Source organism: Serratia sp. TSO36 (assembly GCF_057808395.1).
The window spans coordinates 165,538-279,999 of record NZ_JBJZOU010000010.1 but is presented as its reverse complement, the minus strand read 5'-3'; the positions used below and the strand labels follow the sequence as shown (position 1 = coordinate 279,999).

105 protein-coding genes (2 of these 105 cut by a window edge) are annotated in these 114,462 nt (G+C 58.8%); 50 read left to right on the top strand and 55 right to left on the bottom strand.

All coding sequences use genetic code 11. The annotated features are described in order from the left end of the window. The 11 genes from ACK3CV_RS08385 to ACK3CV_RS08335 form a co-directional block, all read right to left on the bottom strand. On the bottom strand, positions 1-893 hold the 5' portion of the coding sequence (locus tag ACK3CV_RS08385; protein ID WP_164140735.1) for a glycosyltransferase family 4 protein. 169 nt of this gene lie to the left of the window's left edge; the window shows 893 of its 1,062 coding nt (coding positions 1-893); it begins with the start codon at positions 891-893; its stop codon lies beyond the left edge, outside the window. 31 nt (positions 894-924) lie between these two features. Continuing rightward, complete coding sequence (locus tag ACK3CV_RS08380; RefSeq protein WP_033646766.1) at positions 925-2,259, bottom strand: O-antigen ligase family protein; 1,335 nt, start codon at positions 2,257-2,259, stop codon at positions 925-927. Further along, positions 2,259-3,398: a glycosyltransferase family 4 protein gene (locus ACK3CV_RS08375; RefSeq protein WP_164140733.1), complete on the bottom strand. Its 1,140-nt coding sequence runs from the start codon at positions 3,396-3,398 to the stop codon at positions 2,259-2,261. Before ACK3CV_RS08375 ends, ACK3CV_RS08380 begins: the two co-directional genes overlap by 1 nt. A 28-nt stretch (positions 3,399-3,426) precedes the next feature. Beyond that, a complete protein-coding gene (locus tag ACK3CV_RS08370; RefSeq protein ID WP_060426579.1) occupies positions 3,427-4,443 on the bottom strand; it encodes a hypothetical protein in 1,017 nt (338 codons plus the stop codon). A 47-nt stretch (positions 4,444-4,490) separates the two neighbouring features. Next, the gene (locus tag ACK3CV_RS08365) at positions 4,491-4,997 is read right to left on the bottom strand and encodes an acyltransferase (RefSeq protein ID WP_071998120.1); all 507 of its coding nucleotides are present in this window, start codon (positions 4,995-4,997) and stop codon (positions 4,491-4,493) included. Then, positions 4,994-6,232: an oligosaccharide flippase family protein gene (locus tag ACK3CV_RS08360; RefSeq protein ID WP_039566814.1), complete on the bottom strand. Its 1,239-nt coding sequence runs from the start codon at positions 6,230-6,232 to the stop codon at positions 4,994-4,996. Before ACK3CV_RS08360 ends, ACK3CV_RS08365 begins: the two co-directional genes overlap by 4 nt. Beyond that, positions 6,233-8,473: an N-acetylneuraminate synthase family protein gene (locus ACK3CV_RS08355; protein ID WP_033637743.1), complete on the bottom strand. Its 2,241-nt coding sequence runs from the start codon at positions 8,471-8,473 to the stop codon at positions 6,233-6,235. A 3-nt stretch (positions 8,474-8,476) separates the two neighbouring features. Beyond that, on the bottom strand, positions 8,477-9,166 hold the full coding sequence (locus tag ACK3CV_RS08350) for an acylneuraminate cytidylyltransferase family protein (protein WP_060427949.1): 690 nt from the start codon (positions 9,164-9,166) through the stop codon (positions 8,477-8,479). Between the two features lie 88 nt (positions 9,167-9,254). Continuing rightward, positions 9,255-11,402, bottom strand: coding sequence for a tyrosine-protein kinase Wzc (wzc, locus tag ACK3CV_RS08345; protein ID WP_033637741.1), 2,148 nt, complete (start codon positions 11,400-11,402; stop codon positions 9,255-9,257). Between the two features lie 12 nt (positions 11,403-11,414). Further along, complete coding sequence (locus tag ACK3CV_RS08340) at positions 11,415-11,849, bottom strand: arsenate reductase/protein-tyrosine-phosphatase family protein (RefSeq protein WP_033637740.1); 435 nt, start codon at positions 11,847-11,849, stop codon at positions 11,415-11,417. A 14-nt stretch (positions 11,850-11,863) separates the two neighbouring features. Continuing rightward, positions 11,864-13,000, bottom strand: a complete 1,137-nt coding sequence (locus ACK3CV_RS08335) for a polysaccharide export protein (protein WP_033637739.1) — start codon at positions 12,998-13,000, stop codon at positions 11,864-11,866. Between ACK3CV_RS08335 and ACK3CV_RS08330 the strand changes: the two genes are divergently transcribed. Further along, positions 12,936-13,247 carry a hypothetical protein gene (locus ACK3CV_RS08330; RefSeq protein WP_164140663.1) on the top strand — a complete coding sequence of 104 codons (312 nt, stop codon included), beginning with the start codon at positions 12,936-12,938 and terminating at the stop codon, positions 13,245-13,247. The genes ACK3CV_RS08335 and ACK3CV_RS08330 overlap by 65 nt on opposite strands. 201 nt (positions 13,248-13,448) lie before the next feature. Here ACK3CV_RS08330 and ACK3CV_RS08325 read toward each other — a convergent pair whose 3' ends face one another. Further along, positions 13,449-14,342, bottom strand: coding sequence for a UTP--glucose-1-phosphate uridylyltransferase (locus tag ACK3CV_RS08325; RefSeq protein WP_033637738.1), 894 nt, complete (start codon positions 14,340-14,342; stop codon positions 13,449-13,451). Positions 14,343-14,395: 53 nt separating this feature from the next. Next, positions 14,396-15,292: a UTP--glucose-1-phosphate uridylyltransferase GalU gene (galU, locus tag ACK3CV_RS08320; protein ID WP_033638708.1), complete on the bottom strand. Its 897-nt coding sequence runs from the start codon at positions 15,290-15,292 to the stop codon at positions 14,396-14,398. A 609-nt stretch (positions 15,293-15,901) separates the two neighbouring features. Between galU and ACK3CV_RS08315 the strand changes: the two genes are divergently transcribed. Then, entirely contained in the window at positions 15,902-17,485 is a 1,584-nt protein-coding gene (locus tag ACK3CV_RS08315; RefSeq protein WP_164140731.1) for a TerC family protein, read from the top strand. Between the two features lie 31 nt (positions 17,486-17,516). On the opposite strand, the gene dcuC is transcribed toward ACK3CV_RS08315, so the two are convergent. The 4 genes from dcuC to udk form a co-directional block, all read right to left on the bottom strand. After that, complete coding sequence (dcuC, locus tag ACK3CV_RS08310; protein ID WP_033637736.1) at positions 17,517-18,869, bottom strand: anaerobic C4-dicarboxylate transporter DcuC; 1,353 nt, start codon at positions 18,867-18,869, stop codon at positions 17,517-17,519. Between the two features lie 175 nt (positions 18,870-19,044). Next, positions 19,045-20,877 carry an outer membrane assembly protein AsmA gene (asmA, locus tag ACK3CV_RS08305; protein ID WP_164140730.1) on the bottom strand — a complete coding sequence of 611 codons (1,833 nt, stop codon included), beginning with the start codon at positions 20,875-20,877 and terminating at the stop codon, positions 19,045-19,047. 44 nt (positions 20,878-20,921) lie between these two features. Next, positions 20,922-21,503 (bottom strand): dCTP deaminase, encoded by a 582-nt coding sequence (gene dcd / locus ACK3CV_RS08300; RefSeq protein WP_004938917.1) that lies wholly within the window; start codon positions 21,501-21,503, stop codon positions 20,922-20,924. A 126-nt stretch (positions 21,504-21,629) separates the two neighbouring features. Continuing rightward, positions 21,630-22,271 (bottom strand): uridine kinase, encoded by a 642-nt coding sequence (udk, locus tag ACK3CV_RS08295; RefSeq protein ID WP_004938922.1) that lies wholly within the window; start codon positions 22,269-22,271, stop codon positions 21,630-21,632. A 231-nt stretch (positions 22,272-22,502) separates the two neighbouring features. On the opposite strand from udk, the gene ACK3CV_RS08290 reads away from it, so the two are divergent. Continuing rightward, complete coding sequence (locus ACK3CV_RS08290) at positions 22,503-23,132, top strand: phosphatase PAP2 family protein (RefSeq protein ID WP_041034197.1); 630 nt, start codon at positions 22,503-22,505, stop codon at positions 23,130-23,132. 45 nt (positions 23,133-23,177) lie between these two features. Here the strand turns inward: ACK3CV_RS08290 and apbC are convergent, their stop codons facing one another. Beyond that, positions 23,178-24,290 carry an iron-sulfur cluster carrier protein ApbC gene (apbC, locus tag ACK3CV_RS08285; RefSeq protein ID WP_033646773.1) on the bottom strand — a complete coding sequence of 371 codons (1,113 nt, stop codon included), beginning with the start codon at positions 24,288-24,290 and terminating at the stop codon, positions 23,178-23,180. Positions 24,291-24,449: 159 nt separating this feature from the next. Here apbC and metG point away from each other — a divergent pair, with 159 nt between their 5' ends. The 8 genes from metG to sanA all read left to right on the top strand — a co-directional run bounded on the left by metG (position 24,450) and on the right by sanA (position 34,203). Beyond that, positions 24,450-26,477, top strand: coding sequence for a methionine--tRNA ligase (metG, locus tag ACK3CV_RS08280; RefSeq protein WP_033637732.1), 2,028 nt, complete (start codon positions 24,450-24,452; stop codon positions 26,475-26,477). Between the two features lie 221 nt (positions 26,478-26,698). Further along, on the top strand, positions 26,699-27,766 hold the full coding sequence (locus ACK3CV_RS08275; RefSeq protein WP_033637731.1) for a sugar ABC transporter substrate-binding protein: 1,068 nt from the start codon (positions 26,699-26,701) through the stop codon (positions 27,764-27,766). A 130-nt stretch (positions 27,767-27,896) separates the two neighbouring features. Further along, complete coding sequence (locus ACK3CV_RS08270) at positions 27,897-29,111, top strand: MFS transporter (RefSeq protein WP_033646776.1); 1,215 nt, start codon at positions 27,897-27,899, stop codon at positions 29,109-29,111. Between the two features lie 138 nt (positions 29,112-29,249). Beyond that, positions 29,250-29,657 carry a CidA/LrgA family protein gene (locus ACK3CV_RS08265; RefSeq protein ID WP_033654965.1) on the top strand — a complete coding sequence of 136 codons (408 nt, stop codon included), beginning with the start codon at positions 29,250-29,252 and terminating at the stop codon, positions 29,655-29,657. Continuing rightward, a complete protein-coding gene (locus ACK3CV_RS08260) occupies positions 29,654-30,349 on the top strand; it encodes a CidB/LrgB family autolysis modulator (RefSeq protein ID WP_033637728.1) in 696 nt (231 codons plus the stop codon). Before ACK3CV_RS08265 ends, ACK3CV_RS08260 begins: the two co-directional genes overlap by 4 nt. 137 nt (positions 30,350-30,486) lie before the next feature. Beyond that, positions 30,487-31,371, top strand: coding sequence for a cytidine deaminase (gene cdd / locus ACK3CV_RS08255; protein WP_041034193.1), 885 nt, complete (start codon positions 30,487-30,489; stop codon positions 31,369-31,371). A 221-nt stretch (positions 31,372-31,592) separates the two neighbouring features. Continuing rightward, positions 31,593-33,290, top strand: a complete 1,698-nt coding sequence (locus ACK3CV_RS08250) for an NAD-dependent malic enzyme (RefSeq protein ID WP_033637726.1) — start codon at positions 31,593-31,595, stop codon at positions 33,288-33,290. 169 nt (positions 33,291-33,459) lie between these two features. Next, positions 33,460-34,203, top strand: a complete 744-nt coding sequence (gene sanA, locus ACK3CV_RS08245; RefSeq protein ID WP_033637725.1) for an outer membrane permeability protein SanA — start codon at positions 33,460-33,462, stop codon at positions 34,201-34,203. A gap of 69 nt (positions 34,204-34,272) precedes the next feature. On the opposite strand, the gene mglC is transcribed toward sanA, so the two are convergent. From mglC to ACK3CV_RS08210, 7 genes are all read right to left on the bottom strand, one after another. Further along, on the bottom strand, positions 34,273-35,283 hold the full coding sequence (gene mglC / locus ACK3CV_RS08240; protein ID WP_004938953.1) for a galactose/methyl galactoside ABC transporter permease MglC: 1,011 nt from the start codon (positions 35,281-35,283) through the stop codon (positions 34,273-34,275). Positions 35,284-35,294: 11 nt separating this feature from the next. Next, complete coding sequence (gene mglA / locus ACK3CV_RS08235; protein ID WP_033637724.1) at positions 35,295-36,803, bottom strand: galactose/methyl galactoside ABC transporter ATP-binding protein MglA; 1,509 nt, start codon at positions 36,801-36,803, stop codon at positions 35,295-35,297. Between the two features lie 99 nt (positions 36,804-36,902). Next, positions 36,903-37,895, bottom strand: a complete 993-nt coding sequence (gene mglB / locus ACK3CV_RS08230) for a galactose/glucose ABC transporter substrate-binding protein MglB (RefSeq protein WP_033637723.1) — start codon at positions 37,893-37,895, stop codon at positions 36,903-36,905. A gap of 264 nt (positions 37,896-38,159) precedes the next feature. Continuing rightward, positions 38,160-39,197, bottom strand: coding sequence for an HTH-type transcriptional regulator GalS (galS, locus tag ACK3CV_RS08225; RefSeq protein ID WP_033637722.1), 1,038 nt, complete (start codon positions 39,195-39,197; stop codon positions 38,160-38,162). A gap of 127 nt (positions 39,198-39,324) precedes the next feature. After that, positions 39,325-40,497: a DUF418 domain-containing protein YeiB gene (gene yeiB, locus ACK3CV_RS08220; protein WP_060457396.1), complete on the bottom strand. Its 1,173-nt coding sequence runs from the start codon at positions 40,495-40,497 to the stop codon at positions 39,325-39,327. 79 nt (positions 40,498-40,576) lie between these two features. Next, entirely contained in the window at positions 40,577-41,242 is a 666-nt protein-coding gene (folE, locus tag ACK3CV_RS08215; protein ID WP_004938969.1) for a GTP cyclohydrolase I FolE, read from the bottom strand. Between the two features lie 244 nt (positions 41,243-41,486). Further along, the gene (locus ACK3CV_RS08210) at positions 41,487-42,644 is read right to left on the bottom strand and encodes a YbfB/YjiJ family MFS transporter (protein ID WP_033637720.1); all 1,158 of its coding nucleotides are present in this window, start codon (positions 42,642-42,644) and stop codon (positions 41,487-41,489) included. Between the two features lie 105 nt (positions 42,645-42,749). On the opposite strand from ACK3CV_RS08210, the gene ptrR reads away from it, so the two are divergent. Genes ptrR through fghA form a run of 3 tightly spaced genes read left to right on the top strand, consistent with a single transcriptional unit; the run spans position 42,750 to position 45,682 of the window. After that, on the top strand, positions 42,750-43,670 hold the full coding sequence (gene ptrR, locus ACK3CV_RS08205; RefSeq protein WP_123894379.1) for a putrescine utilization regulator PtrR: 921 nt from the start codon (positions 42,750-42,752) through the stop codon (positions 43,668-43,670). A 30-nt stretch (positions 43,671-43,700) separates the two neighbouring features. After that, entirely contained in the window at positions 43,701-44,825 is a 1,125-nt protein-coding gene (locus ACK3CV_RS08200; RefSeq protein WP_063988868.1) for an S-(hydroxymethyl)glutathione dehydrogenase/class III alcohol dehydrogenase, read from the top strand. A gap of 14 nt (positions 44,826-44,839) precedes the next feature. Further along, on the top strand, positions 44,840-45,682 hold the full coding sequence (gene fghA, locus ACK3CV_RS08195; RefSeq protein ID WP_015377214.1) for an S-formylglutathione hydrolase: 843 nt from the start codon (positions 44,840-44,842) through the stop codon (positions 45,680-45,682). A gap of 146 nt (positions 45,683-45,828) precedes the next feature. On the opposite strand, the gene gsiD is transcribed toward fghA, so the two are convergent. From gsiD to ACK3CV_RS08165, 6 genes are all read right to left on the bottom strand, one after another. Next, the gene (gene gsiD / locus ACK3CV_RS08190) at positions 45,829-46,737 is read right to left on the bottom strand and encodes a glutathione ABC transporter permease GsiD (RefSeq protein ID WP_019454428.1); all 909 of its coding nucleotides are present in this window, start codon (positions 46,735-46,737) and stop codon (positions 45,829-45,831) included. 9 nt (positions 46,738-46,746) lie between these two features. Beyond that, positions 46,747-47,667 (bottom strand): glutathione ABC transporter permease GsiC, encoded by a 921-nt coding sequence (gsiC, locus tag ACK3CV_RS08185; protein ID WP_033637716.1) that lies wholly within the window; start codon positions 47,665-47,667, stop codon positions 46,747-46,749. Between the two features lie 52 nt (positions 47,668-47,719). Continuing rightward, entirely contained in the window at positions 47,720-49,255 is a 1,536-nt protein-coding gene (gene gsiB / locus ACK3CV_RS08180; protein ID WP_164037270.1) for a glutathione ABC transporter substrate-binding protein GsiB, read from the bottom strand. A 23-nt stretch (positions 49,256-49,278) separates the two neighbouring features. Further along, positions 49,279-51,153, bottom strand: a complete 1,875-nt coding sequence (locus ACK3CV_RS08175) for a dipeptide ABC transporter ATP-binding protein (protein WP_164037271.1) — start codon at positions 51,151-51,153, stop codon at positions 49,279-49,281. Positions 51,154-51,172: 19 nt separating this feature from the next. Beyond that, on the bottom strand, positions 51,173-52,129 hold the full coding sequence (locus ACK3CV_RS08170) for an isoaspartyl peptidase/L-asparaginase family protein (RefSeq protein WP_164037274.1): 957 nt from the start codon (positions 52,127-52,129) through the stop codon (positions 51,173-51,175). Positions 52,130-52,486: 357 nt separating this feature from the next. Next, positions 52,487-53,023 carry a DUF924 family protein gene (locus tag ACK3CV_RS08165; RefSeq protein ID WP_164037487.1) on the bottom strand — a complete coding sequence of 179 codons (537 nt, stop codon included), beginning with the start codon at positions 53,021-53,023 and terminating at the stop codon, positions 52,487-52,489. 157 nt (positions 53,024-53,180) lie between these two features. Between ACK3CV_RS08165 and moeA the strand changes: the two genes are divergently transcribed. Together moeA and moeB are read left to right on the top strand one after the other, a co-directional pair. After that, complete coding sequence (gene moeA, locus ACK3CV_RS08160) at positions 53,181-54,419, top strand: molybdopterin molybdotransferase MoeA (RefSeq protein ID WP_164140728.1); 1,239 nt, start codon at positions 53,181-53,183, stop codon at positions 54,417-54,419. A 2-nt stretch (positions 54,420-54,421) separates the two neighbouring features. After that, positions 54,422-55,177 (top strand): molybdopterin-synthase adenylyltransferase MoeB, encoded by a 756-nt coding sequence (gene moeB / locus ACK3CV_RS08155; RefSeq protein ID WP_164140726.1) that lies wholly within the window; start codon positions 54,422-54,424, stop codon positions 55,175-55,177. Positions 55,178-55,228: 51 nt separating this feature from the next. Here the strand turns inward: moeB and ACK3CV_RS08150 are convergent, their stop codons facing one another. Continuing rightward, the gene (locus tag ACK3CV_RS08150) at positions 55,229-56,821 is read right to left on the bottom strand and encodes an ABC-F family ATPase (RefSeq protein ID WP_033637709.1); all 1,593 of its coding nucleotides are present in this window, start codon (positions 56,819-56,821) and stop codon (positions 55,229-55,231) included. A 677-nt stretch (positions 56,822-57,498) separates the two neighbouring features. On the opposite strand from ACK3CV_RS08150, the gene ACK3CV_RS08145 reads away from it, so the two are divergent. Further along, the gene (locus ACK3CV_RS08145) at positions 57,499-58,803 is read left to right on the top strand and encodes an MFS transporter (RefSeq protein ID WP_164037282.1); all 1,305 of its coding nucleotides are present in this window, start codon (positions 57,499-57,501) and stop codon (positions 58,801-58,803) included. Between the two features lie 22 nt (positions 58,804-58,825). Here ACK3CV_RS08145 and cynR read toward each other — a convergent pair whose 3' ends face one another. Beyond that, on the bottom strand, positions 58,826-59,725 hold the full coding sequence (cynR, locus tag ACK3CV_RS08140) for a transcriptional regulator CynR (RefSeq protein WP_164037285.1): 900 nt from the start codon (positions 59,723-59,725) through the stop codon (positions 58,826-58,828). 114 nt (positions 59,726-59,839) lie between these two features. Here cynR and ACK3CV_RS08135 point away from each other — a divergent pair, with 114 nt between their 5' ends. Both ACK3CV_RS08135 and cynS read left to right on the top strand, forming a co-directional pair. Continuing rightward, on the top strand, positions 59,840-60,493 hold the full coding sequence (locus ACK3CV_RS08135) for a carbonic anhydrase (protein WP_164037288.1): 654 nt from the start codon (positions 59,840-59,842) through the stop codon (positions 60,491-60,493). A 19-nt stretch (positions 60,494-60,512) separates the two neighbouring features. Continuing rightward, positions 60,513-60,983, top strand: coding sequence for a cyanase (cynS, locus tag ACK3CV_RS08130; RefSeq protein WP_033637703.1), 471 nt, complete (start codon positions 60,513-60,515; stop codon positions 60,981-60,983). A gap of 118 nt (positions 60,984-61,101) precedes the next feature. Here cynS and ACK3CV_RS08125 read toward each other — a convergent pair whose 3' ends face one another. After that, the gene (locus ACK3CV_RS08125; RefSeq protein ID WP_164037290.1) at positions 61,102-61,599 is read right to left on the bottom strand and encodes a P-loop nucleotide/nucleoside kinase family protein; all 498 of its coding nucleotides are present in this window, start codon (positions 61,597-61,599) and stop codon (positions 61,102-61,104) included. A gap of 168 nt (positions 61,600-61,767) precedes the next feature. After that, the gene (locus tag ACK3CV_RS08120) at positions 61,768-62,664 is read right to left on the bottom strand and encodes a LysR family transcriptional regulator (RefSeq protein WP_033637701.1); all 897 of its coding nucleotides are present in this window, start codon (positions 62,662-62,664) and stop codon (positions 61,768-61,770) included. A 132-nt stretch (positions 62,665-62,796) separates the two neighbouring features. Between ACK3CV_RS08120 and ACK3CV_RS08115 the strand changes: the two genes are divergently transcribed. Continuing rightward, positions 62,797-63,531 (top strand): isochorismatase family protein, encoded by a 735-nt coding sequence (locus ACK3CV_RS08115; protein WP_164037293.1) that lies wholly within the window; start codon positions 62,797-62,799, stop codon positions 63,529-63,531. A gap of 31 nt (positions 63,532-63,562) precedes the next feature. Here ACK3CV_RS08115 and ACK3CV_RS08110 read toward each other — a convergent pair whose 3' ends face one another. Further along, the gene (locus ACK3CV_RS08110) at positions 63,563-63,910 is read right to left on the bottom strand and encodes an antibiotic biosynthesis monooxygenase family protein (protein WP_033637697.1); all 348 of its coding nucleotides are present in this window, start codon (positions 63,908-63,910) and stop codon (positions 63,563-63,565) included. A 175-nt stretch (positions 63,911-64,085) separates the two neighbouring features. Between ACK3CV_RS08110 and ACK3CV_RS08105 the strand changes: the two genes are divergently transcribed. The 5 genes from ACK3CV_RS08105 (at position 64,086) to ACK3CV_RS08085 (ending at position 69,811) form a co-directional block, all read left to right on the top strand. Then, a complete protein-coding gene (locus ACK3CV_RS08105; protein WP_033637696.1) occupies positions 64,086-64,769 on the top strand; it encodes an ArsR/SmtB family transcription factor in 684 nt (227 codons plus the stop codon). Between the two features lie 74 nt (positions 64,770-64,843). Next, the gene (locus tag ACK3CV_RS08100; protein WP_039566863.1) at positions 64,844-65,551 is read left to right on the top strand and encodes a glutathione S-transferase N-terminal domain-containing protein; all 708 of its coding nucleotides are present in this window, start codon (positions 64,844-64,846) and stop codon (positions 65,549-65,551) included. Between the two features lie 131 nt (positions 65,552-65,682). Continuing rightward, a complete protein-coding gene (gene phoA / locus ACK3CV_RS08095) occupies positions 65,683-67,110 on the top strand; it encodes an alkaline phosphatase (RefSeq protein ID WP_033653376.1) in 1,428 nt (475 codons plus the stop codon). A gap of 461 nt (positions 67,111-67,571) precedes the next feature. Further along, positions 67,572-69,152 carry a malate:quinone oxidoreductase gene (locus tag ACK3CV_RS08090; RefSeq protein ID WP_033637693.1) on the top strand — a complete coding sequence of 527 codons (1,581 nt, stop codon included), beginning with the start codon at positions 67,572-67,574 and terminating at the stop codon, positions 69,150-69,152. A gap of 206 nt (positions 69,153-69,358) precedes the next feature. Next, complete coding sequence (locus ACK3CV_RS08085; protein WP_033637692.1) at positions 69,359-69,811, top strand: helix-turn-helix domain-containing protein; 453 nt, start codon at positions 69,359-69,361, stop codon at positions 69,809-69,811. A 74-nt stretch (positions 69,812-69,885) separates the two neighbouring features. Here ACK3CV_RS08085 and ACK3CV_RS08080 read toward each other — a convergent pair whose 3' ends face one another. From ACK3CV_RS08080 to ACK3CV_RS08065, 4 genes are read right to left on the bottom strand one after another with little or no spacing between them, the layout of a single operon-like run. After that, complete coding sequence (locus ACK3CV_RS08080; RefSeq protein WP_033647471.1) at positions 69,886-70,953, bottom strand: fimbrial protein; 1,068 nt, start codon at positions 70,951-70,953, stop codon at positions 69,886-69,888. A gap of 14 nt (positions 70,954-70,967) precedes the next feature. After that, positions 70,968-73,562 carry a fimbria/pilus outer membrane usher protein gene (locus ACK3CV_RS08075; protein ID WP_033646825.1) on the bottom strand — a complete coding sequence of 865 codons (2,595 nt, stop codon included), beginning with the start codon at positions 73,560-73,562 and terminating at the stop codon, positions 70,968-70,970. A 12-nt stretch (positions 73,563-73,574) separates the two neighbouring features. Then, positions 73,575-74,261: a fimbrial biogenesis chaperone gene (locus ACK3CV_RS08070; protein WP_033646826.1), complete on the bottom strand. Its 687-nt coding sequence runs from the start codon at positions 74,259-74,261 to the stop codon at positions 73,575-73,577. 48 nt (positions 74,262-74,309) lie between these two features. Continuing rightward, on the bottom strand, positions 74,310-74,852 hold the full coding sequence (locus tag ACK3CV_RS08065) for a fimbrial protein (RefSeq protein ID WP_033647475.1): 543 nt from the start codon (positions 74,850-74,852) through the stop codon (positions 74,310-74,312). A 512-nt stretch (positions 74,853-75,364) separates the two neighbouring features. Here ACK3CV_RS08065 and ACK3CV_RS08060 point away from each other — a divergent pair. The 3 genes from ACK3CV_RS08060 (at position 75,365) to ACK3CV_RS08050 (ending at position 78,505) form a co-directional block, all read left to right on the top strand. Then, positions 75,365-76,081, top strand: coding sequence for an EAL domain-containing protein (locus ACK3CV_RS08060; protein ID WP_033637688.1), 717 nt, complete (start codon positions 75,365-75,367; stop codon positions 76,079-76,081). A gap of 21 nt (positions 76,082-76,102) precedes the next feature. Further along, positions 76,103-76,693: a LuxR family transcriptional regulator gene (locus tag ACK3CV_RS08055; protein ID WP_004939094.1), complete on the top strand. Its 591-nt coding sequence runs from the start codon at positions 76,103-76,105 to the stop codon at positions 76,691-76,693. A gap of 186 nt (positions 76,694-76,879) precedes the next feature. After that, positions 76,880-78,505 (top strand): FMN-binding glutamate synthase family protein, encoded by a 1,626-nt coding sequence (locus ACK3CV_RS08050; RefSeq protein ID WP_048321382.1) that lies wholly within the window; start codon positions 76,880-76,882, stop codon positions 78,503-78,505. A 107-nt stretch (positions 78,506-78,612) separates the two neighbouring features. On the opposite strand, the gene betA is transcribed toward ACK3CV_RS08050, so the two are convergent. The 3 genes from betA to betI all read right to left on the bottom strand — a co-directional run bounded on the left by betA (position 78,613) and on the right by betI (position 82,508). Further along, complete coding sequence (betA, locus tag ACK3CV_RS08045) at positions 78,613-80,280, bottom strand: choline dehydrogenase (RefSeq protein WP_033646828.1); 1,668 nt, start codon at positions 80,278-80,280, stop codon at positions 78,613-78,615. Positions 80,281-80,418: 138 nt separating this feature from the next. After that, positions 80,419-81,891 (bottom strand): betaine-aldehyde dehydrogenase, encoded by a 1,473-nt coding sequence (betB, locus tag ACK3CV_RS08040; protein WP_164140724.1) that lies wholly within the window; start codon positions 81,889-81,891, stop codon positions 80,419-80,421. Between the two features lie 14 nt (positions 81,892-81,905). Then, positions 81,906-82,508, bottom strand: coding sequence for a transcriptional regulator BetI (betI, locus tag ACK3CV_RS08035; protein WP_004939107.1), 603 nt, complete (start codon positions 82,506-82,508; stop codon positions 81,906-81,908). Positions 82,509-82,907: 399 nt separating this feature from the next. Here betI and ACK3CV_RS08030 point away from each other — a divergent pair, with 399 nt between their 5' ends. Next, entirely contained in the window at positions 82,908-84,947 is a 2,040-nt protein-coding gene (locus ACK3CV_RS08030) for a choline transporter (RefSeq protein WP_033653535.1), read from the top strand. A 44-nt stretch (positions 84,948-84,991) separates the two neighbouring features. Here ACK3CV_RS08030 and ACK3CV_RS08025 read toward each other — a convergent pair whose 3' ends face one another. The 4 genes from ACK3CV_RS08025 to ACK3CV_RS08010 all read right to left on the bottom strand — a co-directional run bounded on the left by ACK3CV_RS08025 (position 84,992) and on the right by ACK3CV_RS08010 (position 87,276). Beyond that, entirely contained in the window at positions 84,992-85,459 is a 468-nt protein-coding gene (locus ACK3CV_RS08025; protein WP_489009823.1) for a YkgB family protein, read from the bottom strand. Between the two features lie 68 nt (positions 85,460-85,527). Then, positions 85,528-85,818 (bottom strand): pentapeptide MXKDX repeat protein, encoded by a 291-nt coding sequence (locus ACK3CV_RS08020; protein ID WP_033637682.1) that lies wholly within the window; start codon positions 85,816-85,818, stop codon positions 85,528-85,530. A gap of 59 nt (positions 85,819-85,877) precedes the next feature. After that, positions 85,878-86,654: a molybdopterin-dependent oxidoreductase gene (locus ACK3CV_RS08015; protein ID WP_164140720.1), complete on the bottom strand. Its 777-nt coding sequence runs from the start codon at positions 86,652-86,654 to the stop codon at positions 85,878-85,880. A gap of 10 nt (positions 86,655-86,664) precedes the next feature. Then, positions 86,665-87,276, bottom strand: a complete 612-nt coding sequence (locus ACK3CV_RS08010; protein WP_164140718.1) for a cytochrome b/b6 domain-containing protein — start codon at positions 87,274-87,276, stop codon at positions 86,665-86,667. A gap of 150 nt (positions 87,277-87,426) precedes the next feature. Between ACK3CV_RS08010 and ACK3CV_RS08005 the strand changes: the two genes are divergently transcribed. After that, on the top strand, positions 87,427-88,140 hold the full coding sequence (locus ACK3CV_RS08005) for a response regulator transcription factor (RefSeq protein WP_033637678.1): 714 nt from the start codon (positions 87,427-87,429) through the stop codon (positions 88,138-88,140). A gap of 3 nt (positions 88,141-88,143) precedes the next feature. Continuing rightward, complete coding sequence (locus ACK3CV_RS08000; RefSeq protein WP_164140716.1) at positions 88,144-89,610, top strand: sensor histidine kinase; 1,467 nt, start codon at positions 88,144-88,146, stop codon at positions 89,608-89,610. Positions 89,611-89,623: 13 nt separating this feature from the next. On the opposite strand, the gene ACK3CV_RS07995 is transcribed toward ACK3CV_RS08000, so the two are convergent. Then, positions 89,624-91,042, bottom strand: coding sequence for a heavy metal sensor histidine kinase (locus tag ACK3CV_RS07995; RefSeq protein WP_164140714.1), 1,419 nt, complete (start codon positions 91,040-91,042; stop codon positions 89,624-89,626). Beyond that, positions 91,039-91,710 (bottom strand): heavy metal response regulator transcription factor, encoded by a 672-nt coding sequence (locus ACK3CV_RS07990; RefSeq protein WP_033637675.1) that lies wholly within the window; start codon positions 91,708-91,710, stop codon positions 91,039-91,041. The genes ACK3CV_RS07995 and ACK3CV_RS07990 overlap by 4 nt, the downstream gene beginning before the upstream one ends. Before the next feature lie 140 nt (positions 91,711-91,850). Between ACK3CV_RS07990 and ACK3CV_RS07985 the strand changes: the two genes are divergently transcribed. The 4 genes from ACK3CV_RS07985 to ACK3CV_RS07970 all read left to right on the top strand — a co-directional run bounded on the left by ACK3CV_RS07985 (position 91,851) and on the right by ACK3CV_RS07970 (position 94,505). Next, positions 91,851-92,477, top strand: a complete 627-nt coding sequence (locus ACK3CV_RS07985; RefSeq protein ID WP_033653393.1) for a hypothetical protein — start codon at positions 91,851-91,853, stop codon at positions 92,475-92,477. A gap of 12 nt (positions 92,478-92,489) precedes the next feature. Beyond that, a complete protein-coding gene (locus ACK3CV_RS07980; protein ID WP_033637673.1) occupies positions 92,490-93,095 on the top strand; it encodes a cytochrome b/b6 domain-containing protein in 606 nt (201 codons plus the stop codon). After that, positions 93,088-93,855 (top strand): molybdopterin-dependent oxidoreductase, encoded by a 768-nt coding sequence (locus ACK3CV_RS07975; RefSeq protein ID WP_033637672.1) that lies wholly within the window; start codon positions 93,088-93,090, stop codon positions 93,853-93,855. Before ACK3CV_RS07980 ends, ACK3CV_RS07975 begins: the two co-directional genes overlap by 8 nt. Positions 93,856-93,977: 122 nt before the next feature. Beyond that, complete coding sequence (locus ACK3CV_RS07970; protein WP_050595983.1) at positions 93,978-94,505, top strand: hypothetical protein; 528 nt, start codon at positions 93,978-93,980, stop codon at positions 94,503-94,505. A 149-nt stretch (positions 94,506-94,654) separates the two neighbouring features. Here the strand turns inward: ACK3CV_RS07970 and ygbI are convergent, their stop codons facing one another. After that, positions 94,655-95,425 (bottom strand): DNA-binding transcriptional repressor YgbI, encoded by a 771-nt coding sequence (gene ygbI, locus ACK3CV_RS07965; protein ID WP_033637671.1) that lies wholly within the window; start codon positions 95,423-95,425, stop codon positions 94,655-94,657. A gap of 282 nt (positions 95,426-95,707) precedes the next feature. Between ygbI and ltnD the strand changes: the two genes are divergently transcribed. From ltnD to ACK3CV_RS07935, 6 genes are all read left to right on the top strand, one after another. After that, on the top strand, positions 95,708-96,622 hold the full coding sequence (gene ltnD, locus ACK3CV_RS07960) for an L-threonate dehydrogenase (protein ID WP_033646860.1): 915 nt from the start codon (positions 95,708-95,710) through the stop codon (positions 96,620-96,622). Next, positions 96,622-97,881 (top strand): 3-oxo-tetronate kinase, encoded by a 1,260-nt coding sequence (gene otnK, locus ACK3CV_RS07955; protein WP_086579379.1) that lies wholly within the window; start codon positions 96,622-96,624, stop codon positions 97,879-97,881. Before ltnD ends, otnK begins: the two co-directional genes overlap by 1 nt. Continuing rightward, positions 97,878-98,510: a 3-oxo-tetronate 4-phosphate decarboxylase gene (gene otnC, locus ACK3CV_RS07950; protein WP_033637668.1), complete on the top strand. Its 633-nt coding sequence runs from the start codon at positions 97,878-97,880 to the stop codon at positions 98,508-98,510. The genes otnK and otnC overlap by 4 nt, the downstream gene beginning before the upstream one ends. Before the next feature lie 3 nt (positions 98,511-98,513). Beyond that, on the top strand, positions 98,514-99,290 hold the full coding sequence (locus ACK3CV_RS07945) for an HPr family phosphocarrier protein (protein ID WP_047568602.1): 777 nt from the start codon (positions 98,514-98,516) through the stop codon (positions 99,288-99,290). Between the two features lie 105 nt (positions 99,291-99,395). Next, entirely contained in the window at positions 99,396-100,766 is a 1,371-nt protein-coding gene (locus tag ACK3CV_RS07940; protein WP_033646865.1) for a GntP family transporter, read from the top strand. Positions 100,767-100,829: 63 nt separating this feature from the next. Then, entirely contained in the window at positions 100,830-101,360 is a 531-nt protein-coding gene (locus ACK3CV_RS07935) for a GNAT family N-acetyltransferase (RefSeq protein WP_164140713.1), read from the top strand. A gap of 3 nt (positions 101,361-101,363) precedes the next feature. Here ACK3CV_RS07935 and ACK3CV_RS07930 read toward each other — a convergent pair whose 3' ends face one another. Next, positions 101,364-102,236 carry a LysR family transcriptional regulator gene (locus ACK3CV_RS07930; RefSeq protein ID WP_060428004.1) on the bottom strand — a complete coding sequence of 291 codons (873 nt, stop codon included), beginning with the start codon at positions 102,234-102,236 and terminating at the stop codon, positions 101,364-101,366. 91 nt (positions 102,237-102,327) lie between these two features. On the opposite strand from ACK3CV_RS07930, the gene ACK3CV_RS07925 reads away from it, so the two are divergent. Then, positions 102,328-103,311: a nitrilase family protein gene (locus ACK3CV_RS07925; RefSeq protein ID WP_164140711.1), complete on the top strand. Its 984-nt coding sequence runs from the start codon at positions 102,328-102,330 to the stop codon at positions 103,309-103,311. Positions 103,312-103,398: 87 nt separating this feature from the next. Here the strand turns inward: ACK3CV_RS07925 and ompX are convergent, their stop codons facing one another. Beyond that, entirely contained in the window at positions 103,399-103,917 is a 519-nt protein-coding gene (ompX, locus tag ACK3CV_RS07920) for an outer membrane protein OmpX (protein ID WP_033637662.1), read from the bottom strand. A gap of 400 nt (positions 103,918-104,317) precedes the next feature. Here ompX and rhtA point away from each other — a divergent pair, with 400 nt between their 5' ends. Beyond that, positions 104,318-105,205, top strand: coding sequence for a threonine/homoserine exporter RhtA (gene rhtA / locus ACK3CV_RS07915; RefSeq protein WP_033637661.1), 888 nt, complete (start codon positions 104,318-104,320; stop codon positions 105,203-105,205). Between the two features lie 132 nt (positions 105,206-105,337). After that, entirely contained in the window at positions 105,338-105,805 is a 468-nt protein-coding gene (nanQ, locus tag ACK3CV_RS07910) for an N-acetylneuraminate anomerase (protein ID WP_060558984.1), read from the top strand. Here the strand turns inward: nanQ and ACK3CV_RS07905 are convergent. After that, a complete protein-coding gene (locus ACK3CV_RS07905; RefSeq protein WP_164140825.1) occupies positions 105,787-106,338 on the bottom strand; it encodes a P-loop NTPase family protein in 552 nt (183 codons plus the stop codon). The two genes, nanQ and ACK3CV_RS07905, sit on opposite strands and share 19 nt — an antisense overlap. A gap of 355 nt (positions 106,339-106,693) precedes the next feature. Between ACK3CV_RS07905 and dps the strand changes: the two genes are divergently transcribed. The 6 genes from dps to ybiO all read left to right on the top strand — a co-directional run bounded on the left by dps (position 106,694) and on the right by ybiO (position 112,535). Next, positions 106,694-107,197, top strand: coding sequence for a DNA starvation/stationary phase protection protein Dps (dps, locus tag ACK3CV_RS07900; protein ID WP_004939215.1), 504 nt, complete (start codon positions 106,694-106,696; stop codon positions 107,195-107,197). Between the two features lie 140 nt (positions 107,198-107,337). Next, complete coding sequence (locus ACK3CV_RS07895) at positions 107,338-107,604, top strand: DksA/TraR family C4-type zinc finger protein (RefSeq protein ID WP_033637659.1); 267 nt, start codon at positions 107,338-107,340, stop codon at positions 107,602-107,604. 340 nt (positions 107,605-107,944) lie between these two features. Continuing rightward, positions 107,945-108,688 carry a glutamine ABC transporter substrate-binding protein GlnH gene (gene glnH / locus ACK3CV_RS07890; protein WP_004939223.1) on the top strand — a complete coding sequence of 248 codons (744 nt, stop codon included), beginning with the start codon at positions 107,945-107,947 and terminating at the stop codon, positions 108,686-108,688. A 103-nt stretch (positions 108,689-108,791) separates the two neighbouring features. Then, a complete protein-coding gene (gene glnP, locus ACK3CV_RS07885; RefSeq protein ID WP_004939229.1) occupies positions 108,792-109,451 on the top strand; it encodes a glutamine ABC transporter permease GlnP in 660 nt (219 codons plus the stop codon). After that, positions 109,448-110,170, top strand: coding sequence for a glutamine ABC transporter ATP-binding protein GlnQ (glnQ, locus tag ACK3CV_RS07880; protein WP_004939230.1), 723 nt, complete (start codon positions 109,448-109,450; stop codon positions 110,168-110,170). Before glnP ends, glnQ begins: the two co-directional genes overlap by 4 nt. 154 nt (positions 110,171-110,324) lie before the next feature. Next, entirely contained in the window at positions 110,325-112,535 is a 2,211-nt protein-coding gene (gene ybiO, locus ACK3CV_RS07875; RefSeq protein WP_164140708.1) for a mechanosensitive channel protein, read from the top strand. Positions 112,536-112,569: 34 nt separating this feature from the next. Here the strand turns inward: ybiO and ACK3CV_RS07870 are convergent, their stop codons facing one another. Both ACK3CV_RS07870 and ACK3CV_RS07865 read right to left on the bottom strand, forming a co-directional pair. Next, on the bottom strand, positions 112,570-113,874 hold the full coding sequence (locus ACK3CV_RS07870; protein ID WP_033653405.1) for a methyl-accepting chemotaxis protein: 1,305 nt from the start codon (positions 113,872-113,874) through the stop codon (positions 112,570-112,572). A gap of 309 nt (positions 113,875-114,183) precedes the next feature. Then, positions 114,184-114,462, bottom strand: the end of a protein-coding gene (locus ACK3CV_RS07865) for a translocation/assembly module TamB domain-containing protein (RefSeq protein ID WP_164140706.1). Its footprint extends 2,724 nt past the window's final position; the window shows 279 of its 3,003 coding nt (coding positions 2,725-3,003); its start codon lies off the right edge, out of view; its stop codon occupies positions 114,184-114,186.

Sequence of the window (114,462 nt, the reverse complement as noted above, 5' to 3'; positions counted from 1 at the left end):
TACAATGCACTCTTCGACAATACCTCGGGCAAAGAAGCCCGATTGGACGCTACTACCGCACAACCACAAGCCTGCGCTTCTAACGGAGGAATGCCGAACCCTTCATATAAAGAGGGGAACACAAAGGCGCGAGCATGAGAATAGAGTTCTACAAGCTGTTGATCGCTCACACGCCCCAAAAACTGTATGTTATCGTTCGTTGCAGTTCCTTCCGTCGAAAACCCAACATCCGCGAAGTTCTTGTTGGCGGCCCCAATGATTTTCAGTGTCACTTCCTGGCCGTTTGCCATTTGAGAGAAAGCGGCAATCAGACCATGAAAGTTCTTATGATAATTTGGAGACGAAACGGCCAATAAATAAGGGCACTCTGTATTGGATGCCGACGCTATGGGTTTAAACTGCTCGGACACCGCATTATAGATTACGTAAATATTATTTAATGGGTAGTCAAACGCCTGGCTAATTTCTTTTTTAGAAAATTCGCTAACTGTAATCAACGCCTTACTGTGACGCAACATCAGGGGAACAAAGTTATTATAAACGAAACGAAACTTTGCAGAGTAACTTTGCGGATAGCGTTTATATATAACATCGTGATGAGTAACAATTTTATTACGATAAAAGATCGGCGCCGTATTGCAAAGATTTATTAGAAGCGGGCTTTTATTTTTCTTTAAAAAAGCAGGAAGCTCTACCTGCTCCCAAAAGTGACCGCTTTTCTTACCCACCACCTGAACATTCAATTGCGACGCGATATCGTGGTGAATAATGTTTGGTGGCGAGACAAAAACGATATCATGCCTAATCTTACTCAGCGCAAGGCATATTTCCTGAGCGAACCGCTGAACCCCTGTCAAATCCTGCGTTAAGAATCGCGCATTGACATAAATCATTAATTACCTCGCAATTTTAAATAACACCGTGTCAATGTAGCGATTGCACATAACCTACATTTTTTCTTGAGCGACTCACGGAACCCGTCTCCGGCGTTCTAATCGATAATAACAAAATCGATATTATGATTGCGAATATATAGCCTGGATAATTTGTCAACGGGTTATTATAAACGAAATTCATCGAAAGCGAGATCATCCAGTATAGGTAAACACTGGGGTTAAGGCCAAGACGAGTACGCTGATAAAGAATGCCAAGAATTAACGTAGCGACAATAACCAGAAGGATAATGCCGACATTACCGTAATTCGACAACATGTAGATATACATACTATCAAGCGGGATTGAGTTCGTATTGTCATCACCAACCACCGCGTTGCCATTCACAGCGTACCCAGCACCGATAAATGGCGAATACTCACTGTCAGCTCGCACGGCTTCTATATTGACCGTACGAAGTAAAATGCTGTTCTCCGCGTAAGCATTCTCCTTCGGGAATATCATCTCATAAATACTGTAATTGGTCGTCGTAATATAAAAGAACAGTGACAAGACCATCGTTACCATAGTGACTGAATTCAGGCTAAAACGTTGAGAGAAAAAGCGTCTCAGCATCAGGAACATGATATAAAGCAGTGCCATGATAATCGCCGTTTTCGATGTTGAAAATGCGATCCCAACCATAATGAGAAGAATATATTTCTTGCGATTTTTTTCGCTTACATAAGGCGATAATACCAGTGCAAAAAACAGATATTCACTGAGGCTGAATGGCCCGGTGAGCAGACCAAAAGCACGTAATTGCCCCTGAATGGTGCGTAACAGAAGACCATATTCTTTACCAAACTGTGTCAACTGTGGGCCAGGGTCAAAACCGATTAGTGCATAAAGCAGGCCTGCCAAACTGGATTCGGCGACCGCAAAGAGCGCATTCAATACGGCAAAGAAAATATAGTACTTAATGATTTTATTAACAATCTCGACACGCTCATTATATTCAAAAAGAAGTAAAACGGCGGCAAAGAAAAAAGAACCGAATGTCAGTAACTCTAAGCGAAACTGAACGATAGAGCGGAAGAAATCAAACCTGCCGGTGATCATACTTAAAAGTACATAAACTAACGAGAAGATCACCATCGACAGGAAAAAGATCATTACGCTTCTACACTGTTTTGACACGTTAGGGTTACGCGCAAAAAGCAAGATTAGGACGAAAACCGGCACTGCCATGGCAAAAAAGTCTTTATATAATAAAAGTGCCCTGGTCGACATATACGCAGCGACGGTCACAACGCCATTCAATGAGAGCAATGTCATGTACATCAGCAAAAGAAAAACAACCAACGACTTTGTCGATACCCTCATTATGACCCTCTATACACGCTCTCATAAGCATCGGTTATTTTTTCTAGTTCAAAAAACGAACGACGCGGTTTGTTGTTATTTTCTCTCACGACGCTAACCACACTGGCGACAGAAAAATCTTTTAGCTCGAAAATATTATCATAAAAAGCTGCGATTTCTGCCACTCCGCCATTGAAAGGCGTATACACAACCTTACCAGAGATGGCCGATTCCGCAACGGTTCGCCCAAAGGGCTCATTCCATCGCGTTGGTAGAACAACGGCGTCAATCTGCGTCATAAACTCTTCAATCTTGATAAAGCCAAGCAAATGAATACCTGCCTCCAACGCTAACACCTTCAACCTCTCGCCAGCGGCGTCACCATTGAATCTGCCGGCGGCGTAGAATGCAACCTGCGGATCGCCGCTGGCCTGTTTTGCCAGAGCACAAAACTCATCAAAACCTTTGTCTTCGGTGAGGCGACCGACAAAACCGATCCTGACCTTTTCGTTGACGGTCGGTACATACTCTATCGCGGCGACAGGGTTGTAGATATGTGTATGTACCGCGTTGCGCGCAAATCCATTTTCCCGATGCAAGGCGGAAATATATTTACTTATGCCAACAAAAACGTCTACGCGCTGACTGGCTTTTTTCTTCAGAAAAGATGCGATGCGCACTGCAGACGACTGTACGTCCATATTTTGGCCATGTTTAAACAACGTGCCGTTCGGATGGAATAGATAATAATCGCGAGTCGTGTGTACCACGCGCGCCCCCAGCTTCTTGGCCACTCGCCACGCTGCGACGGAAAAACCGCTGAGGTTGTTGGTATGCACCACATCCGGAGAAAATTTGCGCAGCTCCTTACGCATGGCACGAGCCATTAATGGATTATAAGAATCAAGCAGATGCCACACCGCTTTCTTTAATTTGCTTGCCGAAGAATCCTGAAATGGCCAGTACATATTTTTGAGAGGTAAATAAGCAATATGAACGCCATTAAGAGTGTCATATTTTATCTCATCAAATTCATGAAGACAAAACACACCAACTTCATGCCCGGCTCGTTGCAGGCTTTCAGCCAACAACTGAACTGATACTTCAGCGCCACCGATTTTATAAGGAGCATAAAGTGTGTTAATTAAAGCAATCTTCATTTTCCATCACCACGGTAAATTTATAAAATTAAAATTTGTTTTTAATCAGCGTAATATCCGCGCTTTCATAACTCTCATAGTTTTTATAAATCGCGTTAACAAATCCACTCCACTCTGGCGATAAAACTTTCTCATCAAGAACGTAAGCGATTATTTTAATTTTTTCATCATATATTTTTACGAGATTGTCATACAATGATGAATAAAATCCGGCTATACAACTGACGTTCTCACCAGCCACAATGGGATAAACCTCAAAGGGAAAATCCAACCGACGGACCTCTACAGACTTTCTGATTTCATCTATTTTCTCTTCACGCTCGCGGCGGTGAGGAATATAAACAAGCTCGGCACCCATCTGATTTGACTTTAAGTCATTTATCATTCTTAGCGTCAAGTCAATATCATCAACAGACGTTACCCCTGCCTCATAAAGCGGCGTACCTATAATGAAGACTCTGTTCTTTCCATCAGGAAGACTGGCCAGTTTAGCCTTAAAATTTTGGTAACTGTGCTTAACGACCACATCTCTTTTTGAAACATTACCTTCGATGTCATAAACAGAGAAAAAGGTTATTTTTTCTCTCTCATTATTGGTCATACCAAGTGACTTGAGGAAAACCGACTTCACGACGCCCCGAGCAGTGAGATTATTGTAGCGTTTAATTCTGAGCGTTGCCGTACCATCATCCAGCAGGACCACATTTCTTCTCGAATATTTATGCGCTAAAATCCAAAAAACCCTCGCGCGATACTCACCGGCAATCAAAGTGACAGTTTCCTTCGCACTCACCACGGAAGTTACACTCTTCAATTGCCGTTTAATATCAAAAGCATTACCCAGTTTCCCTTCGACATCAATGGTTTCCAGGGAGCGATGCTTAATCATGTTCAACAGATAAACAATCTGCCCGTGATTCAGCGCAGAATTGGCCGAACGCTTATTGACAATAAGCAGATCGAGCACAATGTTCTTTGCATCAAGATACTCAATGAGATTAAAAGCCTGAAGCGGTGACTCAATATACGCAATGTATTTACTCATATTTCTAATATCCGATTAAGCTACGGGCATGAATGTATAACTGCCGTTCAATGAAATTTGCCTTCAGCCTTAAGCTGCAGATAGTGAGCAACATCGCGTTGCGAAAAGGGTTTCGCTGGATGGCCGCCGGCTATAGCGTAAGGCTCTATATCTTTAACCACCACACTGCCGGCTTGGATAATGGCCCCTTCCCCGATGGAAACCCCGGGCAGAACAATCACATTGATCCCAAGCCAAACATTATCCCCGATATGCGTGTCCTTAATCACATAAGTGTTATCGTAGGGAATCGCATTCCCATGATGATTGTGATTTTCGGTGATCAATACACAACCAAAACCACAGTGGAAATTATCACCGATAGTAACACCGCCCTTTCCAACCACCGTCAAACCATTGGAGTTAAAGTTATCACCAAGTCGGGTTTTATTATTAACGATAGTTAAAAAGTTAATTTTAGGATCTTGACCACATCTTTCAGCCATTCTGATAACTTTTGAACGATAACGCTGCTTACGTAAGTTTCGCAACCATCGTTTAAGACTTGCTATCATCTTTTCCTCTCAATACTGATCTGTCGCTTGCCACAATAAAAAGTCACTGCACATGCATAAAAACTGGAAATTGCATAAACCAGGCAGAAATACTCAACTTTGATTTCTGTCATGGTGATGACAAATATACCAATCAAATGCGTTATCATCGAACCCATGGTAATAATTGAGATTAATTTATTTTTACGATAGTAAAACAGTGAGTGCGTAAAAATATAATAAATCGATAAAAATGCAGTTCCAGGCAAAAGAATGTTGAAGTAATAAATGGCGCGATTGAACTCAGCATTAAACAGATACGGGAAAGCAAATGGCAAAATAAAGAAGTAAATAATGCACGAAACGATAACCAGAGCTGTGTAACCATATTGAATGAGCTCGACCCCTCTAAAATCGTTCGCTTTAAGCTTGCGATAAATGAAAGGTTGGAACGCCTGGTTGATTACGCCGAAAAAGAGCATAACGATAGAGGTTAGCTGAAACGCCAAGCCATAAACCCCGACTACCGCCGTACTCATGTAATGCGCTATGAAGAATCTATCCACCGAGGATTTAATCCAATAACTGCCATGATGTGGCAATAGGGATACCCCGTAGCTAATGATTTCCTTATAACGCTTACGCAACGGTTGGAGCACGCTGCGTTCAACCGCTATTTTTCTGTAAACAAAGAACTCGTAGGCCAGCTGAATGCTGAAAAATGATGCCGCGATCGCTATCAAACGTTGTCCTGGCGTCGACGCTATCATTTCAAAAAGAGCGATAGTGAATAAAACGTTGAATGCGGAAAGCAAAAATTGGCCGATAGCGGCAACTTTATAGGTCTGACTAATGCGCAAATGCGATAAATTGATAAAGTTCAGCGCCTGCGCCAGAGATGCCAAAACAACCAGAAAACCGTCGCTGAAAGAAACAGAGATCTTGGCGACCAGTGTGACAATGTAGAATATAGCCACCAGTAGCGCGCTCGACGCGAAAGCCAAGGCGATGTTATCTCTGCGGAACACCAGGGAGCTCCCTTCCCCCTCCTGCATGTATTTGACCGGCAACAGACCTTGACCACTGAACGAAATGAAAATGATCAAGATCTGAATAACGGACAAATAAAGAGTCAGCGCGCCGTACCCCGACGCGCCTAGGTGTGCTGTCAAATAAGGCAATATGATGAAGCCGATGACCTTGCCGAGAATATCCCCTACCGACAAGGCCGCAGCCCCCATAATGGCTTTACTCATTTACAGATACTTTTCCAGGAAGTTAAGCGCATGCCAGAACCCTTCCCCTTGGTTTTTGTGTCCCTGCCACACTTCAGGAATAAACTGCGCTCCCGGCGCATGACGCCGCAGATCATCAGCCAGCTCGTCAAAGTTCACATCGCCTTTACCGATCTGTACCCCTTCACCATCCACTCCCAAAGCATCAACAATATGCATATGTGCGGTGTAAGGGCCGACCTTTTGGGTAAACTCATGAAGATCCCATTGGTAGTAATTACAAGCCATCATGGAATGCGACGTGTCATAGCAGATGCGGTAGCCGTATTTCTCACAGAACGCTTTAATCTCGTCCGGATCGACAAACAGGTTATGGTAGCTTTGACCACCAAAGTGCCATGGGAACGGAGGCATCGTCTGGATGATGATTTCAACACCTTCTTGATTGATTTCACCCAGAGCGGCGCCAATGCGTTCGTACATCGCCTGGCGTGATTCTTTTGGCAAGAAACCGGTGGTATTGAAACCGCCTGCATTCACCACGATGACCGGACGCTCAGTTTTCGGGAAATATTGCTTCAACGCGCGAGTCACATCGCAGACACGCTGCAGCTGTTTGATCGAATGAGCAAGATAAACGGGATCATCCGTCGCCAGATCCAAAATATGATCGTTGGCGAACAGCTCGGGGCTATGTACCGCAAAACCGATATTTTCAGCGCCGGAGAAGAATTCTGTCAAATCGAGTTCCATATCCTGATAGCTCAGATGGAACTCGACGAAGTCCAGATTGGATTTATTCTTCAACTTGCCGTAATCGTGGTAGCGCACTGGAATGCCGAACGGACGATTGAAATCATAGTCCTTGGCTTCTATCGCCACATCATTTAGATCCGACTCATAGAAATATCCGCCTTTTTCGTGGTCACGATTGGCTTTCTTACCGACCAATTGCTCCAGATAAAGAGGCTGCAGACCCTGCCCCGGACTCTTCACTTCAACCATCTCGCGAGTGATGATTTCACCTTTTTTCAGATCGCGATTGATAATCAAACTTTTTGCCAGAGTTTCGCGGTTGATCATTTCCCCTTGGGTGATAGTACGTTCGCCGGCGTTGCCCATGGACTCTTCAACTTCGCGGATACGTACGACCATCTCTTTGAACTCAGGGGGTAACAACGACACCTTGTGGTCGTTGCCTTCCATGGATTTGTCGATGGTGAAGTGTTTTTCGATCACTCTTGCGCCCAGCGCGGTCACGGCGATCGGCACTGAAATGCCACGCTCATGGCCAGAATAGCCGACCAAGCAGCCCGTCACCTGCTGCAGACGTTTGATATAGGCCAGGTTGACGTCTTTGAACGGCGTCGGATACGTAGAATTGCAATGCAGGATCACAAACTCGGCACCTTTCGATTTCAAGAAGTCTACCGAGCTTTTGATTTCTGCTTCACTGCACATACCGGTAGAACAAATCAGCGGTTTGCCCGTAGCGGCCAACGCGGCCAACATTTCGTGGTTAGTGAAGTCAGCGGAAGCGACCTTATAACCTTCCATGCCGTAGTTTTCCAACACTTCCAGGCTCTTCAGATCCCAAGGAGTACACAGCGGGGTCAGCCCCTTCTCCTTGCAATAATCGAACACTTCAATCAGTTCTTCATTGCTGAGCTGGAATTTTCTCAGCAGATCCAGCGTGTACTGTGCGCCAAGATCGGCGGATTTGTCTTTATCGTTGCCGCCCTTATACAAAGAGCTCAGATCGCGCATTTGGAACTTGACGCAATCGGCGCCCGCGTCAACCGCCAGGTCAACCAGATGCTTAGCCAGCTTAATATCGCCATTATGGTTGTTGCCAATTTCAGCAATAATGTAAGTCGGCGAGGTTTCCGTGATAGTGTGTTTGCCAATCGTCAGGCCTTTTTCGCTTTGCAGCGCAACGGCGACCAAACGACGATAATCATCAACCAGCGGCAGAACGTCAACGCCATTCGAAAACAGCGATTCAATCTCATTGCGTGGTGCATCCACTTTTTTATAGCGGACGTTCTGATTCATCACTTCCGACATTTCGCGGCTCAGATCGAAGTCGCCGTTAGTGATCCAACGACGGAAATCACCGTCCGAGAAAGAACCGCACAGCTTGCCGTCTTCGGTGACAACAAAAATAATGCGTTTTTTATTCGAGTTGATTTTTTCTAAGGCTTTAATGATTGATTCGGTTTCAAACACTAAAAAGTCAGATATTTTTTTCTGAATTAACATAAATTATCTCCCACTCCAATTTTTCAAAATTACTTCAACAACCGCCCAGTCCAGCATGGTGTCAATTTCAAAGCTTTCCTCTTCCGACATCTTATGCGCTACAACCTTGCCACCAAGACGATTACCGGTACTGAGGAGAATTTCGCTTTTCGTAACGTAAATTGAACCATTTTCTTTAAGTTTGATATTTTCAGGCTTAATATCTTGCCGACGCGGACGGTTTAAGTAGTCGTAATAGGCTTTCGGATTATCTTCATTTTCCCACAAGAAATGCCAAAACTCACATACGCTCAGCAGTGAATCGGCTTTCTTTTCAAGAATCTTTCTGATTGCAGAATCAATCGCATCATCTTTGCGAACAGGAGAAGTAGCCTGCAACAGGACGGTATACTCAGGGTGGTAACTCTCATGTTCAGCCAACCACTCCAGCGTATGCAAAAGCGCGGGCTCAGTCGCAGCGGTATCGTTCGCCAGATGGGCCGGACGCATGAACGGGACTTCCGCGCCATATTCTCTGGCTACGGCAGCGATATCTTCACAATCTGTAGAAACAATGACACGATCAATACTCGAAGAATTTAATGCCTGCTCTATGCTCCAAGCGATTAATGGCTTACCTGCAATTTCTTTAATATTTTTTTTGGGAATACCTTTCGACCCACCCCTTGCCGGAATAATTGCAAGATTACTCATTTATTCTCTCCGAAATTGGATTTTATGCATTACTTTTGAATGAATCAGAAAGCTCCTCATAATGAGGAGCTTTTACATAGAAGGGAGTTTATTTATATTCGTAAGCGTAGTAGCCGTAGGCGCTACCCGATTTATTTTCAACGGCGTTAAGGATAATACCTTTAATTTCCATGCCGTTTTGTTCGAAGCGACGAATACTCACCTCAATCTCTTTCAGCGAGTTCACGCCGTAACGTGCAACCAACAGCGTCGTGCCGACATTGCGCGCCACAATAGCGGCATCCGTTACCGCCAGGATCGGTGGGGTATCGACCAACACGATGTCATACTCTTTGCCCGCCCATTCCAGGAACTCTGTCAGGCGGTTGTGCATCAACAACTCCGATGGGTTCGGAGGAATCTTGCCGCGCGAGATAAAGCTGAGATTCTCGATCGATGTTTGCTTGATCGCTTGCTGCGCCGACGCCTGGCCGGACAACACGTCAGACAACCCCAATCCCAATTCACAGTTCAACAACGAGTGGGCATAACCTTTGCGCATATCGGCGTCAACGACCAAAATGCGCTGACCCGCCTGGGCGATCACCGCCGCCAGGTTAATGCTGACAAACGTTTTACCGATGCTTGGGCTGGCACCGGAAATCATCAGAACGTTATTTTTGGCTTCCAGCGAGGCAAAATGCAGACTGGTACGCAAGCTTCTGACGGCTTCAATCGCCAAGTCCGCCGGGTTGCCCACGGCAAGTAGGGTATAACTCCTGTTACTGCTGCGCTTGCCGGACAGCATGGTCTCGCGGTCGCTCTTTTGCTGCCATTCGGACAGCGGAATACTCGCGTAAACGTTGATCCCCTGCTGTTCCAACTGTTCCGGACTTTCAATGCCGCGATGCAGCATGGTTTTAAGCAAAACGAAACCGGTGGAGAATAGACCGCCTAGCAACGTGACTATCAGAACGATAATGGTTTTTTGCGGTTTAACCGGACGAGGCTGCGTAACGGCAGGATCCACAATACGCACGTTACCGACTGTGCTTGCCTTGGTGATGCCCAGTTCTTGCTGTTTATTCAGCAACTGCATGTAGATCTCTTGCCCTGCCTGTACATCACGGGTCAAACGCAAGATTTCCTGCTGGGTCTTCGGCATAACGCTAACGCGCTTGTTCAGCTTATCTTTTTCTTGTTGCAACGTGGCGCGTTTTTCCATCAACGCACGATAAGCCGGGTGCTCTTTGGTATAAAGCTTGGAAATTTCCGCCTCTTTGAACGTCAGCTCGTTCAGTTGAGCCTCAACCCCCACAATCGTGTCCAAAACAGACTTCGCTTCAAGGGACAAATCGACAGAATCATTCGCCTGACGGAAACGGTTGAGTTTATCTTCGGCACTATCCAAAGAACTACGAACTTCAGGCAACTGATCTTTCAGGAAGTCCAGACTTTTAGCCGCCTCTTCCGATTTACGTTCGACGTTCTGCAACAGGTAATTTTTGCTGATGCTGTCAAGAATGTTTCGCACCAAGACAGGATCATCCCCGACCAGACTCAACGCCAGCACGCCGGTATCTTTACCTTTGTCTTCAACCGTCAAAGCATCCAGCAGATTGTTGGTCGCCACCAAACGCGGCAACTTGGCGATTTCAAAGACAGTGCCTGGCTCCGCCGAAATTTCGCTAACCAGCAAAGAAATCCCATGGCCACTCTCCAGCGCGCCAACTTTCCCCTTGATAATCTCGGTGCCGTTGTTGCTCAGCACATATTGCTGGGCATCAATCACGGTCAATTCCAGCTCAACATCGTCAGAGTTGGCAGGCACATTGAGACGGGACAGCGCAATTTTGGCAGGTTCGGTACCCGTCAAACGAGCCCAGCCGCGGCCAAAAATCGGGAAGTACTTCTGCTGCACCACCGTTTCAAGATTCAGATCATCGACAGTCTTACCCGTCACCATGCGTGACTTGATCAGTTCAATCTCCGTGGAAGAACCCGGCTGACTGTTAGGCAGCATTTGAGATAGGTCGTTGACCAACGAGTTCCCGACGTTTTGCTCAACCTGAACCATGGCGTCAGCTTGATATATAGGCGTGGCGAACAGGGAATAAATGATACCGGCAACAGAGAATAACGCTGTAATCCCGATGATGAGCCAGCGGTGATCAATTAAAGTTCCCAGCAAGCGACTTAGATCAATCTCATCATGATTATTGGCTGTTGATAAGCCTGGTTTCGTATTATCAGTCATTGTAATCTCTGGTTAACGATTTAATGCCTGGGCCCATTTTTGGGCTGCATCATCAAGAAGGCGGTAAACAAACTCAAACGCTTCGGCGCTCTTTCTGTAAGGATCGGGAATTTCTTTCTGCCCCAACCAATGGGCGAAAAGCATGGTTTTGCCTCTGACCTCCGGCGCCAAGCGGCAAACAGCATCAATATGCCCTTTCTCCATAACCAGAATTAATGAATATTCCCGGCACATTTCTTTCGTCAACTGCCTGGCTTCATGCCCTTCTAACGACAGCTGATGTTTTTCCGCAATGGAAATAGCGCTCTTATCCGCGGTTTTGCCAACCAAGGCACCGATGCCTGCGGAAGCGATCTCTTTGTCCGGCAGATGCTGCTTCAAGAGACGCTCCCCCGTAGGGGAGCGGCAAATATTACCTACGCAGACAACCAAGATAGAATCAAACATGGCTAGCCTCCCTACTACGGCCAATTACGGATACGCAGTGAGCCTTCCGTGAGATTGTTGAAGCTATCGATGGTTGGTGCCAGCTGAACGATCAGGCGGTTCCAACGCGCGATAGGCGCTGCCGTCACGTAAACAATGTCATACGGTTGCAGATGGAATTCAGCCCCCATCACCAATGCTGTCGCATCGGACATGTTGAGCTGATAAATATTAGCCAGTTTGTCGCCCTGTGTTCCGTGCAGTGGGCGGATAACGAAGACACCGGTCGCATCTGCCGCAGCTTGGCTTATCCCCTGAGAATTGCCCAGCGCTTCCGTCAGCGTCATGCCGCTGCGATCCATTTTTAGCGTCGATGGGGTTTTAACTTCACCCATGACGAACACTTTAAGATCGTCGTTGCGCGGAATATACAGAATATCCCCAGGATAGAGCAGATGGTTCTGAGTCAAATCCCCATTCTGCATCAATTGCTGCAATGAAAGACGCTGTTCTTTGCCGTTGTGGGTCAGGATGATGTTGCGCCAGTCGGCATTCTCCGTCAGCCCGCCGGCGGCGTTGATCGCATCCATCACCGTCAAAGGTACGTTGGTGATAGGCTGCTGCCCGGATTTGGTAACTTCGCCCGTCACGTAAGCTTTTTGCGAGCGGAAAGCGGCGATATTAACGTCAACCTGCGGGCTTTCGATGTACTGAGCCAAACGGGAGGCGATCTGATCGCGAATTTGGGTAACGGTTTTACCCACCACGTTAACCTTACCGATATAAGGATAGAAAATCGTGCCGTCGGAGTGTACCCAGTTGCCTGTGTCGCTGGCGCTGCGGTATTGGCCCGCAGGCGTGGTCAATTCTGGATGGTCCCAAACGGTGACATTAAGGACGTCACCTACCCCGATCCGGTATTCATACGTGCGCAGCGATGCGTCCAACTGCGCATTCGGCTGAGCAACCACCTTTGTCGGACGCATCGAGTCCAACAACTTCGGTGTCATCGGGTAAATGTTAACCATCTTATCGATATCGAAGTCAGCATCTTCTTGTTTTACGACTTCTTTTCCGCTGGTCGATAAATGGGTTCCAGGAAACACGGTGCATCCACTGATTACGCTGATCGATATCAATAGCGATATCACTTTCAATTGTCGTTTTGCCATCAAATTATCATCACTTTCAGGTAAATGTATCTGCAAAGCTACTATGCGCGCCAACCATGGCAGCGTCTCTGTAACCTTATCAAACTGTCTGTCGCTTGCTGTGCCGTCTCAAAACATGAGCTCTGTTTGCAATTATCAAGAACGTTTATCTGCCGTTGATAAGAGCAAAGCTATTATGAGCGAGGTAAATAAACTGAAATGCCCGGCACCGGTAAAAATCAGTGCGGAGGCAAGTTTAAAGCTTTAATTTTTTAAAAATAACAGCGACTTGTCAGAATCAGACGGCCATACGCATAAAATTCTCTCGCCATAGCAACTTGGCTACTCGCAGTAGAATGTATACTAAAATAAAAATTGGAACAGTGAAATTCCCCAAAATTCAACAACTATTCTAGCTACTCCCGCCATGATGGCAACGGCCCTCATCGAGAGAAGCGATAAGTTTTACTCAAAGCGACAGCCGTTCAGCCCACTCGCGGAACGCTTTGCCTTGGGTCGGGTGACGCAAGCCATAAGTGACAAAAGCGCGAAGGTAACCCAGTTTTTCGCCGCAGTTGAACGATTCCCCCACCAGCTCTGTCGCCTCTACCGGTTTGCGTTTCAACAATTCTGCTATCGCATCGGTCAGTTGAATGCGCCCCCAGGCTCCCGGTTCCGTGGTCTCCAGCAGCGGCCAAATATCTGCAGACAAGACATAGCGCCCCACCGCCGAGTAGTTGGATTCCAACTTGGTTTCCGGCGCCGGTTTTTCGATAATTGATGTGATACGAGCACTTTCGCCAGGAGCCAGGCTGCTGGCCTCACACTCCACCACGGAATAATCGTGCAGTACGTGTTCGTCTGCCTTTTGCACCAAAACCTGGCTCAGACCGGTCTGCTCAAAGCGCGCAATCATGTGTGGCAGGTTGTCTTTCTTCAAATCGGCTTTCGCGTCATCCAGCAAGATGTCCGGCAACAGCACGACAAAAGGAGAATCACCGACCAACGGCTTAGCGCAGAGAACGGCATGCCCCAGTCCTTTCGGCTGCCCTTGGCGAATATGCATCAGCGTCACGCCTTTTGGCGTTATCGACTGCACCTCATCCAGCAATTGCCGTTTCACGCGCGCCTCCAACATCGCCTCCAGCTCGAATGAGGTATCGAAATGGTTTTCAATGGCGTTCTTGGAAGAATGCGTCACCAGGATGATCTCTTTAATCCCCGCCGCGACGCATTCGTTGACAATGTATTGAATCAACGGCTTATCAACGATTGGCAACATCTCTTTCGGAATCGCTTTGGTCGCCGGTAGCATACGCATGCCCAATCCGGCAACGGGAATAACCGCTTTCAACTTCGTCATGGTAGACCTCATTCAATCTCGTGATCGCTTTCAGCCGCGGTGGCGACAACCTGTTACTTTCCTAACGTCTGCTTCAACCAGCGGCTGAAATTCTCACCTTCCGTACCGTGACGCAGACCATACTGCACAAACGCCTTCATATAGCCAAACTTGTCGCCGCAATCGTGGGACTTGCCGCTCATATGGAATGCTTCCACCGTTTGCTCATCCATCAACATCGCAATCGCATCGGTCAGTTGAATCTCATCGCCCGCGCCGGGAGGGGTTTTCTCAAGTAACGGCCAAATATCGGCGGCAAGCACATATCGGCCGACGACGGCCAGATTGGAAGGCGCATCCTCGCGGGCCGGCTTCTCAACCACCGCAGTCATCGGCGCGCTTTCTCCTGCCGCGATCGTCGCGCCAGCGCAATCTACCACACCGTATTTGGACACATCTTGTTCCGGCACCGGTTCAACCATGATTTGGCTGTAACCCGTATCACCAAAACGCTGGATCATTTTAGCCAGATTTTCCTTACGCAAATCCGCCGTAGAATCATCCAATAAAACATCGGGCAACAGCACAACGAAAGGAGAATCACCCACCATTGGCTTGGCGCACAGCACCGCATGCCCCAACCCTTTCGCCTGTCCCTGACGCACCTGCATCACGGTAACGTCCGGCGGGCAAATACTTTGCACTTCACTCAGGAGCTGGCGTTTCACACGCGCTTCGAGCATGGCCTCCAACTCAAACGAAGTGTCAAAATGGTTTTCAATCGCGTTTTTCGATGAGTGCGTAACCAATACGATATCTTTAATCCCCGCCGCCACGCATTCAGCAACAATGTACTGGATTAAGGGCTTATCGACCACGGGCAACATTTCTTTAGGAATCGCCTTGGTCGCCGGCAACATACGGGTTCCCAACCCCGCAACGGGGATCACTGCCTTGAGTCTTGTTTGCATTTTCATTCCAATTCATCGTAGCGCTGCATTCACCTGCGCAGCGTGAACAAAGGGATTCAATCGGGCACGCTACCGCCCTTGGCTTGCAGCTACCAAAGTACTGTTATGACGTATCCACCACGTCATTGCATGAGCCAAACAATTTTTATGCAAAACGGCTCTCATTCTTCGTTTGAACTGCCATGCCGTTCACAAAAAAGTAAAAAAACCGGTGCCTTTATAACCAAACAATGCTAGTTACTGCCGTTATATGACTAAGATTCTTATACTAATGTCTAAGTGATACAAGCCTTAGATCCCCCCAGCCAGCCGTTTTCAGAATAAGACTACTCATGCCTGATACCGATAAGAATCATAGTCAAGGAAAATTGTTTTAATGTTTTGATTTAAATAAATTTAATAAGGCGTTTCTTTTCTGAGCGCATACATCCCGGTAGATATTTGCGCCCTCCGGCCCCTGGCTCCGTTGGCCACTCGGCGCCGATCGATGTTTGCGGCAATCCTCCTATTCTGATCCACGTCCTCCCGATTAAAGTTGAATTTTGCCGCCTCAACGCCCATCATTCCCGAGCGGCATAAGCCGTAGAACTTACAGGTGAAATTGGGCGTATGGAATGGATCGCTGATCCAACAATTTGGGCCGGCCTGGCCACGTTGGTCGTGCTGGAAATCGTGCTGGGTATAGACAACCTTGTCTTCATCGCCATTCTGGCGGACAAACTACCAAAACAACAAAGAGATAAGGCCCGTGTCGTCGGTCTGTTGCTGGCGCTGGTCATGCGTCTGGCGCTGCTCGCCTCCATCTCGTGGCTGGCGACGCTGACCAAACCGATGTTCATCGTTGCGGAGCACCCCTTCAGCGGTCGCGATCTGATCATGCTGGTCGGCGGGATATTCCTGCTGTTCAAGGCCACCATGGAGCTGAACGAGCGGCTGGAAGGCAAGGATGAAGAGCAGCACGGCGCACGCAAAGGCGCGCGTTTCTGGCCCGTGGTGGCGCAGATCGTGGTGCTGGACGCCGTTTTCTCGCTCGACTCGGTGATCACCGCCGTTGGGATGGTCGATCACCTGGCGGTGATGATGATCGCGGTCTGTATCGCCATCGGCCTGATGCTGCTGGCAAGCAAACCGCTGACGCGTTTCGTCAACGCTCACCCGACTATCGTTATTCTATGCCTGAGCTTCCTGCTGATGATCGGTTTCAGCCTGGTGGCGGAGGGCTTCGGCTACCACATTCCGAAAGGCTATCTCTACGCGGCGATCGGTTTCTCGGTAATGATCGAGGCATTGAACCAACTGGCGCAGTTCAACCGCCGTCGTTTCCTGTCAAAGGTGCGGCCACTGCGCGAGCGCACCGCCGAGGCTGTGCTGCGTATGCTGAGCGGCAAACATGAAGAAGCGGAGGTCGACAGCCATTCCGCCAACCTGCTGGCGGACAGCGACAGCGAAAACGGCGAGATCTTCAACCAGCAAGAGCGGCGCATGATCGAACGCGTGCTGGGCATGGCGCAGCGCACCGTCAGCAGCATCATGACCTCGCGTCACGACGTCGAATACCTCGAGCTGAACGATCCGCAGGAAAAGCTGACGCAGTTGCTGGAGCGTAATCAGCACACGCGCATCGTGGTGGTGGAAAGCAGCGCCAGCGATGAGCCGTTGGGCGTGATCCACACCATCGACGTCCTCAAACAGCAGCTGGCGCAGGCGCCGCTGGATCTGCGTGCGCTGATACGCCAACCGTTGATCTTCCCGGAACAGCTCACGCTGTTAAGCGCCCTGGAACAATTCCGCCAGGCGCAGACGCACTTTGCCTTTGTGGTCGATGAGTTCGGCTCCGTCGAAGGCGTCGTCACCCTGACGGACGTGATGGAAACCATCGCCGGCAACCTGCCGGAGGCCGGCGAAGAGGTGGACGCACGCCACGACATTCAGCAAAACGAGGACGGCAGCTGGATCGCCAACGGCTATATGCCACTGGAAGATCTGGTGTTGTACCTGCCGATGCCGCTGGAAGAAAAGCGCGAATACCACACGCTGGCGGGGCTATTGATGGAACACAGCCAGCGCGTGCCGCAAGAAGGCGAACAAATCAGGATCGGTGACTACCTATTCGAGCCGTTGGAGGTCAACAGCCACCGCATTCTGAAAGTGAAGATCACCCCGCCTCCCCCAGCGGAGGACTACGAGGTTTAACATTGAGGCCGGGCAATGCCCGGCCTTTGTGTTACTGGGGAACCAGCAACTCCGTCGCCACAATCACCACCACCAGCCCGACAATCACCGGCACTGAAGTGCGCTTCACCACGTCGAACGGCGAGATTTTCGCCATGCCGGAGACCGCCACCACCACACCGGAGACCGGCGACAGCGTACGGCCGAGATTAGACGCCTGCAGCATCGGGATCACCAGGTAGGCCGGATTCACGCCCATCTGCGCCGCCAGTTTCGGGATCAGTTCGACAAACGCATAGAACGGCGCATTGCCGGAGCCGGTGGTCATGGCCGCCAGCATGGTGATCACCACCAACACCAGCATCATGATCAAACCGCCGGTGCCGAACGACTGCGCCAGCCCGATCAATCCGCTGATAAAGCCGACGGTGCTCAACCCCTGCGCGAAGACGCCCGCGGCCACCAGCAGCATCACTACGCTGGCGAATGCGTCCGCCATGCCGCGATACGCCACCTCCAGGCCGCTGAATACCTGTTTGGCACTGAAGCTGCGCACGAACTCGATCGCGGCCGCCAACAGTATGCACCCTACCAGCACGGTGATGATGTGCAGCTCCGGCCCCCATTTGCCGTCGAAGATCAGCACGCCGAGGATCGGCGTAAACGGCAGTATCGCGTAGAACCCCGGCGCATGCGTTTTGATTTCGCTGACGTCCACGATGTGATGCTGTTCATCACTCTTCCTGTCGAGATAACGCTGCCAGAAAAAGTGCGCCACGGCCATGCAGACGATGGCGGCAATCGAGATAGGCAGCGTGGTTTTGAACGCGAAGTCCACCAGCGGCATCTCCGCAGCCTTGGCTGCCAGCACCACGTCGCCGGAGGTCGGCGCCAGGATAATCGCCGCCGGCGAAGCGCAAATGGCCGCCGCCGCCCCGCGGCTGATGCCAACGTTCACCATCAATGGGAACAGCGTCGCCATCAGCAATACGCCGAGACCAGTAGCGGAAGAGACCGCCAATGACATCAGGCAAGCGACAAAATAGGCCGCCACCATCAGCAGATAAGGCGAGTTGATCATCTGCAACGGGCGCGAGGCCAGCTTGACGACCACGTCGTTGGCGCCGATATGCGTCATGTAGGCGGCGAAACCGCACAGCATCATGATCATCATGCCCAGATCGCCGCCGCGGCTCATCAGCAAGATCTTGACGTATTCGATAATATCGGTCGCGCGCCAGCCGGTAGACGCGGCGCCGGACGGCAACAGCGTTTTCCCCATCAGGGCGCTGATGCCAAGCAGCAGCAACCCTCCCACCATCAAGACGCCGGTGGCGGAATATCCTTTGATGATGTAACGGCCCACGCCCGCCGCCACCGCCGCGCCAATAAGAAGCTCTATCATGTTTCCTCAACTCGTTATGTTTTCGCGCTCAGGCGCCTAGTCATAGCAAAATATGCTCTTACTCTGCACAAATCGAGCGTGAGTCTTCATGACCTTCATCAAGGTAACGGAGGGAAATTATCGCGGGAAACGCCGATATTGACGCGAGCCGTAAAACGGCCCGCGTCAGGAGGGATTACAGCTTGTCGAGCAGCTTCTTCAGATCCTGGCCTTCACGCGAATCCTTGTTCTTTTCAGCCCATTTATTCAGCGCATCTTTAGCCCGATCCTGCAGCGTTTTGCGCAGCACCTGATCGACCTGCAGTTGGTAATTCAGCCGTTGCCACGGCCCGTAAACCCGCAGCGGGATCGGCGTTTTTTGCAGTTGCTCGATCAGTTCGCCGCGCCCTTGCCAGCCGCCTGTAACGCGCACGTTAAGCGCCATATCGCACTGTTTTCCCGGCATATCGATACTGCCGGCGCCGGTCAGCGCCAGCAAAGGCGAATCCGCCGTCAGGCTGCTGAGCTTGACAGTGCCCTGGCTCAGGCTGGCCCGCGCCGAGACGCTTTTGACTTCGGTATAGCGCTGATAGCTGTCTTGCCCGCGCACGCTGTTATCGTTGCGCGCCACCGCCTGTTGGATCAATTGCTGAATGTTCAGGCCGTGCAACTGCGCATCCTGCATTGCCAACTGCGCCGTACCGCGCCAACGGTGCTCAAATGACTGTGAAGAAAGGCGATCGCCGGTCAAATCCCCTTTCATGCTGAATTTGCCGGTCAGCATCTGCGGCATGTCGAAGGCTTTGAGCACCGTGCCGAGCTCAACCTGGTTCAGGGTCGGCTGCACGTTTATCACCGGTTTATTGCCGCGAGCGTCGAGCGTTCCCGGCAAGGAAAAATCGCCGCCGGCCAATTGCCCGGCAAGTTTATGCAGCGTCAGCAGGCCGCGTTGATTATCCGCCGCGACGGCTAACTGGGTAACGTTCATACCGCGGTAAGTCAACTGCGCCGCCTGCAGATTCAGCTGCGCATTGAAATCGCGCAGCGCTTCCAGGTTCTGCTGCCGATCGTCAACCTGGCTGGCGATCACCGGCGCAGCGGTCACGGCGGGCTGCTCGGCGGTATTGGTGCTGGATTGCCAACCGGAAAGCGCGTCAAGATCGAGATTAGCCGAATTCAGGTTCACCACATAGCCGGGCACCGCCCCCAGGCTAGCGCTGATATCGCCGGTCAACTGGCTGTTATTGGCACTGACGTTCAGCTGGCTGACGGCAATTTGCGCCGGCGTCTGCTGATAGACCACCTGAGCATTGCCCTCGCCTTGAATACCGCCGTTCGGAATATCCGCCCCCGCCAATTGGTAATTGAACTGGGTCACCTTGGCGCCGATCTGGTGCGGGAACTGCTGCAGATCGATATCGGCCGCCATGCTGAAGGCCAGGTCGCGCTGATCGCGGTTGACCCGACTGGAGATGTCCAACCGCGCCTGCCGTTTCTCCGTTTGCTGCAGGGTAAGATTGATGTCCCGGACATTGATTTGCTCGTTGTCGGCACGCTGCCAAATCAACAGGCTGTCCACGACGCGCAGGTTATCGATATCGAATTTCCAGGCCGCGTCTGCCGCATCAGCGCCACTGCCGGCCGGCGCAATCGGGGCGTCCACTTGCGACTGCTCTTCACTGTCGGGGGTGAGGCGAATGACGGCGTTTTTCAACATCACCTGTTTCACAAACAGCTGATGCGACAGCAGCGGCAACAGTTTGACGTCAAGGCGCATGTTTTCCGCGCTCACCACCGGCGCCTTGGCGCCCGGCGCGGTCAGCGTCATGCGCCCGGCCAAAATGCTGAGCTGCGGCCAGATATGCCAACGCAGGTCGCCTTCGAGCGTCAGCTGGTAGCCGCTCTTCTGCTCGACCTTTTTGACCATGTAACCGCGAAAATCATTCGGATTGACCAGCAGTACCAGCGCGGACATCCCCGCCACCACGACCACCAGTAAAATCGCCAATGTCGTCAGTAATCTTCTCATGCCACCCTCTTGTCAGCGCCACACCGACGGTGCATCCCGCGCCGTTAGTCCTTGTCGATTCGACTGGCTACTGCGCCCTGCTGATCGCGATATTTTGCGTCCTGCCGGCTGTTGTATGGCCGGGCCGCCGGGCCGGACAACGGCTCAAAGCTCAAGGCACCAATCAGCATCCCCGGCCGCAGCGCCAGCGGCAGCTTGCCGGAGTTGTAAAACTCCAGCACGATGCGCCCGTGCCAGCCCGGATCGATACGGTGCGCGGTCACGTGCACCATCAGCCCCAGACGCGCCAGAGAAGAGCGGCCGTCGAGCCAGCCCACGAGATCGTTCGGCAGCGTCACGGATTCGAAGGTCACCGCCAGGGCCAGTTCACCGGGATGAAGGAAGAACGCCTCGCCTTCCGGCAGGACAATCTCGTCGCTCATCACGCGATCCAGCGCGGCGCTGACTTCATCTTTCGGCCCGCTAAGATCGATAAAAGGCGCGGTATGGCCGCGGAACACGCGGAACTGATTGCCCAAACGGACATCTACTGTGGCCCCGTTGATGCGTTCGAGCGGCGGGCGCGGGGAAATCACCAGTTTCTCGCTATCCAGCCAGGCTTCTATATCGCGGTCGCACAGTCTCATGTCTTTCTTCTCCATCAAAACGCGTAACTAAACAAAAATTGCCACACAACGGGCGAAAGGTCTACGCCGGGGTGCAAATAGTTGGCCGCCGGCCGGAAATGCGCATTTCCGGCCATGTAAGCGGCATTATTCAAAGAATTGGCTGATTTTGGCTTTCAGAATATCGATCGCGATGCGGTTTTTGCCGCCGCGCGGGACGATGATATCGGCGTATTGTTTGGAAGGTTCGATAAACTGCAGGAACATCGGGCGCACGGTTTTCTGGTATTGCGCCATCACCGAATCCATCGAGCGGCCGCGCTCGTTGACGTCGCGCTTCATGCGGCGCATCAGGCAGATATCCAGCGGCGTGTCGACGAAGATCGAGAAGTTCATCTCCTGGCGCAGGCGGATATCCGTCAGCAGCAAGATCCCTTCCAGAATAATCACTTTTTTAGGTTCGAGATGGACGGTTTCTTTCTTGCGCGTGTGTTCGGTGTAGCTGTACAGCGGCAGTTCGATCGCCTTGCCGGCCTTCAGCATCTGCAGATGCTGGAACAGCAGATTGTGATCCATGGCGCTCGGGTGGTCATAGTTGGTTTTGACCCGTTCTTCCATGGTCAGGTGAGTCTGGTCTTTATAGTAACTGTCTTCTGGAATAACGCCGATGTGCTCATCGCCGACCTGCTCGCGGAGTTCGCGGTACAACGTGCTGGCGATAAGGCTTTTTCCGGAGGCAGATGCGCCAGCTATACCAATAATGACGCACTGATGCGGATTGTCAGTCATAAAATTAAAGACCTGATTTCGTATTGTGAAGGGGGGGAACTAAAACGCGACAATTATAGGGAGTCGCCGGGGATTGCGCCACTGTATATTGCGCGGCGGCGAGCGAATTCGGGCTGCCACGCCACGGGCACGCGGCATTTTAAGAATCTCGCGGCTAGGGCAACGCGCCGTAACGGGTTACACTCCCCGGCGCTGACTTTTGCTCCCCGCCCCCTTTCATCGGAGATTGATGTGCTGGATTGGTATTTTCTGACTTTTTTCGGCGACAGCATGTTGTTGCTGCCCTGCGCGCTGATTCTGTTTTTATTGCTGCTCATGTCTCCCGCCACCCGCGCGGCGGGTTGGCAGTGGGCGCTGATCTTCGGATTCACCGGCGGGGTGGTCTGCCTGTCCAAACTGGCCTTTATGGGCTGGGGCATCGGCAGCGAGCGCTATGATTTCACCGGATTCAGCGGCCATTCAGCTCTCGCGGCCAGCATCTGGCCGCCACTGCTCTGGACGTTGACCGGCCGCTTTTCCCACCCGATACGCAGCATCGCTTTGCTGACCGGATGGATATTGCCTTTCGCCATCGGCGTGTCGCGGCTGGAAATTCGCGTGCATTCGGTATCAGAGGTGATCAGCGGGCTGATTTTAGGCTACCTGGCCAGCGCACTGTTCCTGCGGTTGCAGCGGAACAAAGCGCGCCCGCATCTCTCCTGGCCGCACTTCGCCATCGCGCTGGCCTTGCCCTTGGCGCTGATGGGGCAGCGGCAGCCGGCCCCCACCCAGGGATTGCTGGAGCATATCGCCAAAACGCTGGCGCAGATCGAACGCCCTTATACCCGGGCAGATTTGCACAACCCCACCCGCATCCCATAAAAAAACCCGGCGCTTGAGCCGGGTTCTTGCATTGCGATAGGCAGATTACAGCGCGCGGAACGCGATCTCCGTCGGGATCGCCTCGCCCTGCCAATACATCTGCGCGGCCACGCGGCCGGCCAGTTGACGATACATCTCGGCGAATTCGCTGTCCGGGCGGCTGATCACCGTCGGCGTACCGCGATCCAGGTCTTCGCGCAGCGAAATATGCAGCGGCATCTGCCCCAGCAGGCGGCTGTGGTATTTCTGCACCAGCTTCTCGGCGCCGCCGGTGCCGAAGATCGGCTCATGGTGGCCGCAGTTGCTGCAGATATGCACGCTCATGTTCTCCACGATGCCCAGCACCGGCACATGCACTTTCTCGAACATCACGATGCCCTTGGCGGCATCCAGCAAGGCGATATCCTGCGGCGTAGTGACCACCAGCGCGCCGGTTACCGGAATGTTCTGCGACAGCGTCAGCTGGATGTCGCCGGTGCCCGGCGGCATATCCAGCACCAGATAATCCAGATCCGGCCACAGCGTATCCTGCAGCAGCTGCATCAGCGCCTTGCTGGCCATCGGGCCGCGCCACACCATGGCGTTGTCGTCGGTCACCAGATAGCCGATGGAGTTGGTCGCCAGGCCGTGCGCCATGATTGGCGCCATGTGCTGACCGTCCGGCGAAGTCGGCCGCTCATGTTCGGTGCCCAGCATGTTGGGGATCGACGGGCCGTAAATGTCGGCGTCCAGAATGCCGACCTTGGCACCCTCGGCGGCCAGCGCCAGCGCCAGGTTGACGGCGGTGCTGGATTTACCCACCCCGCCTTTGCCGGAACTGACGGCGACGATGTTGCGCACGCCTTTGATGCCGGCCTGGCCGTTGGCGCGTTTCAGCGTCGTGATGTCGTGTTTCAGCTTCCAGTCGATGGCGGAAGCGCCGGTCACGCGCAGCAATTCGGGGCCGACGCTCGCCTGCAGCGCCTCAAAACCGCTCTGCCAGGCAAACGGCATCGTCAGTTCGATATGCAGCACATCGTCCAGCAACGCGCAGTGATGAATGGCCTTCAATGCGGTCAGGTTGTTTTTCAACGTCGGGTGTTCAAAGGCGGCCAGTACACCGGTCACCAGGGCGCGCAGAACTTCGGGGTTGGTCTGCTCAGGGGATTTTGCGTTCATCCCGGCTCCTTGATTTTGAATGGGTAGCTTCCGGCTAAGCATATCAGAACTGCGCTGCCGCTGACGCATATAACCTGCAAGAAACCGCCCTAGCAGCGAAGGGCGCGATCGGTTAACATCGAAGGCCCTTTTATTCATTACAGAAAGCAAGTTCTCACTATGGCTCAAGTCGCGAAAAAATTATTGGTGACGTGCGCGCTACCGTACGCAAATGGTTCCATCCATCTCGGCCACATGCTCGAGCACATCCAGGCGGATATCTGGGTGCGTTACCAACGAATGCGCGGCCACGAAGTGCATTTCATCTGCGCGGACGACGCGCACGGCACGCCGATCATGCTGAAAGCGCAGCAGCTGGGCGTGAAACCGGAAGAAATGATCGCGGAGATGAGCCAGGAGCACCAACAGGATTTCGCCGGCTTTGGCATCAGCTATGACAACTACCATTCGACCCATAGCGATGAAAACCGCGAGCTGTCCACCCTGATTTACAGCCGCCTGAAAGAAAACGGTTTTATCAAGAACCGCACCATTTCTCAGCTGTACGATCCGGAGAAAGGCATGTTCCTGCCGGACCGTTTCGTGAAAGGCACCTGCCCGAAATGCAAATCGCCGGATCAGTACGGCGACAACTGTGAAGTGTGCGGCGCCACCTACAGCCCGACGGAGCTGATCGATCCGAAGTCCGTGGTTTCCGGCGCGACGCCGGTGATGCGCGACTCCGAGCACTTCTTCTTCGACCTGCCGGCCTTCAGCGAAATGCTGCAGGCGTGGACGCGCTCCGGCGCGCTGCAAGAGCAGGTGGCGAACAAAATGCAGGAGTGGTTCGAATCCGGCCTGCAGCAGTGGGACATCTCCCGCGATGCGCCTTACTTCGGCTTCGAGATCCCGGATGCGCCGGGCAAATACTTCTACGTCTGGCTGGACGCGCCGATCGGCTACATGGGCTCCTTCAAGAACCTGTGCGACAAGCGCGGCGATCTGGACTTCGACGAGTTCTGGCGCAAAGACTCCACCACCGAGCTGTATCACTTTATCGGCAAGGACATCGTCTACTTCCACAGCCTGTTCTGGCCGGCAATGCTGGAAGGCAGCAACTTCCGCAAACCGACCAACCTGTTCGTGCACGGCTACGTGACGGTGAACGGCGCCAAAATGTCCAAGTCGCGCGGCACCTTCATCAAGGCCGGCACCTACCTGCAGCATCTGGACGCCGACTGCCTGCGCTATTACTACGCCGCCAAGCTCTCTTCGCGCATTGATGACATCGATCTCAATCTGGAAGACTTCGTGCAGCGCGTAAACGCCGATATCGTCAACAAGGTGGTGAACCTGGCGTCGCGCAACGCCGGCTTTATCAACAAGCGCTTCGGCGGCAAGCTGGCCGACAGCCTGGCCGATCCGGCGCTGTACCAGACCTTCGTTGACGCGGCGCAGAGCATTGCCGAAGCTTACGCCGGCCGCGAGTTCAGCCGCGCGATCCGCGAAATCATGGCGCTGGCCGATCTGGCCAACCGTTACGTAGATGAGCAGGCACCTTGGGTGGTGGCGAAGGAAGAAGGCCGCGACGCCGATCTGCAGGCCATCTGCTCGATGGGCATCAACCTGTTCCGCGTGCTGATGACTTACCTGAAGCCGGTGCTACCTTCGCTGACCGAGCGCGCCGAAGCGTTCCTCAACGCCGAGCTCAGCTGGGACGCAATCCCGCAGCCGCTGCTGGGCCATCAGGTGAACGCCTTCAAAGCGCTGTTCAACCGCATCGATCTGGACAAGGTCAGCGAGATGGTCAACGCCTCGAAGGAAGACATGGCCGCCGCCAAGCCGGTGACCGGCCCATTGGCCGATGATCCTATTCAGGAAACCATCACCTTCGACGACTTCGCCAAGGTGGACATGCGCATCGCCCTGATCAAGAGCGCCGACTTTGTCGAAGGCTCCGACAAACTGCTGAAACTGCAGCTGGATCTGGGCGGCGAATCGCGCCAGATCTTCTCCGGCATTCGCTCCGCTTACCCGGATCCTAAAGCGCTGGAAGGCCGCCTGACCATCATGGTCGCCAACCTGGCGCCGCGCAAAATGCGTTTCGGCGTTTCGGAAGGCATGGTGATGGCGGCAGGCCCCGGCGGGAAAGAGATCTTCCTGCTGAGCCCGGACAGCGGCGCGCAGCCAGGCATGCAGGTCAAGTAACCGCACCAGCGCGTTACATCAAGGGTCGAGCTTGCTCGGCCCTTTTTAATGCCTCAAACCCAAGGTTATAAACAGTAAGAAAACGTCATAACCGCTCTGATTCCCTCGCCCGTCGTATCCCGCTATGATGCTCAGCAACAACAAATGGACGTCCAGACAGAAAGACTGCTATAACAGACTTTCACCGGGACCCTTTACCCGCTTTTTTGGAGCCTATAATAATGAAAAACCTCAAGACTTCACTGCTCGCCCTCAGTCTGCTGGCCGCCCTGCCGCTGCAGGCGGCGGAAACCGCCGCCGTGCCTGCCGCCATCGCTCAGCATCAGGGGCCGGTGCGCATCGCGGTGATCCGCAACCTCGGCTCCGACGACAACACCACGCAATTCTTGGCGGGCGCCATTCAGGAAGGGCGCAAGCTTGGCTTCAAGGTGGACACTTTCCTCAGCAATGGCGACGACGCGCGCTTCCAGGACTTCGTCAACCAGGCTATCAGCCAGAAATATGACGGCATCATTCTCTCGCAGGGGCGAGCCCCCTATTCCACCGAGCTGGTCAAACGCATCGCGGCGGCCGGCATCGCCGTCGCGGCTTTCGATACCGACGTCAGCGGCAGCGTTCCCGGCGTCACCGTCTCGCAGCAGGACGACGCTTCGCTAGCCAACGCCTCCTTCGGCCAGCTGGTGAAGGATTTCAACGGCCAGGCCAACATCATCAAACTCTGGGTGGCCGGCTTCCCGCCGATGGAACGCCGCCAGGCCGCCTATCAGCAGCTGCTGAAACAGCATCCGGGCATTCACGAGCTGGAATCGATCGGCGCGGTCTCCTCCGACGTGCAGGGCGATACCGCCAACAAGGTAGGCGCGGTGCTGGCGAAATACCCGAAAGGCAAGATTGACGCCATCTGGGGCACCTGGGATGCCTTCACCCAGGGCGCTTACAAGGCGCTGAAAGAGAACGGCCGCACCGAAATCAAGCTGTACAGCATCGATATCTCCAACCAGGACTTGCAGCTGATGCGCGAAGCCGGCAGCCCGTGGCAGGTCAGCGTGGCGGTGGATCCAAAGCTTATCGGCGCAGTCAACCTGCGCCTGGTGGCCAACAAGATCGCCGGGGAAAGCACGCCGGACAGCTATCAGTTCAAAGCGACGGTCATTCCGCAAGCGCTGCTGCTGGCGCAGCCGGGGCCGGTCAACGTCGCCGGGCTGGCGAAGATCATCCCCGGCTGGGGCAGCAGCAGCGATTTCGTCCAGCCGTGGTTCGCCACGCTGCAGGCCGAACACGGTAAATAGTGCTGTTTTTGACGAGGCTGGCGACGCAGCCTCTGTTTTTAACCTAATTATCGGCTTTCCCCTTCCGTCCTCGCCAAAATACGCTATGTTATCTGCATCGCCCATAACTGTATGCATAAACAGGCTTCGAATGAAGGGATTCCCCTCGCTGATCAACGTACTGCTGGCCAGTTCGCTGGTGTTGACCATCGGCCGCGGCGTGACGCTGCCGTTCATCACCATCTACCTCACCGAGCATTTCCATCTGCTGCCGAAGAGCGTGGGCGTGATCCTGGGCGTCAGCCTGACCCTCGGCATCCTTGCCAGCCTGTACGGCGGCTATCTGGTGGACAAATTCAGCAAAAACCGCCTGATCCTGCTGTCGATTGTCTTGTTTGCGCTGAGCTTCTTCGCCATTCCCTGGATCCCGCGCCCCGGCGGCGTCATCGTGGTGCTGGCGATCCTGCATACCTGCTATTCGGTGCTGAGTATCACCATCAAGGCCTGCTTCGCCGACTGGCTGCCGGTCGAGCAGCGCATCAAGGCTTTCTCTATCAACTACACGTTAGTCAACGTCGGCTGGGCGATCGGCTCTGCGCTCGGCGTGCTGGTGGCCGGGCTTAGCCCGCTGCTGCCGTTTTATCTGTCGGGCGGGTTGGCGCTGGCGACGGTGGCGGCGCTGAGCCTGCGCTTGCGCGGCCGGGAACAGCGCCCGGCGCCAACCGCCGCCGCACCGGCGGCGCTCCCCAACTTCCGCCAGACGGTGACTATCCTGCGCAGCGATCGGCGGCTTATCTACTTCACTCTCGGCAGCACCCTGGGCGCCGTGGTGTTCGGTCAGTTCACCGGCTATCTGTCGCAGTACCTGATCACCGTCTCCAGCGCCGAGTTCGCCTACAAGATCATCGGGCTGGTAATGATCGTCAACGCCGGCATCGTTATCGCCCTGCAATACTTGCTCAGCCGCGGCATGCGCCAGGAAAACATGCTGCGCTGGCTGGTGCTGGGCACGCTGTTTTTCATCGTCGGGCTGCTCGGTTTCATGATGGCCGGCCAGGCGGTCTGGCTGTGGATGGTGGCGATGGCGGTGTTTACCCTCGGCGAAATCATCGTCATTCCGGTGGAATACATGTTCATCGACTTTATCGCGCCGCCGCATCTGAAAGGCAGCTACTATGGCGTGCAAAACCTCAGCGCGCTGGGCGGCGCCATCAACCCGGTTCTGAGCGGTATGCTGCTCAGCTATGCCGCGCCGCCGTTGATGTTCGTGATGTTGATCGTTTGCGCGCTGCTTAGCCTGCTGTTTTTCTTCCTTGGCCATCGGCTGGCAGAACAGGCTGCGGCAACCGCCGAAGACGCGCGCTGAATCCGCGCGTAGCGGCCATTCCGGGCTGTCAACCCGCCGATCGGGCATGGCGCCCATAGCGAGAATTCATGGCGCGATCTGTGGCATGGCTCACAGTTTAATTGTATGATGAATGCATCGGTTAAACGGGAAAAGACAATGGCCAACGTGCTCACACTATGCTGGAAATACCTGAGGGCTCTGCTCCTCATCTACCTTTGTCTGTTCGTTGGCAACGCGCTGGCGGCGCTGCTGCCGTTCGCCATTCCCGGCAGCATTCTCGGCATGCTGCTGCTGTTCGCCCTGCTCTCTACCCAGATTATGCCGGCCAAATGGGTTAAACCCGGCTGCCATCTGCTGATCCGCTACATGGTGCTGCTGTTCGTGCCGATCGGCGTCGGGGTGATGAAATACTACGACCAGATCGTCGCGCATCTGGGCCCGCTGGTTATCTCTTGCCTGATCAGTACGCTGATGGTGCTGGTGGTGGTCGGCTATACCTCACATTATTTTCATCGCGAGCGCCGCATCGCCGGCAAACCCGACGACACGGAGGGTAACTCATGATCCATGAAATCTGGTGGTCGCTGCCGCTGACGCTGGCGGTCTATTTCGCCGCGCGCTGGCTGGCGCGCAAGCTGAATATGCCGCTGCTCAACCCGCTGCTGGTTTCCATGGCGGTGATCATCCCGCTGCTGCTGCTCACCGGCATCCCCTATGAGCGTTACTTCCTGGGCAGCAAAATCCTCAACGATCTGCTGCAGCCGGCGGTCGTCGCGCTGGCCTTCCCGCTGTATGAGCAGTTGCACCAGATCCGCGCGCGCTGGAAATCGATTATCGCGGTGTGCTTCATCGGCAGCCTGACCGCCATGATCAGCGGCGGCGCCATCGCCCTGTGGCTGGGCGCCACGCCGGAAATCGCCGCCTCTATCCTGCCGAAATCGGTCACTACGCCGATCGCCATGGCCGTCGCGGACTCGCTCGGCGGCATTCCGGCGATCAGCGCGGTCTGCGTCATTTTCGTCGGTATCCTCGGCGCCGTGTTCGGCCATACGCTGTTCAACCTGTTGAAAATCACCCCCCACTCGGCGCGCGGCCTGGCGATGGGCACCGCGTCCCACGCGCTGGGCACCGCACGCTGCGCGGAGATGGACTACCAGGAAGGCGCTTTCGGCTCGCTGGCGCTGGTGATCTGCGGCATCATCACCTCGCTGCTGGCACCGTTCCTGTTCCCGGTGCTGCTGCACCTGTTCAGTTGAACAGGGTAAAACTTGCGATACATCTCGCATTTATGTATCTCATTGCACTAATTTCATCAATTAAGAGACATTAATCACACTTTAATGTCTCTGGCCTGCCTAGAATGTTATCCCGTTAACCTGTAGAGAGACTTTCTATGCACCCGCGTTTTCACACCGCGTTCAGCGCCCTGCCCGCGACACTGCAATCCGCCCTGCAGCCCTATCTGGACGCGCCTGACTTTCCAGCGATGTTCACGGCCGAGCAAGCGGCGGCGATCCGCACAGGCTGCGGGCTGGACGATGATGCGCTGGCATTCGCGCTGCTGCCGCTGGCGGCGGCCTGCTCGTTAACCCCGATATCGCACTTCCACGTCGGCGCCATCGCGCGCGGGCAAAGCGGCAACCTCTATTTCGGCGCCAATATGGAATTCAGCGGCGCGCCGCTGCAGCAATCCGTGCATGCGGAACAGAGTGCGGTAACGCACGCCTGGCTGCGCGGCGAAAAAGCGCTGGCCTCGGTCACCGTCAACTACACGCCGTGCGGCCATTGCCGCCAGTTTATGAATGAACTGAACAGCGGCGGCGAGCTGCAGATCCGTCTGCCGGGCCGCGCGCCGGCCACGCTGGCGGACTATCTGCCGGACGCCTTCGGCCCGAAAGATCTGGATGTCGCCTCGCTGCTGATGGACGAGGTCGATCATGGCCATCAGCTGGCGCTGAACGATGCGCTGGCACAGGCGGCGCTGGCGGCAGCCAACCGAAGCCACGCGCCGTACAGCAACGCCCACAGCGGCGTGGCGCTGGAAACGGCGGACGGCACCATCTACGCCGGCCGCTATGCGGAAAACGCCGCCTTCAACCCGAGCCTGCCGCCGCTGCAGGCCGCGCTGATCCTGCTGAACCTCTCCGGCGGCGACTGCCTGAACATCCGCCGCGCCGTGCTGGCCGAACCGCAGGAGGCGATCATCAGTCAGTGGGACGCCACCCGCGTCACCCTGGCGGCGCTGGGCTGCCAAAACGTCAGCCGCGCCGCGTTCTAAGCGCTCAACGGCGGAGCCATCCGGTTCCGTCGCTAACAGCCCCGCCCACCAAATACAATGCCCCGACGCCGCCAGAGACACTTTCTTTAGTTAAAAAATCATTTGATTGTCGATAATTACGCCAACCTGGTTCATCATCGGGCAACAAATGCTGTACATCTGCTCTTTATCTTTTAGGATCGTCGGCAATAAAGTTATCTGATACGTGAAGAGTAAAACTGATGGAACTAGAATACGAAAGCAAACGCCCGCTCTACATCCCTTACGCCGGCCCGATTCTGCTGGAATTTCCGCTGCTGAACAAAGGCAGCGCTTTCACCGAGGAAGAACGTAGCCACTTCAACCTGCACGGCCTGCTGCCGGAAGCGGTGGAAACCATCGAAGAACAGGTGGAACGCGCCTACCGTCAGTATCAGGATTTCAAAAACGATAACGACAAGCACATCTACCTGCGCAACATCCAGGACACCAACGAAACCCTGTTCTACCGCCTGCTGGACTCGCACCTGAGCGAGATGATGCCGATCATCTACACCCCGACCGTCGGCGAGGCCTGCGAGCACTTCTCCGATATCTATCGCCGCGCGCGCGGGCTGTTCATCTCCTACCCGAACCGCGATCGCATCGATGACATGCTGCAAAACGCCACCAAGCAGAACGTCAAGGTGATCGTGGTCACCGACGGCGAGCGCATTCTCGGCCTGGGCGACCAGGGCATCGGCGGCATGGGCATTCCGATCGGCAAACTGTCGCTGTACACCGCCTGCGGCGGCATCAGCCCGGCCTATACCCTGCCGGTAGTGTTGGACGTCGGCACCAACAACCCGCAGCGCCTCAACGATCCGCTGTACATGGGCTGGCGCCATCCGCGCATCTCCGGCGAGGAGTACCACGCCTTCGTCGAAGAGTTTATTCAGGCGGTCAAACGCCGCTGGCCGAACGTGCTGCTGCAGTTCGAAGACTTCGCGCAGAACAACGCCACCCCGCTGTTGAATCGCTACCGCGATGAGATCTGCTGCTTCAACGATGACATCCAGGGCACCGCCGCGGTGACCCTCGGCAGCCTGATCGCCGCCAGCCGCGCCGCCGGCAGCCAGCTGCGCGATCAGACCGTCACCTTCCTCGGCGCCGGTTCCGCCGGCTGCGGCATCGCCGAGCAGATCATCGCGCAGATGAAGTCCGAAGGGTTGAGCGAAGACGAAGCGCGCGCCCGCGTGTTCATGGTCGACCGCTTCGGCCTGCTGACCGACAAACTGCCGAACCTGCTCGACTTCCAGAGCAAGCTGGTGCAGAAGAGCGACAACCTGGCCGGCTGGGAAACCGCCAGCGACGCCATCTCGCTGCTGGACGTGGTGCGCAACGCCAAGCCGACCATTCTGATCGGCGTGTCCGGCCAGCCGGGGCTGTTTACCGAAGAGCTGATCCGCGAGATGCACAAGCACTGTGAACGCCCTATCGTGATGCCGCTGTCCAACCCGACCTCGCGCGTGGAAGCCCGTCCGGAAGACATCATCAACTGGACCGACGGCGCCGCCCTGGTGGCGACCGGCAGCCCGTTCGCGCCGGTGAGCTATAAAGATCAGCTGTACCCGATCGCCCAGTGCAACAACTCCTATATCTTCCCCGGGATCGGCCTCGGCGTGCTGGCCTCCGGCGCCACCCGCGTCACCGACGCCATGCTGATGGCCGCCAGCCGCGCGCTGGCGGACTGCTCGCCGCTGGCCACCGACGGCCACGGCGCGCTGCTGCCGAATATCGACGATATTCAGGGCGTGTCGAAGTGCATCGCCATGGAAGTGGGTAAAGCCGCGCAGCTGCAGGGCGTGGCGATCGTCACCTCCGAAGACGCGCTGTCGAAAGCCATCGAACACAACTTCTGGCGGCCGCAGTACCGCAGCTACAAGCGCACCTCGTTCTGAATGGCGCGCTGAAATGACCCAGCCCGGCTCCGCCGGGCTTTTTTGTGCGGCAAAAACGCCGAAAAATGCGGCGGCGCGCGTGCTTCAGGCGGTTCGCGTCTTGCGTAGGTCGGTCAGGTAAAGTAGCCTTGATCCATCTTTTTCAGCCCGGCGCGCGTAAGGCAACAACATGTGGAAACGCCTGATCATCAGCCTGTTCATCTTCATTGCGGTGTTGATGGGTTCGGCTATTGCGCTCGATCGCTGGATCAGCTGGAAAACCGCGCCTTACGTCTACGACGAACTGCAGGCTTTGCCGCACCGCCAGGTCGGCGTGGTGCTCGGCACCGCCAAGTATTACCGCACCGGGGTGATCAACCAGTACTACCGTTACCGCATTCAGGGGGCGATCAACGCCTATAACAGCGGCAAGGTGAAATACCTGCTGCTGAGCGGCGACAACGCCCAGCAAAGCTATAATGAGCCGATGACCATGCGCCGCGATCTGATCGCCGCCGGCGTGGCGCCGAGCGATATCGTGCTGGACTACGCCGGCTTCCGCACCCTGGACTCCATCGTGCGCACCCGCAAGGTGTTCGACACCAACGATTTCATTATCATCACCCAGCGCTTCCACTGCGAGCGCGCGCTGTTCATCGCCCTGCACATGGGCATTCAGGCGCAGTGCTACGCGGTGCCGTCGCCGAAAGACATGATGACGGTGCGCGCCCGCGAGATCTTCGCCCGCCTGGGCGCGCTGACCGATCTCTATATCCTCAAGCGCGAACCGCGCTTCCTCGGCCCGCTGATCCCGATCTCCGCCATGCACACCGTGCCGGAAGACGCCCAGGGCTATCCCGCCGTTTCGCCGGAACAGCTGGTCGAGCTGGAGCACAAGCTGAAAGAAGAGAAGCAGAAAGCCAAACAGCCCTGACACGGCAAACGCCAAAAAAAGAAAGGCCGGCATATTTTGCCGGCCTTTGTCGTCTGTACTGCGGTAAATCTACTTCTTCTTGGCGTATTTCAACGAGTCCAGCGCCACGGCGAAGATGATGATGCTGCCCTTGATGATGTACTGCCAGTACGGGTTGATGCCGATATAGGTCAGGCCGTAGTTGATGACGGTAAAGATGATCACCCCGGTCACCACGCCCCACACCGTACCCACTCCGCCGGCGAAGGAGACGCCACCCACCACGCAGGCGGCGATGGCGTCCAGCTCGTACATAAAGCCGAGGTTATTGGTGGCGCTGCCGATGCGCCCCGCTTCCAGCAGGCCGCCGAAGGCGTAGAACACGCCAGACAGCGCATAGATCATGATCAGGTTCAACGGCACGTTGACCCCGGACACCTTGGCCGCTTCCGGGTTGCCGCCGATGGCGAAAATGTTCTTGCCGAAGCGGGTCTTGGTCCACAGGATCCAGACGAATATGATGGCGATCAGCGCATAGAAGGTAATGTACGACAGCTTAAAGTCGCCGAAGCGCAAGAAGCCCTGGGCAAAGGTGGAGAACTTCGGATCGAAGCCCGCCACCGGCGAAGCGCCGACCGAATCGTAATACAGCGAGTTGATACCGTAGACGATGATCATGGTGCCCAGGGTGGTGATGAACGGTGTCACGTTGAGATAGGCGATAATCAGGCCGTTAACCAGGCCGATCACCGCGCCGACCGCACACACCAGCAGGATAACCAGAGGAATCGACCAGGTTTCCATGTGCGGGAACACCTTGTTGACGTTATCCATCGACTGCAGCAGCGTGGCCGCCACTACCGCCGCCAGCCCCACCTGCCGCCCGGCGGACAGGTCGGTGCCCTGGGTCACGATCAGCCCCGCCACGCCCAGCGCGATGATGATGCGCACCGAAGACTGCGTCAGGATGTTGCTCAGGTTCATCAGGCTGAGGAAAGTCGGATCCTGAATGATGATGATGGCCAACAGCACCAGCAACACCACGTAAATGCCGCCTTCCTTGAAATAGGTAAATAAGGTTTTTTTATTTAGCGCGTTCATAATTCCGATCCTTAAAGGTGCAGGGAGGCGAGACGTAAGATTTCATTTTGCGAGGTCTGTTTGGTGTTAACGATGCCCGCAACCTGACCATTGCTCATCACCAAAATACGGTCGGTGATCCCCAAAAGCTCCGGCATTTCGGACGAGACGATAATGATCCCCTTGCCCTTCTTCGCCAGTTCGGTCATCAGCTGATAAATCTCGAACTTGGCGCCCACGTCGATGCCACGCGTCGGTTCATCCAGCATCAGGATCTCCGGCTGCGTCAGCAGCCAGCGGCCGATGATCACCTTCTGCTGATTGCCGCCGGACAGCGAGCCGATATGGGTGTGATGCCCCGGCGTTTTCACCCGCATGGCGTCGATCACCCACTGGGTGTCGCTCTTCATCCGCGCGTTATCCAGCAGGCCGAGCTTGTTTTTATAATTGCGGATATTGGAGATCAGCGAGTTGAAGCCCACGTCGAGGTAGGCGTAAATCCCGGTGGATCGGCGCTCTTCGGTCACCAGCGCAAAACCGTGGTTGATCGCTTCGTTGGCGCTGTGGTTATCGATCGCTTTGCCGTGCAGCTTGATGGTGCCCGCCACCTTTTCGCGAATGCCGAACAGCGTCTCGACGATATCGGTGCGCTTGGCGCCCACCAGCCCAGCGATGCCGAGGATCTCGCCTTGATGCAGATCGAAGGACACATCGCGGATCGAGGGCTGGCGCAGCGACGTCAGGTTTTTCACCTCGAGGATCACCTCACCCGGCGTGTTCTGCCTGTCGGGGAAGCGCTGGCTGAGCGAGCGGCCGACCATCATGGCGATGATCTTGTCCATATCCAGCCCTTCCAACGGTTGGGTGGCGATCCACTGGCCGTCGCGCAGCACCGTTATCTCGTCGCACAGCTGGAAGATCTCTTCCATCTTGTGCGAGATATAAACGATGCCGCAGCCGCGCTCTTTCAGCTTGCGGATAATGGTGAACAGGTGATTGACCTCTTTTTCCGTCAGCGAGGAGGTCGGCTCATCCATGATGACGATTTTGGCGTCGTAGGAAAATGCCTTGGCGATCTCGATCATCTGCATCTGCGACACCGACAGGTTGCCCACCTTTTCGCGCGGGTTGATGTCGATATCCAGCTCGTCGAAGATCGCCTGGGTGTCTTTGAGCATTTTTTCCTGATCGACGAACAGGCCTTTGGTCGGGTAGCGCCCCAGCCACATGTTGTCCATCACGGTGCGCTGCAGCACCAGGTTCAGCTCCTGGTGCACCATGGAAACGCCGTGCTCCAGCGCCTCCTTCGAACTCTTGAAATCGATCTCCCGGCCCTGAAACACAATGCTGCCGCTGTCTTTTTTATAAATGCCGAACAGACATTTCAACAAGGTCGATTTCCCCGCGCCGTTCTCCCCCATCAGGGCGTGAATCGAGTGCGGGCGGACGCGTAAATTGACATTGTCCAAGGCTTTGACGCCGGGAAATGACTTACAGATATCCGTCATTTCCAGCAGAAATTCGCGTGAGCTATCGGCCATAAATACACCTGGCTTAACTGTCTTGCAGTCGTAAACATCCCCGCCGGCGGTATTCCTGGTGTTGGCGCCGCAGGCGGGGTCTTAGCGGGATCTCAATTCTTATTTAACAAACTGAGACAGGTTGTCTTTATCTACGCCGACGTAAGGAATACGCACGACTTTATTTTCGATTTTATATTGGGTGCCTTCGGTGGCCGGTTTGCCCGCCGCCAGGTTCTTCGCCAGCTCGAAGGTGGCTTTCGCCTGGTTGTCGGCGTCGTTCAGCACCGTGCCCGCCATCGCCCCGGATTTCACCAGCGCCAGCGCCTCAGGCAACGCATCGACGCCAAACACCGGGATAGTGGTCTTGTTATGCGCCTTCAGCGCTTCCACCGCGCCCATCGCCATGGCGTCGTTGTTGGCGATCACCACTTCAATCTTGTTGGCGTTCGGGCCGGAGAGCCAGGCGTCCATCTTGTCTTTCGCCTGCGCGGTATCCCACATCGCGGTATCCATCTGCAGCTGCTGGGTCTTGATGCCTTTCTCGTTCAGCGTTTTCACCACGTAGGTGGTGCGCGCTTCAGCATCCGGGTGGCCCGGCTCGCCTTTCAGCAGCACGAACTGGATCTGGCCGTCTTTGTTCAGATCCCAGGCCGGGTTGGCTTGCCAGTGTTTGGCGATCAGCTCGCCCTGGATCACGCCGGATTCTTTGGAGTCGGTGCCGACGTAATACGCCTTCTCATAGCTGTCCAACGCCTTGCGGGAAGGCTCTTTGTTGTAGAACACCACCGGGATATCGTTTGCGCGCGCCTTATCGATAACCACCGGCGCCGCGGCCGGGTCGACCAGGTTGATCGCCAGCGCTTTCACGCCCTTGGCCAGCAGCACGTCGATCTGATCGTTCTGCTTGGACTGGTCGTTCTGCGAGTCATTCATCAGCAGGGTGACGTCCGGTGAAGCCTTGGCGTCCTTCTCGATCGCCTTGCGCACCACCGACATGAAGTTGTCGTCGTATTTGTAAATCGTGACGCCAATACGGGTGTCAGCATGGGCTGCGGCGCCAAACATCATGGCTGCGGCCATGGCGGCCAGGGTGAAAACCTTCTTATTCATTGTCAGTCTCCGGTTCTGTGTAGGGTATTACTCGTCTTTGAGCCAATGGTCACCGGCAGTGCGCACACCCCAGGCCAGGCGATTTCCACTCAACACCTGCCGTCCGTGGATTTTGTTATTTCCGAGAAATGCTGTGTCAGCGCGAGATAAAGGTTGCAGCGGCAAGGGCCTTTGCGCCGGAAAACGCCTAGAGCATAGACGGCGTGATGTTAATATTCTGTGAATTTTCTCACAGATTGAAAACGGTTACACAAGATTAAATCGTCAGAGAGTGACCGTCGCCTCACTTTGCCAGGGGGCGACAGAATGGCGCCGCACCAGCGTCGGCATGAACAGATGAGCGGCCTGCGGCTCCGTCAGGCCTGCCGCGCCCTGCAACGCCAGCTCGGTGGCCAGCGTGGCCATCGAGACGATCGGGTAGCGCACCGTGGTAAGCTTGGGGCTGGTGTAACGCGCGATGGGGATGTCGTCGAAGCCGATCAGCGAGAAATGCTGCGGCACCGTGATACCGTTTTCTTTCAGCACCGCCATGGCGCCGGCGGCCATGGCGTCGTTGTAGGCGAACACCGCGCTCAGCTGCAGGTTACGCCCCAGCAGCTCCACCATCGCCGCCTCGCCGCCCTGCAGATCCGGCGAACCGTAGGCGCGCCAGTTGTCGGGCGTGGCCAGCCCGGCGGCGGCCATCGCCTGCGCATAACCCTGCTGGCGCAGCGGCCCGTCTTCGATCGGGTGATTGGAGCCCAGATAGCCGATGCGCCGATGGCCCTGCGACAGCAAAAGACGCATCGCCATTTCCGCGCCGCAGATGTTATCCAGCCCGACGCAGCGCGGCTCATAGCCGGGAATAATCCGGTTGATCAGCACCATGCCCGGCACCTGCTCCAGAAAGCCGATCAGCTCGGCGTCACTCAGGGCTTTGGCGTGAACAATCAGGGCGTTACAGCGCTGGCGAATCAGCACTTCGATCGCGTGGCGCTCTTTGTCCGCCTGATGATAGCTGTTGCCGATCAGCAGGTATTTGTGGTGTTTCTGCGCCACCGTGTCTACCGCTTTCACCAGCGCGCCGAAGAACGGATCGGAGACGTCCATCACCACCACGCCCAGGGTATCGCTGCTTTGGGTCGCCAGCGCCTGCGCGTTGGCGTTGGGGCGATAGCCCAGCTCCGCCACCGCCTGCAGCACCTGCTCGCGCGTCTCCTTGCTGGTCAGAGCGCTGTGGTTCAGCACGCGGGAGACGGTCGCCACGGAGACTCCGGCGCGTTTCGCCACGTCGCGGATGGTGATCGGATGAACTGGAGGCATGCGGGATCCTGAAATCGGGGTAGTGGCCGGTGGCGCTATCCTACCCCGATTGGCCCGTTGCTCTGCGTGAATTACGTCACAGGAAAGAAAACGTTTACATACATTTTTTTAACCTGCCGGCGGCCGCTCACTTCAGCGTTTTGGGTTCCGCTTCGCCGGCGGCCAGCTGCGTCAGCCTGCGCCACAGCCATTCCATCGGCCCCTGTTCGAAGTAACGCAGCCACAGTGCGGAAAACGCCAGGTTGGCCAGCCAGACCAGCGGCACGAACGTCAACAGCTGCAGCCGGTCGAACTGCTCATAGAGGCCAAAGCGATAAAACAGCGTGGTGCAGATCAGCGTTTGCAGCAGGTAGTTGCTCAACGCCATGCGCCCCACCAGGGTCAGCCAGTGGGCGATGCGCATGCGCGACAGCGCGGGCCAGAAACCGTAACACAGCGCCAGATAGCCCATCGCCTGCAGCGGGGCGCCCAGCTCGCGCGGCACCTGCAGCAGGAAACCGCTCCAGCGATAGTCCCAATGCACCTGCCATTGCAGCGCCACCGCCGGCAGCTGGATCAGCACCGAAAGCGGCAGCAGCCACGCCGCCTGCCGCAAATAATAACCGGAGGAATAACTGCCGCGCAGCCAGCCGCTGCGCATCAGCCCGGCGCCGAACAGCATCAGCCCCGCCAGCTCCCAGCCATACTGCGCGCCGATGGCCAGCAGGCTGGACGAGAGCAGATCGACACGGCTGCGCCAGGCTTCGAAACCGCCCTGCAGCTTCCAGAACTTCTCGTACTGCAGCTCCGCCGCGCCCGGCTGCCAGAAGCTGCCCGGCTCACCGTGCGAGATAAAACCGAGCAAAAGCAGCACCGCCACGCCGATCAAATACAGCACCACGCCGGTTTTCAGCAGTTGGAAGGTTTCTTTGGCTTCGCGGATCATGCGCCAGCACACCAGGCCGATCAGCCCGTAGGCCAGCAGAATGTCGCCGTCCCACAGGAAGATGGCGTGCGCAAGGCCGAACAGCAGCAGCCACGACAGCCGCGCGCGGATCCAGCTTTTGCCGCGCCGCAGCAGCATTTGCAGCCCGGCGCCGAACAGCAGCGCGAACATCGCCAGGAACTTGGCCTGGGCGAACAGATCGAGCAGCGCCCAGGTCCAGGCGTCGCGCGATGACGGCATGCCCAAATAGGCCGGGTTGAGGTAGGCGGCCTTCGGCAAGCCGAAGGCGCTGATGTTCAGCAATAAAATGCCGAGGATGGCGATGCCGCGCACGCAGTCCAGCGTGGCGATGCGCGGCAGAGGATGACTGTTCATTTTTTATCGCTGTCTTCCGCTCATGAAAAAGGCGCCCGCAGGCGCCTGTTGTCGTCGTGCGGGTCGCCCCGCAACGCCATCACCCCTGGTGATGGCGCACCGCGCGCAGGAACTCCTGGCGGGTATTCTGGCTGGACTTGAACAGCCCCCCCAACGAAGTGGTGGTGGTGGCGCTGGTCGCGTCGCGGATGCCGCGCGCCTTGACACAATAATGGACCGCATCGATCGATACCGCCACGTTATTGGTGCCGAGCAGGGTCTGCAACGCCACCAGGATCTGCTGGGTCAGGCGCTCTTGCACCTGCGGACGCTGGGAGAAGAACTGCACGATGCGGTTGATCTTCGACAGGCCGATCACCGAGTCTTTCGGGATATAGGCCACGGTGGCCTTGCCGTCGATGGTCACGAAGTGGTGTTCGCAGGTGCTGGTCAGCGTGATATCGCGCACCGTCACCATCTCATCCACCTTCATCTTGTTCTCGATAACGGTGATTTTCGGGAAGTTGGCGTAGTCCAGCCCGGAGAAGATCTCGTCGACATACATTTTGGCGATGCGATGCGGCGTCTCCGCCAGGCTGTCATCGGACAGATCGAGGTTCAGCAGCTGCATGATTTCGGTCATGTGCTCTTTGATGCGGCGCTTGCGCGTTTCGCGATCCAGCACTTCCCCGCGCAGCGGCGTCTCCAGACCACGCTCTTCCAGTGCCGCATGCACCAGCGCGGCTTCTTTACTTAATGATGTCATGTATTTGTTCTCCTGCGGACGGAACCCGCCGGCGGCCTGGTAGGGCGTGCGGCCGGCGAATTGCTTGCTCTCGTGACGGCAGAGTTTTCGTGGTGGATAACGTGAACCCGGTCAAGATTTTGCCCCCACTGTAGATGAGAGCGCGGCGATTATCCAGTGATTGTGCTTCATCCGCAGGTGAAATATTCGCATTTAGCACAATCAGGCCGGCTGCGGGATTCCACGTTTTTTGTATGGATTTTAATCAGCTCATCGCCGTTTTTTGCGCCAACCGCCGCGCCGGGGTATTCACCACCAGCGCACCGGCCACCAACAGCGCTGCCACCGCCACGTACAGCGCCGGCTCCAGCCGATGGGTCAAGGCGGTCGACAGCGCCGACAGCATCGGCCCGACCAGTTGGCCGATCGCATAACCGGTGGTCAGCAACCCGGCCATGTAGCGCGCATGGCGCGGCGCCAGTTCACGGCCGTGCTGAAGGGCGAGCTGCACCACGCAGAGGAAGCCGCCGCCGGTCAGCAACGCCCCGAGCGCCAGGCCGGCCACGCCCGGCACCACTTCGGCGCTCAGCACGCCCAGCGCCTGTATCCACAGCGTGATCGCCAACCGGGTCTGGGTAGTGAGCCGATGGCGGGTCAAAATGCCGATAACGATCCCCAGCACCGCCGCGCCGCCGAACACCGGCCAGACGAACTGCGCGAACAGGCTGCCGGGAAAACGCGCCGCCGCCATCTGCGACAAGAACGTCGCCGGCAGGATGTAGCCGAACCCGGCCAGGCTGTAGCTCCACACCAGGCGTTTGAGCGCCGGCGTCAGCAGCAGCGGTTCCGGGGCCACGTCCGGGCGATGCAGTTCGCCGCTGCGCGGCAGAAAGGCGCTAATCGCCCCCACCAACGCCAGCGCCGGCACGCCATACACCAGCCAGGCCTGCGCCGCCGTCAGCCCCAGCGTGTTGATGCCCACCGCCAGCATGCCGCTGAGGAAGATGCCGGCGCCCGGCCCGGCGAACACCGCCGCGCTCAGCGCCGGCCGGCCGTAGTGCGCCAACCGCTCATTGGTCCAGGCCGCCACCAGCACCATCGCCCAGCCGCTGGCCCAGCCGATGACGAAGCGCAGCGCGCCGTGCGTCCATTCATCCTGCGCCAGCGCCGACAGCAGCGTCAGCGCCATCGCGCCCCATACGCCCAGCCACAGGCGCCGCTCGACGTGGCGCGTGGCGCGCATCGCGTCGTAGGCGCCGCACAGGTAGCCCAAATAGTTGATCGCCGCCACCAGCCCGGCACCGGTCAGGGTGAACTGATGTTCCGCGATCATCAGCGGCACCTGGGGGGTGAAAGCGAAGCGGCCGATGCCCATCGCAACGATCAGCGCGGCAAACCCGCTCAAGGCAATACGTAAAGCCATACCGGTATCCAAAAGGTTAAAAGAAAGTTGCCAGTATCATGCCGCAGTATTAAACTCACAAAAACTGAATAATAGTTATCAAGTTCATCACGAAACGAGAATATTATGGATCTGACCCAGCTTCGCATGTTCTGCTGCGTAGCGGAAACCGGCTCGGTCGCCCGCGCCGCCGAGCAGCTGCACCGCGTGCCGTCGAATCTGACCACCCGACTGCGCCAGCTCGAACAGGAGCTGGGCACCGATCTGTTTATCCGCGAAAAACAGCGCCTGCGCCTGTCGCCGATGGGCCATAACTTTCTGTGCTACGCCAACCGCATCCTGGCGCTGAGCGACGAGGCGATGAGCATCACCCACGCCGGCGAACCGGCGGGCAACTTCGCCCTCGGCTCGATGGAGAGCACCGCCGCTACCCGCCTGCCCTCGCTGCTGGCGGCTTACCACCAGCGCTTCTCGCAGGTTTCGCTGTCGCTGACCACCGGCACCTCCGGCGAAATCGCCGATCGGGTGCGCGCCGGCACGCTGGCCGCGGCGCTGGTCGACGGCCCGGTACCCTATGACGAGCTGAACGGCTGCATCGCCTATCCTGAACATATGGTGGTGATCTCCTGTCTCGATCACGCGCCGATCCACAGCGCCAAAGACGCCAATGGCGAGACGCTGTTCGCCTTTCGCGCCAGCTGCTCCTACCGCCTGCGGCTGGAGGCCTGGTTCAAGCGCGAAGGCGCGCGGCCGGGGCAAATTATGGAGATCCAGTCCTATCACGCCATGCTGGCCTGCGTCGCCAGCGGCGCCGGGCTGGCGATGATCCCGCACTCGGTGCTCAGCCTGCTGCCGGGCCATGAGCGGGTCCGGGTTCACACCCTGCCGCCGGACGTGGCCGATACCGCCACCTGGTTGCTGTGGCGCCGCGACGCGTTCGGGCCGAACGTGCGCGCGCTGAAAGAGTTGATTATTGAACAGACGGAAACCGCCGCTGTTGATGAAAGCACCCCCAACGATTTATCAGACGTTGTCGATATCGCCTGATTTAAAAAGAAAACCACTGAGGAGACTATGATGGAGATGATCAAAACCCGCGCCGCCGTTGCCTGGGGCCCGAACCAGCCGCTGAAGATCGAAGAAGTCGAGCTGATGCCACCGCAAAAAGGCGAAGTGCTGGTGCGGATCGTCGCCACCGGCGTTTGTCACACCGACGCCTACACCCTGTCCGGCAAAGATCCGGAAGGCGTGTTCCCGGCGATCCTCGGCCACGAGGGCGGCGGCGTGGTGGAAGCGGTCGGTGAAGGCGTCACCAGCGTGGCGGTCGGCGATCACGTGATCCCGCTCTACACCCCGGAGTGCGGCGAGTGCAAATTCTGTAAATCCGGCAAGACCAACCTGTGCCAGGCGATCCGCGCCACCCAGGGCAAAGGGCTGATGCCGGACGGCACCACCCGCTTCTTCAAGGATGGCAAGCCGATCTTCCACTACATGGGCACCTCCACCTTCTCCGAATACACCGTGGTGCCGGAGATTTCACTGGCGAAAATCAACAAGGAAGCGCCGCTGGAAGAAGTGTGCCTGCTGGGCTGTGGCGTCACCACCGGCATGGGTGCGGTGATGAACACCGCCAAAGTGCAGCCGGGCGACACCGTGGCAATCTTCGGCCTGGGCGGCATCGGCCTGTCGGCGATCATCGGCGCGCAGATGGCCGGCGCGGGCCGCATCATCGGCATCGACATCAACACCAGCAAGTTCGATCTGGCACGCAAGCTGGGCGCTACCGATCTGATCAACCCGAAAGACTATGACAAGCCGATTCAGGACGTGATCGTCGAGCTGACCGACGGCGGCGTCGATTTCTCCTTCGAGTGCATCGGCAACGTCAACGTGATGCGTTCCGCGCTGGAGTGCTGCCACAAGGGCTGGGGTGAATCGGTGATCATCGGCGTCGCAGGCGCGGGCGAAGAGATCTCGACCCGTCCGTTCCAACTGGTCACCGGTCGCGTCTGGCGCGGTTCGGCGTTCGGCGGCGTCAAGGGCCGTTCGCAGCTGCCGGGCATCGTCGAGCGCTATCTGGACGGTGAATTCGCGCTGAACGACTTTATCACCCATACCATGGGGCTGGAGCAGATCAACGAAGCGTTCGATTTGATGCACGAAGGCAAATCGATCCGCACCGTTATCCACTTCGACCAATAAGCCAGGAGGCAGAGATGACGTTGTCATTGGAACTTCTCGAAGAGCACCGCATGTTCGGCGGCTGGCAGCAGCGCTATCGCCACGCGGCGCAGAGCCTGAATTGCAACATGACATTCAGCATCTACCTGCCGCCGCCGCGCGATGACAACCCGCCGCCGGTGCTGTACTGGCTGTCGGGGCTGACCTGCAACGACGAGAACTTCACGTTGAAAGCCGGCGCGCAGCGCATCGCCGCCGAGCTGGGCCTGGTGCTGGTGATGCCGGACACCAGCCCGCGTGGCGACGAAGTGCCGAACGACGAAGGCTACGATCTGGGCCAGGGCGCCGGGTTCTACCTGAATGCCACCCAGGCGCCGTGGGATCGCCACTTCCGCATGTACGACTACATCAGCGCCGAACTGCCGGCGCTGATCGAACAGCACTTCAGCGTCAGCGATCGTCAGTCGATCTTCGGCCACTCGATGGGCGGCCACGGCGCGCTGATGATGGCGTTTCGCAATCCGCAGCGCTTCCGCTCGGTATCGGCGTTCGCGCCGATCGTTAACCCGTGCCAGGTGCCGTGGGGCCGCAAGGCGTTCACCGCCTATCTGGGCAGCGACGAAAGCCAGTGGCTGCAGTACGACAGCTGCCATCTGCTGGCCAGCGGCGCGGAAAAAATGCCGGTCCTTATAGACCAGGGCGACGACGACCAGTTCCTGGCCGACCAGCTGCAGCCGGCGCGGTTGGCGGAGCTGGCGCGCCAGCGCGACTGGCCGCTGACGCTGCGCATTCAGCCGGGGTACGATCACAGCTACTTCACCATCGCCACCTTCGTGGAAGATCACCTGCGCTTCCACGCCGAGCACCTGTTCCGCTGATAAAAAAATCCGGGCGGTTATTAAAGCGCCCGGATTTCTTCAAAAGCCATCATTGCCATATCCATTCCTCATCCCTGTAATATACACAGGTCAAATTTTCACCAACTTTACTCGTAAAACAGGGGTATGCCAATTTAGCGATGCCATCATCCCTTCAGCTTAGGATCCAGCGCGTCGCGCAGTCCGTCGCCCAACAGGTTGAAGGCCAGCACGGTGATGAATATCGCCAGGCTGGGGAAGATCGCCACGTGCGGCGCGATCACCATATCGGCGCGCGCTTCGTTGAGCATCGCCCCCCACTCCGGCGTCGGCGGCTGGGCGCCCAGGCCCAGAAACGACAGGCTGGCGGCGGTGATGATCGAGGTGCCGATGCGCAGGGTGAAATAGACCACAATCGAAGACAGGGTGCCCGGCAGAATGTGCCGCAGGATGATGGTCCAGTCCGAGGCGCCGATGCTGCGCGCCGATTCGATATAGGTCAGGTGCTTCAGCACCAGCGTGTTGCCGCGCACCAGGCGGGCGAAGGCCGGAATGCTGAAGATCGCCACCGCGACGATCACGTTGGCCATGCCGCTGCCCATGATCGCCACCACGCCGATCGCCAGCAGAATACCGGGAAACGCGAACAGCACATCGCAGACGCGCATGGTGAGGCGATCCCACCAGCCCTCATAGTAGCCGGCCAGCAACCCCAGCAGGGTGCCGATCGCCCCGCCCGCCAGCACCGAGAACACCCCGGCCGCCAGCGAAATGCGCGTGCCCATCAGGATGCGGCTGAAGATATCGCGCCCGAGAGAATCCACGCCCAGCCAGTGCATCAGCGAAGGCCCCTCGTTCAGCCGATCGTAATCGAAATAGTTTTCCGCATCGAACGGTGCCAGATAAGGCGCCAGCAGCGCCGCCGCAATCAGCAGCAGCACCAACAGACCGGCGACCAGCGCCGCCCGCTGGCGGCGAAAACGCCGCCAAAACTCGCCCCACGGCGTGCGTACCGCATTGGGGTCGATAAGCGGCATCGCCTTCAGTGCGGCGTTGCGCCGCCAATGCTTAATCATGCCGCGTCCTCATTGATAACGAATCGCCGGGTTGATCGCCGCGTACAGCATATCCACCAGCAGGTTGATCAGGATGAATTCCAGCGAGAACAGCAGCACCTCGGCCTGGATCACCGGGTAATCGCGCATCTCCACCGAGTCCACCAGCAACCGCCCCAACCCCGGCCAGTTGAACACCTTCTCCACCACGATCGAACCGCCGAGCAGGAAGCCGAACTGCAGCCCCATCATGGTCACCACCGGGATCATCGCGTTGCGCAGGCCGTGTTTCATCACCACCACGCTTTCCCGCACGCCCTTGGCGCGCGCGGTGCGCATGTAGTCTTCCTGCAGCACCTCGACAAACGAAGCGCGGGTGAAACGCGCCATCACCGCTGCCACCGCCGCCCCCAGGGTGATCGAAGGCAGAATGTAGTGTCGCCAGCTGTCGGCGCCCACCGTCGGTAGCCACCCCAGTTCGACCGAGAACACCTGCATCAGCAGCATGCCGAGCGCAAAGGCCGGGAACGAGATCCCCGACACCGCCAGCGTCATGCCGAGGCGATCCGGCCAGCGGTTGCGCCACACCGCCGACACCACGCCGATCGCCAAGCCGAACGCCACCGCCCACAGCATGCTGGTGACGGTCAGCCAGAAGGTCGGCATAAAGCGCGAGGCGATCTCTTCGCTCACCGGGCGCTTGGACACCATCGAGATGCCGAAGTCGCCCCGCAGCGCGTTGACGAAGAAGTGTGCGAACTGCTGCGGCAGCGGCTGATCCAGCCCCAAATCCTTGCGCACCAGCTGCACCACCGCCTCGTCGGCCTCCGGCCCCGCCGCCAGCCGCGCCGGATCGCCCGGCAGCAGGTGGACGAACAGGAACACCAGCACCGCCACGATCAGCAGCGTCGGGATCAGGCCCAGCAGTCGTTTCAGAAAATAATTGAGCATCTCATTCCTTCCCCCGCCCACCGCCGCTTGGCCGCAGGCAGGGATGGGCGCCTTATTTCAGATCGGCGTTATCAAAGTTGAACGAGGTATCCGGCATCACGTAGAAACCGCTCAGCTGTTTGCTGTTGGCCGACAGCAAACGTTCTGTCGCCAAGAAGATCCAGGGCGCGTCGGCCCAGATGCGATCCTGCGCGTCCTGATACAGCTTCTGCTTCTCGGCGCGATCGGTGGTCGCCAGCGCGTCGGTCAGATCCTTGTCCACCTGCGGGTTGCTGTAGAACGCGGTGTTGAACTGCTTCGGCGGCGCCGCCTGGGTGGAGAACAGCGGCGACAGCGCCCAGTCCGCTTCCCCGGTCGAGGCCGACCAGCCGGTGTAGAACATCCGCACGCCGGTGTCCTTCACCCCGACGCTCTCCACCTGCGCCGCGCGCTGCCCGGCATCCATCGCCGTCACCGTCACTTTCACCCCCACCTGCGCCAGCTGCTGCTGGGTGAACTGCAGCACCTTCTGCGCGGTGCTGTGGTTGTGGGAAGACCACAGCGTGGTGGTGAAGCCGTTCGGGTAGCCGGCCTCTTTCAGCAGCTCGCGCGCCTTGGCCGGATCGTACGGCCACGGCTTATAGCGGGCGGCGAAGTCAATGGCCGGCGGCACCGGGCCCTCCGCCGGCACCGCGTAGCCGGCGAACGCCACTTTGATCAGCGCGTCCTTGTTGATGGCGTAGTTCAGCGCCTGGCGCACCTTCGGATTGTCGAACGGCTTCTGAGTGACGTTCATGCTGATGTAACGCTGCAGGATCGACGGGGCGGCCACCACGTCCAGCTTGGCGTTGCCTTCCAGCACCTTGGCCTGCTCGTAGGGGATCGGGAAGGCGAAGGTCGCCTCGCCGGTTTGCAGCATCGCCGCGCGGGTGTTGTTATCCACCACCGGGCGCCAGGTGATGCTGTCGAGCTTCGGCAGCCCCGGCTGCCAGTAGCCGTCGAACTTCTTCACCTTGACGAAATCAGTCTGGTTCCAGGTCACGAACTGATACGGCCCGGTGCCGACCGGGTGGAAACCGATCTCCTTGCCGTATTGCTTCAGCGCCGCCGGCGAGATGATCGCCGCCGCCGGGTGCGCCAGGTTGTTGACGAACGCCGAGAACGGCGCTTTCAGCACGATCTTCACCGTATTGGCGTCCACCGCCTCGGTTTTGTCGATCATCTTGAACAGGTTGTAGCGCTTGAGGTGGCTGTCCGGGTTGCTGGCGCGATCGAGGTTTACCTTCACCGCCTCGGCGTTGAACGCGGTGCCGTCGTGGAATTTAATCCCCTGGCGCAGTTTGACGGTGTAGGTCAGGCCGTCTTTGCTGACCTCATAGCTGTCCGCCAGCACGTTCACCAGCTTCATGTCCTTGTCGAAGCCGAACAGCCCCTGATAGAAAGACTTGGCCACCGCCTGCGACAGCGTATCGTTGGCGTCGTAAGGATCGAGGGTGGTGAAGTTGGAGGCCACGGCGATCACCGCGTCCTTCGCCGCCCAGACCGGGCCGGTTCCCGCCGCCAGCAGTACGGCGGCCAACAGCGCATTGCGTTTGAATGTGTGCTTCATGTCGCTTGTCTCTCCTGAGGTCTTTAAAAAGCACCGGCGATCGGGTGGCGGGCGACAAAGTGCCCGGCGCCAACCTGCACCAGCGGTGCGGTAACGGGTTCATCGCCCAGCGCGCGCACCGGGCTGGGGATCTCATCGGCCGGCAGCGGCTGCCGTTTGTGGGCGTGGGCGGGATCGGCCACCGGCACCGCCGCCATCAGTTTGCGGGTGTAGGGGTGCTGCGGGTTGTCGAACACCGCCTGCCGTGGGCCGATCTCGACGATCTGCCCGAGGTACATCACCGCCACCCGGTGGCTGATGCGCTCCACCACCGCCATGTCGTGTGAAATAAACAGAAAAGCGATGCCGAACTCGCGCTGCAGGTCGAGCAGCAGATTGACGATCTGCGCCTGAATCGACACGTCCAGCGCCGACACCGCCTCGTCGGCGATCACCACTTTCGGGTTCAGCGCCAGCGCGCGCGCGATGCAGATGCGCTGGCGCTGGCCGCCGGAAAATTCGTGCGGGTAGCGGCGCGCATGCTCCGGCAGCAGGCCGACGCGCTCCAGCAGCCAGGCCACCCGTTGCTCCGCCTCGCGCCCGCGCATCACGTTATGCACCAGCAGCGGCTCCATGATGGAAAAACCGACCGTCAGGCGCGGATCAAGCGAGGCGTAGGGATCCTGAAAGATGAACTGAATATCGCGCCGCAGGTGCTGCAGCGCCGGCCCCTTCAACTGATCTATCCGCCGCCCGGCGAAGGTGATGGTGCCGCTCTGGCTGCCCACCAGCTTCAGCAAAGAGCGCCCGGTGGTGGACTTGCCGCAGCCGGACTCGCCCACCAGCCCCAGCGTCTCGCCGGGGTAAAGATCGAAACTGACGTTTTCCACCGCGTGCACCCGGCGAGTGACCCGATTGAACAACCCGCCGCGCAGATCAAAACGCGTGACCAGATGCTCCACCTGCAGGATCGGCGCGGCGCCTGGCGGCACGGTATCCTGCGGCGCCGTATCCCCCTCGCAGCCCGGCAGCGGAAACTTCGCCGGCAGCGGCCGATCGGCCATCGCCCCCAGCTTCGGCACCGCCGCCAACAGCGCCCGGGTATAGGCCTGCTGCGGCGCGGCAAACAGCTCGCGCACCCGATTCTGTTCCACCTGCTCGCCGCGGCGCATCACCAGCACCCGGTCGGCTATCTCCGCCACCACGCCCATGTCGTGAGTGATGAAGATCACCCCCATCTGCATCTCCCGTTGCAGCACGCGGATCAGCTGCAGGATCTGCGCCTGAATGGTGACGTCGAGGGCGGTGGTGGGCTCATCGGCGATCAGCAGCGCCGGCTTGCAGGAGAGCGCCATGGCGATCATCACCCGCTGGCGCATGCCGCCGGAAAGCTGGTGCGGGTAGCGCCCCAGCACCTCTTTGGCCTCCGGAATACGCACCAGATCGAGCATGCGCAGCGCCTCCTGGCGCGCGCTGCGGCGATCCATGCCCTGATGCAGGCGCAGCGATTCGGCGATCTGCTCGCCGACCGGAAATACCGGGTTGAGCGAGGTCATCGGCTCCTGGAAGATCATCGCCATGTCTGCGCCGCGCACCGTGCGCAGCGTGCTCTGCGAGGCCTGCGCCAGATCGAGCAGCGCGCCGTCGCGCCGGCGCAGCGTCATGGCGCCGCCGACGATGCGCCCGCCGCCCTGCTCCACCAACCGCATCACCCCCAGCGAAGTGACCGATTTGCCGGAGCCGGACTCACCGACGATCGCCAGCGTCTCACCGCGATCGAGATCGAACGACAGGTTGCGCACCGCTTCCACGGCGCCGTCCGGTTGAGGAAAGCTGATGCTCAGATCGCGCACCGTCAGCACTCGCTGCGGCGGCAATGACAACCCGTTGGCGGCGGGTCGAAGTAAAACGTCGGTCATGCACCCTCCCGGTGAACGCTTAGCGGTAAATCCCGACGGACGGCGCATCGCCGACATAGCCAAAACCGCGATACATCCCCTCGCAGTTGAACGGCAGCGCGATATTGCCGTGGCGATCGACGGCGATCATGCCGCCGCTGCCACCGAGGGCCGGCAGCTTCTCCATCACCACCCGATCGCTGGCCGCCTGCAGGCTCAGATCGCCGTATTCGATCAGGGCGGAGACGTCATAGGCCGCCACGCCGCGCATGAAGATTTCGCCGGTGCCGGTGCTGGAAACCGCCACGGTGGCGTTGTTGGCATAGCAGCCGGCGCCGATAATCGGCGTGTCGCCTACCCGCCCGGCCTGCTTGTTGGTCATGCCGCCGGTCGAAGTGGCGGCGGCGAGGTTGCCCAGCGCATCCAGCGCCACCGCGCCGACGGTGCCGAATTTGCGATCGGGATCGAGCGGATCGCCGGCCTGCGCCGCGCCGTCGTGATCGAGCAATACCCGGCCCTGCTCCGCCTGGGCGCGGTGCAGCTGATCGAAACGTTCCTGGGTAAAGAAGAAGTCAGGGGTAACCATTTCCAGGCCGTGGGCGGCGGCAAACTTCTCGGCGCCTTCGGCGGCAAACAGCACGTGTTCGCTGTTTTCCAGCACCGCGCGCGCCGCCAGCACCGGGTTGCGGATGCGGCTGACGCCGGCGACGGCGCCGGCATCGCAGGTGCGGCCGTCCATCACGCAGGCGTCCAGTTCGTGAGTGCCCTGATGGGTAAACACCGAGCCTTTGCCGGCGTTGAACAGCGAGCACTCTTCGAGCAGCCGCACCGCTTCGGTCACCGCGTCCAGCGCGCTGCCGCCCTGGGCCAGTATCGCCTGCCCGGCGGCCACGATCTCGGACAGCGCCTGAATATACTGCCGTTCTTTTTCCGCACTCAGCGCCGCCCGGGTAATTGCGCCCGCGCCGCCATGAATGGCAATCACTGGTTTGCTCATTTGCCTGACACCCTGTGTTAATCCCGCCGTTACGCAGCGAATAAGCTGAGCGCGGTATCATTATTATTCAGTCTTTTTCGACTCTATTTAGTCCTACAGTGGAAGTACAGCATAACGTCCACGTTCCGCTTTTAGCGTAGTCCGCTTAGACCGTTTCGCACCTTGAAATAGCTTATTGGAATAAAAACAGCAGGTTATAAAAAGCCGTAAACCGCCGATCGTACGGCCGAGATTATTGGTAATTCCGAGTGCGGAAATAGCGGCATGGCGTAAGGAAATAAACGTTCGCGCTGAATAACGCTTATTGCGGCGCCCGGCCTGCTGTTTTTTCCCCGGCCGAGCGCAGATGATCCGAGATTAAAAACCCGATCCGGGCTGCTGCAAAAAAGTCTCCTCTTCCGGCGTGCTGGTGCGGCCCAATATCGCATTGCGATGCGGGTAGCGGCCGAAACGATCGATGATCGCCTTGTGCCGAAGCTCGAACTCCAGCTGGTCGCCGTTATTGAGCTCGGTGTACAGCACCAGCGCCTGCTGGTGGATCAGCGGCGATTCCGAATGCATGAACGGCAGATAAAGGAAACCGCGCTGCTCGCGGCTCAGCCGTTGGCACTCGCCGCTGCGGATCGCCTCCTGCGCCAGGATCAGCGCCATGCCGTCGCAGGCGAACGACTGCGGCGTGCCGCGGAACAGGTTGCGGCTGAACTGATCGAGCACGATCACCTCCGCCAGGCGCCCTTCGATGGTGTCGCGCCAGTGCGCCAACTCCCCCGCCGCCGCCGCGCGCCAGATTTCGCCGAAACGGCTGTGCAGCAGACGATCGAAATCGTCGTCCTTTTTGAACCACATGATCGGTTCGATCTCGTCGAACCAGAAGTCGATAACCTGTTTATGCATCATGATTCTCCTCTGTTTTACGCAGTTTATACCCGATCGCCCCAGCACCGCAGTGCGAAAGATGGCGGGCATAACCCGTTCTCCCCCCCGGCGTTCTCTGCCATAATACCCGCACTTTGTCGCTATTTTAGCGCACCCTGATTACGGAGTTCCCTTTATGGATCATTGCCATACTTCCGATCTCATTTCCCTGGAGCAAGCGCTGGAAAAAATGCTCGGGCAGGTCGCCCCGCTGCAGCAAACCGAATCCGTTGCCCTGACCGCCGCCGCCGGCCGCATCACCGCCGCGCCGGTGGTCTCGCCGCTCGACGTGCCGCCGTTCGCCAACTCGGCGATGGACGGCTATGCGGTGCGCCTCGCCGATCTGGCGGCCAATGCGCCGCTGCCGGTCGCCGGGAAAGCCTTCGCCGGTGCGCCGTTCGACGGCCAATGGCCGGCCAACAGCTGCGTGCGCATCATGACCGGCGCGCCGATCCCGGCCGGGGCGGACGCGGTAGTGATGCAGGAGCAGGCCGAGGTGAGCGACCAGGGCGTGCGTTTTTCCGCGCCGGTTGAAGCCGGGCAGAATATCCGTCTGGCGGGTGAAGACATTCGCCGGGGCGCGAGCGTGTTGCCGGCCGGGGTGAAGCTGGGCGCCGCACAGCTGCCGCTGCTGGCTTCGCTTGGCGTCGCCGAGGTGCAGGTGATGCGTAAGCTGAAGGTGGCGGTGTTCTCCACCGGCGACGAACTGCAGCCGGTCGGCCAGCCGCTGCAGGCGGGCCAAATCTACGACACCAACCGCTTCGCGGTGCGCCTGATGCTGGAGCAGATGGGCTGTGAAGTGCTCGATCTCGGCATTATCCGCGACGATCGCGATGCGCTGCGCGACGCTTTCGAACGGGCAGACAGCCAGGCCGACGTGGTCATCAGCAGCGGCGGCGTTTCGGTCGGCGAAGCCGACTACACCAAACAAATGCTCGACGAACTGGGCCAGGTCAGCTTCTGGAAGCTGGCGATCAAACCCGGCAAACCCTTCGCCTTCGGCAAACTGGGCCACGCCTGGTTCTGCGGCCTGCCGGGCAACCCGGTTTCCGCCGCCCTGACCTTCTACCAACTGGTGCAACCGCTGCTGGCGAAGCTGGCCGGCCACAGCGACTGGCGCCTGCCGCCGCGCCTGCGCGCGCGCGTGCTGACCCCGCTGAAGAAATCGCCGGGCCGCCTCGATTTTCAGCGCGGCGTGTTCAGCAGCAACGCCGCGGGCGAACTGGAGGTCAGCACTACCGGCCACCAGGGCTCGCACGTCTTCAGCTCCTACAGCCAGGGCAACTGTTTCATCGTGCTGGAGCGCGAACGCGGTTCGGTGGCGGTAGGCGAAACGGTGGAGATCGAGCCGTTCAACGCCCTGCTGAGGAGCTGAGCATGCTGCCGGAATTGACCGACGCCGAAGCGCTGCGCTACAACCGCCAGATCGTGCTGCGCGGCTTTGACTTCGACGGCCAGGAGAAGCTGAAGGCTGCCCGCGTGCTGATCGCCGGGCTGGGCGGGCTGGGCTGCGCCGCCGCGCCATATCTGGCAGCGGCCGGCGTCGGCCATCTGGTGCTGGTGGATTTCGACACCGTCTCGCTCTCCAACCTGCAGCGCCAGATCCTGCACCGCGACGATCGCATCGGCCAGAGCAAGGTCGCCTCCGCCAGGCAGGAACTGAACGCCATCAACCCGCATATTCGCATCGACGCGATCGACGGCCGTTTGGAAGATGACACGGTCGCGGCAGAGATCGCCGCCTGCGATCTGGTGCTGGACTGCACCGACAACGTGGCGGCGCGCGACGCCCTGAACCGCCTGTGCCACGCGCAGCAGAGGCCGCTGGTTTCCGGTGCGGCGATCCGCATGGAAGGCCAGCTCAGCGTGTTCACCTATCAGCCGGACGAACCCTGCTACCGCTGCCTGAGCCGGCTGTTCGGCGACAGCGCCCTCACCTGCGTCGAAGCGGGCGTGATGGCGCCGCTGGTCGGCACTATCGGCACCCTGCAGGCGATGGAGGCCATCAAGCTGCTGGCCGACTATGGTCAGCCGCTGCGCGGCAAGCTGTTGATGTTCGATGCGATGAGCATGCAGTTCCGCGAGATGAAACTGCCGAAGGATCCGCACTGCGCGGTGTGCGGCAGGAAATGACGCATAAAAAAAGGGCGGGATAATTCCCGCCCTGATGCGTTGCCGCGAGGGTTAGACGATGCCCTGGCTGCGCAGATAGTCTTCGTAGTTGCCGGTAAAGTCGATCACCTTGTTCGGGGTGATTTCCAGAATGCGCGTCGCCAGCGAGCTGACGAACTCACGGTCGTGGGAGACGAAGATCAGCGTGCCTTCGTACATCTCCAACGCCATATTCAGCGATTCGATGGATTCCATATCCAGGTGGTTGGTCGGTTCGTCCATTACCAGAATATTCGGGCGCTGCATCATCAGCTTGCCGAACAACATGCGGCCCTTCTCACCGCCGGACAGCACCTTCACTTTCTTCTTGATGTCGTCCTGGCTGAACAGTAAACGACCCAGCACGCTGCGCACCGCCTGCTCGTCGTCTTTTTCCTGCTTCCACTGGCTCATCCAGTCGAACACGGTCAGGGTATCGTCAAACTCGTATTCGTGATCCTGCGCGTAGTAACCGATACGGGCGTTTTCCGACCACTTCACGGTGCCGCTGTCCGGCTGCGCATCGCCCACCAGCGTTTTCAGCAGGGTGGTTTTACCGATGCCGTTGGCGCCCAGCACCGCAACCTTCTCACCCACTTCCACCATCAGGTTCAGCTTGCTGAACAGCGGGCCGTTGTCGAAGCCCTTGGTGAGCGCTTCCACTTCCAGCGCGTTACGGAACAGCTTCTTGTCCTGATCGAAACGGATGAACGGGTTCTGGCGGCTGGAGGCCTTCACTTCTTCCAGCTGGATCTTGTCGATCTGGCGGGCGCGCGAGGTGGCCTGCTTGGATTTGGAGGCGTTGGCGCTGAAACGGCTGACGAACGATTGCAGCTCGTTGATCTGCGCCTTCTTCTTGGCGTTGTCGGCCAGCAGACGTTCACGCGCCTGGGTGGCGGCGGTCATGTATTCGTCGTAGTTGCCCGGATAAACGCGCAGTTCGCCGTAGTCCAGATCCGCCATGTGGGTGCAGACCATGTTCAGGAAGTGACGGTCGTGCGAGATGATGATCATGGTGCTGTTGCGTTCGTTCAGCACCTGCTCCAGCCAGCGAATGGTATCGATGTCCAGGTTGTTGGTCGGTTCGTCGAGCAGCAGGATTTCCGGATCGGAGAACAGCGCCTGCGCCAGCAACACGCGCAGCTTCCAGCCCGGCGCGATTTCGCTCATCGGGCCATAGTGCTGTTCCACCGGAATGCCGACGCCAAGCAGCAGTTCGCCGGCGCGCGCTTCGGCGGTGTAACCGTCCATCTCGCCGTAGGCGACTTCCAGATCGGCCACTTTATAACCGTCTTCTTCGCTCATCTCCGCCATCGCGTAGATGCGGTCGCGCTCTTCCTTCACCGCCCACAGCTCGGTGTGGCCCATGATCACGGTGTCCAGCACGCTGTACTGTTCGAAGGCGAACTGATCCTGACGCAGTTTACCCAGGCGCTCGTTCGGATCGAGGAACACGTTGCCGCCGGTCGGCGCCAAATCGCCGCCGAGGATTTTCATAAAGGTGGACTTGCCGCAGCCGTTGGCGCCGATCAGGCCATAACGGTTGCCGCCGCCGAATTTAACAGAGATGTTTTCAAACAACGGCTTGCTGCCGAACTGCATGGTGATGTTGTTGGTGCTTAACACAGCGCTCGCTCTTTATACATAGGGAATGTGATTTGGCGCGCATTATGCCACAACGGGGTTAAGAGATCGCGGGAAGTTTTGGTGACATTTTGAGCGGTGACGACGGATGAGTCATAGCTGGGTTGAATAATACCGATAAAATTCACGGCGAGATTTCACGCAGCAAGCCGTACAATATTTGAAACCAATTCGCCAAATATATTAATTAAACTTAAAAATGACATTTATTCTCCCCAGAACCGCCCCAGGCACGAATAAATCGTATCTGTTCATCTTATGAAAATCATTAATACAGCCAACACGTCTCTATTTAATTCTAGTTTTTTCCGACTATCGCCACACATTCTGCTATACGCGACATTTTGTGACCGCCTTCTTAAATACCAAGGTTTTTTAGAGGATTAATGCGTTACAGCTCACTAAACCGACATGGCACATTCGTTCAGATAACAGGAAAAACCAAATAAAAACAATTAAATACAGTAAGATGTAAAAATCAAACCACCGTTATCGCGCTAACTACTCTCATATTGCATATGCTTGTACATACAAGTATATGTAAACGTGACGTTGCCGTTTTGTTGGCGTTTCGGGGCTCGGTTATCGCCGCCCCGGATAACGCCCCCCCGGCCAGAAAATAATAACAACACACCGTCCACCTATCGCGAGAGACAACGATGAACACTGCTGAAAACGCATTGCCCAAAAGCCAAACGGCGGAGAAGGGCGCGGTAAATTACAAAGTCATTGTCGGCGCCAGCCTGGGCAACGGCCTGGAGATTTTCGACTTCACCGTATACAGCTTCTTTGCCGCCATTATCGGCAAACTCTATTTTCCCAGCGACAGCGCCTACGGCTCCTTGTTGATGTCGGTGGCGGTGTTCGGCGTCGGCTTTATCATGCGCCCGCTGGGCAGCATGGTGCTGGGTGCCTATGCCGATCGGGTCGGCCGCAAGGCCGCCATGCTGATGACCATCGTGCTGATGGGCGTCGGCACCGCGCTGATCGCCTTCGCGCCCACCCATGCGCAAATCGGCGTTCTGGCGCCGGTGCTGATCGTGGTTGGCCGCCTGATTCAGGGGTTTGCCGCCGGCGGTGAAGTGGGCTCAGCGACTACGCTTCTGCTGGAGTCCGCCGGGGCCAATCAGCGCGGCTTTTTCGTCAGTTGGCAGGCGATCAGCCAGGGCGTCAGCGCCCTGCTCGGCGCCTCTTGCGGGCTGGCGCTCACCTATTTTCTGCCGGAGCAGGCGCTGTATGCCTGGGGCTGGCGCGTGCCGTTCATCATCGGTTTGTTGATCATTCCCGTCGGCATCTATATTCGCAAACATCTGGAAGAGACCTACAGTGGAGAGGCGCCGGCTCACGCGCGGTCGCCGCTGAATCCGGTATGGGATCTGGTGAGTAATCATGCCAAAGATCTGTTGCTGGGCGTATTGATCATCATGTCCGGCACCGTGATGGTCTACGTGGTGCTGCTGTATATGCCGACCTACATGATGCAGACCTATCACATCGCCGGCCCGACCGCCTACCTGTTCAGCTGTATCGCCTCTGTGGTACAGATCATCGCGGTCTATTGCGCTGGCCGTTACGTCGATCGGGTGCAGAACTACAAAAGGCCGCTGCTGTTCTCCATTTTTGCGGCGTTGATCCTGATTTACCCGACCTTCTGGTTCCTCAGCGCCACGCAAACCCTGTGGCTGGCGATCGTTTTCCGCATCCTGCTGATCGGCGCGCTGGGGATCAACATGCTGGCCAGCACTATGCTGATCGTCTCGGCGCTGCCGCGCCACGTGCGCGCCACCGGCACCTCGATGATCTACGCCTTCGGCGTGACGCTGTTCGGCGGCTCGGCGCAGCTGATCGTTACCTGGTTGCTGGATGTCAGCGGCAACCCGCTGGCGCCGGCGTGGTACGTCACCGGCATGCTGACCGTCAGCCTGATCGCCACTCTGCTGTTCCGGGAGCGTCATAAAGAATAGCGCCTGCTGCCGGGCCGTGCGGCTATCGGCTGCCCGGCACCGGCGTAATGCCCTGTTCCTGCAAGAGGGCAATAAACGCCTGCGCGGCGGCGCTGCGGTAAGCGCCTTTGCGCTGCAGCCATACCGCCTGCCGCACCGGCATGGCGTTGGCCAAAGCCACTTTTTTCAACTGCCGGTTCTCGCGCGCAATGGCGGCCGGCAACAGCGTGGCGAGCTGCCCGCGCCGCACGATCTCGACGATGGCGCCCAGCGCATTGGCCTCCACCGCCACCTGCGGCCGGAAACCCAGCTGCGTGCAGTAGCGATCGATAAACTGACGCGTGGCGAAGTCGCCGCTCAGCAAGGCCAGCGGCAGATGTTGCCACTCCGCCAGCGTCAGCGGCCGGCGATGAGACGCCAAGGGATGATCGGTGCCGACCATCAGCTCCAGCGTCTCGCTGAACAACGGCGCCGCTTCCACCTCCGCCGACTGCGCCATCTCGAAGGCAATGCCCAGATCCAGCCTATCCTGCGCCAGCAGCGCCTCCATTCGCTCTTGCGCCATCTCTTCAATGCTCAGCGTAATCCCCGGATAGCGGCGGTAGAAGGCATCGATCGCCGGCCCCACCAGATAGGCGGTGAACGTGGGGGTCATCGCCAGCCGCAAATGGCCGCGCGCCAGCGTCGCCACGTCATGGATCGCCCGCGCGCCGGCATCCAGATCCTGCAGCGCCAGCCGCGCATAGCGCATCCACGCCTCACCGGCGTCGGTCAGGCGCACGGCTCTGCCGCTGCGATCGAACAGCGGCGCTCCCAATGTGTCTTCCAGCTGCTTGATCTGTTGCGACAGCGTCGGTTGCGACACGTGCAGCGCTTCGGCGGCGCGGGTGAAGTTGCCCTGTTCGGCAACGGCCAGAAAATAACGGATGTGTCGCAGCAGCATAACGCCCCAGCTATTAGTAAAACCTATAGCTGGCATTATAAATGGGTCTTAGACCCTATAGCCAGAAGCGTTCATCATGCCGCCATCGCATAACGACACCCAATGGAGAAACGGATGAAAGAGGTGATTGAAGGCTTCCTGAAGTTCCAGCGCGAAGCCTTTGTTGAACGCACGGCGCTGTTTCAGCAGTTGGCGACCCGCCAAAACCCGCGCACCCTGTTTATCTCATGTTCCGACAGCCGTCTGGTGCCGGAGCTGGTCACCCAGCGCGAGCCGGGCGATCTGTTCGTGATCCGCAATGCCGGCAACATCGTGCCTTCTTTCGGCCCCGAACCCGGCGGGGTTACCGCCTCGGTCGAGTACGCCGTCGCCGCGCTGGGCGTGGAAGATATCGTGATCTGCGGCCATTCCGACTGCGGCGCAATGACCGCCATCGCCACCTGCCAGTGTCTGGATCACCTGCCCACTGTCGCTGGCTGGCTGCGTTACGCCGATTCAGCGAAGGCGGTCAATCAGGCTTATCCGCACGCCTCGGACAAGGCGCGGGTCGCATCGATGGTGCGCGAAAACGTCATCGCCCAGCTCAACAACATCAAAACGCACCCTTCCGTCGCCCTGGCGCTGGATCAGGGACGCCTGACGCTGCACGGTTGGGTCTATGACATCGCCAGCGGCGCTATCGACGCGCTGGACGGCGAAACCCGCCGCTTCGTGCCGCTCGCCACCTATCCCGAGGTGACCGCCACCCCGGCGCTCGCCCGTTTTTAAGCCAACAAAAGGAGCTAACATGACACACTCTCTGCACAACGCCGCCCCGCGCGCAGCGCTCACCGACACCATCATGGCCGCCAAGATCCGCCATAACCTGACTTTCGACGCGCTGGCGGAGGGCACCGGACTCAGCCTGGCGTTCGTCACCGCCGCGCTGCTGGGGCAGCATGCGCTGCCGGAACAAGCGGCACGCACCGTGGCGGCCAAGCTCGGGCTGGACGAAGAGGCGGTACAGCTGCTGCAAACCATCCCGCTACGCGGCAGCATTCCCGGCGGCGTGCCGACCGATCCGACCATTTATCGCTTCTATGAAATGCTGCAGGTTTACGGTTCCACGCTGAAAGCACTGGTGCACGAGCAGTTCGGCGACGGCATCATCAGCGCCATCAACTTCAAGCTGGATATCAAGAAGGTCGCCGATCCGGAAGGCGGCGAACGCGCGGTGATCACCCTGGACGGCAAATACCTGCCGACCAAGCCTTTCTAATCTACTTCTGCGCCATCGCCTTCCAGGCCGCGCTGCCGTGCGCGGAAGTCGCCTTCCACAACGCGTTTAACGCCGAAGCCTAGCCCTGTTGTTGCCGGCGCCGTCATGGCGCCGGTTTTCAGTCCTGTTCGCCATAACGCAAGACTGTCATTCCTTCCTCTTCCGCCGGGGGAACAAAGTACTGCGCCAGGCGCTCAAACTCCGCTTCGCTCAGTGTAAACGGGTGCTCGCCGCGCGCGTTTCTCAGCGTTATCCGGCTCAGGCATTGCGCATGGCTGACGTCGAGAAAATGCAGACAGTGCGCAACGCCGGCCTCCTCCGCCAACGCTTTGGCCCAGCGCCGCCTGTCCGGCGTATTCATCGGGAAATCGAGCGCCACGGACCAGCCGCCGCGCAGCAGCTGAACGAGGTGCCCGCCCAGCGCCCGCCGCAACCGGTCGGAACAGCGCGCATAGTCTTGCAGGCTGGTCATCTCCTGCTCATACAGCGTCGCCAGCCACGCATCTTCGACCAGCAACAGCGTTTGCGGTTGCTGCGCCAAACGCTGCGCCAGCGTCGATTTGCCTGCGCCGGCCTTGCCACATATCAGGTGTAAAACTGCAGGGTAGGTTTTCATGACGTTCTCCGGTCGTTGCCGGAAGGGGATAAAAAAACCCGCCTGCCGGCGGGTTTTTATTGGCGACACACGCGCTATCCCACCCTTTGGAGAAGGGTGATAATAATTTGCGCGAATGGGCGGTAGGATTTTTTCATAGCTAATGAATATGACAACCGTGCGCCGTTGTCAATTCGCCGTCATCAATCCCTGTTCTCGCACAAATTCGGTGAATAAACTCACTTTCTGCTGCACATGCCGGCGCGTCGGGTAAACCGCGAAAACCTGATGCACGTCGGCAATCTGTTCAGGGAACAGCCGCACCAGCCTGCCGGCGGCGATTTCGGGATCCGCCACGAACGACGGCAGCGAACCGATGCCCAGTCCCGCCACCAGCATATCCCGCAGCATCAGGCTGTTGTTGGCGATCAACCGGGGAGTGAACGTCACGCTCAGGCTCTCCTCGCCGGCGGTGAACTGCCACTGCCCCGGCCTTTCCGCCAGGGAATAGGCCAGACAGCTGTGTCGCTGCAATTCATTCGGCGTTTGCGGCACGCCGTGCTGCGCCAAATAGCCGGGCGCGGCGCAAATTCGCTGGTGCACTTCACCCAGCGCCCGGGCGCTGAGGGAAGAATCCGGCAGCCGTCGGCGAATGCGCAAGGAAATATCGAAACCGGCCGCCACCACGTCCAATACCCTGTCGTCCAACGTCAGCTCCACCTGCAGCTGCGGGTAACGTTGCATAAACGGCGGCAGCAGTGGCGACAACACCGTCAGGCCGAACGAAAGCGGCGCATTGACCCGCAGCGTGCCGGAGACCTGCTGCGCGCTGGCGGCAACCGTCTGCTCCAGCGCGTCGAACTCGCCGAGCAACCGACAGGCTTCCTGGTAATAGAGCTGCCCGGCTTCGGTCAGGCTCATGCTACGGGTAGTGCGCACCAGCAACAGCGTCCCCAACCGATTTTCCAACTGCTTAATCTGCTTGCTCAACGCCGCCGGCGTGATCGCCAGATCCTCCGCCGCCTTATAAAAACTGTTGCGCTCAACCACGCGACGAAAGGCGCGCATCGTCAGTAGCACGTCCATATTATGTCCTTATGGTTAATTATAAATTCAATAAAACACAGATTATTAACTTCAACAACCTCAGTAGACTTCATTCAACCGCCTCCCTGAGTGAGAGGTGAATTTAATCTACTGATAATCATGGAGTTAATAATGAAAAAGACCCTGTTCGCCCTGCTGCTCGGCCTGAGCGCCGCCGCCGCCGCCCCCGTCGCCGCGCTGGCGCAATCCCCTACCGCCGACAGCCGCCAGGCGGGTTATGTGCAACCGCTGACCGCCGAGAACAGCCTGTTGCTGTTGGTCGATCTGCAGGACATGTTCGGCATGACCATTTCCTCTATCGATCAAACCAACCTGGTCAATAACGCCGCCGGCATCGCCAAGGCCGCCAAGGTGTTCAACGTGCCGACCATTCTGGCCTCGGCCAACGCCAAAAGCTTCGCCGGGCCGGTATTCCAGCAGGTGACGCAGGCACGCCCGGACCTGCAGGTATACGACCGCACCGCCATCAACGTCTGGCAGGATCGGCGCGTGGTGGATCTGATCAAACAATCCGGCCGCAAGAAAATCATCATCGGCGGGCTGTGGACCGCCAGCTGCGTGATGCTGCCGGCGCTGTCCGCCCTGGGCGAGGGTTATGAGGTTTATATCCTGTCGGACGTCACCGGCGACATTACGCCAGACAGCCAAAACAACGCCATGCAGCGTCTGGTACAGGCGGGCGCCACGCCCATCAACTGGGTGGCGTTGATGCTGGAATGGCAGCAGGACTGGAGCCGCAAAGCCACGGCGGGAGGCGTATTGCAGATCGCCCGCGACCACGGCGCCGCCTGGGGGATGGGCGCCAGCTACGCCGGGGCAATGAAGGTGGGCAGCGAAGCGAAATAACAGACGAAAGCCCGCCGCCGGCGGGCTTTTTTCAGGTGCGGTGATAGCAACGGCTATCCTGCGGCGCCTGGTCGCGACTCTCCAGCCCGTAGTCCCGCACCACCTCCGCCACCCGCAGCCGATAGTGCGCCAACACCTCGCCACGGCCGCGCGCCTGCGCCGCCCGGTGCTGCTCGAGATTGCGCCACTGCTGCACCGCCGCCTCGTCGCGCCAGAAGGAGAGCGACAGCAGGCGCGCAGGATCGGCCAGGCTTTGAAAGCGCTCGATGGAGATGAATCCGTCGATCTGCGCCAGCAGCGGCTTCAGCTCCGCCGCCAGCGCCAGATAGGTATCGCGCTGCCCGTCGGCGGCCTGCAGTTCAAAAATCACGGCGATCATTATCGTTTCCTCTCAACGGTAAAATTCAGGTACGCGCGCATTGTCGGAATGGCGCCACCGCACCGATTCCAGCGCCCGCTCATCAATATCCAGCGAACACAGACGCACAGCACCAGAATGCGACAGCCACAGGTTAGCAATGGACGCGCAGTCATACTTCGTCTAACCTCGAAGTATGCTTAACATCGACCTAGAAGATCGTTTGGCGGCGCTGAGCGCCGCCATCGCCGACCGCACCCGGGCGCGCATGCTGTGCCTGTTGATGGATGGGCGCGCCTACACCGCCACCGAGCTCAGCGCGGCGGTCGAGGTCGCCCCGTCCACCGCCAGCGCACATCTGGCGAAACTGCTGGAGCAGCGGCTGATCGCCTGCGTCAAACAGGGGCGCTACCGCTATTTTCGGCTGGCCGGGCAACCGGTGGCCGAAGCGCTAGAAGGCCTGATGGCGCTGGCGGGCGTGCCGCGCACGTCGGTGAAAAGCAGCACGCCCACCACGCTGCAATATGCCCGCACCTGCTACGACCATATGGCGGGCGAGGTGGCGGTGAAACTGCACGATCGGCTGCATGCGCTGAACTGGCTGAGCGGTGAGGAAGACTACCGGTTAAGCGACGCCGGTCAGGCCGCGCTGGCGCGGCTGGGCGTCGATTGCTCCCCCGCCCCCACCCGCCGCCGCTTCGCCTGCGGCTGCCTGGACTGGAGCGAACGCCGTTCTCACCTCGGCGGCGCGCTGGGCGCCGCGCTGTTGGCCGCGTTTATCCAACGCGGCTGGATCGTCCGCCGGCTCGACAGCCGCGAGTTGCAGCTGACCCCTGCCGGTAAAAAAGCGCTGGCCGCACATTTTGAACTCACGGTCTAACCCGGCGGCGGGGTAGTTTTACTGCAATACTCAAGGGGTACGCTTAGGCCACCCCGCCAACCCGAGGAGTTTCCATGCTCGATTCCACCCAATTCCCGATCGTCAAACGCTGGCCGGCTCAGCATCCTGAAAGGCTGCAGCTCTATTCCCTGCCGACGCCGAACGGCGTCAAAGTGTCCATCATGCTGGAAGAGATCGGCCTGCCCTATGAGGCGCACCTGATCGACATCGGCAACAACGAAACCTGGACGCCGGAATTCCTGGCGCTGAACCCGAACGGCAAGATCCCGGCGATCATCGATCCCGACGGCCCCGGCGGCCGGCCGCTGCCGCTGTTCGAATCCGGCGCCATTCTGCTCTACCTGGCGGAAAAGAGCGGCCGTTTCCTGCCGCAGGATCCGGCGCAGCGTTACGAAACCATTCAGTGGGTGTTCTTCCAGATGGCCGCCGTCGGCCCGATGTTCGGCCAGCTCGGTTTCTTCCACAAATTCGCCGGGCGCGAGTATGAAGATAAGCGGCCGCTGGAGCGCTACAAAAACGAATCGAAACGCCTGCTCGGCGTGCTGGAAACGCGCCTGGAAGGCCGCGACTGGATCATGGGCGCGGACTACACCATCGCCGATATCTCGCTGCTGGGCTGGGTGCGCAACCTGATCGGCTTCTATGAGGCGCGCGAACTGGTAGAGTTCGACAGTTTCCCCCGCGTCGCGCAGTGGCTGGAGCGCGGTCTGGCGCGGCCGGCGGTGCAGCGTGGGCTCACTATACCGGCGCGCGCGGCCTGATCGTCAAACGGGATGGCCGCCGGGCCGTCCCGCCTTCCGCTGTCATAAAATTGTCATCCCTCTGCTCTACTCTCCTTACGTAACAATTTGATGTTATTTACATTGTTGTATTACGACAAGGAGCTTGCCCCATGCAACCTGCTGTATCCCTGATCGCCGGCGCCGTGCTGTCCGCCCTGCTCTGTTCCTCCGCCATCGCGGCGGAAAACTCGGCCAATGCCGATGGCCTGACCGAGCGCGCCGCGCGCGGCACCCTCACCGAACCGGGCGGCGCCCGTCGTCTGGCCGGCGATCAGACCGCCGCGCTGAAGGCGTCGCTGTCGGACAAAACGGTGAAAAACGTGATCCTGCTGATTGGCGACGGCATGGGAGATTCCGAGATCACCGCCGCCCGCAACTATGCCGAGGGCGCAGGCGGTTACTTCAAGGGCATCGACGCCCTGCCGCTGACCGGGCAATACACCCACTACTCGCTGGACAAGAAAACCCACAAACCGGATTACGTGACCGACTCCGCCGCTTCCGCCACCGCCTGGGCCACCGGGGTGAAAACCTATAACGGCGCGCTCGGCGTGGACGTGAACGGCAAAGACCAGCCGACGCTGCTGGAGATCGCCAAGGCGGCCGGCAAGGCCACCGGCAACGTCTCCACCGCCGAACTGCAGGACGCCACGCCGGCGGCGCTGGTGTCGCACGTTACCTCGCGCAAATGCTACGGCCCGGAGGAAACCAGCGAGAAATGCGCCGCTAACGCGCTGGAAAACGGCGGCCGCGGTTCCATCACCGAGCAGTTGCTGAAAACCCGTGCCGACGTCACGCTGGGCGGCGGCGCGAAATCCTTCAACCAACTGGCGAAAAGCGGCGAATGGCAAGGAAAATCGCTGAAAGATCAAGCGGCGGCGCAAGGTTATCAGTGGGTGAGCAACGCGGATGAACTGCAGGCCGTTACCCTGGCCAATCAGCAAAAACCGCTGCTGGGCCTGTTCGCCGACGGCAACATGCCGGTGCGCTGGCTGGGGCCGAAAGCCAGCTATCACGGCAACCTCGACAAACCGGCGGTGACCTGCGAAAACAACCCGGCTCGCACCGCGGCCACGCCAACGCTGGCGGCGATGACCGAAAAAGCGATCGCGCTGCTGAAAGACAACCCGAACGGCTTCTTCCTGCAGGTAGAGGGCGCGTCGATCGATAAGCAGGATCACGCCGCCAACCCGTGCGGGCAGATTGGTGAGACCGTCGATCTGGACGAGGCGGTGCAAAAAGCGCTGGCCTTCGCCCGCGCCGACGGCAACACGCTGGTGATCGTCACCGCCGACCACGCGCACTCCAGCCAGATCGTCGCCGCCGACGCCAAAGCGCCGGGCCTGACCCAGACACTGACCACCAAAGACGGCGCGCCGATGACCCTCAGCTACGGCAACTCGGAAGAGGAATCGCAGGGGCACACCGGCACCCAGCTGCGCGTCGCGGCCTACGGCCCGCACGCCGCCAACGTGGTGGGGTTGACCGATCAGACCGATCTGTTCTTCACCATGCGCGATGCGATGGGCATCAAGTAACCGCCTTGTGAATCCTGGCCGCCCGCAACGGCGGCCGTTTATTATTGGTTACCGATGCGTATTTGCAATTTAACCGCAATTATTGTGTGATAACGAAATAACGTTTAATTACGCGACAATTAACCCCTGAAAATAACGCGGTTATATGGCCTTACTCCCCTCTCTGTTTATTCCTGCGACAGCAACCGGCCTATTTTTGCTTATATTCATTTTTTTTAGTTACAAAAGTAGTTTTTAACATTCTCGCAAACAATAATACCCCGCCAGTAACGTGAACCGATCAATTTGCATCCGGACGGCCTGCAATAGTTCACTTTTCGTTAAAAACCCTATTAACAAAAAGGCATTATCGCTGCCTATCGGCTCACGCCGGGCGGTCGGCTTCACTATTTTCCAGGGTAACTCCCGCTAAATTCTTTCACCTGCAATGAGTAGAATTTACACACAAGAGATTTAATTCAATGAGAAAATTACTCGTCCTGATTTTCAGTCTCAGCCTGTTTAGCGTTACGCAGCAGGCGGCGGCTGAAGAGAAGAATAAAACCGTCGACGTGGTGTTGATCGGCGGCGGCATCATGAGCGCCACCTTGGGCACCTATCTGCATGAGCTGGAGCCGACCTGGACCATCGACATGTACGAGCGCATGAACGGCGTGGCGGAAGAGAGCTCCAACGGCTGGAACAACGCCGGCACCGGCCACTCCGCCTTCAGCGAAATGAACTACACGCCGGAAAAAGCCGATGGCACCATCGACATCAGCAAGGCGGTGAAGGTCAATGAGTCTTTCGAAATCTCTCGCCAGTTCTGGTCTTATCAGGTGAAAAATAATGTCCTGAAAGATCCGAAATCCTTCATTAACAGCGTGCCGCACATGAGCTTCGTGTGGGGCGACGACAACGTCAACTTCCTGCGTAAACGCTACGCGGCGCTGCAGCACAGCACCCTGTTCCGCGGCATGGAATACTCCGAAGATCCTGCGCAAATCAAACAGTGGGCGCCGCTGGTGATGAACGGCCGCGATCCGGCGCAGAAAATCGCCGCGACCCGCATGCCGCTGGGTACCGACGTCAACTTCGGCGTGATCACCCATCAGCTGGTTGACGCGCTGAGCACCAGCGACAAGTTCAAGCTGAACCTGAGCCACGAAGTGCGCGACATCAAGCGCAACGCCGATCAGACCTGGAGCGTGACCGTTGCCGATCTGAACCGCGACGGTAAAGAAACCACCGTTAACGCCAAGTTCGTGTTCATCGGCGCAGGCGGCGCCTCCCTGACCCTGCTGCAGAAATCCGGCATCCCTGAAGCCGACGGCTACGGCGGCTTCCCGGTCGGCGGCCAGTTCCTGGTCACCACCAACCCGGCGATCGCCAACCAGCACCTGGCCAAAGTGTATGGCCTGGCCAGCGTAGGTTCGCCGCCGATGTCCGTGCCGCACCTGGATACCCGCATGCTGGACGGCAAGCGCGTGCTGCTGTTCGGGCCATTCGCCACCTTCTCCAGCAAGTTCCTGAAGAACGGTTCGCTGTTCGATCTGCTGCACTCGCTGAGCACCTCGAACCTGATGCCGATGACCCACGTCGGTCTGGATAACTTCGATCTGGTGAAATACCTGGTCGGCCAGCTGATGATGAACGACGACGATCGCTTCGCCGCGCTGAAAGAGTACTTCCCGGACGCCAAGCAGGAAGATTGGAAGCTGTGGACCGCAGGCCAGCGCGTGCAGATCATCAAGAAAGACGCGGATAAAGGCGGCGTGCTGCAGTTCGGCACCGAAGTCGTCAGCTCTGAAGACGGCAGCATCGCCGCTCTGCTGGGCGCGTCACCGGGCGCTTCCACCGCTGCGCCAATCATGCTGCACCTGATGGAAACCGTGTTCAAAGACAAAGTGGCGACGCCGGAATGGCAGAGCAAACTGAAAGAGATCATCCCTTCTTACGGCCACAAGCTGAACGGCGATATCGAGATGACCAACAAGATCCGCGGCTACACCAGCAGCGTGCTGGGTCTGAACTACATTGAAGTGAAACCGGAAACCAACTGATTTTCCACTCGTTTCCTGCTGGAAAGGCCGCTTTATGCGGCCTTTCTTTTATCCCCCTGCGATTCAAAGAGCATTTTTGGTCACCTTTTTCCCCCCGGTTTACCCTTGCGTAACGGCGCACTCGCGCCTATTATCAAAGTATATTCTTGGATAATTAAGCTAAGTCACTGTGACCTGAATGTCGTTTTTGCGGGAGAACTAAAACCATGGATCGCGTCAATATCATTCACGATTTACTAGACTGGATTGAAACTCATCTGGACCAGCCGCTGCTGCTGGATAACGTCGCCGCCAAGTCGGGCTACTCCAAATGGCACCTGCAGCGCATGTTCCGCAGCACCACCGGCCACGCGCTCGGCAGCTATATCCGCGAGCGGCGCCTGTCGCAGGCGGCGCAGGCGCTGCGCTCCACCCCGCGCCCGATCCTGGATATCGCCCTGCAATACCATTTCGATTCTCAGCCTTCGTTCTCACGCGCCTTCAAGAAACAGTTCGGCAAAACCCCGGCGGTGTATCGCCGCACCACCCGCTGGGACGTGGCGGAATGGCCGGCGCAGCCGGTGGAGGCTGAGCCACGCCACGATGCTCCTACGCTGCCCCGCTGGTACGCTGGCAAACCGCCGGAAGGCGTTTGCACCACCTGGATGGGGCTGCGCTGATAAACGCGGCATAACACGTAAAAAGGGTTCAGTTCATCGCGAACTGAACCCTTTTTAATTGAAGCGACACCGGATTATTTGAAGGTGACGTCAACGTTGGCGGTGGCGTTGAACACCCCGGTCTTCGGCGTATTGGTCAACCACTTCAGGTTCGCGATAAAGGTCTCTTTCACTTCGTTCTGCTTATCCTGCAGCACGCCGCCGAAATCCACGTTGGTTTGCAGTGGGATCGGCGTTTTGTTGGTGTCGCGTTGCTGAGTCAGGAAGATCGCCACGCCCGGTTTGGTGGTCGGTAGGATCTGCGTATTATCTGACGGATCGGCGTTGGTGCTGCTGAAACTGGCCTGCAGAGACTGGCCGGCACACTCGCCGCCGCTCAAGGTCGCCTTGATATCGAACGGCACCTGCTTGGCGATAGTGCCGGTTTTGGCGCTGGACGTCGTCAACACACCGAAATCGACGCTGGCACCGTTGTTGGCCAACACGGTGATCTGCGGATTGCACTGGATCACGCGGATCTTGTCCAAACCTTTGATATAGGCGTTAAAGTTGCTGTCTTTGGTGGCGTTAAGGCCCAACTCACCATCGATTTGGAACAGCGACGCGCGCGCCAACGGCGGGAAGTTACCCGCCGGCGGTTTCACCCCGGTGGCTTTGATATACACCGAATAAGTGGCGGTCACCGCCTGAGGATCGGCTTTCCTTCTATTACTGCCCGGTTTGGTACCCGGCCCCAAATCAGGGCCCGTCGGCCGGTTGGAACTTTGCTTCAGGTTGATCGCATCATAATCACGCCCGTTGATCGACACCCCAATCTCCAACGACTTATCCAGTGCGCCGAACGAGTTCTGCGGGTTCCAATAGATGTAAGCGTTCTCTCCACGCGGGTAGTTGTCGGTATCCCAGCAGGTAAAGGTGGAGGTAAAGTTCTGCGAACGCCAAATCAGGTTACCTTTAACAAAGTCGCTGGCAGCCAACACGATCGGGCGGCCGACGTCGATATCCTGCGTCACGCTGCCGGTTGGCCTGCTACTGCCGGTCGAGTTGCCGAAACGGCACTGCATCGCCGCCGCCTGTTGCGCCATCGCCAACCCCGCCAGCCCCACCACTGACAGAAGTGTGTTACGTGCTAATTTGCTCAAGTTCATGGTGTACCTTACAGTTTTTGGCATTGCAGGGTCAGTTCCTGATATCCCATGGCCGCTTGTTTGTCGCCCACGTCCGCCGGGATCGGCAGTACGCATTGCTGGTCGGCTTTCGGCCCCCATTTGATCGTCAGTTTCTCACCCGCTTTCACGCCGGAAACATAGGTTGCGCCTTCCAGGCCCACGGTGCCGCTGTTGCGGCCGGACTCGTTGAACACGCCGGCGCCGATGGCCGGATAACCGTTGTCACCCAGACGAGCGTGAATCAGCAGGCTGACGCCCTTGAAGGTATCGAAGCTCACCTTCACCACCGATTTCTCGGTCGGTACTACTTGTTTACTGGCCACCGGCACATCCAGGCCCGGGCCGAAATCTTCGGTGCGCAGCGCCACATAGTTGTAGCGGTACGGGTTGGCCGACGGCACAACCGCATAACCGAAGCGATCGATGGTCACGCCCGGCTGGTTTTCCAGACGCACGCCTTTGGCGTCTTTCGCTTCCACCAGCAAGATAGTGTTCTGCAACGGCTGCGTCAGCGTCGCGCCGCCGGAGTGCACCAGCAGGCCGCCGGAGAGGCCCACCCCTTCCTGACGGTATTTCGAGCTGTAGGCATAGCTACCGTCGATGTTACCGATGCTGCTGCTGTAGCCCAGGTTCAGGTTGCTGCTCTGACCGGAGGACTGCGTATGCCCGGTGGAAACCGAATAGTTCATGCGACGGTCGTCCAGCATGGTGCCGCTGATGCCGGTCGAGTAGCTGTCGCCGCTCTGTTTGCTGTGCGCCGCGCTGAAGTTGGCAGTGGTCGAATTGTTGCTCTGGCCCCAATCCAACGGGATCGACATCGTGAAGTTCACGCTGCGATCGGAATAGCCGTACTGGCCGCGCGTATCCTGTAGATAAACGCCGTAGGAAATGCGCTTGAAGCCGTCGTTGTAACCCAGCTGAATCGTACGATCGTTACCGGATACGCCCCAGTAGTTCTGATGGCTCACGTTGGCGTACAGGCTGGCCCCCGCCCACAGCTGCTGGCTGAGCGACAGCTCGACGCGTTCGCGCTTGTTGCCGTAGCGCGCGGTGTATCGGGTGCGTTTCTGGTTGTTGCTCCAGGAAGGCTGGCCCGGCTGCAGATCGTTCGGATCCCAGTAATCATTGGCATAAATGCCGTTGCGCCAGCTGTTGCGCTCCTGGACCGCATCGCTGAGATCATAGTAACCGGAAGTCGCATAGCGATAGCCCGCCAACTGGAAGTTGGTGCCCATCTGGTTGAGCGATTTGGAGTACAGGAAACGGAAGCTCTGCCCCTGCTTGCGATCGCCGTTCGCCAGCTCGGTATCGGAGATCGAACCGTCCACGGAGATGGCACCCCACGATCCCAGGCTCTTACCGATACCCACGGCAGCGGAACGGTAGTGCTCGGCAATGATGGCGCCGCCGAACGGCGTCAGGCCATAGTTCATGCCGTATGCCGCAGTACCCTGAATCAGCTTCGGCTGATAGCCACCGTTACCGTTATGGTATTTACCGGCGGTCAGTTGGAAGTTCCAAATGCCTTCGCGCAGCATGTTGGCCACGGAAGAGTAGGCGACGCTGAACGTTTTATGCGAACCGTCGGCCTCGTTGACGGTGACCTGCAGGTCACCGTTGTTGGTATGCGGATAGACGTCGTGGATCTCGAAAGGACCCGGCGCAACGTTGGTGCTGTAAATGACGTAACCGTTCTGGCGAATCTCGACGCGGGCGTTGGTCGCCGCCACGCCGCGCACCACCGGCGCATAACCGCGCAGGCTGTCCGGCAGCATGTCGTCAACGCTGGAGAGTTGTACCCCGCGGAACTGGAAGCTGTTGAACACGCTGTTGTTGGTGCTCGCCTGCCCCATCACCAAACGGCTGCGCCATGGCACGATGTCGGTCTCGGCCCAGGAAGAGACATTGGTCCAGTTGCTGCTGCTGCCGCTCTGTTTGTCCCAGGTGGAGTTGTTGCGCAGGCGCCATCTGCCCAGGTTAAGGCCGCTGTTCAACGCGAGGAACATGTACTCGCTGTCGTCAGCGTCATCTTTGCGATAGCTGTTCTTGTTGTAGTTGAAGTTATAGTTGGCGAACAGCGCGTTGATGCCTTCATCGTACATGCTTGGCGGGATCGCGCCGATAGCGCTCAGATCCATCATGGTCTGAGGCACGGAAATGTTGATCTGCTGCACCGCCGCGTCATAGCTGACGGTGGCGTCTTTAACCAACGCAGGCAGATCAACGCAGCTGCCGGCCTGCAGCGTTTCCGGCAGTTTGATGCCGTAGTTGCGCAGGTCTTCAACTTTCAGGCAGGGTTGAGACGCGGTCTGGCCTTTAACCTGACGAAAAGTAACATCCTTATGATCGACCTGAGTCAGGTTGACGTAGATGTCGAATGGGTAAACGCCCGGTTGCAAAGCATCGCCCTGAGCGACCGCTTCCGCATTGCTCAGGTTTTCATCGCCGTGAATAAACGACATGTTAAACTCTGCCAGCGCCGCTTCACTCCAGAACATCGGCGCACTGGCGGCAATGATTGCAATTCGGATCAGCTGTGTCAGCCGCGTCGTTCCGCCTGCTACTTTTCGTTGATTTGCCATTCCCTGTCTCTCTTATTGTACTGGAACGTCCTTGACTTCCGTTCTACCGCCAAAATCGTTGATATAACTGAAAGCAATCTTGTTGCCGACGCTAACGCCCGCCGGGATGCTGATCGATAAGCGATCTTTCGGGCTCACCATGTTGGCGTCCACATCCACGGTCTTGCCCGCGCTGTTTTTCAAATGCAGTGCCCCAAAGGTAATATGCAGCGGGCCATCGTTAATCACTTGCAGACGTGAACCTTCACGCTGCCAACGCAAGTTTTGTACTTGCTCGTCCAGCGTCGTTTTCAACGCCACCGGCCGGTAAAAAAGTTTGATTCGGGTACGCACCGCAACCTGGAGCACGTTTTCCTGCTTCGGCGCCGGTGGAATTTCCTGCACGTTAATCCACAGCAGGGTTTCTTTATCCTGAGGTAAGCCATTACCGGAATAGATAAAGCGCAGAACTGCAGTTTTAGCAGCGTCCAATTTCAGAATCGGTGGAACGACAACGACAGGCAGATTTTTCGGCACTTGGTTTCTGTCACCGGTGTCCAGCCAGGTCTGCACCATATAAGCTTCTGAAGCATCGTTATGAATCGGCAGAGAGGCGGATTTGTCGTCGCCTTTATAGATCACGCGAGTGGCATCTACCTGGATACCGGCGTAGCTGTTAAAGGTGCCCAGCATCAGCAGAGCAGCAAAGAACTTTTTCATCGGTTTCCTCTACGGGCCATCCTTGGCCGTGTGTGTCCTGAAAGACGATTATTTGTATTCGATAGTGAACGGGCTGGTAGCGTTAGCCAGACCAGCAGTTACGTTGCTGTCGAATGAACGGTAACGAGCCTGCAGGTTGAAGGTCGCTTTACCGTCAGCAGCGATGGTGACTTTCGCTACGTCGTCGTTGATGTTGGAACCGTCGCCGATAGCGAATGGCTTGCCGTTGTTATCGGTGATTTCGATACCCACGCCGGTAGCTGCAGCGCCGGTGCCGCCAACGTTGCTTACGGACAGCAGGTCTGGGTTGCCGGCAACGGTGTTACCGTCGAAACGCAGGCTGTAATCACCGGCATCACATTTTTCCAGAGAGATCTGGAAAGCTTTAGAAGCGGATTTAGAACCCACGGTTGGGAAAGCAGAAGTTGGGTAAGTACCCAGGTAAACTTCTTTATTCTGAGTATCGCTAGTTACCTGGCAGGTAGACTGTTTGATTTCACCGGTGAATTTAACAGTGCCGTTTGCTGCCATTGCGTTGGAAGCAGTTGCAGACAATACCAGGGCAGCCAAAGGCAATAATACTTTTTTCATTTCCAGCTCCATAGAACAATAAAATAATCGATTCAGTGGCGGGCTTATATATATTGCCGCCACTGAGCATACACTCAGCGATAGCACTCCCTTGCTGAAAAGGAGCGTTGCCTCGATGAACTCATTGCCGGACGAAATATAGACTAAGCATATTCTTAATGTTAAATCGTTTAAAACATTCATAAGACCCCTCTTGATAGGAATAAACTATCGACGAATACCTATCGATCGATGTTGACGATTCATATGAATAGGAATAATCTGTGTTTGGGAAAGCTACAGAGTTCAAGATTTTGCATTAAGGCCTGAAAATCAGCATATTATCCCGAATATTTACATTTAGTAACAGATTGAGACATTTGGACTTTGGCACGAATTACGCGTTAAATGGTCTGTCGACACGCTTCGGCCATTCTGGCGCTTTAAATAAGAAATTTACCAATAAACCTGGAGTAACTTTCTTTTTAATCATTTAAAATCAACAAGTTAAATATCAATCCAAGGATTGGGAAATGAGCGGTTCTTTCAGAGAGAAAAATAACGGCATTAATTATGTTTTTCAGCCAATGTTCGCGAAATCGGGACAATTGCTGGCCGTTGAATGTCTGTCTCGCTTTACGTTTAATAGCGAATACGCTCATTTTTCTCCTGAACAGTTCTTTCGCCACGCCGATAGCGCCACCCGGATTGAGATTTTGATGGATCAGATCAATCTGATCGATAAATACAAACACTGGTTTCATGAAAACCAAGTGATAGCCACTTTGAATGTTGACGATTATTCTCTGCAATCGCTGGCGAATACTCACTTTGCCGAAAGAATTAATGCCATGCGCTGTATTCATTTCGAGATCAGCGAGAATTCAACCCGGCTGGTGAAAGATCGCGTGCACGGCGATCCGTCATTGAATAGTTATTCATTTTGGCTCGATGATTTTGGTTCTGGCTATGCGGGTTTTTCCGCGTTGTACAACAGCCAGTTCCGCTTCGTTAAGCTCGACCGTTTTCTGCTCTGGGACTTCATGAAAAAGTCCGGCGGCGAGGGCTTGATGCGCGCATTACTGCGCTTCTTTTACCTTAATCATTACAAGGTAATTATCGAAGGAGTTGAAACTCCCGAACACAAGAAATGGCTGGATGAAATGCCATATTACGCACTGCAGGGAAAGCTGTGGAAGGAATCCAGCATCAAGGATTTGAACTCGCTTCTTACAGCTGAATACTTTTAACTCGGTATTGGTGTTTGCCCTATGTCTAAAAACAACGTTCTTGTGATTAGTGAGTGTAAGTACAGCTATGTTGGCCTGTCGGTGCTGCTGAAGAAACACTACGGCGCGTACGATATCCGCCTGTTTTCCGATTTCATGCACGGCGGCGCCAAAGCAGAGAAGATCACCAAGCACGATATCGCGCTGATTTTCACCTCGCAAAACCTGGAGCAGAGCGTTAACGTGATCGAAAGCCTGGTGTCCCTGCACCAGCAGTACAACAGCAAAACGCGCCTGTTGGTGTTCTACGACGACGAGCGCGTGGTGAAACTGCTGTCGATCCTGGGGATTTCCGTTGAGTTGGTCTCCACCCGCATTCCGCTTTATTCGCTGCAGGAAAAAATCCAGCGGCTGCTGGAAAGCAAGGAGCCGGGCGGCATCAGAGTGCAGAAAACCCGCGAGCTCAGCCCGGCGGAAAGCGACGTGATCTTCAATCTGCTGCGCGGCGACAGCCTGCTGCACATTGCGGAAAAGCGCGGCACGCACCCAAAAACCATCTTCTCGCAAAAATACAGCGCGATGAAAAAGCTGCGGCTGCGCAGCATGAGCACCATCTTCGTCGCCGGCAAATAAACATCCTGGCTTGTTGCGCGGTACGCCGCGCGGCAACCCGTCTCCCCTGCCGCCACGTTAAATTAATGTAACAACTGGCGACAAAGCAGCAACAGACACACAACATCTCCTCCTGTTGGCTACGATTCGCACACGGATTATCCGTGAGTCATGTCGTGTGGATTAAAATAAACATCAGGAGATGTTATGAAGTCGTCCTTATTCAGCCGATATACCTGCTTTGTACTGAGCATCTTGCTCACCCTGGCTTTCTTGATCATGATGCACAACTATCCGTGGTTCTGGCTGCCGGCCCTGGCCTGCGGTTGCCTGATGGTGTTGGGTATCTACGATCTCACCCAGCAGCGCCACGCCATCTGCCGCAACTACCCGATCATCGGCCGCATGCGCTTCTTCTTCGAGTTCATCCGCCCGGAACTGCGCCAGTATTTCCTCGAGCAGGATAATGAAGAGATCCCGTTTTCGCGCACCCAGCGCACGCTGGTGTATCGCCGGGCGAAAAACGAGATGGGCGACAAACCGTTCGGCACCCTGCTGGACGTCTACCAAACCGGCTATGAGTGCATCGGCCACTCCATGCGGCCGGTGGAAGCCGCCGACCCGACCAGTTTCCGCATCACCATCGGCGGCGCCGACTGCCGCCAGCCCTACTCCGCGTCGATCTTCAACATTTCTGCCATGAGTTTCGGCGCGCTCTCCGCCAACGCCATTCGCGCGCTCAACCTCGGCGCGGCCAAGGGCAATTTCTACCACGACACCGGCGAGGGCAGCATCAGCCGCTATCACCGCGAAAACAACGGCGATCTGGTGTGGGAGCTGGGCAGCGGCTATTTCGGCTGCCGCACCGCCGACGGCCATTTCGATCCGCGGCGCTTTGCCGAACAGGCGCAAAGCCCGCAGGTGAAAATGATTGAAATCAAGCTCAGCCAGGGCGCCAAACCCGGCCACGGCGGCATTCTGCCGGCGAAAAAGGTGGATGCGGAAATCGCCGCCACCCGCGGCGTGCCGGAAGGGGTCGATTGCATCTCGCCGGCGTCGCACAGCGCCTTCACCACCCCGCTGGAAATGATGCATTTCATCCAACAGCTGCGCGAGCTGTCAGGCGGCAAACCGGTCGGTTTCAAGCTGTGCATCGGCCACCCGTGGGAGTTCGTCGCCATCGTCAAGGCGATGCTGCACACCCGCATCCTGCCGGATTTCATCGTGGTGGACGGCAAGGAAGGCGGCACCGGCGCCGCGCCGCTTGAGCTTTCCAACTATATGGGCATGCCGCTGCGCGAAGGGCTGCTGTTCGTGCATAACACGCTGGTAGGCTGCGGCCTGCGCGACCAGATCAAGGTAGGCGCCAGCGGCAAGATCATCAGCGCGTTCGACATCGCCAGCGTGCTGGTGCTCGGCGCCGACTGGGTGAACTCGGCGCGCGGCTTTATGTTCGCCGTCGGCTGCATCCAGTCGCAGAGCTGCCACACCAACCACTGCCCGACCGGCGTAGCGACGCAAGATCCGCTGCGGCAAAAGGCGCTGGTGGTGCCGAACAAGGCGGAACGCGTCTACCACTTCCATCAAAATACGGTGAAAGCGCTGGCGGACATGTTGGCGGCGGCCGGCGTCAGCCGCCCGGAGCAGCTGACCTCGCACCATATGCTGCGCCGCATCACGCCGACCGAGATCAAGGTGTACGCCGATATCTATTACTACCTGGAGCCGGGCGCGCTGCTGCAGCCGGAGATCAAAAGCGAGTTCTACGCCCGCATGTGGCGCATGGCGACGCCCACCAGTTTCGATCAGGCGATCTCGCTGCCGGCGGCATGATGGGATAAGGAATAAAGAGAGTTGCCCCCTCGCCTTGGGGAAGAGCATATGGAGAGGGGTTGCTTGCTACGGCGGCCCTCCCCCTCAACGGCGAGAGGGCGTGTCGGTTACTGTTTGCGCACCGGCGCATCGCCGGCGACGTAATAGTCGGCGGTGCTGCGCGGCAGCGGCGCGCGCTGGCGAATGCGATCGGCTAACTTCTCGGCGATCATGATGGTGGTGGCGTTCAGGTTGCCGGTGATGATCAGCGGCATGATTGACGCATCCACCACCCGCAATCCTTCCATGCCGTGCACCCGGCCCTGGCCGTCGACCACCGCCATCTCATCCTCGCCCATCTTGCACGAGCAGGACGGGTGGAAGGCGGTTTCGGCGTGCTCGCGCACGAAGGCGTCCAGCTGCTCGTCGGTCTGCACTTCCGGCCCCGGGCTTATCTCGCGGCCGCGGTATTCGTCCAAAGCCGGCTGCGCCATGATCTCGCGCGTGATGCGAATAGCGTCGCGGAACTCCTGCCAATCCTGTTCGGTCGACATGTAGTTGAACAGAATGCTCGGGTGCTGGCGCGGATCTTTCGACTTCACCTGCACCCGGCCGCGGCTCGGCGAACGCATCGAGCCGACGTGCGCCTGGAAGCCGTGCTCTTTCACCGCGTTGCTGCCGTTGTAGTTAATCGCCACCGGCAGGAAGTGATACTGAATGTTCGGCCAGGCGAACTCTGCGCGGCTGCGGATGAAGCCGCCGGCCTCGAACTGGTTGCTGGCGCCAACGCCGGTACCGTTGAACAGCCATTCCGCGCCGATCTTCGGCTGGTTGAACCATTGCAGCGCCGGGTACAGCGACACCGGTTTCTTACAGGCGTACTGCAGGTACATCTCCAGGTGATCCTGCAGGTTTTCCCCGACGCCCGGCAGATCGTGCACCACCTTGATATCCAGGCTGTTCAGCAGCGCCGCCGGGCCGACGCCCGAACGCTGCAGGATCTGCGGCGAGGCGATGGCGCCGGCGCACAGCAGCACTTCGCGCCGCGCTTTGGCGTGGGTCAGCTGATTGCTGTCGCCCTGCAAATAGTTGACGCCCACCGCACGCTTGCCGTCGAACACAATGTGGTCGGTCAGCGCATGGGTGACGATCTTCAGGTTCGGCCGCGAACGCGCCTGATCCAGATAGCCACGGGCGGTGCTGGCGCGGCGCCCTTTCGGCGTCACGGTGCGATCCATCGGGCCGAAGCCTTCCTGCTGGTAACCGTTCAGATCGTCGGTGCGCGGATAACCCGCCTGCACGCCGGCTTCCACCATGGCGTGGAACAGTTCGTTGTTACCGGCTTTCGGCGTGGTGACGCTCACCGGGCCCTCGCCGCCGTGATAGTCGTTCGGGCCGATATCGCGGGTTTCCGCCTTGCGGAAATACGGCAGGCAGTCCAGATAGGTCCAGTCTTCCAGACCCGGCGCCTTGGCCCAGTTATCGAAGTCCATCGCGTTGCCGCGAATGTAACACATACCGTTGATCAGGGACGAACCGCCCAGCCCTTTGCCGCGGCCGCATTCCATCCGGCGATTGTTCATGTGCGGCTCAGGATCGGTCTCATACGCCCAGTTATAGCGGCGGCCCTGCAGCGGAAACGCCAGCGCGGCCGGCATCTGGGTACGGAAATCCATCCGGTAATCCGGGCCGCCGGCTTCCAGCAGCAAGACGCTGACGTCGGCGTCTTCGGTCAATCGGGTGGCTAACACGTTGCCGGCGGAACCGGCACCGATAATGATGTAGTCAAATTCCATTCATTATCTCCTTACTTTTATAGGCCTGCACGATGCGAAAACGCGAGGCGCGGCTCCGCAACAGGCGGTGTATTTTGGCTCTCTAGAGATTGCCGGCCGCAGCCAACGCGGCTGCGGCTCGAAAGACGACGGGGATAGTTAAAATACCGAGGCGTATTCGCCCAGCTCAACCTGCACCGATTTGATCTGGGTGTAGTGTTCCAGCGTAGTCAGGCCGTTCTCGCGGCCAACGCCGGACTGCTTGTAGCCGCCGACCGGCATTTCCGCCGCCGACTCGCCCCAGGTGTTGATCCAGCAAATGCCGGCTTCCAGCTGGTGGATCACGCGGTGCGCGCGCGCCAGATCGTTGGTCACCACGCCCGCGGCCAGGCCGAAGGTGGTGTCATTGGCGCGGCGCACCACTTCCTCTTCGCTCTGGTAGCTGAGAATGCTCATCACCGGCCCGAAGATCTCCTCGCGCACGATTTCCATGTCGTCGCGGCAGTCGCTGAATACCGTCGGCGCCACGTAAGCGCCCTTGCCGAATTCGCCGTGGGTGACGCGTTCGCCGCCGCACAGCAGGCGCGCGCCGCTGTTCTTGCCGCTTTCGATAAAGCGCAGCACCGATTCCATGTGCGCGAAGCTGACCAGCGGCCCGAAGTTGGTCTGCGGATCGGTCGGATCGCCGAGGCGAATGCGCTTCACGCGCTCGAGGATTTTCGCCTCAAACTGCGCCTGCAGCCCCGCCGGCACGAAGACGCGGGTGCCGTTGGTGCACACCTGGCCGGAGCTGTAGAAGTTGGCCATCATGGCGATATCGGCGGCGCGATCCAGATCGGCATCGTCGAAGATAATCAGCGGCGACTTGCCGCCCAGCTCCATGGTGACGTCTTTCAGCGTCGACCCCGACGCGTTGGCCATCACCTTCTTGCCGGTTTTCACCCCGCCGGTGAAAGAGACTTTGGCGATGCCCGGATGGTCGGTCAGGTACTGCCCCACTTCCGCGCCGCTGCCGGTCACCACGTTGAAGACGCCGTCCGGCAGGCCGGCTTCGGTGTAAATTTCCGCCAGCTTCAGTGCCGTCAACGAGGTGACTTCGCTCGGCTTGAAGATCATCGCGTTGCCCGCCGCCAGCGCCGGCGCGGACTTCCACAGCGCGATTTGAATCGGGTAGTTCCAGGCGCCGATGCCAGCCACCACGCCCAGCGGTTCGCGGCGGGTGTAGACGAATGAGGTTTCGCGCAGCGGGATCTGTTCGCCTTCAATGGCCGGGATCAGGCCGGCGTAATACTCCAGCACGTCGGCGCCGGTGACGATGTCCACCGCGGTGGTTTCCGACATCGCTTTGCCGGTATCCAGCGTTTCCAACGCCGCCAGCTCATCGTTGCGCTCGCGCAGAATATCCACCGCGCGGCGCAGGATGCGCGAACGCGCCATCGCCGTCATCGCCGCCCACACCTTCTGCCCGCGGGCCGCGCTGGCCACCGCACGATCGACGTCTTCAGCGCCGGCGGCCTGGACTTCCGCCAGAACTTCGCCGTTTGCCGGGTTGATGGCGTTGAAGGTTTTTCCAGCGGTGCTGTCTACATAGGCGCCATGAATATAGAGCTTCTGCAAGCCAAAACGGGACATAGGATCTCCTTGAGTTATCCTCCGGGCGGCGTCTGCCCCCGGAGTTGGAACGTGATGTATTCGGTCGTGAGCGCCAGCGCCTGCGCCTGATTGAACGCCGAGCCGCGCAGCGCGCTGCGCAGCCACAGTCCGTCGATCAGCGCCGCCAGCCCCTTGGCCGCCAACCGCGCCTGCGGCTGCGGCATGACGCGGCGAAACTCGGCGCACAGGTTGGAATAGAGCCGGCGGCCGTTCACCTGCTGCAGCCGGTTGAGCTGCGGTTGGTGCAGACTGCTGGCCCAAAAGGCCAGCCAGGTCTTCATCGCCGCGCTGTTGATCTGGCTGTCGTCGAAGTTGCCGGCGACGATCGCCTGCAGCCGCGCCGCCGGGCTGTTATCGGTCAGCGCCTGCAAGCGCAGCTTCACCGCCTCGCCCAGATGGCTGATCAGATAGCGCATCGTGGCTTCCAGCAGGCCGTTCTTGTCCTTGAAATAATGGCTGATGATGCCGTTGGAAACGCCGGCCCGCCGCGCGATCTGCGCGATGGTGGCGTCATGCATTCCCACTTCGTTTACCGCGGCGAGCGTGGCATCAATCAACTGCTGCCTTCTGATTGGCTGCATTCCTACCTTTGGCATATTTCGACTCTCACAAAACCGACTTCGGCCTTATCTCAGCGGGCAAATTTCACTGCCGTTTCGCCCGTGATTCAGGTCATCATGGGGACTATTAAACTTTTTTTTGATTGAACGTTCAATAAAAATTGCATATATTTTATTGCCGCCTGGTTAAAAATTTGTACTATCTGGTTGTGGAACTGGCTGATTTTTGTGAGGTAATTAACGAATCTGACCAAAATCAGTGGCTGTAAGCGGTTCCCGCCGCGAAGCGCGCCGGTGCTTCATTAACAGGCGAAAGCGGTATCATTCAGGCCCTCCTGATGGGGTGGCCGCCGCCTTCATTCGCCCGTTTTCCGGCGGCGCCAACGCGCCCCGAAATGCGGAGCGGCACGATTTTACTCAGTTCAGAGGATGACGATGACAACACGCGAAACCTCCTCCAAACCGCAGCAGGACCGCCTCAACCCTGTGGTTTTCTTCACCTCGGCGGGGCTGATCCTGGCCTTCTCGCTGATGACCATCTTTTTCACCGACTTCTCCGGGCAGTGGATCACCCGCACGCTGAATTGGGTGTCGACCACCTTCGGTTGGTACTACCTGCTGGCGGCGACGCTGTACATCGTGTTCGTGGTGTTTATCGCCGCCTCGCGCTTCGGTTCGATCAAGCTCGGGCCGGAGCAGTCCAAGCCGGAGTTCAGCCTGATGAGCTGGGCGGCGATGCTGTTCGCCGCCGGCATCGGCATCGACCTGATGTTCTTCTCGGTCGCTGAGCCGGTGACCCAGTACATGATGCCGCCGGAAGGCGACGCGCAAACGCTGGAGGCCGCGCGCCAGGCGATGGTCTGGACGCTGTTCCACTACGGCCTGACCGGCTGGTCGATGTATGCGCTGATGGGCATCGCCCTCGGCTACTTCAGCTATCGCTACAATCTGCCGCTGACCATCCGCTCGGCGCTGTACCCGATCTTCGGTAAGCGCATCAATGGCCCGATCGGCCACAGCGTGGACATCGCCGCGGTGCTCGGCACCATCTTCGGCATCGCCACCACGCTGGGCATCGGCGTGGTGCAGCTCAACTACGGCCTCAAGGTGCTGTTCGAGATCCCGGAAAACCTGACGGTGCAGGGCTCGCTGATCCTGCTGTCGGTGATCATGGCCACCATCTCGGTCACCTCGGGCGTCAACAAGGGCATCCGCATCCTGTCCGAGCTGAACGTGCTGCTGGCGCTGGGCCTGATCCTGTTCGTGCTGTTCTTCGGCGACACCGAGTTCCTGCTCAATGCGCTGGTGCTCAACGTCGGCGATTACATCAACCGCTTTATGGGCATGACGCTCAACAGCTTCGCCTTCGATCGGCCGGTGGAGTGGATGAACAACTGGACGCTGTTCTTCTGGGCCTGGTGGGTGGCGTGGTCGCCGTTCGTCGGCCTGTTCCTGGCGCGCATCTCGCGCGGGCGCACCATTCGCCAGTTCGTGGTCGGCACGCTGATCATTCCGTTCGTGTTCACCCTGCTGTGGCTGTCTATCTTCGGCAACAGCGCGCTGTACCAGATCATTCACGGCAACGCCGAGTTTGCGCAGGAAGTGATGCAGTTCCCGGAGCGCGGCTTCTACAGCCTGCTGGCGCAATATCCCGGCTTCACCTTCAGCGCCTCGGTGGCCACCATCACCGGCCTGCTGTTCTACGTCACCTCGGCGGACTCCGGCTCGCTGGTGCTGGGCAACTTCACCTCGCGCCTGGCCGACATCAATAATGATGCGCCGAACTGGCTGCGGATTTTCTGGTCGGTGGCCATCGGCCTGCTGACCATCGGCATGCTGATGACCGACGGCGTGCCGGCGCTGCAGAAAACCACGGTGATCATGGGCCTGCCGTTCAGCTTCGTGATCTTCTTCGTGATGGCCGGGCTGTATAAATCGCTGCGGGTGGAAGACTACCGCAAGGCCAGCGCGCTCAGCACCCTGGCGCCGGTGCCGGTCTCTAGCCACGACGTGCTCAACTGGAAACAGCGCCTGTCGCGGGTGATGAACTACCCGGGCACCCAGTACACGCAGAAAATGTTGGATAAAGTCTGCCGCCCGGCGATGCAGGACGTGGCGCGCGAGCTGGAGCTGCGCGGCGCGAAAGTGGAGTTCAGCGAAGTGCCGCCGACCGAAGACGAGCGCCTGAACCACCTGGAGCTGCTGGTGCACCTGGGCGAGGAACAGAACTTCATCTATCAGATCTGGCCGATGCGCTACTCGGTGCCGGGCTTCACCTACCGCGCCCGCTCCGGCAAGTCGCACTACTACCGGCTGGAAACCTTCCTGATGGAAGGCACCCAGGGCAACGACCTGATGGACTACAGCAAGGAACAGGTGATTGGCGATATCCTCGACCAGTACGAGAAGCACCTGAACTTCCTGCACATTCATCGTGAAGCGCCGGGGGGCACCCTGACCTTCCCGGATATGTGACGGTCGATCAATAACCAGAGGGCGTAGCCAGGCTACGCCCTTTTTTATGCCTGCTCGGCCGGCAAATCGGCTTTCAGCAGCACCAGGGAACCGGCCAGCAACACCAGATCCTTGATCAAAAAGCTGGTGGCGCCGGCCATGGCCGGAAAACCGCCGGCGGAAGGCTCCCAGGCACCCGGCGTGGAAAAGATCAGCGTCAGCGTGGTCAGGTAGGTCACCGTCGAACCGATCGCCCCCAGCAACCCCAGCCGCCGCGACCAGAATCCCGCCAGCAGCAGCAAACCGAAGCTCCACTCGGCGACGCCCAGCGCATAGCTGGCGCAGCGGATGCCGAACGCCTGATGCATCCAGCTCAGCAGCGGGCTGTTGCCGATCAGCGGCACCAGCCCCTGCGCCTCGTAATCAAACCATTTGGCGTAGCCGAAGGCGGCGAAGATCACCACCAGCGCCGCGCGCATAAAGATAACGTCCCCGTTCGAGCGCTGAAAGCGCCGCAACCATGTCGCCAGCATCATCCTCTCTCCTTATGTTGCCCGCGGCCGCCGCGGATCGCCCGCTTGCGGCCGCGGAGTGCGGCGGCTTAGTGCCCCATCGCGTCCTTCTTCATTTCGTCTTTCTTCATGCCGTCTTTGGCCATACCGTCTTTCGCCATGCCATCCTTTTTCATGGCGTCTTTGCCCATCTTGTCTTTCTTCATGCAGTCCTTGCCCATGCACTCTTTCTTCATCCCATCTTTCGCCATGCCGTCGTGCGACATCTGGCTCATGCCGTCCTTTTTCATCGCGTCTTTGCTCATGCCATCAGCGGCGTTGGCGCCGGCCACGCCCAGCATCAGCGCGCTGCACATCATCATTGCGAATAACTTTTTCATGGTATTTCCTTCCGTCATGTCAAAGGCACCGGAGTGCCGGAGAATGGCCGGCGGCCGCCTCAGCTGCCGCCAAACCAGTTGTAGCCCTGGTCTTCCCAGTAACCGCCCGGGAAGCGGTTGGTGACCTCGATCACCTGAATGTGTTTCGGGTTCTTGTAGCCCAGCTTGGTCGGCATGCGCAGCTTCATCGGGTAGCCGTACTTGCGCGGTAAGATCTGGCCGTCATAAGTCAGCGCGATAATCGTCTGCGGATGCAGCGCGGTGGCCATGTCGATGCTGGTGTAGTAGTCGTCGGCGCATTTGAAGCTGACGTAGCGGGCGCTCAGATCCGCGCCAATCGCCTTGAGGAAGGTCGCGAACGGCACGCCGCCCCACTTGCCGATGGCGCTCCAGCCCTCGACACAGATATGGCGCGTCACCTGGCTGACCTGCGCCATCCGGTGCAGCTGCGGCAGGCTCCAGGCGCGTTTGTCCTGCACCAGTCCCGCCACCTCCAGCCGGTAGTCGTCGCCGTTGATGTCCGGCGCGTCCTCCTCGGCGTAGAAAGCGTTGAACGGAAACGGCCGGGTGATCATCGATTCCGGGTAGACCGGCGCCAGGCGCTCGCCGTCGAACAGCCAGCCCTGCACCCGATCGTTGAAGCGCGACATGCGGCTCAGCGCCTGTTCGACGTTGGCGTTGTCGCTGAGATCGCAGCCGGTGAGCATGGCGATGCCGCCCAGCGTCAGGCCATTGCGCAGAAAGCGGCGGCGGGATGACGCGCTCAACAGCCGCTGCGCTTCTTTGACGATCGCCTGCCCTTCACCGATCGTCATGATCTGTTTATCCTTTTCCATTATTCACTCCTTAACGTCCGCGCAGCATGGCCAGCAGCGTGCGCGGCACCAGCGCCACCATCACCAGGTGAATCGCGACGAAGGCCACCAGCGCCGACATGGCGAAAAAGTGGATATAGCGCGCCGCCTCATAGCCGCCGAGCAGCGTGTGCAGCAGCGGAAACTGCACCGATTTCCACAGCACCAGCCCGGACAGCGCGCTCAGCGCACCGAGGATCATCACCGACAGATAGGCCACGCGCTGCACCATGTTGTAGTGGCGCAGGTCGGCGTGTTGCAGCCTGCCGCGCAGCGCGGCGCCTATATCGGCGAGAAACTGCCGTGGGCTGAGCGGCCAATATTTGCGTTTGAAGCGCCCGCTGGCCAGGTTGATCAGCAGGTAGCACAGCCCGTTGACGCCGAACAGCCACATGCCGGCGAAGTGCCACTGCAGCGCGCCGCCCAGCCAGCCGCCGAGCGTCAGCTCATTGAGAAAGCTGAAGTTGAACAGCGGCGAGGCGTTGTAGATGCGCCAGCCGCTGGTCACCATGATCAGCATCGCCAGCGCATTCAGCCAGTGCGTCAACCGCAGCCACAGCGGATGCACCGTCTGTCGTTGTTCCGGGGTGAGAGTGAGGTTCATGCGAACTCCTGGCGACCAATGAGGCGATGAACCGAGTATTCCCCGGATTTGTTCCCCAAGACCTCACGCAAAGTTAAATAAAATGTGATAACTCCGCCGGTGGGGGTTGTGTAGACTTCAGAGAGAAACGGGCAATCAGCGGTAATGAGAATGGACAAGCCAAAACGAATTTTGATCGTCGAGGACGACGGCGACATCGCCGAACTGCTGCAACTGCATCTGCGCGACGAGGGTTACGCCATCAGCCACGCCGCCGACGGCAACCAGGGCATGGCGATGCTGGAACAGGGCGGCTGGGACGCCCTCATCCTCGATCTGATGCTGCCGGGCGTGGACGGATTGGAAATTTGCCGCCGGGCGCGCACCATGACGCGCTACACGCCGATCATCATCACCAGCGCGCGCTCCAGCGAGGTGCACCGCGTGCTGGGGCTGGAACTGGGCGCCGACGACTATCTGGCCAAGCCCTTCTCCATGCTGGAGCTGGTGGCACGGGTCAAGGCGCTTTTTCGCCGCCAGGAAGCGATGAGCCGCAACCTGCGCATGGACGCCGGCGTGCTCAGCTTCAACGATCTGACCATCGATCCCATCGCCCGCGAAGTGCACCTGCACCAGCAGCCGGTCGAGCTGACGCCGCGCGAATTCGACCTGCTGTACTTTTTCGCCCGCCACCCGGGCCAGGTGTTCTCGCGCCTGAGCCTGTTGAATCAGGTTTGGGGCTATCAGCACGAGGGGTATGAGCACACCGTCAACACCCATATCAACCGGCTGCGCATCAAGATCGAGCGCAACCCGGCGGAACCCGAGCGCATCCTCACGGTGTGGGGCATGGGCTATAAATTCGCGGCCGCGCCGCAAGAGTGAGCCATGAAAAACCTTACGTTAGCGCAACGCCTCACGCTGATCTTCGCGCTGCTGATCGTCATCGGCTGCGCCTTTGCCGGCTGGATGCAGGTGCGCAGCAGCACCCAGTACAGCCAGGCGGTGATCCAGCGCCTGTCCGGCAACCTGGCGCAGCATATCGCCGACAGCAACCCGCTGCTGGGGGTGAACGGGCCGGATCCACAGGCGGTGCATACCCTGTTCGATCAGCTGATGGCGGTGAATCCCAGCGTTGAGGTTTACCTGCTCGACAAACAGGGCACGATTATCGGCAATGCCGCGCCGGCCGGGCATCTGAAGCGGCAGCGGGTCGCGCTGCCCCCGCTGCAGGCGCTGCTCGGTGGCGCGCCGATGCCGGTATATGGCGACGATCCGCGCAGCGCGGACGGGCGCAAGGTGTTCAGCGTCGCGCCGCTGAAGGTCGACGGCCGGATCGAAGGCTATCTGTACGTCGTGCTGCTCGGCGAAGAGTACACGGCGCTGGCCAGCAACGCCCAGTTCAACTCGGCGGTCAGGATGGCGCTGTGGACCTCCGGGCTGATGGTGCTGTTCAGCCTGCTGGCCGGCGGTTTGGCGTTTTATTGGGTGACGCGCCCTATCCGTCGCCTGACCCGGCAGGTCAGCGCGCTGGACAGCGGCGGCATCGAGGCGGTGCAGGCCTACGCGGCGCTGCCGGCGGTCAGGGCCGGGCGCGACGAAGTCAGCCAGCTGCAGCAGGCCTTCCACCGCATGGCGCAGCGCCTTGCCGAACAGTGGCAAACGCTGGCGCAGCAGGATCGGCTGCGGCGCGAGTTCATCGCCAACGTCTCGCACGATCTGCGCACCCCGCTCACCTCGCTGCACGGCTATCTGGAGACACTGTCGGTCAAAGCCGCCACCCTGAGCGAAGCCGATCGGCAGCGCTACCTGGAGATCGCGCTGGCGCAGAGCCGCAAGGTGGGCAAGCTGGCGCAGGAGCTGTTCGAGCTGGCGCGGCTGGAGTATGGCGTGGTGAAACCGCAGAAAGAGCCCTTCTCCCTCAGCGAGCTGTTGCAGGACGTGTTCCAAAAGTTCGAGCTGGCGGCGGAGGCGCGCAACCAGCGGCTGCATGCCGACATTCCCTCCGGCATTCCGCCGGTGTTCGCCGATCTCAGCATGATTGAGCGGGTGCTGACCAACCTGTTGGACAACGCCATTCGCCATACGCCGCCCGGCGGCGACATCGGCGTGCGGCTGTGGCGGCAGGACGATCGGGTGATGGTGCAGGTCAGCGACAGCGGCCCTGGTATTCCGCAGACGCTGCGCGCCGATCTGTTCGTGCGCCCGTCTGTCCTGAGCGGCGCCCGGCGCCCTTCCGGCGGACTGGGCCTGATGATCGTGCGACGCATTCTGCAGCTGCACGACAGCGATATTCAGCTGATCGAACAAGCGCAAAGCGGCGCCTGCTTCCGCTTCGCCATTCCGCCGCGTTAATCCAGCGCAACGGTTATTGCGCGAGCGAAAACCTCAGGCTGAAGATGATACTAGCAGCAGGCGCGCGCTCGATACATTCAGCGCGCACCTCACCGCCGTGCAGCGTCATGATGGCGCGCACGATAGACAGCCCCAGCCCACTGGCGTGATTGCCGGCGCTGCGCGCGGGATCGGCACGGTAGAAACGATCGAACAGCTTTTCCAGCTGTGCCGGCGCGATCGGCGGCCCCTGATTGATAACCTGCACCCACCAGGCATCGGCGCGCCGTTCAGCCCGCAACGCGATCAGGCTGTTTTCATCGGCATAGCGCACCGCGTTGGCCACCAGGTTGCTCAGCGCCCGCTGGAACAGCATCGCGTCCGCCTTCAGCTCGCCTTCCCCTTCGCAGCTCAGCGCGATGCCGCGTTCTTCCGCCAGCCCTTCGAAGTAATCCGCCACCCGCCGCAGTTCCAGCGCCACATCCAGACGGCTGTAGTTCAGCGCAGACTGCGCCTCCCCGGCGCGCGCCAGGAACAGGATGTTTTCCACCATGCGGGAAATGCGCTCCAGCTCATCCATATTGTTCGACAGCAGGGTTTCGTACTCCTCCACGCTGCGGGGCTGGTAAAGCGCCACCTGGCACTGGCCCATCAGCGCCCCTATCGGGGTGCGGATCTCATGGGCCAGATCGGCGGAAAACTGCGTCAGGCGCTGATAGCCTTCATTCAATCGATCGAGCATCGCATTGAACGAACGGGTCAGCTGCTGCAACTCCTTCGGCGCCCCCTGCTCGCTGAGGCGCGTCGACAACGTATTGGGCGCAATCTGCGACGCCTGCGCCGCCATGCGCCATAACGGCTTCAATCCCCGGCGCATGACCCCATACCCCAGCAGCGCAATCAGCAGGAAAGCCACCGCCACCGCCGCGACGATGCGCCACAGGTAACGCGCCAGCATCTTCTGCTCGTTGACCATCACGTGCGCGGCGGAGATCTGCAACAGGCTGCCGTCTTCCAGGCGCACCATCGCTGAAGCCGCGCGCAGTGGCACCCCCTGCGCCGTTTCCCCGCCGCGCACGGCGGCCAACGTCTGCGCCTGTTCAGGCGGCGTCGGCGCGATCGGCGGCAATGCCACCCCGGCCGGGTTCACGTTGATGAGCGGTTTTTGCCCCGGAATTTGGAAAATCAGCACGTCCTGTTCATTGCCCAGCATGTTTTCAAACAGGCCGTTATTGGCGGTCAGGCGCGCCAAAGGAAAGCGCTGTCCCAGCAAATGGCGGAAATACTCTACGCGCCCGGTCACCTGCAGATCGCTGCGCAGCGTCATTTCCTGGCGCATGGCGCTGTACAGATACCCGCCCGTCCCGCTCACCACCAAAGCGGCCACCAGCGCGAACAGCGTGGCGGTGCGCAGCGTCAGCGATACCGGCCGACGTGAAGTGCGCCCGTTCACGAGCGTGGCTCGCAGACATAGCCGATGCCGCGCACGCTGTGGATCAGCTTGACGTCGAACGGCCGGTCTATTTTGGCGCGCAGGCGTTTGATCGCCACGTCAACCACATTGGTGTCGCTGTCGAAATTCATGTCCCACACCTGAGAGGCGATCTGCGTGCGCGACAGCACTTCTCCCTCGCGCCGCACCAGCAGGTGCAGCAGCATGAACTCCTTGTTGGTCAACGGGATCACCTGTTCCTGACGCACCGCCCGGCGGCGCAGCACGTCCAGCTGCAGATCGGCGATGGCATAATGATCGGCTTCGCGCGCCGGCCCACGGCGCAGCAAGGTGCGTAAACGCAGCACCAGTTCGGTGAACGAAAACGGTTTAATCAGATAATCGTCCGCGCCCAGCTCCAGACCGTGGATGCGATCCTGCACGCCGTCGCGAGCGGTGAGAAACAGAATCGGCACGTCGCTTTTCTTGCGCAGCACCTCGATGATCTGCCAACCGTCCAGCCCCGGCAGCATCACGTCGAGCACGATCGCATCGTAATCCTGCTCCAACGCGCGAAACAACCCGTCGGTGCCGGTGCGCGCCAAATCGACGCCGTACCCCGCCTCGCTCAGCCCTTTCTTCAGGTAATCCCCTGTGCCGATATCGTCTTCAACTACCAGTATTCGCATGCTCGCCACCTCGTTACGTCTGCAAAAATACTAGCAGCTTCGGCGGACAAACTTGATGACATTAATGTCATCAAACGGCCATGGCGCTGACCCAATGGCTCAACCATGCTTACCCGGCAAACTCATTTCAGGAGAACGTTATGATTACCCGTCATCGTATAGCCGGTTTACTGTTGTCCACCTTGCTGCTGTCCAGCGGCCTGGCCGCCGCCGCTCAAACGCCGGGCAAGGTTATCGCGCCGCTGCGCGGCACCATCAGCCAGGTGGCCGACGGCAATCTGCAGCTGACCGATCGCAAGGGTGAGACGCTCAGCGTCAAGCTGAACGATCAGACCAAAGTGCTCAGCGTGTCCAAGGCCACGCTGGACGACATCAAACCGGACAGCTTTATCGGCACCGCCGCCGTGCCGCAGCCGGACGGCACGCTCAAAGCGCTGGAGGTGCACGTGTTCGCCGCCAGCCTGCGCGGCACCGGCGAAGGGCACTCGGCCTGGGAATCCGCCGACGGCAAAGTGGACACCATGACCAACGGCACCGTCGGCAAACTGGTGAAATCCAACGGCCGCACCCTGACCGTCACCTACGGCAACCAGCAGAAAACCGTCGTCGTGCCGGAAGACGTGCCAATCGTGACGCTGGATCCGGGCGATCTGAGCCTGCTGAAGCCGGGCGTGCACATCGTGCTGTTCTCCGCCGTCAACGATAAGGGCGAGCGCGTCGCCACCCGCATATCCGCCGGCAAAGACGGCACCGTACCGCCGATGTAACCGGAGAAAGCCATGAAAACCAACGCGTCGCGGCCGGTGCATCGCTGGCCGGTTCGAATCACTCATTGGATCAACCTGTTCGCCATGGTGTGTATGTTTATGAGCGGCTGGGAGATCTATAACGCCTCGCCGCTGTTCGATTTCCGCTTTCCGCCGCAGATGACGCTGGGCGGTTGGCTGGGCGGCGCGATTGGTTGGCATTTGGCGGTGATGTGGCTATTGGCGCTCAACGCCGCCTGCTATCTGCTGTGGAGCCTGTTCAGCGGCCATTTTCGCCGCGATCTGTTGCCGCTTCGCGTCGGCGCGCTGCGGCAGGATATCTGGCTGGCGTTGACGCTGCGCCTGCGCCACCGGCATGGCCACTACAACGCCATTCAAAAGCTGATGTACCTCGGCGTGCTGGCGCTGGGCCTATTGCTGGTGCTGTCCGGCCTGGCGATTTGGAAGCCGGTTCAGCTGCAGGGATTGGTCGCCCTGTTTGGCGGCTTCGATTTCGCGCGCTACGTGCATTTCTTCGCCATGGTCGGCATTGGCCTGTTCGTGGCGATCCACGTCTTTATGGTGATCGTCGTGCCCAAAACGCTGTGGGCGATGATAACGGGTGGCAAACATGAATGAGAAAAAGCCGCGGGCAACCGCGCCAAAACTGGAACCGGACCAAAAAAAGCAGCTGGTCAATCTGCAGCGCCGCCTGATGCTGCGCTCCGGCCTGACGCTGGGCGGCATCGCCATGCTCACCGGTTGCAACCTGCAAGACGGCGATCGGGTGGATAAGGTGCTGTGGGCCATGTCGCGCTGGAACGACCGGGTGCAGGCCTGGCTGTTCAGCGGCCAGCGGCTGGCGCAAACTTACCGGCCCGATCAGATTACCCAGCCTTTCCCCTTCAACGCGTTTTACCCGGAATACAACGTCCCCGAGATCGATCTGGCCGGCTACCGGCTAGAGGTCGCGGGGAAAGTGGAGAAAAAAGCGCCCTGGACGCTGGAACAGCTGCAGCGGCTGCCGCAGCAAAGCCAGATCACGCGTCTGATCTGCATTGAGGGCTGGAGCGCCATCGGCCAATGGGGCGGCGTGCCGCTGCGCACCTTTCTGCAGCATGTCGGGGCGGACCTGAATGCCGGTTACGTCGGCTTCAAATGCGCCGATCGCTACTACTCCAGCCTCGACATGGCCACCGCGCTGCACCCGCAGACCATTCTGGCGCTGGATTTCGGCGGCAAGGCGCTGCCGGCGGACTATGGCTACCCGCTGCGGCTGCGGGTGCCCACCAAGCTGGGGTTCAAAAACGCCAAACATATCGCCGCCATCTTCGTCAGCGACGTCAATCCGGGCGGCTATTGGGAAGATCAGGGCTACAACTGGTTCAGCGGCATTTAGTTTTGCGCGGCGCTGCGCATAAGCTCCATCGGCGGCTGGAGGATCTTCTCCGCCGCAGTTAATAATCGGTTCGTCACAAAGGGGATAACTATAGGAAAAATAATAGTAAAAAGGATTTCATCATGGAGATTGATGTGAGGGAGTCACACACAGGGATAGCAGACACATACAGGTATCAGATTACTGTAAGAAAAAGTGATGGTAAAACGGCCATCTATCATTTGGATTTCAAGAAAATTGGGCAAAACATGCACCATTGGTTTGCCCCAGTGTATGTGGACACTACTCTCCTCGATAATGCTTTCTCTCTGGAATTTTATGATGTTAAGGCGCTGAGCGACGCAAGCAGGCACCAGCGCTCAGCTTTCGATACCTATACCGCAATGCATTACACCCTTCTCCAACGCGAACGTTTATTCGTCGTTGGCATCGGGGAAACCCTTCTCAAGTTTGCTTATCAGTATCATGCCAGGATCATCTTCAGTGCACCGTTAAGGCCAGCATTAGCTAAAATTTATGATTTCCTGTTGAAAAAACACGCTGAAAAAGGGCATTATTCATACAAAATAGAGTTTATAAAGGACGGCCTCTATGTCATCGAAATCCCGCGTAACCCCCATAACACCCCATACTTACCAGCAGCACGTTAAGGAACAACGCCTGAAAGAGATGCAAGCCTTCCACGAAGAGTGGTGGGAACAAAGGCGCCGCGAATGGCGTGAACGCGGCGGCGTTGAAGCAAGTGAACCGCCCGCACGTGGCATCGATACCGAACTTTCATCCTGACTCCGGTTCGTTCTTACTCTTCTTCCCCTGCCGTCAGCAACGCAAGCCCCGCTTGCTCGATTGCCTCCCGCGCGGCGGCGGGCAGCCCCTCGTCGGTAATGACGGCGTCAAAGGCGGCGATCGGCAGCGCCAGGTAGGTCGCGATCTTGCCGTATTTTGAGGTGTCGCTGAGCAGAATGCAGCGGCGGCTGGCCTCGACGATGGCCTTCTTTACCATCACCTTGTCTTCGTTCGGCGTCGACAGGCCGCGCATGCTCCACGAAGAGGCGGAGATAAACGCCAGATCGATAAACAGACCGCGCAGCGCCTGCGCCGCCGCTTCGCCGACGCAGGAGCGGTTTTCCCGGCACACGGTGCCGCCGGTGTGGATGATTCTGCACTGGCTGTGTTCGATCAGGAAGCCGGCGATGACAAAGTCGTTGGTCACCACCGTCAAATCGTCACGTTCACCGATCTGCTTCGCCAGCGCCAGCGTGGTGGTGCCGGCATCCAGATAAATACAGCTATTGGCGGGAATTTGCCGCGCCGCCAGCCGGCCGATGGCGATTTTCTGCCGGCTGAACATCCCCTCTTTGGCCTGGTGCGAAGGTTCGCTCGCCACCCGCTCGGGCGCCTGCACGCCGCCCGAGACCGACTGCACCGCGCCCTGTTCCTCCAGCTTTTGCAAATCGCGGCGGATCGTCATATGCGACACCCCCAGCCGTTCGGTCAGCTCGGCAATGCTGACGACGCCGCGTTCGGATACCAGCGCAAGAATTTGTTGATGGCGTTCTACAGGTATCACGGTTCCCTCTCGTTGCTGCGGTGATAATAATTGTGATTTTACGTCAATTTTCGTTCGCCGATAGCCCTAATTTTTCGCGGCGTGACGGCGCGCGCAGTGACGCCAGAAAAACATAAACTTATTTAAAAACATAACAATAATGTTGATACAGGCCAGAAACCGTACGAAGAATTCGTCTCACACATTGTTAATTATTGTGATATCGATCGCGGATAAACGGCCGTCAAGCGCTTACATTAACACAACAAAACAAATTATCACTAAAATTAACAGGAGTGCAGTATGACACACCCAGGGAATTATGCCGTCTGCGTCATTGGGCTGGGCGCGATGGGCATGGGCGCGGCGCGCTCGTGCCTCCGCGCCGGATTGACCACCTACGGGGCGGACCTGAATCCGCAGGCGCTGGCGGCGCTGCAACAGGCTGGCGCAAAACACGCGTCTACCAGCGCGCGCGATTTCGCCGCCGAACTGGACGCCGTGCTGCTGCTGGTGGTGAACGCCGCCCAGGTGAAGCAGATCCTGTTCGGCGAACAAGGCCTGGCGCCAAAGCTCAAGCCGGGCACCGCGGTGATGGTCTCTTCGACCATTTCCGCCGATGACGCCAAACAGATCGAGCAACGGCTGCTGGACTACGGGCTGCCGATGCTGGATGCGCCGGTTTCCGGCGGAGCGGCCAAGGCGGAGGAAGGCCAGATGACGGTGATGGCTGCCGGCGCCGACGCCACCTTCGAGCGCCTGCAACCCGTGCTGGACGCCATCGCCGGCAAGGTTTACCGCATCGGCGAGGCGATCGGCCTGGGCGCGACGGTTAAAATCATCCACCAGCTGTTGGCCGGGGTGCACATCGCCGCCGGCGCGGAAGCCATGGCGCTGGCCGCCCGCGCCGGCATCCCGCTGGACGTGATGTACGACGTGGTCACCCACGCCGCCGGCAACTCCTGGATGTTCGAAAATCGCATGCGCCACGTGGTCGACGGCGACTATGCGCCCAAATCGGCGGTGGATATCTTCGTCAAGGATCTGGGGCTGGTGGCCGATACCGCCAAGGCGCTGCACTTCCCGCTGCCGCTGGCCTCCACCGCCTTCACCATGTTTACCGCCGCCAGCAACGCCGGTTACGGTAAAGAAGACGACAGTGCGGTAATCAAAATCTTTGCCGGCATCGATTTGCCGCAGAAAAAGGAGGCAATCTGATGCTGCTCGGCGTAATCGCGGATGATTTTACCGGCGCGACCGATATCGCCAGTTTTCTGGTGCAAAACGGCCTGCCGACGGTGCAGTTGAACGGCGTGCCGCAAGACGAAACGCCGGTCAGCGCGCAGGCGGCGGTCATCAGCCTGAAATCGCGCTCCTGCCCGGCAGAGCAGGCGGTCGAACTGTCGTTGCAGGCGCTGGCCTGGTTGCAAAAACAGGGCTGCCGCCAGTTCTACTTCAAATACTGCTCCACTTTCGACAGCACCGCGCAGGGCAATATCGGCCCGGTGACCGACGCTCTGCTCGCCGCGCTGGGGGAAAGTTTCACTGTGGTATCTCCGGCGTTGCCGATAAACGGCCGCACGGTCTATCAGGGCCACCTGTTCGTCGGGGAACAGCTGCTGTCCGAATCCGGCATGCGTCATCACCCGGTCACGCCGATGACCGACAGCAACCTGCTGCGCCTGATGGAATCCCAAGCCACCGGGCGCTGCGGGCTGGTGACGGCGGCAGAAATGGATCGCGGCGCCGGGGCGGTCAGCGAGAAACTGCGGCAATTGGCGCAGGAAGGCGTACGCTACGCGGTGCTGGATACGCTCAACGAACGGCATCTGCTCAGCCAGGGCGAAGCGTTGAAAACGATGAAGCTGGTGACCGGCGGTTCGGGCCTGGCGATCGGCCTGGCGCGGCAGTGGGCGCAGAACGGCGAGCGTTCGGCAGAGGCGGCCGGCGCGCCGCAGGGCGAGAAAGCGGCGGTGCTGTCCGGTTCTTGCTCCGTCATGACTAACCGGCAGGTGGCGCACTACCGCGAACGCGCGGCGGCGCAGGCCATCGATATCGGCCGCTGTCTCGACCCGCAGGCGCGCGCCGCCTACGCCGCCGAGCTGGCGCATTGGGCGCAGCGTCACGCCGGGGAGGCGCTTGCCCCGCTGATCTACGCCACCGCTGCGCCGGAAGCGCTGCAGCAAACGCAACGGCACTACGGTAGCGCCGCCAGCGAGGCGGTAGAGGCGTTGTTCGCCGAGCTGGTGGTGCAACTGCGCCAGTTGGGATTCAGCCGCTTTATCGTCGCCGGCGGCGAAACCTCCGGCGTGGTCACGCAGGCGCTGGGCATTCGCGGCTTCCATATCGGCCCCAGCATTTCCCCCGGCGTTCCCTGGGTGCGCGCCAGCGATCGGGCCATTTCCCTGGCATTGAAATCAGGCAATTTTGGCGATGAAGCCTTCTTCGCGCGCGCGCAAACGGAGTTTCCAGTATGACCACGACCATCGAACAGCAGGCACGAGAAGAGATGGTGCGCCTGGGCGCCTCGTTTTTCCAACGCGGTTACGCCACCGGCTCAGCCGGCAACCTCTCGCTGTTGCTGCCGGACGGCGCGCTGCTGGCGACGCCGACTGGCTCCTGTCTCGGCGAGCTGCAGGCCGATCGTCTGTCTAAAGTGAGCCTGAACGGCGACTGGCTGTCCGGCGACAAGCCGTCGAAAGAGATCAGCTTTCACCGCGCGCTGTATCTGAACAACCCGGAATGCAAAGCGGTGGTGCACCTGCATTGCACCTACCTCACGGCGCTCTCTTGCCTGCAGGGGCTGGACGTCGACAACGCCATCAAACCGTTCACCCCCTATGTGGTGATGCGCGTCGGCAAGGTGCCGGTGGTGCCCTACTATCGCCCCGGCGACGAAAGGCTGGCGCAGGATCTGGCCCGCCTGGCGCCCACCCACCGCGCCTTTTTGCTGGCCAACCACGGGCCGGTGGTGACGGGTAAAGACCTGCGAGCGGCGGCGGACAATACCGAAGAGATGGAAGATGCGGCGCGGCTGATCTTCACCCTCGGCGATCGTCCGATCCGCTATTTGACCGATGATGAAATTGCCGAATTACGGAGCTGACCCATGCCTAAATTTGCCGCCAATTTATCGATGATGTTTAACGAAGTGCCGTTCCTCGAGCGCTTCGCCGCCGCTGCCGAACAAGGCTTCAACGCGGTGGAGTTCCTGTTCCCTTACGAGCATCCCGCCGAGCTGTTGGCGGAAAAACTGCGCGAACACGGCCTGCAACAGGTGCTGTTCAACACCGCGCCCGGCGATGTCGCCGCCGGCGAATGGGGGCTGGCGGCGCTGCCGGGCCGCGAGCAGGATGCGCGCGCCGATATCGATCGCGCGCTGGCCTACGCCATCGCCCTCGCCTGCCCCTGTGTGCACCTGATGGCCGGCGTGGTGCCCGCGGGCGCGGACCGGCAGCGTTATCTCGACACCTTTATCGCCAATGCGCGCTATGCCGCCGACGCCTTCGCCCCGCACGGCGTCAAGGTGCTGATCGAAGCGCTCAGCCCACCGGTCAAGCCCGACTACCTGTTCGCCAGTCAATATCAGGCGGCGGAGGCGGTGGCGGCTATCGAGAGACCGAACGTGTTCATTCAGTTCGACTTTTTCCACGCGCAGTTAGTAGATGGCAATATCAGCGGGTTGCTGGAAACGCTGGCCGGGCGCTACGCGCATATCCAGATAGCCTCGGTGCCGGATCGCCATGAGCCGGATGACGGCGAACTGAATTACCCGTGGCTGTTCGACAGGCTGGACGCGCTCGGTTATCAAGGCTGGGTAGGTTGCGAATACCGGCCGCGCGGCGACACCGCCGCCGGGCTCGGCTGGCTGAAACCTTACCGCTAACGCCGTCGCCGACACCAGGAAATCGATTTTATAACAATGAAACGCACCCGTATCGCCACGCGGCGATCGCGGTGCCCAACGCTTACCCAACGAAAGGCTTTTTTCATGTCTACCTCTCTGCTGTTGCTGATTGCCGTTCTCGGCGTGGTGCTGCTGTTATTGATGGTCATCAAGGCGAAGGTGCAACCCTTTGTCGCGCTGTTGGTGGTCAGTCTGCTGGTGGCGTTGGCCAGCGGCATTCCGACCGGTGAAGTGATGAAAGTGATGACCGCCGGGATGGGCGGCGTGCTCGGCTCGGTGACCATCATCATAGGCCTGGGGGCGATGCTTGGCCGCATGATCGAACACTCGGGCGGCGCCGAGTCGCTGGCGCAGCGCTTCAGCCAGGGGCTGGGGCCGAAACGCACCGTCGCCGCGCTGACCCTCGCCGCGTTTATCCTCGGCATTCCGGTGTTCTTCGACGTCGGCTTTATCATTCTGGCGCCGATTATCTACGGCTTCGCCAAGGTCGCCAAAGTGTCGCCGCTGAAGTTCGGCCTGCCGATGGCCGGCGTGATGTTGACGGTTCACGTCGCGCTGCCGCCGCACCCCGGCCCGGTGGCCGCCGCCGGTTTGCTCAACGCCGACATCGGTTGGCTGACTATCATCGGCCTCGCGATCTGTATTCCGGTCGGCGCGATCGGCTATTTCGCCGCCAACTACCTCAACCGAAAAACCTATCCGTTATCGATAGAGGTGCTGGAACAGCTGCAGCTGGCGGCGCCGGAACCGCGTCCGGAAGGGCAAGCGCCGCTCAGCGATCGCATCAACCCGCCCGGCGCCGGCCTGGTGGCGGCGCTGATCGTCATCCCGATCGCCATCATCATGCTCGGTACCGTCTCCGCCACGCTGTTGCCTGCCGGCTCGGCGCTGCGCGATACGCTGTCGCTGCTGGGCTCGCCGGCGGTGGCGCTGATGATCGCCCTGCTGCTGGCCTTCTACTTCCTGGCGCTGCGCCGCGGCTGGAGCCTGCAACACGCCAGCGATGTGATGGGCGCTGCGCTGCCGACCGCCGCGGTGGTGATCCTGGTGACCGGCGCGGGCGGCGTGTTCGGCAAGGTGCTGGTGGAATCCGGCGTCGGCAAGGCGCTGGCGGAGGTGCTGACGGCCATCGGCCTGCCGCTGGTGCCCGCCGCCTTTATCATTTCGCTGGCGCTGCGCGCTTCGCAGGGATCCGCCACCGTGGCGATCCTGACCACCGGCGGCCTGTTGTCGGAGGCGGTCAGCGGCTTGAATCAGCTGCAGCTGGTGCTGGTGACGCTGGCGACCTGTTTCGGCGGGCTGGGGCTTTCCCACGTCAACGACTCCGGTTTTTGGATCGTCACGCGCTATCTGGGGCTGTCGGTGGCCGACGGCCTGAAAACCTGGACGGTGCTGACCACCCTGCTCGGCCTGAGCGGCTTTCTGTTCACCTGGCTGTTGTGGCTGGCGGTGTGATTTCTCTGGCATACTGAACGCCGTTGTTTTTCATCGCCTTTCACCCTGTGCAGGAGCAGCAACATGACCGTAATCAACACCGCGCCAACGCTTGTCACCGAACGCCTGCGGCTGGACGCGCACAGGCTGGACGACTTCGAGTCGCTGGCCGCATTGTGGGCCGATCCGCTGGTGGTACGCTATATCGGCGGCACGCCGCGCGACCGGGAAGACTCCTGGGGGCGCCTGATGCGCTACGCCGGCCACTGGGCGCTGTTGGGGTATGGAAATTGGGCGGTGCGTGACAAACAGAGCGGCGAGTACCTCGGCAGCATCGGCTTCTTCGACGGCCTGCGCGATATCAGCCCGGCGCTCGACGCGCCGGAAATGGGCTGGACGCTGGTGAGTTCGGCGCACGGCAAAGGCTACGCCACCGAGGCACTGCGGGCGGCGCTGGCCTGGGGTAAAACGCACCTGCCGGGGGAGAAAACCGTCTGCATCATCTCGCCGGAAAACCAGGCTTCGCTGGCGCTGGCGAAAAAAGTCGGCTTTAGCGAAAGCCGCCGCAGCGAGTATCACCAAAGCCCGATCGTCGTGATGCATTGCCCGCTCTAAAACCTAACCGCGTTGCATCGCCAACGCCGTCTGAACAAAGTTGTCCCGCAGCGCGTCGGCGCGCTGCGGGTCCCAGGCGATACCGACCTGCCACTCCGTTTCCTCGCCGCTCAGCGGTAAAATATCGATGCCGGCCGGCGCGATATGCGTGATGCTGTGCGGCAGCAGCGCAACACCGACGCCGGCGGCGACCAGCGCCAACAGCGTCTGAATATCGCCGGCCTGCTGCACCACGTTCGGCGTCAAGCGGTGAGCGGCGATAAACCGCAGCGACTGATCGCTCAGCCCGCGCCCGCGCTTCGGAGTCAACTGCAACAGCGGCAGCTGATTGAAACGCGCCATCAGATCGTCGGCGCGCAGCGCCAGCGCGCCCGGCGCGGCCAGCACCAACCGGTCACTCAGCATTGCCACGCCGCACAGCGGCGTATTGACCGGCAAACGCACGAACCCCGCCTGCAACTCCCCCTGTAACAGCAACTGATACTGCCGCTCCGACGGGATGTCCTCCAGGCCGATCGCCACCTCGGGAAACCGTTGGCGAAAAGCCGCCACCAGCTGCGGCGCCAGATGAAAGCTGGAGAGGCCAAATCCCAGCGCAAGCCGCCCCGCTTCCCCGAGCGCCACCCGCCGGGCGCGCCGCTGAAACTGCTGGTACTGTTCCACCAGCGCCTGCGCCTCCGGGTAGAGCCGCTGCCCGCCGGCGGTGAGCACCGCGCCCTGTCGGCCACGCTCGAACAATCGAACGCCGAGCTGGGTTTCCAGCGCCTGAATCTGCTTGCTCAGCGCTGGCTGGCTGATGCACAGCCGGCTCGCCGCCTGTCGATAGTTGCCCTGCTCGGCCAGCGCCACCAGGGCGCGCAGTTGTTTTATATCCATTCCATCAGGTTATCAAATAGGGAATTTAATTGATTATACAGTAATCAATCCACCTGCTGTAATCAACGCAGACCCTAACCGGAGAGACACCATGACCATCTCATTGCGCGCCGCCACGGTGCAGTTCCAGCATCGCGCCAACGATAAGAATTACAACCTGTCGATCATTGAGCGCTTTATCGCTCAGGCGGCCGAGCAGCAGGTACAGCTGCTGGCCTTCCCGGAAATGTGCATCACCGGCTATTGGCACGTGCGCCATCTGTCCGACGCCGAAGTGCGGGCGCTGGCGGAACCGATCGCCGCCAGCCCTTCGCTGGCGCGCATTCGCCCGCTGGCGGAGCGTTACAACATGGCGATCGGCGTCGGGCTGATCGAGCTGGGCGACGACGGCCGTTGCTACAACGCCTACGCCGTATGCCTGCCGGACGGCGCGCTGCATGTGCACCGTAAACTGCACGCCTTCGAACACCCGGCTATCGCCAGCGGCGATCGCTATACCGTATTCGACACCCCCTGGGGCGTGCGCGTGGGCGTATTGATCTGCTGGGACAATAATCTGGTGGAGAATGTGCGCGCAACGGCGCTGCTGGGCGCGGAGGTGTTGATGGCCCCGCACCAGACCGGCGGCACCCATTCGCGCAGCCCGCACGGCATGAAGCCGATCCCACAGGCGCTGTGGCAGCGGCGGGCGGAAGATCCGCAGGCGATAGAAGCCGCCTTTCGCGGCGAACACGGCCGCGGCTGGCTGATGCGCTGGCTGCCCTCGCGCGCTCACGACAACGGGCTGTTTTTGCTGTTCAGCAACGGCGTGGGCCGCGATGACGATGAGGTACGCACCGGCAATGCGATGATCCTCGATCCCTACGGCCGCATCGTGGCGGAGACCTGGGCGGCGGAAAACCGGATGGTCAGCGCCGATCTCGATCTGACGCTGATCCCGCTCAGCACCGGCCGCCGCTGGATTTACGGACGCCGCCCCGAGCTGTACGGTTTACTGACCGAACCGCAAGGCTATGAGCGCGATGCCCGCAGCGCACGCTTTTCGACGCAGCCGACGGGGCGCGGCGGCCACTGACAGATAAAAAAAATCCGCCCGAAGGCGGATTTTTTATCCGCGCGGCAACCTGTGCCGCGCATTCACGCCCGCAGGCATGAAGAAATCTTAGAAGCGGTAGCCTACGCCAACGTTCCAGCTGCCAACGTCCACGCTGCGGATGCGGCTCTGCTCGTAGCCAACGTCCAGGGCAACGTTTTCGATTGGGTTGAACTGCAGACCGGCACCGTAGGTGAAGCCGTAGTCGCTGTTGCCACCTTTGTTACCACCAGCCTGGGCGTTGTCGATGTTTTTGCCGTAGCCAACACCGATCACACCGTAGATGCTCGCCCAGTCGTTGAAGCGGTAAGCTGGACCTGCGGTGATGGAATCGTACTGAGATTTCTTGTAGAAACCGTTTTCAGAACGATTTTTTTCCAGGTGGGTGAAGGAGCCGATCACACCCAGTGGGTTGTTGTCGAACTCGTAACGGTATTTCAGGTTGAAACCGTCGGCCTTGTTAGCAACGCCTTGGAGATCACCCTGCGCATAGCCAGCGGATACGGTGCTCTGACCAGCGAATGCGGTACCTGCGCTAACTGCTAATACGCAAGCTGCTACTGCGGAAAGACATGCAATTTTTTTCATAACCACCTCAAACGCGTTTTATTATTAAGTACATCCATTTGTTCATGCTTTGAAAATATAACAAAAATTAGCGTGAAACTCTGCCTTGAAATGAGTGTCTAAAGCTTTATATCGTGTAACAGAAGATTTCAAGAACAGTGTATCTGCTTCTTTTCGCTCTATTTTCGGCCGTATTCTACGGCTTTCTGTGACAAAAATCACCAATTTAATATCCAGATAATTCTTAAGAAAAAGCGCACTTTTTGACCAAATTCGCCACATCTCATCCGAGGATCGGCGGATTTCACCGCGATGCGCGCTTTTCTCAGACAGATTTTCGCCATTTCATTTACACTGCTCGCATCCCCGTTTCGACCGTTTTCTCAAGGCTGAGGAACGGCGCAAAAAAGGCTCGTTAAGGATGTCGTTATCTACTTCCGGCAGAGCGCCCTCCGCGTTGCTGCCCATCTGTCTGTTAATCATCGCCATGGTGTCTATCCAGAGCGGCGCCTCGTTGGCCAAAAGCCTGTTCCCGATCGTGGGCGCCGAAGGCATTACGACGCTGCGCCTATTCATCGGCACTCTGATTCTGTTCATTATCTTCCGCCCGTGGCGTATGCGCATCGTCGCCGGCAGCCGCTTGCCGCTGCTGATTTACGGCCTGTCGCTCGGCGCGATGAACTACCTGTTCTACCTGTCGCTGCGCACCGTGCCGCTCGGCATCGCCGTGGCGCTGGAGTTTACCGGCCCGTTGGCGGTGGCCATGTTTTCTTCGCGGCGGCCAATCGACTTCCTCTGGGTGGCATTGGCGATCGCCGGGCTGTGGTTCCTGTTGCCGCTCGGCCACGGCGTGGGCGGGATCGATCCGTTCGGTGCCGCCTGTGCGCTCGGCGCCGGCGCCTGCTGGGCGATCTATATCATCTTCGGCCAGAAGGCCGGCGGCGATCACGGCCCCGGTACGGTGGCGCTCGGCTCCTTGATCGCCGCGCTGGTGTTCTGCCCGATCGGCGCCTGGCAAACCGGCAGCGTGCTGTTCAACCTCGATATTCTGCCGGTGGCGCTGGCGGTGGCGATCCTCTCCACCGCGCTGCCATATTCGCTGGAGATCATCGCGCTGCCCAAAATTCCGGCGCGCACCTTCGGCACCTTAATGAGCCTCGAACCGGCGATGGCGGCGCTGTCCGGCATGCTGTTCCTCGGCGAACACCTGAGCGGCGTGCAATGGCTGGCGCTGGCGGCGATTATCGCCGCCTCCATGGGCTCCGCCCTGACCATTCGCCCCAAGCCGCGCCTCGAAAGCCTTTCCTGATCGCCTGACTCGCCTGCCGACCGCAACGTCGGAATGCAGGCGGGTTAACTGTTTTCCTCGTGACAAATCGGCATACTTCCCCTTAGCCTGTATCGCAGGCTCTTTGGACTTTCGCTCACATGGAGAATAACAGTGATTCACAACAGCCTGTTCAACCCCCGCTTCGGCCGCGGACTCGCGCCGGCGCTGGTTTCAACCCTGACCGAGTTGCGCCGATGCGACCTGCCCGAACTGGCGCTGGGCCATCACCCGATCGACGGCGACAATATCTTTATGGACGTGATGACGCTGACCACCGTGCCTACGGCGGAAAAGCGCGCCGAAATGCATCAGGAGTACATCGCGTTGCATCTGCTGATCAGCGGCGAAGAACGCATCGAATACGGCCTGGCGGGCGACTGGCACCGCGAACATCCCCACGCGGAAAATAGCGACCTTCTGCTGCTGGACATCAAACGCCACCCGCAAACGCTGCATATGACGCACGGCATGTTCGCGATCTTTTTCCAGATGGAACCGCACAAGACCGGCTGCCTGTGGCAGCGCCCGCAGCACATCAAGAAAGCGGTGGTGAGGATCCATCACCGTCTGCTGCTGTGAACCTGCGGCAGCGTCCGTAGAAAATCGGCGGCCTGGCGGGGAGAGCGCAAGCGCTTGAAACGGCGCCCTGCATCGGAACGGGCCATCTCCGCCAGGTATTTTCGCCGGTTCTTCGAGTAAGTGCGGATCGTCCACAGCACGATCGACTCGCGGCTGAAGAAAGAACGGCGGAAACTTTCCCGATTGCCGGTGCCCGGCCACAGCTCGCTTTTGCTGGCCGCGCGCCGGCACGCGCGGCGCACGGCCTGCCACAGCGTGCGGCAGAAGCCGTAGTCCAGCCACAGGATATAATCGACCTCGCGCCACTTGATCGCCTGCGTGCGGCTGTAGTTGCCGTCCAGCACCCAGCCCCCTCCCGCTGCGGCCAGCGTCTGCTCAAGCCGCGCCAGAAACGCGTCATCGGGCGTCCCCTGCCACTCGGGCCGCCAATAGAGCCTGTCCATCTCGATATAGGGAACGTCAAGCCGTTCCGCCAGTTGACGCGCCAGGGTGCTTTTACCGCTGCCGCTGGTGCCGACGACGTTAATTTTCATCATTCGCCAATAAAGACCGGGGTTAATTCCCTTACTTTATCCGCATCAATTACGGCTATCAATCTGAATAGGCTTAAAATTAACACCCCGATAACAAAGCAGATATTTAGCCGAACCCGCATGCCGGCAGAAAATAAAATAACAGGGGTAAATCTTCACTGGAATAAATAACACCTTAAATTGAAATAACAATAATTTTCATAAAGTTACACAAAAACAAAAAACAAATAAAAATAGTGCCATTCGGCCATTCCTATTTGTGCAATAGCCATTTTCGTGCGGCAAAAATAAATACCCCTGCTATAATTGATCCCGTAACGAAATAGGACAACGACTAATCAAGAGGATATCTGATATGAGTACCGCTAAACTGGTGAAAACGAAATCTTCTGATCTGCTGTATACCCGTAACGATCTGGACGAAAAAGTCAAACTGGCCGCCATCAAGGCGCTGAACCATCAGGTCGTGCAATTCATCGATCTTTCGTTGATCACCAAGCAGGCGCACTGGAACATGCGCGGCGCAAACTTCATCGCGGTCCATGAAATGCTGGACGGCTTCCGCACCGCCATCATCGAGCATCAGGACACCTTCGCCGAACGCGTGGTGCAACTGGGCGGCGTGGCACTGGGCACCGTACAGGTGGTTAACGATCGCACGCCGCTGAAAAGCTATCCGACCAATATCCACAGCGTGCAAGAGCACCTGAAAGCGCTGGCCGATCGCTACGGCGCGGTCGCGAATGACATCCGTAAAGCCATTACCGAAGTGGAAGACGAAGATACCGCCGACATGTTCACCGCCGCCTCGCGCGATCTGGACAAGTTCCTGTGGTTCATCGAATCCAACATCGAATAACGCTAAAAAGTTGCAGAGCGCCCGTCGTTCCGGGCAGAACAGGCTGGGCTTCGCCCGGCCTGTTTTCTTTTGCGCGGCCGTTGCATTGTACAAAAAACGGCCCATATTAAACGGTAAGGTTCCTTTGTCGGGAGGTAATGATGGCCAGCGGCTGGGCGGCGGACGGCGCCGTACAAGATCAGATTGATTCCACCGTCGACGATGCGGTGCAGCGCGCGCGTGAAGCGCTCGGGCACGGCGAGAGCGAGCGCTATTGCCAGGAATGCGGAGAACCGATCCCCGAGGCGCGCCGCAAAGCGTTAACCGGCGTGCGTTTTTGCCTCGCCTGCCAGACCGAACAAGACAAAAAACACGCGGCCGCCAGCCTGTATAACCGGCGCGGCAGCAAAGACAGCCAGTTGCGCTAGCATTATCTGCCCCCCCCCTTTTCGCCGCTCGCGGCTCCGCTTGCACCGTCAGTGCATCATGAAAGTTAGAGTTAGTTATCAATATTGAAGCAAAAACGTTAAAGAACGGTTGTTTCACAGCCAAAGTTTGGTTAATGATAGCCCCGTGCACCAAGACAATTCTTACGCACCATTTTGGTGCCTCACGTTGGTGCATAACCATAACAATTCGCCTTTACGGCACAACATCACGCAATAACTCTTTGTTTTTATAGTAGTTGAAAACATGGCACGATTTTTTCATGGCACCAACTGCAATATAAAAAATGGGTAATCCGCAACCTGTACAGGAATTCCTCTCATGAAGTCGATTTTTAAAGTCTCCCTGGCCGCACTCTCTCTGGCCTTTGCCGTAAGTTCCCACGCAGCAGACAAACTGGTGGTCGCCACCGACACCGCTTTCGTTCCTTTTGAGTTCAAACAAGGCGACAAATACGTCGGCTTCGACATCGACCTGTGGGCCGCCGTCGCCAAAGAGCTGAAGCTGGACTACACCCTGAAGCCAATGGACTTCGGCGGCATCATTCCGGCGCTGCAGACCAAAAACGTCGATCTGGCGCTGGCCGGCATCACCATCACCGATGAGCGCAAGAAAGCCATCGACTTCTCCGACGGCTACTACAAGAGCGGCCTGCTGGTGATGGTCAACGCCGACAACAACAGCGTGAAAAGCATCGACGATCTGAACGGCAAAGTGGTGGCGGTGAAGAGCGGCACCGGCTCGGTGGATTACGCCAAGCAGCACATCAAAACCAAGGATCTGCGTCAGTTCCCTAACATCGACAACGCCTACATGGAGCTGGGCACCAAGCGCGCCGATGCGGTGCTGCACGACACGCCAAACATCCTGTACTTCATCAAGACGGCCGGCGCCGGCAAGTTCAAAACCGTGGGCGATTCGCTGGAAGCACAGCAGTATGGCATCGCCTTCCCTAAAGGCAGCGACGAGCTACGCGAGAAGGTGAACGGCGCGCTGAAGACCCTGCGTGAAAACGGCACCTATAACGAGATCTACAAGAAGTGGTTCGGCACCGAACCTAAGTAAGCTGTGAATTTGGCAAGCTATTAACTTAAGCACAGGGGGGCGCTTACCCCCCTGCGCTTCGTTGTATCTGATACCCACGTTCGGGATCACCGGGAGAAATATCATGCAGTTCGACTGGAGCGCCATCTGGCCCGCCATTCCTATCTTGTTAGAGGGCGCCAAAATGACCCTGTGGATTTCGGTCCTCGGTCTGATTGGCGGCCTGATCATCGGCCTCGTCGCCGGCTTTGCCCGCACCTACGGCGGTTGGATCGCCAACCACATCGCGTTGGTGTTTATCGAAGTGATCCGCGGCACGCCGATCGTGGTGCAGGTGATGTTCATCTACTTCGCCCTGCCGATGGCGTTCACCGATTTGCGCATCGATCCGTTCACCGCGGCGGTGGTGACCATCATGATCAACTCCGGCGCCTACATTGCGGAAATCACCCGCGGCGCGGTGCTGTCGATTCATAACGGTTTCCGCGAGGCCGGCCTGGCGCTCGGCCTGTCGCGCCGCGAAACCATCCGCTACGTCATTATGCCGCTGGCGCTGCGCCGCATGCTGCCGCCGCTGGGCAACCAGTGGATCATCAGCATCAAAGACACCTCGCTGTTCATCGTGATCGGCGTGGCGGAGCTGACCCGTCAGGGTCAGGAAATTATTGCCGGTAACTTCCGCGCGCTGGAAATCTGGAGCGCCGTGGCGGTTATCTATCTGATTATTACCCTGGTGCTGAGCTTCGTGCTGCGTCGTCTGGAAAGAAGGATGAAAATCCTGTGATTGAATTTAAAAACGTCTCCAAGCATTTTGGCCAAACCCAGGTGCTGCATAACATCGATTTGAAGATCGACAAAGGCGAAGTGGTGGTGATCATCGGGCCGTCCGGCTCCGGCAAATCCACCCTGCTGCGCTGCATCAACAAGCTGGAAGAGGTCACCAGCGGCGATCTGATCGTCGACGGCCTGAAAGCCAACGATCCGAAAGTGGACGATCGGTTGATCCGCCAGGAAGCCGGCATGGTGTTCCAGCAGTTCTACCTGTTCCCGCACCTGACGGCGCTGGAAAACGTCGCCTTCGGCCCGATCCGCGTGCGCGGCGCGAAGAAGTCCGATGCGGAAAAGCTGGCGCGCGAGCTGCTGGCCAAGGTCGGTCTGGCGGAGCGTGCCCACCACTATCCGTCCGAACTGTCGGGCGGGCAGCAGCAGCGCGTGGCGATTGCGCGCGCGCTGGCGGTGAAGCCGAAAATGATGCTGTTCGACGAGCCGACCTCCGCGCTCGATCCGGAATTGCGCCACGAAGTGCTGAAGGTGATGCAGGATCTGGCCGAGGAAGGCATGACGATGGTCATCGTCACCCACGAAGTCGGCTTTGCCGAAAAAGTGGCGTCGCGCCTGATCTTTATCGATAAGGGTCGGATTGCCGAAGACGGCAACCCGCACGACCTGATCAATCATCCGCCAAGCCCGCGTCTGCAGGAGTTCCTGCAGCACGTGTCCTGATCCTGGCGGTTTCACGGCGGGCGCGCCACGCGCCCGCCGCTTTCATTCCGCACGCGTTCCCACGCCACATCGCGCCACCTTTCCTACTATATTCATTGTTTTTCATCGTATTGCTCTGACATCCGCCGATCACAGAACGCCAAAGAGAGGAACAATGCCGCCAAACGCAGACTCCCGACGAGGTTCTCATCTGCGAGAACACCTGCTTTTCCTGCTGCTGTTGCTGATCCTGAACGTCTTCGCGCCACCGGCCCTGGCGCAAAACGCGCCGCCCGCGCCCGCCGACAAAAGCGAGCAGCAGAAGGCCGCCTATGCCGCGCTGGCCGATCTGCTGCAAGACGACCAAGCGCGCGCGGCACTCATCAACCACCTGAAACAGGCCGCCGGCGACGCCCCCGCCGCCGCCCCAACAACGCCGGAGGAATCAACGCCGGCCACGCTGAGCGACAGCCTGAACTCGCTGGCGCAGGAAGGCATCGGCACCTTTAACCAGAAGCTCGGCGCGCTGCAAAAGCTGATCGACTCCGGCCCGAAGCGCGTTTTCAATCCCGCCGGCTTTTTCCGCGCGCTGGGCTACTTTCTGCTGACGGTGGCGGTCACCTTTGCGCTGTTCCACCTGATCCGGCGGCTGATCGCGCCGCTGTACAAACGCATGGGCAGCTGGGGGCACAACGCGCGGCTACAGCGCGGCCCGTGGTATAAGCGCCCCGCCGCCATTCTCGGCGCTTTCACCGTCGATCTGCTGGTGCTGCTGCTGGCGCTGGCGGCGGGCAACCTGTTCGCCCGCCACGTCCACGCCGACAGCGCCACCATTCTGCGGCTGCAGACCCTGTTTCTCAGCGCCTTCGCGGTGATTGAGTTTTTCAAAGCGGTGCTGCGGCTGATTTTCGCCCCCAACTTCGACTACCTGCGCCCCTTCCCCTTCAGCGACCAGAGCACGCGCTACTGGAACACGCGCCTCGCCTGGCTCAGCGGCCTGATCGGCTACGGCCTGATGGTGGTGGTGCCGGTGGTGGCGGTGCAGATCAGCTACCCGGCCGCCGCCGCCGTCAATCTGGTGGTGATGCTGGCGCTGACGCTGTACGCCATCTGGCTGATCCTGCACAACCGCAAGCCGATACAGCACCAGATCAACCTGCTGGCCGAACGGTCGATGGCGTTTTTCAGCGCGATCCTGCGCGGTCTGGGGCATATCTGGCATCTGCTGGCGATCGCCTATTTTCTGGTGTTGTTCGTGCTGTCCCAGTTCGACATCGGCAACAGCCTGCGCTTTATGATGAGCGCCACGGTGAAAAGCCTGCTGGTGGTCGGCGTCGGCGCTCTGCTGTCCGGCATGCTGACCCGCTGGATTTTCCGCCGCATTTCGCTGCCGACCGACGTTAATCTGCGCTATCCGATGCTCGAGCGGCGCATCAACTCCTACATCCCCAACGGGCTGAAGATACTGCGGGTGATGGTGGTGCTGGCAGTGACGCTGTTCCTGCTCGATGCCTGGCACCTGATCAACCTGTACCAGTGGGCGGGCAGCGAAAATGGCCAGCGAACGCTCGGCGGGCTGGTGCATATTCTGCTGATCCTGCTGATCGCCGTGTTCAGCTGGACGCTGATGGCCAGCATCATCGAGCACCGCCTGGTGCTGGAGCTGAGCAACGGCGTGCGGCCGAGCGCGCGCGAACGCACGCTGCTGACGCTGTTTCGCAACGTGCTGGCCATCGTTATCAGCACCATTACCGTGATGATCGTGCTGTCGCAGGTGGGGCTGAACATCGCGCCGCTGCTGGCGGGCGCCGGCGCGCTGGGGCTGGCCATCAGCTTCGGCGCCCAGACGCTGGTGAAAGACGTGATCACCGGCGTGTTCATCCAGTTCGAAAACGGCATGAACACCGGCGAATACGTCACCGTCAGCGGCATCACCGGCACCGTGGAGCGCATGACCATCCGCTCGATCGGCCTGCGCGACGACTACGGCGTCTACCACATCGTGCCGTACTCCTCGATCACCACGCTGGCCAACTACGCACGTGAGTTCGGGGTATACCGCGCCAATTATACCGTCAGCCGCGACGAGGACATCGATCGGGTCAATGAGGTGCTGCATCAGGCCATCGAGGCGCTGAAGCAGGATGAACAGGTGAAGCATTTCCTGATTGGCGAGCCGGTCTTCAACGGCGTGGTGGCGCTGGGCGATCGCTCGTTCACCACCCGCGTGACGGTGCGCACGCAGGCGCTGAAACAGTGGGTGGTGCAATACGCCCTCGATCGGCTGGTGAAAATCCATTTCGATCGGGCCGGCATCGGCATGCCGCAGCAGGCGATGCAGATCTCCCGCGCGCCGCAGCCGCAGGAACCGCCTGCCGAACGCTAGCTTTCAGGCCCCGTCCGGTACGGGGCCTGACCATTCAGTGCAGCGCGTCGCCCTGCTTCACCGACGTGAACGCCTGCATCAGCTTCACGACGTCGTGCATGCCGATGTTGACCTGGTTGATCACTTCACCGGCGTCATGGGTCAGCGCCACGCCGCCGCCGGCCTGCTCTACGCAGGTTGCCATGCCGGCAATCGCCGCCGCCACGCCTTGCTGGATGGACTTGGTCATGCGTTCGATCTCGGTCGCCGCCTTGCGCGACTGTTCCGCCAGCGTGCGCACTTCGTTGGCCACTACCGCAAAACCGCGCCCGTGCTCGCCGGCGTGGGCGGCTTCGATCGAGGCGTTAATCGCCAGCAGGTTGGTTTGGGAGGCGATTTTACGAATCGCTTCGACGATGGTGCCGATCTGCTGAGAACACTTGCCCAGCTCGGTGACCACGTCCGAGGTTTCGCGCGCCGCCGCTTCGACCTGCTGCATGCCCTTCACCGCCTGCTGCACGATGATCGCGCCCTGTGCCGCCTGCCGATCGGTATCGAGCGACAGATGATGCGCGTTGCGCACCATCTCTTCTTCATGCTGCTGCTGTTGCATCAGCCGGGTGATGTCCTGGGCAATCTTCACCACCTTCACCACCTGGCCTTCGTTGTCGAGGATCGGGTTGTAACTGGCCTCCAGCCATACCCGTTCGCCGCGCCGGTTGAGGCGCTCAAAACGCCCGGTGATGAACTCGCCGCGCGCCAGGCGCTGCCAATGCCGCCGATAATCGTCGGAATTGGCGAACTCCGGCGGGCACAGCACCGCATGCGACTGCCCGCACGCCTCTTCCAGCCGATAGCCCATCAGCGCCAGCATATTGTCGTTGGCGCTGACGATGGTGCCCTGCGGCGTGAAAGCGATCATCGCCATCGATCGATTCAGCGCCGCCAGCAGGCTGCGATGCTCCTGCGCCTGGGTCACTCGTTCGGTCACTTCGCTGGCGATCTTGACGATCTCCACCACCTTACCCTGTTTATTCAGCACCGGCGCATAGGTGCCCTGCAGCCACACCGCCTCGCCGTTTTTCGCGATGCGCTTTATGGTGTCCGTGATGGGCTGGCCTTTATTCAGCGTCTCCCAATGTTTGCGGTACAGCGGGCTGGCGACATAGTTCGGATCGCAGAAAATACGGTGATGCCGGCCTATCACGTCATCGCGTTGAAATCCCAGCGTGTTGAGGAAAAGATCGTTGGCGCGCAATACCGTGCCGTCGGGCGAGAATACGATCATCGGAACGGCGTGTTCTATCGCGCTCAGTTCGGCGCCTTTGTGGGTAGTTAACTGACTGAATCGTAAAAGCATAAGGTGTAGTCCTTGTGGCAGATGATGGCGCTTTTCTTATTTTTGCCTGGCCACGTGCCGCGCCCACACGCAGACGTGCCATCGCGGAAGGAACGGGCAGCGCCGTTCCTTCTGGTTATTGCTATTAACCGGATTAAATTTATTTATTCAGTAAAGTAATTATTCGAATTTAAATAAACCAACAGCCTAAGATTTTTATTATTAATTCCGTATTGAGAATAACGTAAGTGATGAAAATTGAAAGGTAAAATGCGGATTTTTGTCGGCGCCGGCAGGATAACCGGCGCCGTTGAGCTAAAACGACTCCTCTTACGCGACCAGCGGCTCCGGCTCAACCACCGTGCCGTTGAGTATGATTTCCGGAACATAGCGCAGTTCGTTGAGCAAACTTTGATGATCCTGCCCCAAGAGCAGGATGATGCTGTCCGCTTCATCCAAACGGTGATCATCATTGTTATCGACAATAAGATAGCTGCTGTTTTGCTCGCCGAGAACGCTACTGACCCCGACCTTGGCGCTCAATGCCCCAGGTTGGCCAAGATCGAGCAACGCGGCCAACAGCTGGCTGGCACTGCCGCCTTGTTCGGC

What these genes read in the sequence shown, in the direction of transcription:
- ACK3CV_RS08380 (WP_033646766.1), bottom strand. Translation starts at nt 2,259, where the DNA reads ATGAGGGTATCGACAAAGTCGTTGGTTGTTTTTCTTTTGCTGATGTAC.
- ACK3CV_RS08375 (WP_164140733.1), bottom strand. Translation starts at nt 3,398, where the DNA reads ATGAAGATTGCTTTAATTAACACACTTTATGCTCCTTATAAAATCGGT.
- ACK3CV_RS08370 (WP_060426579.1), bottom strand. Translation starts at nt 4,443, where the DNA reads ATGAGTAAATACATTGCGTATATTGAGTCACCGCTTCAGGCTTTTAAT.
- ACK3CV_RS08365 (WP_071998120.1), bottom strand. Translation starts at nt 4,997, where the DNA reads ATGATAGCAAGTCTTAAACGATGGTTGCGAAACTTACGTAAGCAGCGT.
- ACK3CV_RS08360 (WP_039566814.1), bottom strand. Translation starts at nt 6,232, where the DNA reads ATGAGTAAAGCCATTATGGGGGCTGCGGCCTTGTCGGTAGGGGATATT.
- ACK3CV_RS08355 (WP_033637743.1), bottom strand. Translation starts at nt 8,473, where the DNA reads ATGTTAATTCAGAAAAAAATATCTGACTTTTTAGTGTTTGAAACCGAA.
- ACK3CV_RS08350 (WP_060427949.1), bottom strand. Translation starts at nt 9,166, where the DNA reads ATGAGTAATCTTGCAATTATTCCGGCAAGGGGTGGGTCGAAAGGTATT.
- wzc (WP_033637741.1), bottom strand. Translation starts at nt 11,402, where the DNA reads ATGACTGATAATACGAAACCAGGCTTATCAACAGCCAATAATCATGAT.
- ACK3CV_RS08340 (WP_033637740.1), bottom strand. Translation starts at nt 11,849, where the DNA reads ATGTTTGATTCTATCTTGGTTGTCTGCGTAGGTAATATTTGCCGCTCC.
- ACK3CV_RS08335 (WP_033637739.1), bottom strand. Translation starts at nt 13,000, where the DNA reads ATGGCAAAACGACAATTGAAAGTGATATCGCTATTGATATCGATCAGC.
- ACK3CV_RS08325 (WP_033637738.1), bottom strand. Translation starts at nt 14,342, where the DNA reads ATGACGAAGTTGAAAGCGGTTATTCCCGTTGCCGGATTGGGCATGCGT.
- galU (WP_033638708.1), bottom strand. Translation starts at nt 15,292, where the DNA reads ATGCAAACAAGACTCAAGGCAGTGATCCCCGTTGCGGGGTTGGGAACC.
- ACK3CV_RS08315 (WP_164140731.1), top strand. Translation starts at nt 15,902, where the DNA reads ATGGAATGGATCGCTGATCCAACAATTTGGGCCGGCCTGGCCACGTTG.
- dcuC (WP_033637736.1), bottom strand. Translation starts at nt 18,869, where the DNA reads ATGATAGAGCTTCTTATTGGCGCGGCGGTGGCGGCGGGCGTGGGCCGT.
- asmA (WP_164140730.1), bottom strand. Translation starts at nt 20,877, where the DNA reads ATGAGAAGATTACTGACGACATTGGCGATTTTACTGGTGGTCGTGGTG.
- dcd (WP_004938917.1), bottom strand. Translation starts at nt 21,503, where the DNA reads ATGAGACTGTGCGACCGCGATATAGAAGCCTGGCTGGATAGCGAGAAA.
- udk (WP_004938922.1), bottom strand. Translation starts at nt 22,271, where the DNA reads ATGACTGACAATCCGCATCAGTGCGTCATTATTGGTATAGCTGGCGCA.
- apbC (WP_033646773.1), bottom strand. Translation starts at nt 24,290, where the DNA reads ATGAACGCAAAATCCCCTGAGCAGACCAACCCCGAAGTTCTGCGCGCC.
- metG (WP_033637732.1), top strand. Translation starts at nt 24,450, where the DNA reads ATGGCTCAAGTCGCGAAAAAATTATTGGTGACGTGCGCGCTACCGTAC.
- ACK3CV_RS08275 (WP_033637731.1), top strand. Translation starts at nt 26,699, where the DNA reads ATGAAAAACCTCAAGACTTCACTGCTCGCCCTCAGTCTGCTGGCCGCC.
- ACK3CV_RS08270 (WP_033646776.1), top strand. Translation starts at nt 27,897, where the DNA reads ATGAAGGGATTCCCCTCGCTGATCAACGTACTGCTGGCCAGTTCGCTG.
- ACK3CV_RS08265 (WP_033654965.1), top strand. Translation starts at nt 29,250, where the DNA reads ATGGCCAACGTGCTCACACTATGCTGGAAATACCTGAGGGCTCTGCTC.
- ACK3CV_RS08260 (WP_033637728.1), top strand. Translation starts at nt 29,654, where the DNA reads ATGATCCATGAAATCTGGTGGTCGCTGCCGCTGACGCTGGCGGTCTAT.
- cdd (WP_041034193.1), top strand. Translation starts at nt 30,487, where the DNA reads ATGCACCCGCGTTTTCACACCGCGTTCAGCGCCCTGCCCGCGACACTG.
- ACK3CV_RS08250 (WP_033637726.1), top strand. Translation starts at nt 31,593, where the DNA reads ATGGAACTAGAATACGAAAGCAAACGCCCGCTCTACATCCCTTACGCC.
- sanA (WP_033637725.1), top strand. Translation starts at nt 33,460, where the DNA reads ATGTGGAAACGCCTGATCATCAGCCTGTTCATCTTCATTGCGGTGTTG.
- mglC (WP_004938953.1), bottom strand. Translation starts at nt 35,283, where the DNA reads ATGAACGCGCTAAATAAAAAAACCTTATTTACCTATTTCAAGGAAGGC.
- mglA (WP_033637724.1), bottom strand. Translation starts at nt 36,803, where the DNA reads ATGGCCGATAGCTCACGCGAATTTCTGCTGGAAATGACGGATATCTGT.
- mglB (WP_033637723.1), bottom strand. Translation starts at nt 37,895, where the DNA reads ATGAATAAGAAGGTTTTCACCCTGGCCGCCATGGCCGCAGCCATGATG.
- galS (WP_033637722.1), bottom strand. Translation starts at nt 39,197, where the DNA reads ATGCCTCCAGTTCATCCGATCACCATCCGCGACGTGGCGAAACGCGCC.
- yeiB (WP_060457396.1), bottom strand. Translation starts at nt 40,497, where the DNA reads ATGAACAGTCATCCTCTGCCGCGCATCGCCACGCTGGACTGCGTGCGC.
- folE (WP_004938969.1), bottom strand. Translation starts at nt 41,242, where the DNA reads ATGACATCATTAAGTAAAGAAGCCGCGCTGGTGCATGCGGCACTGGAA.
- ACK3CV_RS08210 (WP_033637720.1), bottom strand. Translation starts at nt 42,644, where the DNA reads ATGGCTTTACGTATTGCCTTGAGCGGGTTTGCCGCGCTGATCGTTGCG.
- ptrR (WP_123894379.1), top strand. Translation starts at nt 42,750, where the DNA reads ATGGATCTGACCCAGCTTCGCATGTTCTGCTGCGTAGCGGAAACCGGC.
- ACK3CV_RS08200 (WP_063988868.1), top strand. Translation starts at nt 43,701, where the DNA reads ATGGAGATGATCAAAACCCGCGCCGCCGTTGCCTGGGGCCCGAACCAG.
- fghA (WP_015377214.1), top strand. Translation starts at nt 44,840, where the DNA reads ATGACGTTGTCATTGGAACTTCTCGAAGAGCACCGCATGTTCGGCGGC.
- gsiD (WP_019454428.1), bottom strand. Translation starts at nt 46,737, where the DNA reads ATGATTAAGCATTGGCGGCGCAACGCCGCACTGAAGGCGATGCCGCTT.
- gsiC (WP_033637716.1), bottom strand. Translation starts at nt 47,667, where the DNA reads ATGCTCAATTATTTTCTGAAACGACTGCTGGGCCTGATCCCGACGCTG.
- gsiB (WP_164037270.1), bottom strand. Translation starts at nt 49,255, where the DNA reads ATGAAGCACACATTCAAACGCAATGCGCTGTTGGCCGCCGTACTGCTG.
- ACK3CV_RS08175 (WP_164037271.1), bottom strand. Translation starts at nt 51,153, where the DNA reads ATGACCGACGTTTTACTTCGACCCGCCGCCAACGGGTTGTCATTGCCG.
- ACK3CV_RS08170 (WP_164037274.1), bottom strand. Translation starts at nt 52,129, where the DNA reads ATGAGCAAACCAGTGATTGCCATTCATGGCGGCGCGGGCGCAATTACC.
- ACK3CV_RS08165 (WP_164037487.1), bottom strand. Translation starts at nt 53,023, where the DNA reads ATGCATAAACAGGTTATCGACTTCTGGTTCGACGAGATCGAACCGATC.
- moeA (WP_164140728.1), top strand. Translation starts at nt 53,181, where the DNA reads ATGGATCATTGCCATACTTCCGATCTCATTTCCCTGGAGCAAGCGCTG.
- moeB (WP_164140726.1), top strand. Translation starts at nt 54,422, where the DNA reads ATGCTGCCGGAATTGACCGACGCCGAAGCGCTGCGCTACAACCGCCAG.
- ACK3CV_RS08145 (WP_164037282.1), top strand. Translation starts at nt 57,499, where the DNA reads ATGAACACTGCTGAAAACGCATTGCCCAAAAGCCAAACGGCGGAGAAG.
- cynR (WP_164037285.1), bottom strand. Translation starts at nt 59,725, where the DNA reads ATGCTGCTGCGACACATCCGTTATTTTCTGGCCGTTGCCGAACAGGGC.
- ACK3CV_RS08135 (WP_164037288.1), top strand. Translation starts at nt 59,840, where the DNA reads ATGAAAGAGGTGATTGAAGGCTTCCTGAAGTTCCAGCGCGAAGCCTTT.
- cynS (WP_033637703.1), top strand. Translation starts at nt 60,513, where the DNA reads ATGACACACTCTCTGCACAACGCCGCCCCGCGCGCAGCGCTCACCGAC.
- ACK3CV_RS08125 (WP_164037290.1), bottom strand. Translation starts at nt 61,599, where the DNA reads ATGAAAACCTACCCTGCAGTTTTACACCTGATATGTGGCAAGGCCGGC.
- ACK3CV_RS08120 (WP_033637701.1), bottom strand. Translation starts at nt 62,664, where the DNA reads ATGGACGTGCTACTGACGATGCGCGCCTTTCGTCGCGTGGTTGAGCGC.
- ACK3CV_RS08115 (WP_164037293.1), top strand. Translation starts at nt 62,797, where the DNA reads ATGAAAAAGACCCTGTTCGCCCTGCTGCTCGGCCTGAGCGCCGCCGCC.
- ACK3CV_RS08110 (WP_033637697.1), bottom strand. Translation starts at nt 63,910, where the DNA reads ATGATCGCCGTGATTTTTGAACTGCAGGCCGCCGACGGGCAGCGCGAT.
- ACK3CV_RS08105 (WP_033637696.1), top strand. Translation starts at nt 64,086, where the DNA reads ATGCTTAACATCGACCTAGAAGATCGTTTGGCGGCGCTGAGCGCCGCC.
- ACK3CV_RS08100 (WP_039566863.1), top strand. Translation starts at nt 64,844, where the DNA reads ATGCTCGATTCCACCCAATTCCCGATCGTCAAACGCTGGCCGGCTCAG.
- phoA (WP_033653376.1), top strand. Translation starts at nt 65,683, where the DNA reads ATGCAACCTGCTGTATCCCTGATCGCCGGCGCCGTGCTGTCCGCCCTG.
- ACK3CV_RS08090 (WP_033637693.1), top strand. Translation starts at nt 67,572, where the DNA reads ATGAGAAAATTACTCGTCCTGATTTTCAGTCTCAGCCTGTTTAGCGTT.
- ACK3CV_RS08085 (WP_033637692.1), top strand. Translation starts at nt 69,359, where the DNA reads ATGGATCGCGTCAATATCATTCACGATTTACTAGACTGGATTGAAACT.
- ACK3CV_RS08075 (WP_033646825.1), bottom strand. Translation starts at nt 73,562, where the DNA reads ATGGCAAATCAACGAAAAGTAGCAGGCGGAACGACGCGGCTGACACAG.
- ACK3CV_RS08070 (WP_033646826.1), bottom strand. Translation starts at nt 74,261, where the DNA reads ATGAAAAAGTTCTTTGCTGCTCTGCTGATGCTGGGCACCTTTAACAGC.
- ACK3CV_RS08065 (WP_033647475.1), bottom strand. Translation starts at nt 74,852, where the DNA reads ATGAAAAAAGTATTATTGCCTTTGGCTGCCCTGGTATTGTCTGCAACT.
- ACK3CV_RS08060 (WP_033637688.1), top strand. Translation starts at nt 75,365, where the DNA reads ATGAGCGGTTCTTTCAGAGAGAAAAATAACGGCATTAATTATGTTTTT.
- ACK3CV_RS08055 (WP_004939094.1), top strand. Translation starts at nt 76,103, where the DNA reads ATGTCTAAAAACAACGTTCTTGTGATTAGTGAGTGTAAGTACAGCTAT.
- ACK3CV_RS08050 (WP_048321382.1), top strand. Translation starts at nt 76,880, where the DNA reads ATGAAGTCGTCCTTATTCAGCCGATATACCTGCTTTGTACTGAGCATC.
- betA (WP_033646828.1), bottom strand. Translation starts at nt 80,280, where the DNA reads ATGGAATTTGACTACATCATTATCGGTGCCGGTTCCGCCGGCAACGTG.
- betB (WP_164140724.1), bottom strand. Translation starts at nt 81,891, where the DNA reads ATGTCCCGTTTTGGCTTGCAGAAGCTCTATATTCATGGCGCCTATGTA.
- betI (WP_004939107.1), bottom strand. Translation starts at nt 82,508, where the DNA reads ATGCCAAAGGTAGGAATGCAGCCAATCAGAAGGCAGCAGTTGATTGAT.
- ACK3CV_RS08030 (WP_033653535.1), top strand. Translation starts at nt 82,908, where the DNA reads ATGACAACACGCGAAACCTCCTCCAAACCGCAGCAGGACCGCCTCAAC.
- ACK3CV_RS08025 (WP_489009823.1), bottom strand. Translation starts at nt 85,459, where the DNA reads ATGCTGGCGACATGGTTGCGGCGCTTTCAGCGCTCGAACGGGGACGTT.
- ACK3CV_RS08020 (WP_033637682.1), bottom strand. Translation starts at nt 85,818, where the DNA reads ATGAAAAAGTTATTCGCAATGATGATGTGCAGCGCGCTGATGCTGGGC.
- ACK3CV_RS08015 (WP_164140720.1), bottom strand. Translation starts at nt 86,654, where the DNA reads ATGGAAAAGGATAAACAGATCATGACGATCGGTGAAGGGCAGGCGATC.
- ACK3CV_RS08010 (WP_164140718.1), bottom strand. Translation starts at nt 87,276, where the DNA reads ATGAACCTCACTCTCACCCCGGAACAACGACAGACGGTGCATCCGCTG.
- ACK3CV_RS08005 (WP_033637678.1), top strand. Translation starts at nt 87,427, where the DNA reads ATGGACAAGCCAAAACGAATTTTGATCGTCGAGGACGACGGCGACATC.
- ACK3CV_RS08000 (WP_164140716.1), top strand. Translation starts at nt 88,144, where the DNA reads ATGAAAAACCTTACGTTAGCGCAACGCCTCACGCTGATCTTCGCGCTG.
- ACK3CV_RS07990 (WP_033637675.1), bottom strand. Translation starts at nt 91,710, where the DNA reads ATGCGAATACTGGTAGTTGAAGACGATATCGGCACAGGGGATTACCTG.
- ACK3CV_RS07985 (WP_033653393.1), top strand. Translation starts at nt 91,851, where the DNA reads ATGATTACCCGTCATCGTATAGCCGGTTTACTGTTGTCCACCTTGCTG.
- ACK3CV_RS07980 (WP_033637673.1), top strand. Translation starts at nt 92,490, where the DNA reads ATGAAAACCAACGCGTCGCGGCCGGTGCATCGCTGGCCGGTTCGAATC.
- ACK3CV_RS07975 (WP_033637672.1), top strand. Translation starts at nt 93,088, where the DNA reads ATGAATGAGAAAAAGCCGCGGGCAACCGCGCCAAAACTGGAACCGGAC.
- ACK3CV_RS07970 (WP_050595983.1), top strand. Translation starts at nt 93,978, where the DNA reads ATGGAGATTGATGTGAGGGAGTCACACACAGGGATAGCAGACACATAC.
- ltnD (WP_033646860.1), top strand. Translation starts at nt 95,708, where the DNA reads ATGACACACCCAGGGAATTATGCCGTCTGCGTCATTGGGCTGGGCGCG.
- otnK (WP_086579379.1), top strand. Translation starts at nt 96,622, where the DNA reads ATGCTGCTCGGCGTAATCGCGGATGATTTTACCGGCGCGACCGATATC.
- otnC (WP_033637668.1), top strand. Translation starts at nt 97,878, where the DNA reads ATGACCACGACCATCGAACAGCAGGCACGAGAAGAGATGGTGCGCCTG.
- ACK3CV_RS07945 (WP_047568602.1), top strand. Translation starts at nt 98,514, where the DNA reads ATGCCTAAATTTGCCGCCAATTTATCGATGATGTTTAACGAAGTGCCG.
- ACK3CV_RS07940 (WP_033646865.1), top strand. Translation starts at nt 99,396, where the DNA reads ATGTCTACCTCTCTGCTGTTGCTGATTGCCGTTCTCGGCGTGGTGCTG.
- ACK3CV_RS07935 (WP_164140713.1), top strand. Translation starts at nt 100,830, where the DNA reads ATGACCGTAATCAACACCGCGCCAACGCTTGTCACCGAACGCCTGCGG.
- ACK3CV_RS07930 (WP_060428004.1), bottom strand. Translation starts at nt 102,236, where the DNA reads ATGGATATAAAACAACTGCGCGCCCTGGTGGCGCTGGCCGAGCAGGGC.
- ACK3CV_RS07925 (WP_164140711.1), top strand. Translation starts at nt 102,328, where the DNA reads ATGACCATCTCATTGCGCGCCGCCACGGTGCAGTTCCAGCATCGCGCC.
- ompX (WP_033637662.1), bottom strand. Translation starts at nt 103,917, where the DNA reads ATGAAAAAAATTGCATGTCTTTCCGCAGTAGCAGCTTGCGTATTAGCA.
- rhtA (WP_033637661.1), top strand. Translation starts at nt 104,318, where the DNA reads ATGTCGTTATCTACTTCCGGCAGAGCGCCCTCCGCGTTGCTGCCCATC.
- ACK3CV_RS07905 (WP_164140825.1), bottom strand. Translation starts at nt 106,338, where the DNA reads ATGAAAATTAACGTCGTCGGCACCAGCGGCAGCGGTAAAAGCACCCTG.
- dps (WP_004939215.1), top strand. Translation starts at nt 106,694, where the DNA reads ATGAGTACCGCTAAACTGGTGAAAACGAAATCTTCTGATCTGCTGTAT.
- ACK3CV_RS07895 (WP_033637659.1), top strand. Translation starts at nt 107,338, where the DNA reads ATGGCCAGCGGCTGGGCGGCGGACGGCGCCGTACAAGATCAGATTGAT.
- glnH (WP_004939223.1), top strand. Translation starts at nt 107,945, where the DNA reads ATGAAGTCGATTTTTAAAGTCTCCCTGGCCGCACTCTCTCTGGCCTTT.
- glnP (WP_004939229.1), top strand. Translation starts at nt 108,792, where the DNA reads ATGCAGTTCGACTGGAGCGCCATCTGGCCCGCCATTCCTATCTTGTTA.
- ybiO (WP_164140708.1), top strand. Translation starts at nt 110,325, where the DNA reads ATGCCGCCAAACGCAGACTCCCGACGAGGTTCTCATCTGCGAGAACAC.
- ACK3CV_RS07870 (WP_033653405.1), bottom strand. Translation starts at nt 113,874, where the DNA reads ATGCTTTTACGATTCAGTCAGTTAACTACCCACAAAGGCGCCGAACTG.